Origin of the sequence: Idiomarina aquatica (assembly GCF_003987185.1) — a bacterium.
Taxonomy (GTDB): Bacteria; Pseudomonadota; Gammaproteobacteria; order Enterobacterales; family Alteromonadaceae; genus Idiomarina; species Idiomarina aquatica.
Genome location: NZ_PIPS01000002.1, coordinates 115343 through 229067, shown reverse-complemented (window position 1 = coordinate 229067; position 113725 = coordinate 115343). Strand labels below are relative to the sequence as shown.

Sequence of the window (113725 nt, the reverse complement as noted above, 5' to 3'; positions counted from 1 at the left end):
TACTCAAAGCCGTCTAAAACTGATAGAGTCGTTACTAACTGATTTTTCTCAGGAGTTGACCGAATGACGCTACGGCGTACAGTATATGCGGGCTTAATCAGTGTGTTAAGTTGGCTAGCCATTATGCCGGTACAGGCAAAGTTACCCGATCGCGCCTACTGGCGGTGGTTTGAAGTCGAAGTATTGCTGTTTAAACACACGGTTGAGCAGGATATCAACGAGACCTTTCCAGCGTCGGTAACGCCGATTCCCGTGGCCGGCAGTTATGATTTGCTAACGCCCTACATCAACCGCGACTTCCCGGCACTGGTTGCCGGACTTGAGCCTTGTCCGCAATGGCCGTTACCGGGGGCAGACGCTACCCGCGCGGAGCCGTTGACGCTGCAGATTGACTGTCAATTTGACCACGAACGCGAGTTGATTCCTATTCCCGGCAACCCATTGGCGCCACAACCGCGCATCGCCACAATCGAACAGACCGACGTCGTCATCGACGGTAACGGCGGCGACATTCATAGCGCCCGTGCGCCGTTTTTACTGCCCAAATCCACTCATGTGCTTAGCGAAACTCGTCGTGAACTGGAGCGCAAAGGATTAGCCAAACCCTTGCTGCATGTGGCCTGGCGACAGCCAGTGTTTGGTAAACGTCAGAATTACACCATCCGCCTGTTCGGTGGCCAGCAATTCAGCGATGCCTTTCGCTACGATGGCTTTGCGGTTGACGAGCCGTCAGCCGAGGCATCAGCGACTGAGTTAGCGTTGCTTGATCGTGTTGAGCAATTACTGGACGCGGTTAACAGCGGCAACGGTGAATTCTCCGCCGGCGAACAGCAACGGCCTCAGCCTTTAACCGACAACAACCAGCCTGAGCGTGTGTGGGAACTGGATGGCCTGCTGCATGTGTTCCTTATCGGTAACTACTTACACATTGATAATACATTTAATTTGCGCGACGTCGACATGCTGGATTTAACCCCTGCGGATCTGGAGCAGCAGGCGGAGTGGATATTGCAGGGTAAAGACACTCGGCAGCCCTTTTTACGCGCTTATTTGTTTGATCAACTGCGCCGGGTAATCAGCCACGAAACCCACTATTTTGACCACCCCAACGTCGGTATGGTCATACAAATTCGGCGCACGGACTTGTCCGCCCGCCGGTACTGATAACTACCGTTTTTCAGCAAAAGGATTGGACTATGGAAAAGTACGAAGAGCTGCTACTGGCCTTACGCAAGGTCATTCGTGCCATCGATCTGTATTCCAAACAATTAAACAAATACTCCGGTTTAACGGCACCACAGTTGCTGATCTTGCGCGAGATTGTTGCCCGTGATGGCATAACGGCCAGCGAAGTGGCTCAGAACATCACCCTGAGCCCGGCAACCGTTTCCAATGTCATCGAACGGATGGAGCACCGGCAACTCATTCATCGTCGCCGCAGTCACACCGATAAACGCCGGGTGCTGCTTTATCTGACTGAGGAAGGACGCTCACTGCTGAACAAAGCACCGCAGCCGTTACAGGAAGACTTCATCGAAAAGTTTCAAGCACTCGATGACTGGGAACAGTCATTGTTGTTGTCATCAATGCAGCGCATTGCGGCAATGATGGACGCTGAACGTTTGGACGCCGCCCCGGTACTTGAAGTGGGCAGTTATCATAAAATGGAATCAGGAAAATGAAAAAAACGCTTCTGTCGCTCTCGGCACTTTTCTTCGCCCTACCCGGCGCGGCACAAAACTGCGACTCCGATGCCGGACTGACACCTATTGCACAGATTCAAGGCTCGGCAACCCAATCACCCAAACTCGGTGAGCAAATAACGACCATTGGCGTGGTTACTCAAAACTGGAGCGCCAAGGAGCAACTTGGCGGACTGTTTTTACAATCCACGCAACAGCAACAGGACAATGACAGCAACACTTCCGAAGGGTTGTTTATCAAGGCCTCAGGTAAGGTTTATCAAGACATTAAAGCAGGTACGCTGTTGAAAGTGACCGGTACTGTCAATGAAACCGACGGTCTTACCATGCTAACCAATACCACGGCGGTGTTTGAATGTGGCCAGGCGGAGGCCGTTAGCCCAGTCGAACTGACATTGCCGTTTACCAGCGAGCAACAGGCTGAAGCCCACGAAGGGATGTTAGTGACCATTAGCGCCGACCAACCCTTAACGATATCCGGCCATTACCCATTGGCCCGTCACGGTTATTTTGATGTCTCAGCCGGCCGTTTATGGACACCAACCCAGATCGCGGAACCCGGGGCTGCGGCGCAGGCCTTGGCCAAAAGCAATCAGCTGAATCGTCTACAGATTGACGACAATAGCCAGACACAGCCACAGCAGCTGCCACACCAACAGCTGTTTCATGGCCCTCAGAACAGTCTTCGCAGTGGCGCTACAATAAAGCCGGTCACCGGTATATTGTCGCAATTTCGTGACGATTATCGCCTCCAACCTACCACCGCCCCACAACTTGACCAACGCTCACAAATCACCGCGATTGTGCCCAAACTCAGCGATAATATCCGCATCGCCAGTTTTAATGTGCTCAACTACTTTAATGGCGATGGTCAGGGCAACGGCTTTCCGACCGAGCGGGGTGCGCGCTCTCCGGCGCAATTGCAACGCCAGCAGGATAAGCTGGTTGCCGCCATTACAGCGCTTAAGGCCGATGTGGTTGGTCTGATGGAAGTTGAAAACGATGGTTTTGAACAGCACAGTGCCATCCGCGAACTGGTTGATGCGATTAACGACGCCAGCCGTATCGATTATGCCATTGCCCAGCCCCGCTCCACCCGCGTTGGCACTGACCAGATCAGTGTAGGCATCATTTACAATCCACAACGGCTAACCCCGGTATCACACGCCGCAACGCTTGAACAAGGGCCATTTCGCCGCGGTAGCCGGGTGCCATTAGCGCAGACCTTTAAGGTAGAGGGTGTTGAGCAGCCATTAACCGTGGTAGTGAATCATTTTAAATCCAAAGGCAGCTGTCCCGATGACGGTATTAATGCGAATCAGAACGATGGCCAAGCTTGCTGGAATGCGTTGCGCGTAGAGTCCGCTCAGGAATTGCTAAGCTGGATCGAACAACAACAACTACCGAACCCAGTGCTACTGGGCGATTTTAACGCCTATTATCAGGAAGATCCGATTCAGTACTTTATTGAAAACGGCTACCCCAATGTGTCGGACGCAAAAGAATACTCCTACGTCTACGACAGTCAGGCAGGTTCGTTGGATCATATTTTTGTGCACCAATCACTGGTGCCCAAAGTCAGCCATACTCAGCATGTTAATTTTAATGCTGATGAACCGGTCAGTTACGATTACCGGGACGCGGATTATTATCAGCCGGGTCCCTACCGCTCGTCGGATCATGACCCCTTGTTATTGGACTTATCCTGGTCGGAAGACGATTGAGACCGCTGTGGCAAATAGGCGTTGGTCGTGCCAAAGTGAATTTCCAGCTCCAGCCCCAGCATCCAATGGCCCTCGCGTTGCTCATACAATTGCTCGCGGGGCCAGTGGTAACCCAGCCAGGTTTCCACAAATAACCATTCGCGCAGGTAGCGTTGCCGGTTAAGTAACCGCAGACCATAGTCGTTTACCGGTACGGCAAAATCCGTTTGCCCCTCCACCCAGGTCTCCACGGCAATGGCTTTATCTTCACCGTAGAGCTTATAGGCGCGTAGGGTGCTACTCCAGCGCAGTCCCTCAGTTTCTTGTGCGTAAGTGCCCAGTGACGACCAGCGCGCCAACACCGTTTCGGTTAAGCTGGCTTCCAGATCGACGCGTTGGGCAACGCCGAAGCCATCGCTGTCACGCCAAAACGCAGAGCTTTGGAAGCGCGCCAAAACCGATTCACTCAACACCATATCGGTCATATAACGACCGCGTACATAAGTATCGAAATCAAGCCCGCCGCGAACGCCAATGCTGTAGGAAACCCGGTGTTGCTCATTCATGCTGGGCTCAAATCCCAGCCCCACCAGCCATTCTTCATCCGAGCTGGGAGAGCGAATGATTGACGGCCGGCCGGCGGAACCTTCATCCAGAAATTCATCACTGTCGACACGACCGATAAACGCCGAGAACTGCTCTTTCGCGTGTGGGAGATTAACTCGCGCCCGAAAACGTGATTTAACCTCGAAGCCGTCATAACCGCTCCACTGCGGCGCTATTGATAAGCGCCCATAGGAACCATAAGATTCTTCAAACCGATCTTCCGCAAAAAAACTGTCTACCCAGCGGGCTGTGGCATCAACGGAGGTGGTCAGCCCCTCACGAAAGCTGTCGTACCAGGCTTTTTCCACCGCCTTAGAAGTCTGCGCGTCAGCCTCCTGCGCCACCACCGGCGCAGCGGTTAATAAATAAATAGCCAATGCAGAGAACTTTTTCACCCAATCCCACCTATAAGCTATTAGCAGCCATGTCATCTGGAGGTTATATGCGCTTCACCATAATGTTAGGCTTTTGCTTGCTGCTGACCAGCACTCTCAGCATCGCACAAAATTCGTCAACAGAAAAGCAACAAAACGAGGCCGTGGCGACACTGGCAGGCGGTTGCTTTTGGTGTGTCGAAGAGGCCTTTGAGCAACTTGACGGTGTCCGCGAGGTGGTTTCAGGGTATACCGGAGGCACAGAACCCAATCCGAGTTATGAACAGGTTTCCGCCGGCAACACAGGTCACACCGAAGCAGTGCAAATTTACTACGATCCCAAGGTCATCAGTTACGCCGGTTTACTGCAAAAATTCTGGCGAATCATGGATCCGACCGACGCCGACGGCCAGTTTGTCGACCGAGGCAAGCAGTACCGTCCGGAAATTTTTGTACATAATGACGAACAACGCCGGGTCGCTGAACAGTCTAAGCAGTGGTTGAGTGAAAACGGGCCCTTTTCACAACCGATTGTGGTTCCAATCACCGACTTTACGCAGTTTTATCGTGCCGAAACCTATCACCAGGATTATTACGATAAAAACCCGATCCGCTATAAAGTCTACACCTATAACTCAGGCCGCTATGATTTTGTCGAGAAACACTGGGGTGACACGCCTCAGGTCGATTACTATGGCTTTAGCAATGACAACCCGGGCGGTGAGCCGTCAACCGATACCCAATACCCCTGGCAGTCGTTCAACAAGCCTTCCAAACAGCAGTTACGGCAACAACTCAGTGCCATTGAGTTTGCGGTAACACAGCAGGATGAAACGGAGGAACCCTTTAATAACCGCTACTGGGATAACAAAAAGCCAGGCATTTACGTCGATGTCGTCAGTGGTGAGCCCTTATTTTCATCACGACATAAATACAAGTCCGGCACCGGCTGGCCGAGCTTTACGCAACCGATACAAGCCGACGCCGTGGTTGAAAAAGAAGACAACAGCTGGTTTTTCACCCGTACCGAGGTGCGTAGCCGCTACGCCGACTCCCATCTAGGGCATGTTTTCGAGGATGGTCCGCAGCCGACCGGCTTACGCTACTGCATGAACTCGGCCGCGTTGGAATTCATTCCACTGGCGGAAATGAAACAACGCGGCTATGCGGACTTTATTCAGTACGTAGAACCGAAAAACGGTCAGCGTTAGGCAACCCAGCCCAGCTCTTTTGCCCTTTGTGCCGCTTGTTGCGGCACATCGGTTGCGACGAAATGGTGGTGCAGCACCTGTACACCCAGCATGTGATTAATCACCGCATCCAATTGTACTTGTTCTTCGGCCGGTACATTCGGATCCTGATGGCGTTCAAAGGTTCGTACCACTTCCTCGTAATCCAATAAACCGGCGGCTTCTACCGCGCGCTGATTTAAGAACTGTTCCGCCAGTTTTTCAACCGCTTTCCATTTTTCCGGATCGGTATGCGCCGGCGGAGCCATAAAGGCAAACTTCTCACGTTTGTAGAGCGTTTCCGGTAATAAGCCTTTCATGGCCTCCCGCAATACGTATTTTTCTTTATTACCTTTAATACGCAGATGCGGCGGTACAGTAAATGCGTACTCTGCCAAGTGATGGTCCAAAAACGCCGGCCGCGCCTCCATCGAGTTAGCCATATCAACGCGGTCACCACCCCAGGTGAGGATTTGTCCTTCAAGCATGGTTTTTATCCACACGTATTGTGCGCGATCCAATGGATGCCGCCCCTCCAGCATGGTCTCATCCAGGGTATCCGCAATCGCCTTACTCGGGTCATAATCCGTCACCCGCTCCCGCAGTTCAGCTGACATCAATGGCAAGGCGACACTGCTGCATGACAACCATGGCTGCACACAGCTTGGGGTAAAGCCCATTTTTTGGTTAAAGGCTTCGCTGACGAACTCTTCCCTTGCCAGCATCGCTCCTTTAAACAACTTATTGTTCTTCTCCAGCAATTGCTGCCATTCCAGTCGTTCAATTTCCGGCAGATGATCCAACCCGTGCAAGAACATATCCTTGCGGAACGCCGGATAGCCGGCAAACAGCTCATCGGAGCCCTCGCCTGTCATTACGACCTTATAACCGGCTTCGTGCACCTGCTGGCTCATCAGGTACTTGGCCACCCCGAGGGTGTTATAGATGGTTCGCTCCGTGTGCCACAAGGTTTTTACAAAGTGGTCATACAGGTCGTTGGCTTTCAACGCCATAATATGATGGTCTGCCTGGGTGGCCTCTGCCATTTCCCGTGCTATCGGTGTTTCATCATAGTCGTCAGAATCAAAACCAATGGTAAAGGCTTTCACGGAGGTCTGCGTTGACGCCGAGGCCAAACCGAGAATTGAGCAGGAGTCGATGCCGCCGGACAAGTAACAACCCACCGGTACATCCGCGGTCATACGGTGTTGTACCGCCTCCAGTAACTGCGCACGAACGCCCTCGATGTATTGTTCTTCGTCGACATCGTCGCCCGGATAATCGTGTTCATTGGGAAAGTTAACGTCCCAATATTTGTGTTCGCTGACCGTAAGACGACCATGCTCACGTTTTACCTTGACCACATAGCCCGGCTGCACTTGATTAATACCGGCAAAGGCGGTCGAACCCGGAACCATCACCTGAATCAACTGATGGTACAAACCCTCAGCGGAGAACTCTCGCTTAACGTCCGGGTGAGCGAACAGCACCTTAAGTTCCGAACCAAACACGACGCCGTGTTCGGTTTCTGTCCAGTACAGGGGTTTGATGCCAAAGCGGTCGCGAACCAGGTACAGGCTCTGATCTTTTTCGTCATACAGACCAAACGCAAATTCGCCACGCAACTCTTTCAGCGTCGCATCAAGGCCGTAGCGTTCAAACAGATGCAACACGATTTCCGAGTCACTTTTACTGCGGAAACGTGCGCCACGTGCGGTTAAATCAGCACGAATCCGTTTAAAATCATAAAACTCCCCATTATGCGTCAGCATTAACCGTTGGTCTGCCGACATAAACGGCTGGCGACCACGCTGTTCGTTCAGGTCGATAATGGAAAGACGTGCATGGCTAAAGCCTACGCCCTGCTCTGGTTTAATCTGATAACCATAACCATCAGGCCCACGGTGATGCATTATCGCTGCCATGTTAACTAAGGTTTGGGCGTCTATTGAACGATCCGTTTGATGATGAAAAACTCCAGCAATTCCGCACATTCTTTGCTTTTCCTTTTGTTAGACGACATCGATAACGCGCTCGGCGCGTTGTACCATACACGTAAGTAACGCCATTCTTAAAAACACAGCCCCGCGCGCCTGGCTGAAATACCAGTTGTGCGGCGTGTGGTCGAGATCCGTACTCAGTTCGGCTCCACGGGCGAGTGGATGCAGAATGATCGCCCCCTCTTTTAACGGCGACTGTGCATTCAGTGCAAACGACGTACCGTAGGTATTAAAGGTTTCACCCTCCCAGGAGATGGCATTGATGTAAATAACATCCAGCTCCGGTAATACCGCATTAAGATCGTTCGAGGTGCGGATACGAATCCCCGCCTGTTCGATTTGCTCACGTTGTTGCTGTCCAAACAGTTCCGCGCTGGCACTTTCATCATGAATAATAACCAACTCGGCCACCGCATCGGGAAACTTGCACAGCGACTTGATCAGACTGCGCACGGTGCGCATTTTATTGGGCACACCAATGACCCCAATCTTCACCGCATGCTGGCTCGCTTGCTCGGTTGCTAACTGCGGACGCCATTTAAACATCGCGTAGAGATCTGCGAGCGCCTGCGTGGGGTGTTCATCGCTGCCGTTACCGGCGTTAATGATGGGAATTCGCAGTGAATCGATCATCTCCTCGAGCGAGCTCTCATTATTGTCCCGCAGCACCACACAATCACCGTAGTTATTGAACATTTCCGCCACGTCGGCCAGACATTCCCCTTTGGCAATACCGGTTGTCGACCGATCAGTGATCGACATGATGTCGCCACCCAGCCGGTGCCAGGCACTTTCGAACGACAGCCGCGTGCGGGTACTCGGCTCATAGAATGCCGAAATCAGGATTTTGCCCTGTAATGACGTGCTAAAACGACGTGGGTTGGCTTCATACTTGGCCGCCAACCGGAACAGTTGCAACATTCCGTTTTGGGTAAACTGATCGGACGAAACAATGTGTTGATTCGCAAGTTTTAAAAGGTAGTCACCGTCTTCCTGAATCGCTCTTAACAGTGCTTTCGGGTGCGCGTCGCCACAGACATCCGGACGTTCCCGGTCAAACGACACATCTTTTATGTTCATAGGGTTACCATAATGTTTTAGAAAAATAATCTTTTACGAACAGCACCAGCAAAATGATCGGCGTTAAGCAGGTCAATGCCAATGCAACAATAATCAACACGGTAAAAGCCAGTTCCGGGAGTTGCATGATTAACGCTCCTCTTGTAATCGCTGCCAGTCAAACTGTTCCTGACTGCGCCACACACCGACACCACAAAGCAGGCCGGAAACCGCGCAGGACGTCAACGCAGCGACATAAAAGCCAACCAAAAAATAGGCCGCGAGACCGGCTGCCGTACCCAGCGCCATTGCCAGTGCGGCATAGCCACCGGTTAAACGGCGAAAATATAAGCCCAGCACGATCGGCCAAATGGTGCTGGCGACAAAGGCACCGGCGAAATTCAATAACGCCCCGAGGGTGGCAATACGCGGTAAACAAAACAGCCAGGTCACGATGCCCAGCGCCAGAATGCAATACCGATTAAAGCGCATCAGCGTTCTATCCGAGGCATTGGGTTTTAATTTTTTATGGAATAAGTCTTGGGTGACCAGATCTGAGGTTGCTGCCAGCAAAGAATCCAGACTCGATGCCAGCGCCGAGAAAATCACGATAAATACGATCACGGCACCGGTGGTACCCAATACCGCCGCCGCAACGGTTGGTCCGATCATGTCCGCACTGGGTGGGAATATTCCCAACTGCGGTGCCGCTAACGCGATGAATCCGGTAACGATAGGAATGGGTAACCACATCAGCCCGCCGGTCAGGTAGGCTTTGTAGGCCACTCCCTGCTTAAACGACAACGCCCTTGACCACCAGACGTTCGAATGAAATATCTCCCCCAGACCGAAAAAGATATTGTTAAACAAAAACATCACAGCAGCAGGAAACAATACATCCAGTAACTGCGGATGCGCCTGCGAGAGATTGCTATGAATGCTTTGCAGGCCCACATTATCGGCCAACCACCAGGCAATCAGACTGACACCGACGATGATGATCAGCGCCTGAATAAAGTCGGTCGCGATGACCGCTCGCAGGCCGCCAAATAACGTGTAACCGACGCAAATGATCAATATCGCTGTCATGCCGATGTGGTAATCAAGACCGCTGAGCGATTCCAGCAAAATACCACCGGCCATGCCCAGACTGATGAGCCAGCCAAATGCATAAACCACGGAAATGATGATGAACACCCACCAGGCCGCCTGACCATAACGCAGGCGCACAAAATCACCGGAGGTATAGCCATTCGGCAATAAGGTTTTGATGCGTTTGGCCATCGGCGCAAACAGCAACAGTCCGAGTGCTGCGAAGGAATAACCAATCATCCCCCACAGACCAAATTGATAGGTAAGCTGAGGGGCAACCAACGTCGTGTTGCTGGTGACCCAGGTGGCCATCGCCGTTGCCGCCGCGAACGCAAAGCCGACATTACGGCCGGCCAGCGCAAAATCTTCGTGGGTTTTGTTCTTGCGGCCGAGCCAGTAGCCAAAGGCAACCCAGAGGACACCAAAAAGAATGACAATGGTGAGGCCAAGCGACGTATCCAGGGCAAATTCAGTCATTACCGGCCTCCTTTTCTACCCGTCGATGCGACCTCAGCAGTATCACCACCAGCAAGGCGAAGATGATTAATCCGGTAAAAAACAGACCCAACGCCTGCCACAGCGGGTAGTGTTGTACGGTAACTTTTATCACATTGCTTGGTTCGGCAAGGTTGTCGGCGCGCGCGCGCAGATAATAAACGCCATCGCTAAAGCCGGTTAACGACAATTTGCGAAAATCGCCCAATGCCGGAAAGGTTTGCTCAACGTGGGAAAAATCGGCTTGCGTCGACACGTCGATAACCAGATTGGTAAGCGGTTCCTCGCGCTGCTCCTGCGCCACGACGGACACCGTGAAGTAGCCCTCACGCACAGTAGACGAAGGTCCCTCTAATTGCAGTGACTGCGCCAGAGTTGTCGGTGCTGACAAAAACACCCAACAAAACGTTAACACAGGAAATAAACTTTTAGCGATACCGGGTAATTTCACCATTCGCTTTGTTACTCGCTTGCAACACGTGAAATTTCAGGCTATCAGCACCATCGACGGATTTCAACTTAAGTCATCGGGCACTACAACGAGCCGATACTCGTTAACAATAAAAAAACACCGACAAATCGATGTTGCAACAACAAACCGTTTGTCGCACTCTCTCGTATAGATAGGACGTTTGACTGTGTGCGACACACTCGGTGCAATTAACCAGGGACCCTAATCCTTATGAAGTATCTTTGCAGCCTCGGCTCAAATATCGAACCTGAGCTTCATTTTTCCCGCGCCAAACACTATTTGGCCAAGCTGTCAGAAAATCTCGAATTTTCGCGAGACATCAATACCCAACCGGTTGGCATGAAAACTAACCGTCCGTTTTTGAACGCATTGTTCACACTCGACACCGCGCTCTCAGCAGAAGCATTAAAGCAAGAATTCAACCGTATCGAAGAGCTACTGGGTCGTGACCGTTCAGACCCATTGTGCAGCATTAAAGATCGTCCGATTGATATCGATATTTTAGGACCGCTCCACGAAAACCCCGAGGTGCCGGAATATCTGCAGCCGTTACAGACAGATTTACAGGGAGAAACGCAATGAAGCCAGTGGCATTAATTACCGGAGCCGGTCGGCGCTTTGGCTATGAGCTCGCTAACGATTTACTCGACAATGGCTATACCGTATTCGCTCATTACAATTCTTCAAAAGGCGGCGTTGAGAAACTGGAACAACAGGGAGCTATTGGTTTACAGGCCGATTTTAGCGATACCAGGGCGATCGATAATATGATCGATCAAGTGATTGCGCAGACCGGCCAGTTAGATTTATTGGTTAACAACGCTTCGTGCTTTTTTGATAACCACACCGTCGATGCTTCTGATGACGCGCTGGCCGCCGTATACCAAGTTCATGCCATTGCGCCCTACAAGTTGATTACGGGGTTACAGGCCTTGCTGGCGAACGCCAACGACGGTCTGGTGATCAACATCACCGACATCTACAGCGAACGCCCGTCCACCAATTACATCGCCTACTGTGGCGCCAAAGCCGCGCTGGCCAACATGACACTGGCTTTTGCCAAAGCACTGGCACCGGACATCCGCGTCAACGCCATACAGCCCGGCCCAATCCTGTTTTTGCCGGAGCATGACAATCAACACCGTCAACAGGTGTTGGCTGAAACCCCATTAAAGGTCGAAGGCGGTCTGCAACCAATGATCGATACCGTCAAATTCTTCCGTGATAACCCATTCCTGACCGGTGAGTCGATCAAAGTCGACGGTGGCCGGGCGCTCAATATTTAATCCGGGGCTAGCATACGGATGACTCATAAAAAAACCGGCATAACTGCCGGTTTTTTTGTGCTTCTTTGTTGCAGAGCGAAGTTAGTTTTTCAGCATCTGGCGCAGTACGTAATGCAAAATACCACCGTTTTTGTAGTACTGCATTTCGTTACCGGTGTCGATGCGACACTTCACTTTAAACTTAACTTCTTCACCGTTCTTGCGCTTCGCAACAACATCCAGCATTTGACCGGGTTTTAAGTCGCCGTCAAGACCCAGAATGGAGATGGCCTCTTCACCCGTTAAACCATGAGCCTCAACGCCCTGACCGTCTTCGAACTGCAACGGCAATACGCCCATGCCAACCAGGTTAGAACGGTGAATACGCTCATAGCTCTCAGCAATGACCGCTTTCACACCCAACAGACGGGTACCTTTGGCGGCCCAGTCACGACTGGAACCGGTACCGTACTCTTTACCGGCCAACACCACTAATGGCGTGTCGTTTTCCATGTACTTCATGGCCGCGTCATATATCGCCATTTGCTCGCCGGTCGGGATGTACTTGGTAAAGCCACCTTCGACGTTATCCAGCATTTGGTTTTTGATGCGGATGTTCGCAAAGGTACCACGCATCATCACTTCGTGGTTACCACGACGTGAGCCGTAAGAGTTAAAGTCTTTCACCGCCACGCCGTGCTCTTGCAGGTATTTTCCTGCCGGTGAATCCGGCTTGATCGATCCAGCCGGCGAAATATGGTCGGTGGTGATCGAATCAGCGAATACCGCCAATACGTTAGCGTCTTTAATATCCGTCGGATCTTGCAGCGGCTGGTCAATACCTTCGAAGAACGGCGGATTCTTCACATAGGTTGAATCTTCCTGCCAGTCGTACACTTTACCTTCGGCAACATTGATGGCGCGCCACTCATCATCACCTTTGAAGACTTCGGCGTATTCTTTACGGAACATTTCGTTATCGACGGTTTTCACCGCTTCGGCAATCTCACTGGTGGTTGGCCAGATGTCTTTCAGGTAAACGTCGTTACCGTCTTTGTCCTTGCCTAATGGATCTTTACTCAGATCGGTACGGGTGGTACCTGCCAGTGCATAAGCCACCACTAACGGTGGTGAAGCCAGCCAGTTGGCTTTCACATCAGGATGTACACGACCTTCGAAGTTACGGTTACCTGAAAGCACCGAAGATACGGTTAAGTTACCTTCATTAATGGCGTCGCTGATTTCGTCATCCAGCGGGCCTGAATTACCAATACAGGTCGTGCAACCGTAACCTACCAGGTGGAAGCCAAGATCTTCCATATACGGGGTAAAACCGGCTTTCTTCAGGTAGTCAGTAACCACTTTCGAACCGGGTGCAAAAGACGACTTAACCCAAGGTTTACGATCCAACCCCTTTTCAATCGCTTTTTTCGCCAGTAAGCCCGCTGCCATCAACACACTCGGGTTGGAGGTGTTGGTACAGGATGTGATCGCGGCAATCACCACGTCACCGTGCTTCAGACTGTAATCTTTTCCTTTTACCGGAACCTCTTTGTCCGCTTCATTGGCCTGACCGTTGGTTTCCAGGATCAGGTCGAAGTTGCTACCCAGCTGTTCCATATTCACACGGTCTTGTGGACGTTTGGGTCCTGCAAGCGACGCGGTAACGGTACTGAGATCCAGTTCCAGTGTATCGGTGAATTCTGGTTCATTATCATTACTGCGCCACAGTCCCTGCTCTTTGCAGTATGCTTCGACCAATGCCAGCGTTTCATCGTCACGGCCGGACAGGCGCATATAATTGATGGTTTCTTCATCCACCGGGAAGAAACCACAGGTTGCACCGTACTCCGGCGCCATGTTCGAAATGGTGGCTCGGTCTGCGAGCGGTAAATTATCCAGTCCCGGGCCATAGAATTCGACAAACTTACCGACCACGCCTTTTTCACGTAACATTTGCGTCACCGTCAGCACTAAGTCGGTTGCGGTTACGCCCTCCGGTAATTTGCCGGTCATACGGAAGCCGACCACTTCCGGAATCAACATCGACACCGGTTGCCCCAACATGGCAGCTTCGGCCTCAATACCGCCAACGCCCCAGCCTAATACGCCAAGTGCGTTGATCATGGTGGTGTGTGAGTCGGTACCAACCAAGGTGTCCGGGTAAGCAACCGTGCGACCGTTTTCTTCTTTGGTCCACACGCTCTTTCCTAAGTACTCGAGGTTAACCTGGTGGCATATACCTGTACCTGGCGGGACAACGCGGAAGTTTTCGAAGGCACCCTGCCCCCATTTCAGAAACTCATAACGTTCTTTGTTGCGGTCCATTTCCATCCGCACGTTTTGCTTGAACGCTTCCGGCGTTGCGTATTTATCCACCATGACCGAGTGGTCAATGACCAGATCAACGGGGGATAACGGGTTAATCACTTCGGGGTTATGGCCGGCTTTGTTAACCGCATCTCGCATGGCGGCTAAGTCAACAATACCCGGTACACCGGTGAAATCCTGCATCAGCACGCGTGCCGGACGGTACTGAATCTCACGGTCAATTTTTTTCTCTTTAAGCCAGTCCACCATGGCTTTAAGATCATCACCGGTAACCGTTTCGCCATCTTCATTGCGTAATAAGTTTTCAAGCAACACTTTCATCGATGCCGGCAGCTTATCGATGTTTCCTAACGATTTGGCTGCTTTAGGCAAGCTGTAATAGTCGTAACTTTTGCCCTTAACATCCAATGTACTTAACGTATCCAGACTATTTTTGCCTGACATAGTACTCTCCCATTCGCATTGAGCGTTGATTGTGCTGAAAAGCTATTCCATTAAACTATAACGTTAATATAGTCAAAGCAATGCGGTTCAGCCACAGCTTTTAGTGTTTACAGTCAAACATAAACGATACAGACACGCCAGCGTATCTGCCCAACGCCTGACTGATAAGCGATTATTTTTACGATTAATTGTCTTTATAAAAGTAGTCGCTAAAGACGAAATCAGATCAATTCGGTACACTACTGCCACGTTGTACAGCGACACAGGGAAACGGCTAATGAGCCAGGTATTGGATAACTTATTAAACTTACTGCAGCTCGAAACCATCGAGCAGGGCATCTACCGTGGTAACAGTCAGGATCTGGGATTTGGCGCGGTATTTGGGGGTCAGGTCATCGGCCAGGCGCTGTCTGCGGCGAAGGAAACCTTACCCGCCGAACGGGGTGCGCACTCATTCCACAGTTATTTCTTACGCCCCGGTGACGCTAAAAAGCCCATCGTTTATGACGTTGAAGTGATTCGTGATGGCAACAGCATTTCGACCCGCCGGGTAAAAGCCATTCAGCATGGCAAGCCAATCTTCCATATGACCGCATCGTTCCAGGAAGATGAGGTTGGCTTTGAACATCAGGACAGCATGCCTGATGTTCCCGGACCAGAGGGCTTGGTTTCCGATATCGATATTTATAAGGAGCATCAGGATCTTATTCCGGCTCCTATTCGCAATAAGTTCATTTGCGAAAAGCCGATTGAGATGCGTTTTGTGACCGCCTACAACCCCTTTAAGCCGGCCAAAGACGAACCCAAACGCTATGTCTGGTTAAAAGCTAATGGCCAGATGCCGGAAGATTTGCGGGTGCACAAATACCTGCTGGCCTATGCGTCGGACTTTAACTTTTTACCGACCGCGTTGCAGCCCCATGGGGTTAGCTTTGCACAACCGGACATGCAAGTTGCCACCATTGACCATGCGATGTGGTTTCATCGTGAATTCCGCATGGATGACTGGTTGCTTTATGCCATCGATAGTCCGTCGGCCAGTGGTAATCGCGGTCTGGTACGTGGTCAGATCTTCACTCGCGACGGGACGTTGGTTGCTTCGACCATTCAGGAAGGGGTGATGAGGCGCCGACGCTGAGGCGCCGACGCTGACGCGTCGGCTGCTTGGCGCTGCGTTGCAGCTTGCTTGGCAGCGCTTTGCGCTTTGCTTGGCATGGCCTTCGGCCATTTGCTTGGCGGCACCTTTGGTGCCTTGCGCGCCGTGACCTTGGGTCACGTGCGCTTTGCTGATTTTTGCGCCGTGACCTTGGGTCGGATGCTATTAGGTGAGTGAGACGAAAAAGCCGGCGATGGCGGCGCTCATCATGTTGGCCATGGTTGCGGCTAGCAGTGCTCGCATGCCTAATCGGGCGATGTCGTGGCGGCGGCTTGGTGCCATACCACCTAAGCCTCCGAGCAGGATGGCGATTGATGAGAAATTGGCAAAGCCGCACAGCACAAAGGTAATGATGACTTGTGAGTGCTCACTGAGCTGATCCTTGTAATTAACAAAGTCGAGATAGGCGACGAATTCGTTAATCACCAGCTTTTGACCAATGAAACTACCGGCCAGTTGCGCTTCATCCCAGTTAACCCCCAGCACATAAGCGACCGGACGGAAGACGTAGCCAAAAATTTCCTGCATGGTCAGTTCCGGGTAGCCAAACCAACCGCCGACCCAGCCGAACAGCCCATTGACCAATGCGATGAGCGCGACGAACGCCAACAGCATAGCACCGACGTTCATGGCCAGTTGCAGGCCGCTTGATGCGCCGGACGCGGCGGCATCAATCACATTAGCGGAGGTGTCTTCAACCTCAACTTCTTCCAGATCGTTGCGCGGTTTTTCGCACTCCGGAATCATCATTTTTGCCATCAGGAAACCTGCAGGAGCCGCCATAAAGCTTGCTGCAATCAGGTATTTCAACTCGACACCCACACCGGCATAGCCGGCCAGCACTGAGCCGGACACTGAGCTCATGCCACCGACCATCACCGCAAACAACTCACTGCGGGTCATGGTACCGATAAAGGGTCTGACCATCATCGGCGCCTCGGTCTGACCGACAAAAATATTCGCCGCCGCTGACATCGATTCGGGGCGACTGGTACCCAGCAATTTTTGCAGTCCGCCACCAAGAATACGAATGACCCACTTCATGATGCCGAGATAATACAGCACTGAAATCAGCGACGAGAAAAAGACGATGACACTGAGAACCTGGATCGCAAACACAAAGCCGAAGTCTTCTGACGCCAACGAACCAAACAAAAAGTTGATGCCGGCCTGCGTGTAGCCAATAACCGTCGATACGCCTTGGGCGAAACCGAACAGCATTTCACGGCCCAGGGGTACATAAAGAACAAAACCAGCGAGGGTTATTTGGATCGAAAGCGCACCGATAACGGTGCGCCAGCGGATGTTTTTACGGTTCGTTGAGAGCAGATAAGCAACGAATAAAATAACGGCAATGCCGAGAAAACTGTTCATAAAAGACCAACTTATTCCGCTAACAACTGGCGGATTTTTGTTTTTATAATATCAATAGCGATTTCATTTTGACCACCCCGGGTGACCACCAGGTCTGCGTACTGCTTGGACGGAAAAATATGGTCGAAAAACGCCGGCCGCACATATTGCTCGTACTGCTCAGTTACCGATTGCAAGGTTCTACCACGTTCTTCAATATCGCGCTTGATCCGGCGCAGCAGACAAACATCCAATGGCGTATCCATAAACACGGCAATGTCAAACTCCTGCCGTAAGGCGGGGTCGGTAAGCAGCAAAATACCTTCTACCATAATCACTTTTGCCGGAGCTACGCGAATACTTTCTTGTAACCGAGTATGAGTGGTATGACTGTATTGTGGCATGTCTACAGCTTTGCCCTGACGAAGTTGCTGAATGTGCTCAAGCAACAAATCATGTTCAAACGCAGACGGCTGATCATAATTGGTCAGCACGCGTTGTTCCATGGTCATGTGGCTTTGATCCCGGTAGTAGGCATCTTCTGCCAGGATAGCAATACCATCGCTGCCTAGCTCCGCAACCAATTCCTGATAAACCGTCGAGGCAAACAGACTCTTTCCTGATGCGGAGGCTCCCGCAATTGCAATAACTGTCGTATTACTCACAAGCTCGTGATATCCCTTTAGCATATTCAGACCGCGCGCAATTATCCTTGATTACTCCGACAATTAAAAGTCCAGTCGCCATTTTGGTTTTGTCTAATTTGGTTACAATTTTGTAACTCATCACTCTACAGTTAGACAAGTCATAGCGTTATAGTGTCTGGGCTTATTAAAAGTATTAAGGAATTTTACCGCAATGAAAATGATAAAAACTCTTACCGCTGTAGCGGTTACAACCGCATTACTCGGCGGTTGTCAGATGACACAAACGGCCAATGCCGGCAGTCAGTCTGAGCAGCTTACAACTCAGCAACAATTTCCCGAAGTTAAGGTTGATTACGAGACATTTACTCTGGATAACGGCTTAACTGTCGTTGTTCATGAAGACCGTAAAGCGCCGATTGTGGCCGTTAACGTTTGGTATGCCGTAGGCTCGAAAGACGAAAAGCCCGGTAAGACAGGTTTTGCTCATTTATTTGAGCACTTGATGTTTAATGGTACCGAAAACTACGATGACGAATACTTCGGACCGTTTGAGCGTGCCGGCGCCACCGAAATGAACGGCACCACCAACAATGACCGTACCAACTACTTCCAGAATGTGCCGACGCCGGCACTGGATATGGCATTGTGGATGGAATCTGACCGCATGGGTCATTTGTTGGGTGCGGTAACACAGGAAAAACTCGACGAACAGCGTGGCGTGGTACAAAACGAAAAACGCCAGGGTGAAGCGCAGCCTTATGGCCGTGTCTGGGGATACCTCGCTGAGCAGACCTTCCCTGAAGGCCACCCTTACTCATGGTCGGTCATCGGTTCGATGGAAGATCTGAATAACGCCTCTCTTGACGATGTACACCAGTGGTTTAAAGACTACTATGGCGCGTCCAACGCCGTCTTAGTGCTGGCCGGTGACATCGATGTGGCAACCGCAAAAGAGAAAGTTGAAAAGTACTTTGGCGATATCGCACCGGGTAAACCCTTGCAAAAACTCGAAGCCTGGGTTGCCAAACGCGAAGGTACTAAACGCGCTACCATGCAGGATGATGTGCCTGCTGCCCGTATCTATCGGATTTGGAACACCGCACAACTGGGTACACAGGACCATGAATTCCTGGGTCTGTTATCGGACATTCTGGCGAACGGTAAAAATTCACGGCTGTATCAACGCCTGGTGTACGAAGAGCAATTGGCTAGCTCCGTCGGTGGCTTCCAGTTTGGTCGCGACCTTGCCGGTCAGTTCTTCATTACCGCTGACGCCAAAGCCGGTGTTGACCTTGACCAAATCGAACAAATCATTGATGAAGAGTTGACGCGTCTGCTTACCGAAGGACCAACTCAGGAAGAGTTGCAACGTACTAAGTTCAGCACCACCGCAGCTTTTGTCCGTCAGGCTGAAAAAGTCGGTGGATTCGGCGGTAAATCTGACATTCTGGCGTCGGGCGCGGTCTATCACGACAACCCAGGTTTTTATCAGCAGGAAATGGAGTGGATCAAATCGGCAACCGCAGCTGATCTTCAGGCCGCCGGCAAACGCTGGTTAACTGACGGCGACTTTATCCTGCACATTGAGCCGCAGCCGGACTATCAGGCAGGTGAAGCACAGGCCAGCCGTGATGAGCTACCGGATGTCGGTGAGTTACCAAAACTGGACTTACCGGAACTGAACACCTTTGAACTTTCTAACGGTTTGGAAGTGTACCTTGCCGAGCGTCACGATACCCCGACTGTAGAAATGAGTCTGGTATTTGACGCCGGTTATGCCGCCGATGCGGGAGGCAAAGCCGGTACCGCCAGCTTCGCCATGTCAATGTTGAAGGAAGGCACCGAAAACTATGGTCCGATGGAACTGTCGGCCAAGCTGGAAAACCTTGGTACCAGCCTCAGCGCATACGCGTCTTTGGACACGTCTACCATTCGCATGGACAGCCTGACGGTTAACCTGGGCGAAAGTCTTGGGTTGATGAGCGAAATTCTTTTACGCCCGACCTTCCCTCAAGAAGAAATCGATCGTAAACGTTCTAACTGGATCGAAAACATCCGCAAAGAACAAGCTCGCCCACAAACGCAGGCATTGCGTGTTATGCCAGGTTTAATGTTTGGTGACGACCATGCCTACAGCCAGCCATTAACTGGTTCCGGCACCATCGATTCCATCAACGCGCTAACCCGCGACGACCTGGTCGAACATGCCAATACCTGGATGCGCCCGGATAATGCGCGATTAGTGATTGTCGGTGATACCACCGAAGCACAAATCAAGCCGTTACTGGAACAGCAACTGGCCAATTGGTCTGCGCCGGCGGAACCGAAGCCAAGCAAAGTGCTCGAGCGCCCGGCCGAACAGCAACAAGCTCGAGTGTTCCTGATCGACAAACCGGGAACGCCGCAGTCATTGATCATTGCCGGCCAACTGGCTCCATCAGGTACCGTCGACAATGCCGATACCATTGATGTGATGAACACCATCCTTGGTGGTAGCTTTACCAGTCGTCTGAACATGAACCTGCGGGAAGACAAAGGTTGGTCGTACGGAGCCCGTTCCATGTGGCTGGACAATCTTGGTCCAGGTCTGTTGATTGCTCTGGCGCCGGTACAAACCGATAAGACTCAGGAATCGATTCAAGAAATCGTCAAAGAGTTCACGCAGTACGAAGGTGAAAAGCCGGCAACTGCTGACGAACTGGCGAAGGTACAGGCAAACAAAACCGCCAAGTTACCAGGTGCTTACGAAACCAAAGGCCAGCTGATCGGGGCATTAACCGATACGCTGAACAAAGGTAAGGACATGGAATACCTGGAAGCCTACGCACAGCGCGTTTCAAATATTGATTTGAACAGCGTTAAAGCAACGGCTGATGAGGTTCTGCGTCCTGATGCGATGACTTGGGTTATCGTGGGTGACCTTGAACAAATCGAAGAGAAAGTGCGCGCGCTTAACTTAGGCGAAGTGACCATTCTTGACGATGTAGAATAACCCTTATCATCCCCTGAAGCCAAACCGCGCGGGTTGTTCCTGCGCGGTTTTTTTATGGCAACGTTACTGATCACTTAAAATAAGTGATTTCCCAACACCAGCAACTGACAGACAATAACACCGGTGGTTAGAATCAGTCGCATCGGGTAATAACTGGATTGACTTGTCATCAGCGTTCCTCTTGCCAGCCCCCGTTCAAATGCCAGCAACAGTGCGAAACCCAGCATTTGCAGCAACAACGACCAAAACACGCTGTTCAACAGCAATGTTAGCCATGCCAATAACGCAAACGCATTACTGAGGATCAATAACAGGTTCGTTGGTTCACTGTCAGCCCGGTGCATGGCTCGTCCCCACAAGGTCCCGGCAAGGAAGCTCAAAATGATGGCGCCATAAGTCAGTAACAGCGTCATTGGTTCAACCGGTACCGGCAATTCCAGTGCCATCAATTCGGCCAGTGCGGCCAGCAAAAATGGGATCAACCCGCCATAACCGAGAATTTGCATCAATTTTGTTTTTGTCGAATTCATTAGCAAACGTCCATTTTTAAATTTATTACGTAATTTATAACGAAATATCCATTACTTAAGTTTAGTCCATGACAAAAAGATACGCCCGCAGTCTCTACTGGTTTACCCATGACTTGAGGCTCAACGATAATCCGGCCTTAACAGCGGCGCAAGACAGTTCTGCTGCCATCACCTTTTGCTACGTACTCGATAAAGCAAGCCTGACGCGAGGACGCTATGGTATGCCGGCGCTTGGCCAGCACCGGCTAAGCTTCATCCTGCAATCTCTGCACGATTTGCAGCGACAGTTACAGGCACAAGGCCACACACTCACTGTTCGTGTCGGTGAGCCGTTGGATGAGATGGCACAACTGATCAGTACGCTGCAGGTAGACGCTGTTTTTGGCGCACTGCAGGCGGGCGTCTACGAACGACGTCGCTGGCAACAATTGCAACAACGATTTCGTTTCCTTGATTTTCATCAACTGCCGAACAGCACGTTACTTAGTGAGGACGACCTACCCGGCGGGCTACAACAGTTAGCGGCCACCTTCAGTCAGTTTCGTAAGCCGTTAGAGCCGTTGGCTGAGCGCTTCACAAAACAGGCCTTAGCGGCACCTAACTGGCAACACCGGGCGCTGTCGGTCAACGCGTCAGCCGACCTGCCTGAGGCTGGAGAAAGCTGGCTTGCCGGTGGTGAAACAGCCGCGTTACAACACCTGCAACGCTACTTTTCGTCAGCAGCGCCCGGACGTTATAAGGAAACTCGTAATGCCCTGGACGGCTTTGATCAGTCAACCAAGTTATCGGCGTATCTTGCCCACGGTAATCTCTCGCCGCAGCAGGTGATCAACGCACTCAGAGACTACGAGCAACAGCACGGCGAAAACGAGTCAACCTACTGGATCGCTTTTGAACTATTGTGGCGGGACTATTTTTTTTGGTATTTACTGCGCTATCAAGAGCAAGTGTTTGCCTTTACCGGCGTTGCCGGGCGTAAGCCGCAAACCACCTTTTATCCAACCCGTTTTAAGCAATGGTGCGCCGGACAAACGCCCTACCCGTTAGTCAACGCTTGCATGCATCAACTTAACCAGACCGGTTATCTGTCCAATCGAGGTCGTCAAATCGTCGCCAGTTGTCTGGTCAACGAGATGGCCGTCGACTGGCGCTACGGTGCCGCCTATTTTGAGCAACAGTTATTGGATTATGATATCGGTTCAAACTGGGGCAATTGGCAGTACATTGCCGGTGTTGGCGCTGATCCTCGCGGTGGTCGCCATTTTAATATTGATAAGCAAACCGCCCAATTTGATCCAGACGGCCACTATATCGAGCGCTGGAAAGGCCAGCAGACAAGGCAACTTGATGTGAATGATGCCGCCGACTGGCCGATAACGGCCAATTAATCCATATAGCGGGCAAGCACCACTGCGTTCTTGCCCTCTTTTTTAGCCTGATACATGGCTTTATCGGCCATTTCCACGATGTGCTCGACGGACTCGCATAACGATGGGTCGTCGCACTGCATCAAACCAATCGACAGAGTAACGGGAATATGCTCGGATTCAATACCGGACACCAGCTTAGCGCGCAAACGCTCCATCATCTGCAAGGCGTTTTCAGCAGAAATCATCGGATGAATGGTGGCAAACTCATCTCCACCAATACGCGCCACATGGTCGGAATGGCGACTGCAGCCGCTGATCATGCGGGCGATGCTTTGTAACACTTGATCACCGTACTGATGGCCAAAACGATCATTCACCTCTTTAAAGTCATCAAGGTCAATAAAGCCGACAGCGAACGGCGTGCCATGTTCGGCGAGCTGTTCCAGCTCTTCATTCAGTTGTCCGACAAAGGCACGACGATTCATCACGCCGGTTAAATGATCGGTCAAAGCCTGACGCTTTTCATACTCAAGTTCGCGACGTATTTTTTCTTCGGTCTGTTGTTGTAACGTATAGTCTCTCACAATCGCGACACCGAACAGGTCGCCGTCAACGTCCATTTGATTGAGCATAATATCAACGTAAAACTGCAACCCCGATTGTTTAACCGCAGGAAAACGCAGGCCATTACCCATTGAGCGTTTACCAGGATGCGCAAAAAATTTGGCCAGGTGCTCGGCATGATTCTGCCGAAATTCCGGCGGCAACAAATTATCTAGCGGCAGTCCAATCAGTACCTCGCGCGAGTACTCGAACATCGAGGCAGCTGCGGCATTAGCGGCAACAATGATGCCGCCGCTATTGATGACCAAAGCTCCGTCGGGGATGATTTCTAAAAACTCGCGAAACGTTTTTGCTACTTCCATTACGGCCCTACAGCTTGGTCACAAAATTAGTTAAGCCACTTGGATAAATACGGTGATGGTTTACCAATATAATACCCTTGCAAATACTCGATTTGCTGTTGTGTTAAATAGCCATTAATGGCTTCGTTCTCAACGAACTCGGCAACCATTGGGATCTCTAATTCACGGCAAATACTGATCATACCGTTTAAGATACTGGCGTTGCTTTTATCATTAAGAATGTTACGAATAATACTGCCGTCGATTTTTAAATAATCGGGGTGTAATTGAATTAAACGAGAGAAATTTGAATAACCAACGCCAAAGTCATCGATGGCGATTTTACCGCCCCGTTGTCGCACCTCAAACGCAAACTCCTCAACGGCGGTAAAGTCTTCCGTTGATTCCGTTTCCGTAATTTCAAAAATAAGCTGCGCCAGCGGGTGCTGTTCCAGCGTGTTAAGAATGAATTCAACGGTGTTCGAGTGAAGAATATCTTCAATCGAGATATTGACCGAAATAGCAACCCCATGTTGCTCTGATTGTACCACGGCCTGCTCAACGACCGAACGGGTGATTTGACTGTAATAACGGGTCGTCTTCGCTTTATCCAAAAATAAGCCCGGGGGTAAGTCCGTACTGCCATCGCGGAGTCGAACCAAAGCTTCATAATAGTCTACATGTTTGCCATTACTGCTTTTTATCGGCTGGTAGTAGTTCACAAAATTTTTGTTATCCAGCGCAGACTGTATTTTTGGCATCCAATTAACTTGATGACTGTGAGTAAAGTCGCGCTCTTTGACACACTCAATGCGATCACCGGAGAATACCTTTTTAGCTCGTGCCAGTGCGCTCTCTGCAAGTTGAATCAATTTTTTACGCCCAACGCCCATTCCCATCGCAATATCAACGGCCACTTCACCACCGTTAATGGTAAATTGCGTGGCCGACAGCGCCTGGTAAAAATGTTTTAAGTGCGCTTCAAACACACTGGGGATCATTCTAAAATCGGCGGCTATGGCAAATTTGTCGCCATACAGGCGGTATAGATACAAATGGTGTTGAGACAAATAGTGAGCGGACCAATCACTGAACGCCCGCAGTAACTGATCGCCAAACTCAATCCCGTAAAAATCAGCAAATGAGCGAAACTTCCTGATGTCCAGAATCGCCAGACACTGCGCTCTTGTGTTCTTTAAGTCATTCAGTAAATCAACGCGTGTGGCTAATCCAGTCACAGCATCAAAACGCGTTTCATTGAGCAGCTCATCGAGGTAAACCTCGCGGGATATGTCCTGCAACAACAGCACAATTTCAGCAAGTTTCTGGTCGTTATATAAAGGAATCGTCAGACAACGAAACCACGCCCCCTGCTCTTGTTGCGTCGCCAGGCGAATGATCCCATTCCAGCTTTGCTGGTGCTCTACGGTGTAGCTGATTCGGTCTGCAAGTGCCTCGCGGTGTTGCGGATCGATATACTGCTTAAAGCCCTTGCCGACCACAGGTTGGTCGGTATTCAGCCGGTTTTTTAGCGAATCGCTGATAAAAATCACTTGTCCCTGTGCATTGAGCCGCACGCACAAAGCGGACGACTCCAACGCAGTAACATATTGTGACAGCAAGTGATGATTACGCACTCATCGATCCCTCAAGTTGATTTGTTATTTTTGTTATTATCCATACTGTAACCTGACCATCGTTAAATTGCGACAGCACAATAACAACCTTTTGCAACCGTATTTATCCAACCGCCCTTTGGTGCTGCGGTCCCGGCCGACAGCTGCGGCAATAACGCCTCGACGAAACTGCTCTCCGTATTACAAAAGGCACCGTCTGCATAAGGGCCCAAATAGATCAGCTGCTCGTTGTCATCAAAAATTATGACCGCCGGTGTCGATGGGATATAGGCCTTTAACGCCTCATGCTGATCAATATCAAGTTCAACATTGCGACCTGCCCGCTCAGTTACTCTGCGTTGAATCAATTGTTGATGCGAGCGCGTTCGCCAGTTGCACGGGCAATCTTCAGAGAACACATGCACGACGACGGCAGACAGGTCACCAACCGTGCGTTCTAACAGCGGCTTTAGTCGCTCTTCAACCTCACCGTGGGATACTTGTTGCTGCAGCCGGCCTTGATTATCGAACCAACTCAGGCGGGCATCCAGCAACCAAAATAACGCCACCAGTACGCTCGCAAACCAAAGGATCACGATGCCCCAGAGCAGCCGTTGACGCCCGCTTTTAGACCGCAAACTTTTCAATTTGATGCCGTAACCGTTCAGCGTCCTCAGCCAGTTGCCGAGTTTTTTCGTCATTGTTTTTGACGAACTCATACTCTTGTTCAGACACCGCTTTTAAATCCTTCGCGGACGAAGACATATCAGCAGTAGCATTCGACTGTTGCTCGGTAGCAAAGGCAACTTGCTCGATGGTTTCCGCCATGGTACGAACTTTGGTTGCCACTGACTCGATCATTTGCTTCAGCTCAACCGACATTTTAGAGCCATCGTCAATAACCTGCGTCGCTTGTTCTACAATCGTCACCGACTGGGTAACCTCATCGATAATCTGCTGGGAAATATCGCTTATCTCAGCCGCATTTCGTTCTGTCGTTGATGCCAGACTCCTTACTTCGTCTGCCACAACCGCAAAACCACGCCCCTGCTCCCCCGCCCGCGCTGCTTCGATGGCCGCATTCAAGGCAAGTAGGTTGGTCTGCTTGGTAATATCGTTAATCGCTGCCACCACGGTACTGATACGGCTGCTTTTCTGCTCCAGTGATTTAATATGTTCCAACGCTTCGGCGACGGTTTCTTTTACCGACAGAATGGCACCATTGACCTGTACCGTGTAGTCGGCAGCGTTACTGGTGTCGCTCAGTGCAGTATTTGCCGCCTCACGAGCACGTTGAGACTCATCGCTGATAGCGTTCACCGTGCCGACCATCTGCTCTATCCCATGGACGATACGCGACAACTCCGTTGCCGACTGCTGTCGTCTGCTGGTCAACGCCTGAGTATTACCAGCCAGCTCCTCAGATTGCTGTTCAACACTGTCCACCAGCAACTCCGTTTCAGCAACACTGGTTCGCATCGCTTCAATCAGCTGATTAAACCGTTGTATTTGTTCATTATCCGCATCCAATGAAACCGCCAGATTGATGCCTTTATCGTTACCGACAATATCTTCGATCGCCGAGTTAATTCGCAACGCCGTCTGTGCTTCGATAAACGTACGGTGCGCGATAAAAGCCAAAATGGCACCTTCAGCAACGGCGAAACTGGCGTGAATGGTTAAAATGCCGAAATTCACATAATCCGCCGCAAAGATGTACACACCAGCGTCGTTCAATTGCAGGAAGAAGAACAACACGTGATGAACGGCAACAACCAAGACGCTGGTAACAATCACTTTCCAGTCACGGTAATAAACGAGAACAGCCAACACCGCGAAGATCTCAAAGTGCAGTTCAACCAGCCCCATGGTTTGATCAATGTGCAAAGCCGTCAACAATTGCGTCGCCGCCGCTACGGTATGACGTGTTAACGGGTTAGCCGGCGCCAGCAAAATTAGCGCCAGCGGTAAGCCGGCAATAAACAGCGATAACGCAACAGGTATCAGCCACTCGCCGGTATAAAAACTGATCAGCAGCGTAATAACCACTTGCACAAATAAGACACCGGTAAAGACGCGGTGAGCGGAAAGAATCCATGGGAAGGTCGGCATGCTTTACCTCTATGACAAAAAAGCAAACCTTGTACGTAAATACAGCCACGACTGGATTAATCGCCAAGGATAAATATAATGTCGCTTTTTTACTCACACGGCCAGCTTTTTATGTTGAATCATTCAAACTATCCAGGCTTGTTCCTTAGCCTTTCTACCCTTCTCTTTACCGCGTCGTCGTCGGCAGAGCAATATTGGTCAGACACAAGTTTGACTTATCTCAATGGTAATCAATACGAGGTGGGAGACACTGACCGACAAGTCGTGACCCTCGAATATGTTTCCGGTTACAGCTGGGGCAAATTATTCAGTTTTGCCGATCGGTTAGAGTCGAGTAACGGCGATACCGAAACCTATATCGAAGTATCTCCGGAATTTTATTTAGCGGAATTCAGCGACTCCTGGATTGCCAATTACAGTGTTACCACAACCGCAGAAGTTGGTGATGGCTTTACCCATTATCTCTACGGTTTGGGGGTCGCATTTAACGCACCGGGCTTTGACTACCTCGAATTGGATGCTTACCGCCGCAACAACGATAATCTGCCAAACAATTATCAACTGACTGCAACTTGGGCAACATCGTTTCAGCTTGCCGGAACACAATGGCTGTACGATGGCTTTATCGATTACGCGTCCGGAATAGCAGGTGTCGGCCCTGCCAACCTTAATTTCACCTCGCAACTGAAGTTGGACCTTGCCCCCTATTTAGAACTAAAAAGCCCACTGTACGTGGGCGTTGAGTATGTTTATTGGCGCAATAAGTTCTACATTGACGGAGTGCATGAACACAACCCGAACCTATTGCTCAAATGGCATTTTTAATCCCCCTTAAAAACGATAGGTGAACCCCAGGTTAATGGATGACAGTGCCACCCCCTCTTCATCCATTAGCCTTAGCCAATCCAGATAAACATCCAGCTGTGGTGCCGGCTGCAATGCAAACCCGGCACCATAACTGAGACCGCTGTCGGCGCCAGAACCACCCGCCGTACTCAGTTCACTGCGAGACCAGCCCGCCAGTGCATAAACGGAAACCGAGTCGCTCACACGCGCCTGTGGTTTTGCCAGAATACTCACCGCGTAATCCAGCTCGATATCGGTTTCGGCTGTGGTCGTGTCGTTGGGCTGATAGCGAATGGTATCGTCGGCGACGCCAAAACCCAGTCGAGCTTCAACCGCAAAATTTGGATGCACCTGTTCTCCTACCGTGAGCGTCAACCCAACCGGCTTCGCGGTCGAAAAGTCAGGACCAGAGTCAATATTGAACTGACTAACCTGCATACCGAGGTAATAATCATCCCAGGACATGCTTTGTTGTGCGCTTGCGGTAGTTGAGAGCAGAAGTAGTGAACACAATGACAGAGCTTTTTTCATAATACCTCATTCCTTAAGGTTGAAAATGTGTGGATAGATTAGCAACTCATGAACGAGAAGCCAGAGATTATCGCTGACAAAACTGTCAGCGATAAGCGACAATAATACTAAAGATGATAAACGCCCTGGTAATCAGCAATATCCACATCAAACTGAGTTTGCTGGTGCAAGTGATCGCGAAAGCTTTCCATCGCATCCGGTTCGCCATGAATCAATTGAATGGGGGTTTTGGGACGTAGCTTGGAAGCCTGCAGCCAGGAGGTTAACTCCACATAATCGGCATGCCCGGAAAGACCGTCTAACGAGCGCACCCGCGCTTTCACCGGTAGCCACTCTCCGTGCAACTTGATCGACTCGACGCCCTGCAGCATTTTCGCGCCCCGTGTTCCGCCGGCCTGATGGCCACTGAACAGTACCGTCGCTCGGTGATCCCCCAACCAGCGTTTAAAGTGGTGCAGAATACGGCCGCCGGTTGCCATACCGCTGCCGGCAATAATAATATGCGGCCCGCTTTGCGATGCAATGGCTTTCGACTCATCCACACTGCGGGTATATATCACGGTGTCAAACGCTCGTTGACAGTCATGGTCAGTTAGCCGGTGTAATTTATGGTGACGACGATAGATTTCCGAGACGTTGATGGCCATGGGCGAATCGAGAAATATGGGTTGCCTGGGTATGCGTCCCTCGTCCATCAGTTTAACCAGCAGATGTTGCATTAGCTGTGCACGCCCAACTGAGAATGCCGGGATCATCACCACCCCGCCGCCGGCGGAGCATTCATTAACCACCTCGGCGAGCTGTTCCTCAGCCCGCTCGGTTTTTTCATGCCGACGGTCACCGTAAGTTGACTCCAACAGCAATAAATCTACCTCCGGCAAAGGTTCCGGCGGGTACATCATGATGTCCTCCGGACGACCGATATCACCGGAAAAAGCCACTTTTTTGCCCTCCGCCTCGATGATCACAGAGGCTGCACCGAGAATATGCCCGGCAGGCTGCAACATCACCTGAATATCGCCGACCTGGAACGGTTGCCGAAACGCCACGCTCTCAAACAGTCTCATACTGGCTTTGCCGGTGTTTTCATCGTAAAGCGGCTGTGGGTTTTCGTGTTTACTGAGGCCATGGCGGCCGAGGTATTTTGCGTCTTCTTCCTGAATTCGGCCACTGTCAGCAAACATGATATGGCATAACTCAGTGGTCGCTTGATGCGCATAGACAGGGCCCCGGTAGCCTTCTTTGAACAACACGGGAATAAAGCCGGAATGATCGAGGTGAGCGTGCGTTAACACCACCGCATCGACCTTATTAATGCCCATAGGTATGGGTTGCCAGTTGCGCTTACGCAGCCACTTATAGCCCTGAAACAAACCACAATCGACAAGCAACCGGGTTCGCTCCGTTTCAACCAGAAATTTCGAGCCGGTCACGGTTTCGGTTCCGCCTAAAAAGATAATCTTCATTGCGACTCCTTTTGACCTAAATACTCGTCGCAACCGCAACGGTACTGATTTTGGACATAACTCGTATGTGTTAAATTAGCACCGTTGTTTTTGTTTACCTAGACTTACTGTAAAAATTTTATACAACCAATCACGGCAGCAACCTGCGCCCGATTACATTCTTCCGGTGTAGCCCGTGGACTGTCCGGATAGACTTCCGTAGTGGTCGCGTACATGGCATTGGTGAGGCTGATGCACAGCCCCAACTGTTTGACCGGAAAGCTGATCAGTCCTTCGCGATCGACCGGCGCTCCAATCAGTTGATTGTGCTCGTCAGCCGCAGCAATGTGTGTGACCTTTTCCACTTCGGCCAAGATCGCTGCATGAAAATCGATTTGCAGGTTTTCCGAGTTACCCACCAGATAAAAGCCATCCGGAATATTCCAGTTGGTATTTACCTCGCCGTCACGCGCTGCTTTTGCCGGGCGGAACTCTGAGTTATCCGAGTCAGTCGTTTCATGCAAGTCGACATGTGCGAGGAAATCAACCCCCAAATCACTCAGATAATCCATCACCAGCGCACATTCCTGCGCCGGACTGTCAGCAACAAACGAACGGTTTGGATCGACAGCGTCAGGGTTCCAGCGGTTGATGGTTTCATAGCCCCAGGGACTCAAGCACGGGAACACCACGAAATTAAAATCGTCCGTATAATGTTCCAGCTCTGCATCGATAAACAATAAAGCGCCCTGGACACCACTGGTTTCATAACCATGAACGCCGCCGGTCACCAGAATGGTCGGATTTTCCGGGTTCCAGTTTTTATTCCGCACGACGTACAAGGGGTAGTCGCCGGCCGTATAATTCAATTCGCCGTACTGCTCAATGTTGAAGCGGTCATTCATCGCTTCAAGTTTAGCCACTACCTGTTGCTGATAAGAACGTTTTTTGGTCTGCGCAGCCAGCCACTGCGATTTTTCTGCCTCACCCCAAGGTTTACCAGGGGTTCCAATTGGGTAAATTGTTGTTTGTTCAGTCATAAACATCCTATGTGATCGGTCACTAAACCTGATCAACAGCCTAACATAATTACGTTTTAAGATAGCGATAATTGGTGGTCTGGGTTACCATCTGAGGCCATTGCCTTCTGTTTTAAGCTAAAACGTTTATCACCATGTCTTACTCCAAACTGCAAGTGGCTGTCGCGATCTTCGCCATGGCTATTGGTACCTTCGCAATCGGTATCGGCGAATTTGTCATGATGGGGCTGTTACCCAATGTTGGCTCTGAATTTGGTACCAGTTCTCAACAAACCGGCCACTTAATCAGCCTGTATGCGCTCGGCGTCGTCATTGGTGCGCCGCTCATTACCATCGTATTTGCCCGCGCCAACAAAAAGTCTCTGCTACTCGCCCTGATGGGTCTGTACGCCGTAACCAATATCGCCAGTGCCGAGGCCGATAGCTTTCAGCAGTTGCAATGGCTACGTTTTATTAGCGGTCTTCCCCACGGCGCCTATGGCGGCATTGTCTGTCTACTGGCGGCGGCGATGGTACGTAAGAACCAGCGAGGCAAAGCGGTAACCTTAGTGATGATGGGGCTGACGCTCGCCATCTTAATCGGTAATCCGCTTGCCACTTGGTTTGGCCAGATGCTGGACTGGCGCTGGGTTTATCGTGGCGTCGGCATCACCGCGTTAAGCGCGGTGCTGTTAATCGCTATTGCCGTACCAGCTATCCGGCAACAACAGCACAGCCGCACACGCACCGAGCTGTCAGCCCTTAAGAACAAACAAGTTCTGCTGACGCTGGCAATCGGCAGTATTGGTTTTGGCGGTATGTTCGCGGTACTGAGTTATCTGGCGCCAACCTTGTTAGAGGCAACACAAGTGAGCCAGGGCTGGATACCTATCGCCTTGCTGATTTATGGCGTGGGTTCTTTTATCGGAAGCTTAGTCGGTGGCTGGGCGACCGACGTCAACATGAAATGGGCGATCGGTGGTGCACTGGCCTGGGCCACACTGGTTCTGTTTGTGTTTCCGTTTAGTATTGATAACTTAGTCAGCATCTTGCCGATGGTATTTTTATTGGGGTCAACCGCCGCATTAGTACCGACCTTACAAGTGCGACTGATGGATGTCGCGGGCGAAGCACAAACCTTAGCGGCATCACTTAATCATGCGGCATTTAATATTGCTAACGGCATCGGTGCTTATCTTGGCGGCCTCGCTATTGTCTCACCCTGGCAGTGGCAGGGCACCGGATGGGTCGGCTGTTTGCTGGCCGGTAGCGGGCTTATTATTTTCTTTATCACCAAAAACCACAGCCGCAAGGTCAATTATGCTGAAAGCTTGTAGGCTGGTCGCAGGGCGATGTTTTTATCAGCAGTTTTGTTCTATCATGGGATGATAACTACAATAATCAATTCGAAATTGACGCGTGCCACACTTTCTGTCGACCATAACCCTGATTCTTTTGGCTTTTCTCGCGCCAGCGACATTAGCGTCATCACCGAGCCTGTATGTCGATGGGCAGACTGATGACATCAAACTGATTTTCTACACAGAACGTTACCTCGATCCTACCGGTGAGACAGATTTTCGCTCGATTGAGCAACGGCAGTTGTTTGAGCCTGTGCTGGATCCCGGGCAGTTGCATTTAGGTTACTACGACGGCACCCTCTGGTTAAAAAACGTCATCACGAATACGACCGATAACAGCCTGTTAAAGGTATTCTCCTTTGACTACGCGAACCTTGATCGCGTTGATGTTTATGTTGTTGATGAGCGGGGTGAATTACGTCAGCAATTTCGTTCCGGAAGTCACATCACGAAAGAACAACGGCCATTGAACAACCGCCATGCCTCATTTCCGATCGCCTTTCCGGCAAACACCGCAATGACTCTTTACACACGTATCCAAAGTAACGGCAGCTTAACCGCTTTTCAGCGCTTGTACTCCCCCACGCATTACGACAACAGCTACAGTAACGAACTGTTCTGGCTATCGCTGTACTGCGGTATGCTACTGGCGTTAAGCCTTTATAATCTGTTGCTGTTTACGGCGTTAAAACAGTCGGTTTTTTTGCGCTATTCGCTGTTTGTCGGTAGTTTTCTGGCGGGCACGCTGGCAATGAACGGGTTAGGCCCGCAGTTGTTTTGGGATCATGACACGCTCGATGTTAACCGCGTAATGGCGTTTAGTTTTTCTGCGGCAGGCTTTACCGCAACCTTGTTTGCGCGCAAGTTTCTGGCGCTAAAAACGCACAGTCGCTGGTGGTACCGGGTGACACTGATTCCGCTAACGGTGTCGTTTTTGGGGATGCTGAGTGCCTTTATTGCCTCTCCGCAAACGGCATTACAGCTCAGTGATATCAACGGTTTAACCGCGGGGCTGGTGTTATTGAGTTGTGGCGTCGCCTGTGCGATACGCAAGGTTCCCGGCGCAAATCTGTTTGTCATCGCCTGGACGTTGTTATTAACCGGTGCCTTCGTTCACGCCCTTCGCAATTTAGGTGTCGTGCCGACCAATTTTTTCAGTTTGTACGGCATGCAAATTGGCTCAGCGATAGAAATGTTACTGCTGTCGTTTGCTATCGCCGCGAAATTCAATCAATTGAAAAACGAAAAACAGCGGGCTCAGGAAGAAGCACTGACCACCTTAAAAACGCACGAAGCAAAACTTGAGCAAAAAGTCGCCCAACGAACTTACGAACTGGAGCAAATGGCTCATCATGACGGCTTAACCGGTTTGTTGAATCGTAATGGCCTGAATCAGGCATTGCGGGATACGATGCAACGATGTCGGCAATCTGGCACGCCGTTAACACTGGTCATGCTCGATCTCGATGCATTTAAACCCATTAATGACGAATATGGCCATACCGCCGGTGACAGGGTGTTGAAAATTGTGGCCGAACGCCTACTCGGTTGCACCGTTGATGGTGATGCAGTTGCCCGCTTTGGTGGTGATGAGTTTCTTGTCGTCAGCGACCGTTTTGTCAATAACCTCGAAGTTTCAGCCTTCATCGACCAGATTCGCCGCGAAATTCAACAACCGATGGTGGCCGGTGTTTCGCAGCCGTTAACCATTTCAGCCAGCGTCGGCTTCCATCAAACCGCTTTACCGCGTTCGGTTAATGAGCTACTTAAAGAAGCCGACAAAGCCATGTATCAGGTAAAATACCGGCAACGCGGCAAACCTTTAAGCCACTAGTTGTTATGTTGCTCAGCGTTAACCATCTTCTTGTAGAAAAAGATAGCGTAAAAAACACACAGCCCGATGACGATGCCCAAACCAATAAATGAGATAAAAATAACCGGATCATTAAAAAACGCTTTCCATAAACTCATGGCACTTTCTCCCTACTCAGTATATGGTTTTAGTGTATTAAAGAGCCCGGTAAAGCAATTTGATATGGATCAATCTTATGAATCAACAATCAAAACCCAGTGAAAATAATCCGATGGGCGTTGCCATCGGTGTTGGCGTTGCGGTCGGAACCGCCATCGGTGTGGTTATGGATCAGTTAGCCTTGGGCGTTGCTTTGGGTCTGGCCTTCGGCGTTGCGTACGGAGCCAGTCTCAAACGCAAGCAGGAGCGCAGCAAGCCCGACGACTAAGCGTCCGGCTTGCGACTGAAGTCATTGGCACTGAACACGTCACTCAGAATGGTTTGCTCGAGCCAGTTGCGGCCCTCGGTACGGGTAGGAATTCGCACCACCAGGGTAATGTCTTCGGGATCTTCCACTTGCAAAGTCACCCGCGGTTCTACCGAAGGTGACTCCAGTCCGGTACGGTAGCTCATTCGATCAAAATGCCGCTTTACTTCCGCCATGTAATCGCGGCAATACTCCTGTGCTACCCGCAATAGCTCTTGCTGTGCCAAACGCCAGTTATCGGTGCGTTTAAACGGCACGGTAAAGGTATGCAAGACATAGTCTTTACTGTAACTCTCATTAATTACCGGCTCGGTCGCGAATAATGAGTTTGGTAACACAACCATACGGCCACTGCGTTGTTGCATATTCTTGCCGGGCCCTACTTCCAAAATGGTTGTCGTTAACAGGTTTTGATCAATAACATCACCGCGGTAATCTTTGATTTGAATCCGGTCGCCGAGGTGAAACGCATGCGCCCCACTTTTTATCAGTGTACCGCTGATACAGATGATCAGTTCTTTAGTGGCAATCACCAAGGCCACAGCAATCGCGACCAAAGACAGCGCAAAGGTACGTAGTTCGTTACCCCAAATCATGAACAGACCAAACAGCAGCACCAGCAACAGGCCATTGCGCAGTTGAACCAGCCAACGTCGGCGTAAATCGCTGGAATTAATGTTGCGGCGGATATAGCGCCGCAGTACCCATCGTGCAAAAAACACAATAGTAACCAGAACAATGGTGCTGATGGTCAGTCGCAACAACGAGTCTGATGCCTGAAGTTGCTCGACAAAGCCGTTTAGTAATTGCTGTAAGTTCATGACTCTCTAAGTAAATCGTCGTAAAGACACTGGCGAAAAGGATTATTTGCACTATAGTTTTTTACAGGTTTCAAGGAAAGGGGAATTTACAATGAAAAAGATGACATTAGCGACAGCAACCTTATTAGGTTTGTTTACTCTTGCCGGCTGTAGCCAGGAATCAGCCGACAGTAAAACCGAAGATGCAATGGAGTCAGCTGAACAAACGGCTGATGAAATGGGTGAAGCGGCCGAAGCTCAAATGAATGAAGCGGGCGAATACATCAGTGATGCGACCATCACCGCCAAGGTGAAAACCGCATTATTTGATAACGGCGGTCTCAACAGTGCCAACATTTCGGTGGAAACCCGCGATGGCGTGGTTTATCTCTCCGGTACCGTCAGCAGTGATGTTGACGCCGAAACCGCCGGGCAACTTGCCGCTGGCGTTGAGGGTGTTGAAGATGTCGAAAACGACCTTGTCGTTTCCGAAAATAACTAACGCCAGCATCACCCGTTGCTTATCAGCGAGCCAGTTCCAATCTGGCTCGCATTCCCATTGATGACGTTAATCCCGTCGTTACTGACACCACCTTGCCCTGGCGTATGACCAGCAGAGTGGGTGTTACTGTCACGCCCCAGCGTTTAGCCAACACACCCGTTTGATCGTTAACGGTATCGAATTGATAGCCGTGTTCAGTGATAAATTGCGTCACTTCTGCATCTGTACCTGACGAAAAGGCAACTGACAGCACCTTATTATCCGCGGCAACGCTGTCCACCATTGGCGATACCACCTTACAGTAGGGACACCAGGTCGCCCAAAAATACAGCAATACCGGTTGTTGCTGAGAAGCACCGATAATATCCACTCTATCTCCCTGGAGCGTTAGCACATTGGCACTTTGCTCAGGTACCTGTTGTTCGATATCACTCGCACGATACCAATCAACCGCTGTTATTACCGCCACCGCTGCCACAACATAGCCAGCAACGCTCAACAAACGTTTTATCCACGGATTAGAAAACACTGCCACAAACGACTCCCTTATTACGGCTTAGCGACAGTGTACCATCAAAGCGTCACGCAGATTTTACCAAAGTGTTTTCCGGCTTCTTCATAACGAAACGCATCGGCTAACTGATCCAGCGTAAAGGTTTTATCCACAACCGGCGTTATGCCATTGACATTCAGCGCCCGAACCAAGGCTTTTTGATCGTCCCGGCTACCGACGATCAAACCCTGCAGACGTGCTTGTTTCGCCATCAGCCGAGTGGTTGGAATCATGCCTTCGTTACCGGTCAGCACGCCAATCAACGCAATATGTCCGCCGATTGCAACCGCATTAATGGATTGCGGTAACGTGCCTGGACCTCCCACTTCGATAACGTGATCTACGCCACGACCGTCGGTCAGCTTATTCACCGTGGTGCCCCACTCCGGATCGCTTTTGTAGTTAATGCAATGATCCGCACCTAAGGCTTTATACTGCGCCAATTTTGCATCCGAAGACGACGTCGCTATCACCGTCGCGCCAAGACTTTTGGCCAGCTGACAAGCGAAAACCGACACACCACCACTTCCCAGTACCAGCACCGAATGACCAGGCTGAATATTGCCATCGACAACCAGCGCACGCCATGCGGTTAAACCAGCAGTGGTTAGCGTTGCTGACTGCTCATGCGTGTAACCTTGTGGCTGCCGGGTGAAAAAATGCGCCGGACAAACCACGACCTCACGCGCATAGCCGTCGACCCCATCACCGGGCGTAGTACGAAAATCGGCGATAGGGGCCGGCCCGCTGAGCCAATGCGGAAAAAACGTCGAGACCACCGCATCTCCTACCTTGAATTCATCAACGCCTTCGCCGACGGCTTCAACCACACCGGCGCCATCGGCAAGTGGAATGCGTCCGTCCTCGGTAGGAATGTAACCGGCAGCAACGGCATAATCGTGGAAGTTTAGGGAACTTGCTTTAATACGAACTCGAACTTCACCCGCTGCCGGCATGCCGGGATCCGCTATCTCGGTAACACGAATATTGTCGAGTCCAAACGGCTGTTGCAGACGCAGCGCTTTTATGGTTTTCGTCATGCTTAATCACTCCCGCAGTAATAAATATCCTGATTAACTATAACCTAATGGCCTTCAATTAGATCACCACACAATCGCTCAATGTTGACATTTTTAGACATTCTGGATAAATTATTAATGAGAATTATTATTATTTTCATTATAGGAATCTTTCACGGATGAACCAACGGCTTCTCAGATCAATCATGGTGTTCAATCAAACCGTACGCACCGGCAGTATGAGTCAGGCCGCTCGCGAGTTGAATATGACCGTTTCGGCAGTAAGTCAGCAGTTGCACAAGCTTGAAGAAGAAATTGGTTTATCCTTGTTCATCCGAAACACACGTTCAATGACTCTAACCGAGGCTGGTGAACTGTATTATCAAACCACCCAGCGCATTGCCGAAGAAGCTGAATTAATGCAGTCCAAGTTGGCGCTGTTAAAACAACAACCACAGGGCGTCATTAAACTGATCGCCCCAGCTGGCTTTGGCGGGGGCTTGCTGAGCGCACCACTAAAACAATTAATGGAAGAATTCCCGGAAATGGGCGTACATCTGACACTCACCGATGAGCCCTGTAATTTAGTTCGTCACGGCGCCGATCTTGGTCTCTGTATTGGTCCTCTGAACGACTCTCAAATGATCGCCAGACAGCTTGCTGAATGGTCGATGTGCCTGTGTGTCGCCGCTAGCCATCCGTTGGCAACTGCTAACCCACAACACCCATCGGCACTGGCAACGCACTGCTACGTCAGCCACATACGCGAACAAAATTTCGTCGGCACACTGACTCATCCTGAGCAGCCTGCCTTTGCGTTGCAACAACGGCGGCTGATGGTGAACAATATGCAATCACTGATTCAACTGGTAAAGGACGGTGTCGGTTTTGGCTTATTACCCACTATCGAAGTGGAAGATGAACTTGCCCGGGGAGAGCTGGTTGCACTGCTGCCGGAATGGCAAATCCCAAGCTATACGGTACACGCGGTAACCCCACAGCGCGACTTTATACCGGCCAAAACACAAACGGCTATCGAGCTGCTCAAACAACACTTTGATCAACTCGGCAGCTAACGCGCTGGCGGCCTTACAACCCACTCGGGTTCTTCAAACTCTCCCAGTGGCGTAATATCAACGAATGGTGCAGCACGCTTTATGATCGCTGCCACTTCCTCATTGTGTTGATGTTCCATCGCATCACGCTCGGCTTTGCTGCGCCAGTGGGCAATCGCAATTAAGCTGCGATCGTCACCGATTTTTCGGTGCAGCTCAGTACCTAACGCACCGGGCGCCTGTTGAATAATGCGACTCGCCTGTACCCAGGCCTTGGCATAATCTTCAGCGGTATAACCATCTTTGATGTTAACTAGAAAAAGATATTTCACGGGCACCTCCCGATTGATCTGCTCTTTCCGCTTTTGCGTTATAGAGTCAGTATCACACATTGCCCGGTTACCATGCCAATATCTGTTGTTTGGTTAAAGCGCGATTTGCGCCTACATGATCATAAACCCTTGCAGCAAGCCATCGCTGCCGGTCACCCGTTGTTATTGCTGTACGTTTTTGAACCGGCAATGGAAGCAGACCAACACCTCGGTTTACGGCATTTCCGTTTTATCGTCGAAAGCCTGGCTGACCTTAAACGCCAGCATCCTGCCCTGAGCTTGCTGGTGCGGCGGGCGCCTGTCATCGACGTACTTGAGCACTTGCATGCCGAAGCCACTATCGACGCGTTATACAGTCATCAAGAAATCGGTCTGCGCTATACCCATCAACGCGACATTGCCGTCCAACGTTGGTGCAACGACCATCAGATTGACTGGCACGAATCCCCCAGCGGAGCCGTTATCCGTGGCCTTAGCCAACGTCAACACTGGGACAAGCATTGGCACAAGGTGATGCGAGCCAAAGCCGATAACCCGCCGCTTGAGCAGGCACAATGGTTTGTTTCCGAGTGTCCGTCCGACCCATTACCGGCAGCCTGGCAACAACCGGATGATCGATTTCAACACGGTGGCGCCACCCAGGCCTGGGCAACACTGAACGACTTTTATGCGGGGCGGGGGCAGTTTTATTATCGGCAACTATCCAGCCCGCTCAGTGCACAACATGCCTGCTCCCGATTGTCCCCTTACCTGGCTTGGGGCAATATCAGTCTACGGCAGGTTTATCATACCGTATTACGTTCCTGGCAGCGGCCGGGATGGCGGCGGACGCTAACCGCATTTGCGTCGCGACTGCACTGGCACTGCCACTTTATCCAGAAGTTTGAAAGCGAATCACGAATGGAATTTGAGCATTTAAACCCCGGTTACAATGACATGCCGATGACTACCGGTGGTCAGGCCGACGAGTACCTGCGCGCATGGCAAGCAGGTCAAACCGGTATCCCCATGGTCGATGCCTATATGCGTTGTCTGCACCAGACCGGATACATTAACTTTAGAATGCGTGCCATGCTGGTCAGTTTTCTCACCCATCACTTGGCCGTCGACTGGCGCCGCGGCGTGACGCATCTGGCCAGCCTGTTTCTCGACTTTGAACCTGGCATTCACTACGCTCAGTTTCAAATGCAGGCGGGGGTCACCGGCATCAATACCATACGTTTGTATAACCCTGTAAAACAGGGGCAGGAGAAAGACCCCGACGGCGACTTTATCAAACAATGGTGTCCGGAGTTGAATGCGTTACCGGTTGCCTTTATCCACCAGCCCTGGGAGCTAACGCCTATGGAACAACAACTCTATGGCATGGAACTGGGTAACGATTACCCTGCTCCCATTATTGATCTTAAAGCGGCTGCAAAAACTGCGCGTGACCGACTGTGGTCATGGCGTCAAAAAGCCGAAGTGAAAGCCCACAAACAACGGATACTCGCCCGCCATGTCGCACCGAAAACCTCATTTACCAAGTAAAATTTGCAGCGTATGTCAGCGCCCGTTCAACTGGCGCAAGAAGTGGAAAGATTGTTGGCAGGACGTAAAGTACTGTTCCGAACGCTGCCGTCGGCAGCGTTCCGGAAAAAACCAACGCTAAAGAGCGCGCTGCATGATCAAACGGTGTTCACCCGGGCCAAGATAATCCGGAACGTCGTCACAGATAACGAAGCCTGACTTTTGGTACAGATTTATCGCTTTGTCATTCTGTGGCGATACACTCAGTTCCATCTCGCCAAACCCATGCTCAGCAGCCACCTGTAAGCTGTGTAACAACAGCAGCCGACCAATCCCCAGTTGCCGGTAATCACTGGCAACCAATAACGACATCAGGCTTGCCCGTTGCTGTGGCAGCGGTGCCATCATGCTGTAGCCGGACACCGTATCGTCGCTTTGCGCGACCAATAGCAACTGCGGCCACTGCCGCAGAGCCTGATAAAACAGTAACTCGGGATACCCTTCGGCACCGTAAAGCTGCCGCTCATACAGTGCCAATTTATGCAGGTCTCCGGCTGTGGCCGCTCTTACGATGGTTGTCATTGCTGAGTATTGGGGATGATTTTTAACTCAACGCGACGATTCTGCTCACGTCCGCTGGCGGTATTATTGTCGGCAATCGGCTGACTCTCACCATAGCCATAGGTGGTTAAACGCCGTTGATCCACACCGTTGCCTACCAGATAATTGCGAACCGCCATGGCGCGGTTTAACGACAGCTGTTGATTGTATTCAGCCGATCCAGTGCTGTCGGTATGCCCTTCTACCATCATCGTGGTTTTTTCATACTTGGTTAATACGCGCGCGACATCATTAAGTACCGGGTAAAAGTTTTGCGAAATACTGGCACTGTCTGTCGCAAACGTGATGTTGCCAGGCATTTGCAAGCGAATATTGTCACCCTCACGAATCACCTGCACACCACTGCCTGAAAGTTCATCACGAAACTCTTGTTCCTGTTTGTCCATGTAGTTGCCAATCGCACTACCGGCAAGCGCACCAACTGCCGCTCCCCATAAATAACGGCTTTTATCATGGTCACCGGTGCCTTTACCAATCAATGCCCCGGCAACCGCGCCAATGGCCGCACCTTTCTGGGTGTTGTTCATATTGGCACAGCCAGCAACCACAAAAGACGACAACGCAGTGACTAAAATCAGCTTTTTCATACCTTTGCTTCCTTATTTCCGATCACTGCCTAAACTCTAGCACAGCCGGCGATAAGCGCCTGCTATGTTTACCTTTCCTTTACAACAACTTAAAAATTTGGCTTGTAGTCAAATCCTTCCTGAGCCTCACTATCACTGAACGTTTTGATTTTAACTTTCTTGTTCAGCAACCCATTAACCCATGAATTCGGGAACGTCTCGATGCCATTATTAAAATCCTCGACATTTTGGTTAAAAATGCGAATCGCGGCACCGATATTATCCTGCTGGTCGGTGATTTCTTTCATTAATTTTTGATAACTTTCTGATGCTTTCAGCTCCGGGTAATTTTCCACGGTAATATTCAGGCTTTTCAACAACTGACCGGTACGCGCTTCGGTTTTTTCCAACTGCGCGGTATCAATTTTATTGGCATCCAGTCCCTGCAAAGCCGAACGCAATTCCGTCACCTGAGTCAGGGTGCTTTGCTCGAACGCTTTGTAATCCTTCACCACGTCTTCGAGGTGTGGGATGATTTTATTCTTTTGTCGCTCCTGGGTTATGACGTTGGCCCAGGCACGTTCGGCAGCGTTCGCGCGACTAATAATACCGTTATAGATTGCAATAACCGTCACCAGCAGCACGATGGCTATCGCAATGACTACCCATAATTCTGTCACGCCCTATCTCCTTAAAAATTGTTATCCAGCTTGGTCATTAGATAATGGATTGACTGCAGAGTTCGTTGCAGTTTCGCAAAGCTTTGTTGGCCTTCGATGGCTTCGATAAAAGCCGTAAAATCTGACAGTGTTACCTTACTCGGCGTTTTAATCATGTCATTGTCGGCAAAGGAAAGGCACAAATCCGCGCTACCATTAAACTCAAGGTTAGGCTTACTCAAAAGCTCACCAACCTCCTCCAATGCCACGACCACGGTCGGTTTCATGGTTTTAGCGGCAGTCAATTCATCGCCGGCGATGACCCGAAAGCGTTCATTGAACCGATTCGATGCGGGCTTGTAGGTACTGCCGCTGAGCAGACTGTTGGCAAAGCTAACCACCGCGACATCGCGGACGAACTGAAACGGCATAATCAATGCGTAACGATCATAATGATCATAAACCTTACGCCGCCGGGTTCTCACTTGCCCTTTGCTGTTGGTGTAGGTTTCAATCACGATCCGTTCATCGACATAGTGAAAATGCAGGTAACGATAATCAAACGCGTATTCGTCGCCGTCGAAGCGTCCCTGATAAAGCGCTTTCACTTCGCGCCGGTAGTTACCTCGGTGAAATTCATTAAAACGACTCAATAGTTCGCGCGTTAAGGCTGGCGAATGAAAACTGACTGGTTTAATGCCGTTATCCAGCAACGCATCCTGTTGCAGCAGGCGAGCAGAAACGGAACGTAACAACTGCCAGGGATAAATCATCAATCCCAGCACCAACAGCAGTGCGGCAACGCTCACGGCAACCAACAGCCAGCTCGATCCCTGCATGTGTTGAAGCCGCTGCCAGTCATAAAATGTCAGCGCCGCGCCGACCATCGCAATCATCGCTAAGCTTACCCAGTAGCTGCGATAATGAAACTGGTACGAACCGGGAAACTGCTTTACGCTATCCATCAGCCGTTCAAAGCCACTGATATCACTAACCGACGCTGACTCGTGCTGTAACCGTTTCAATTGCGTTATCAGCGCTTGGTTGTTACCTCGATAAAACACGCGGTTGCCTTATTGATTACATTGATTCCTCATTGTCAGCAACTTACCGAGAATAATCAATGGCTATCGTATAACGCCCAATCGCGTTGTCGGATTTGCGTAAACAGTGTCCGCAATTCTCTTTCCAGAGGACGGTCTGACGTCAACAATGGATGCTCTGCAACGATGGCCTTAGCAAAGTCACCACATTCCTTAACCAACGGCAAAGGATGGCTTTCCGCCCGCAACATCACGCCCTGTGCCGAGGCTAACAGCGCCGCAGCAGTGACCTGCTGTGTCAGCGTCAGTACCCGCCGGCAGTCCCTTGCGGCAATCGTGCCCATGCTGACCTTATCCTGATTATGACATTCGGTCGAACGTGAAAACACACTCGCCGGCATGGTTAGCTTTAGCGCCTCTGCGGTCCATGCCGAGCAGCCGATCTGGACCGCTTTAAAACCATGACTTATTGCTCTCTGCTCGCCTTTGGCGGCGCTCAGATTGGCCGGCAAACCATGATTACTTTTGCTGTCGAGCAACAACGCCACCTGCCGGTCGTGTAAATCAGCAAGGTTAGCAACCTGTGTCTTCAGCAAATCCATGGCCATCGCAATATGGCCGCCGTAAAAATGACCGCCGTGATGAATACGCTGTGTTTCCGCATCCACAACCGGGTTGTCATTGGTGCTGTTAAGTTCATTGTCGATGGTTTGCTGCAAAAACGGCAGACAGTCTCGCAACACACCAATAATATGCGGCGTGCAGCGAATTGAGTAACGATCCTGGAGCCGCGTCTGCTGCGGCAGTGGTTCATTTAGCCGGGTATCCGACGCAATCCAGGCTGCAACCTGTTGCTGTCCACTGTGGGGTTTAACGCGATGCAAATCCGCATCAAAATGGTAGGGGTTACCGGCAACTGCCGCCAGCATGAGACTACTGACGCGACTGCTAAGCCGGGTCAGATACTCCGCCTGTCCGTAATTGAGACAGGCAAGCGCCGTCATCACCGCCGTACCATTCATTAGCGCCAGCCCCTCTTTGGGGCGCAGCCGATAGGGTTGCAATTGCAGTTGCTCAAACACGTCAGCGCTGTTTTTAACCTCACCCTGATAACGCACGTCGCGCTCACCGATTATCGCCCCGGCAATATAGGACAAGGGGGTTAAGTCACCACTGGCGCCCACAGTTCCCTCTTCCGGAATAAGCGGCAGAATATCGTAATCGATCATCAACGCCAGGCGTTCCAACAGCGCATAACTGACGCCGGAATAGCCCTGGCATAACGACTGTAACCGCACCACCATAATGGCGCGCGTTTCTTCAGCGCTGAAATGTTCGCCCAGCCCACAACCGTGGAAGCGGGTCAGGTTAATCGGCAGCGCATTAACCTGTGCCAGCGGCACTGCTGTCCCGACGCTGTCGCCATAGCCGGTGGTTACCCCATACACCTTGCCCTGCTGATCCAGTAGTTTTTCAATCAGTTCGGCGCCCCGGTCAATGCGCGAGCGAAAGTCGGTCGTCGTGCTCAATTGCACACGTGCCTGTCGCTGGCTTAACCGTATTACCTGATCGATGCTAATGGCTGCGCCATCAAACGTAACCGTTTCCATCACGATGTTATTGACTCATCCTTTATCGGCTGCTGTTCCCAATCAACTTCCTTACCCATCTCGTTGACCGGCACCGACGCTGCAACATGAAAACGTCGTGGCATTTCGGCATCAGTAACTTGTTGTGCCAACCAATGCCGCAATGGCTCAATCACGTCTTCCGCCGACAACGATGTCGCCGCCGCCGAAGGAATCAGTAACGCGGTTAAACCACCCCCCTGCTCGGCCGCCAGCGGACGTACGCGGGCATCGGCAATCGTCGGATGAGTCGCAATCAGTTGAGCAATACGTGTCGGATAAACATTATAGCCATTCACCTGCACGGCCTTATCGCGTCGTGCCAAGGGTTTAAAATGTCGTTCGTCCTGCCATTCCAGCCGATCCGGCAACGCCATCACCTGCGCCGTTTCGATGTCTGCCACATGCGCTAAGTCCTGTCGTTGCCAGCGCGGTAACAATTCATACCAACCGCCTGGCAAGGTGCGAAAACCCAACCCAGAAGTTTCGCTGCTACCATAGACTTCCAGCACGCTATGCAATCCCTGAGACAGCAGTTGCTGCAATACCTCAGCCGCAACCGGTCCGGTCGAACACACGGCCATAGCCTGTCGTGGGAAGTTAAGCGGACGCTTCGCCAACTGTTGATACCAATGCGGAAAACCAATCAACAAATCACCGTCTTGCAAACGTTGTCCCTGTACAGCAGAAAATGCCGCCAACCCGCGTAATACAGGCAGATCCAGTGCTTCCGCAAGCACTACAGAAAAAATAAAGCCATAAATATGATGAGGCGGTACCGCGCTCACCACTCGTTCAAACGGAATGGAGGTACCGTTCAGGTAATCACTGAAAAACGCAACTTCGCGCTCAAGCTCACGCCAATGGTGCTGGTATTTCTGCGGTTTAGCGGTCGACCCGGAGCTACAGAAGGTGATGTCTTTACTGCCGTGCTCACGGCTGGCCATTACCACATCAGCCCATTCTCCGAGCCGCGAGACTCGTAATAGATAATCCTCCAGACCTGAGCTGTGGATGTGAAAAAAATCGACCACGCGACTGGCGATCGACATCCACTCAAAAGAATCCACTAACAACTCATTGTCTGTGCCTTTTGCGTGCCGCGATGTCGTTATTACTGAATCAGCCTGCCATTGCCGGCCTTTCCAAAGCTGCGCATCGGTTCGTCTTAAGGCTGCCAATTCATCGGCGGCCAGCGCGCCGATGATGGCAATAATTGATGACCGCGAAAGATTCATGCTCACAAGCGTTTTACGAATACCCAGTAACTGTCACCTGACAGCGCTTTTTTCATATGAACCTTAACTTTGGTGGGCTTCATTTCGTAGTCAAAGGTGTACTCAAACATGGTGTTGAGGTCGCCGTTTTTTACCCCTTCATCAAATTTACCTTTAAACTCAGGGCTATTGGTACAAGGCGCCACATCATTAAAAAAGTTCTTGCCGACCACCGCGGACGGATCACGCCCGGTAATATCACCTTCAGCCGCGTTGTACTGAATAATATTGCCGTTGGCATCAAGCTGAATGGCACCAAAAGCGACCTTATCAAGTTGTTCTTTATTCATCGATGACAGCTTATTTTCGATGTCATTCGAACCAAATTGTACGATTTCCATAACATGCTCCTAAAATTATTGTCGATTCCAATTGTTTTAAGAGAATGCTCCTGATTTGGATCATTAGAGATCTATCGCGCTCATGAAAAAGCCCGCCGAAGCGGGCTGAGCATATACCGTACAAATTAAGGCTGGTAATACGACTCTAACGTCACGCCAGAGAACGACTGATAGGCTCTGACACCAATGTGATAGGTGCCAGCCTGCGGATTACTGACCGAACACGACTCGGTATTACCGGTACGGTAAGGACGACAATCGTAGCTCGACGTGGTTGGCTGGCTGCCAAAGCGCAAATACAAATCAGCATCGCCGGTACCGCCGGAAATGTCGACATCCAGACTGCTCATTCCGGCAGGTACGTCGATGGTGTAGCGAACCCATTCACCGGTAGCTGCTGACAGATCCGTTACGGTACCGCCACCACCAGAACCTGAGCCGCCGCTACCTTCGCTGTACTGACCGGTCAGCGACACACCACTGTAAGCTGAATAGCCCTGAATCATCACGTGGTAAGTCCCTGCCTGCACATTACTGATATCACAGGTTTCTTCGTTACCCCCGACAAAAGGTCGGCAATCGTAAGTACTGGTCGTTGGCTGTGAGCCGAAGCGAACGTACAAGTCGGCATCACCACTACCACCGGTCATGGTAAACGACAGATCCGTCGCGCCAGCTGGCACCTCAAGGGTAAAGTACTGTTCACTGTCTTGCGCACCGGACAAGTTGGTTTCGGCAACACCGTTTTGCAGTTCATTGCCGGTACCACCACCGCCAGAACCACCGCCCAGTGCCTGTTGCACTGCGGCATTGGCATCAACAATACCGGTACCACAGCCATTGCAGGTAGCCGGGAACGTACGGGTGGTCTGTTTTAGAATCGACTCAATGTCATCCGGGCTGGCCGTCGGCAACGCTTCTTTAACCAGAGCCGCTACCCCAGCTACGTGCGGTGCCGCCATCGACGTGCCCTGACTGAAACCATAGCTGTCAGAACCGGGCGTTGTAGCGCCAGAGTTGTATGTTGATAACACACCATTCGGATCATTGGCATAAGACATTGCGCCGCCGGGAGCCGCCACATCGACATTACTGCCATAATTTGAATAGTAAGCACGGCCACCATCGCGGTCAGTAGACGCGACGTTCACCACGCCGCTGCAATTGCCGGGGTTAAAATTGGTTGAATCAGAATTGCTGTTACCCGATGCAATCACCAAGGTTGAACCGTTGCCACGAGCAATGTTGATCGCTTGCTGTGTGGTTGATGAACAGCTGCCCTGTCCACCGAGGCTCATATTGATGACATCCGCCGGATTGCTGTTGCTTGGTGCACCGGAAACACTGCCACCGGAAGCCCAAATGATACCATCTGCAATATCCGCGGTCGTACCACCACAGCGACCCAGTACCCGCACCGGTACCACCTGCGCGTTATACGCCACACCCGCAACGCCGGTTCCGTTGTTGCTCACCGCAGCAATGGTGCCGGCAACATGGGTACCGTGCCAGCTAGAGTCACGATCCTGCTCTGGATAACCATTGCCACACTGCCCTGCAGTCGTCCAGTCACCGGGATCACGGGCATCGTTATCGCGACCGTCGCCGTCGTTACCAATAAAGCTGTCGGAAATCATGTCATAACCGGGCAGAATATTTGCGGCTAAGTCAGTATGAGGGCGATAGCCAGTATCCAGCACCGCTACAACGGTGCCATTACCGGTCGCATTGTCCCATGCTAACGGAGCATTCAAACCACCGGTAGACTCATAATAATGCCACTGCTCGGTATAACGGTTGTCATTCGGGGTTGCCAAAGGCTGTAACAGTTGGTTCGGTTCAATGAAAGCCACATCGGGGTGAGACTTCAATAACTTCAGCAGTTTTTTCGCCTGCCCGGGAGGCATCCGCTTGTCGGCATCAAAGACATAATAACCCGGCATTGCCAGCGGTCGGTTAAATTTGAAATCCATGTTCGCGCTGGCCGAGAATTCCTGCGCAACCCGGCTAGCTGCATTAGCCACTTCAGCAGCACGTGCCTGCCCCTTATTGGCGGCCTGCATAACGCTGGATTCTTTTTTAAATTTAACGATAAAGCCCGTGGAAAGTTCACTTAAGGCAACGTGACCTTTTGCTTTACCATTACCCTGTCCTGGTGCAGCTACAGCATCCGGCATCGCCACAGACGTGCCTAAAACGGCTGTCAGCGCCAGTGCCAGTGCATGTTTTTTATTATTTGCTTTGTTAAACATAAAAATCCTAATTGTTGTTATTTAATCAGTCTGTCGAATAATCGACCTAGTTATGCTTAACAAATGTGAACAAATTGTAAACGTCAATTGACGTCAATTTTATGTAAAGATTGAAATGGCATTTAATTTCAATCAATTACTCGTGAGGAAATAAGCGGTGTCTGGAGGGATCCATAGTCATTTAGTTATTATTAATTGTTATAATATATAATAATTTAAACTAAGGATCGACGTTATGATCGCGGTTTTTTCCCAGTCCTGCACTAATGGTCATCTGCAGAGCATCGGCAGGTTTCATATCAATCGACTGCACACAATCTTTCGGTACCATAATCATATAACCGCCGACGTTGTAGCTCATCGGTAAAAACACCGCGACTTGATCAGCGCCAAGCATTTTCGATAACCGATCACCATTATCACCACTTTTCTTGGTAATGATGCCGATAAGACGAATATCGCTGTTTGGCAATGTCACCAACACCACCGATTCATCGGCGAAGTCTTTGCCGGACATCATTTCAAATACATCATTCACGGTGCCGTAGAGGCTTCGCAGTAACGGCAGTTTATTCATCATCACGCCGGGAAGCTGCCATAACCAATTCATGAATCGCCAGCGGGTGCTAAAACCAATCACAACCGCTAATACAACAAAGCTAATAAACGCTAAGCCAGGAAAGTAGTAGGTCTCACCCAACAGCGCTTTCCAGATAGGAGACAGCCAATCCTCTATCGTTACCAATAACCATTGCACTAAAAATACCGTGACAATGATCGGCAATAAAATGGCAAGACCCTTTAAGAACGATTGAATAATAGGTTTCATAACAGCAACGCCCGCTCGAAAATGAGATACTGTGCAAAGTTAGCACCCTCGTTAGGCATTTGCATGGAATTTACGGAATTTATCAATTCACTGGGTTACCTTGGCCTGTTCATATCGGCGTTACTGGCGGCAACGGTCTTGCCGTTTAGCTCTGAGGCCGTCATGCTGGGTCTGTTGCAACAGCAGTGGAACCCGTTGTTACTGGTGCTGATCGCCGGTAGCGGCAACACCCTCGGCTCGGTCATCAATTATGCACTGGGTTACTGGGCAAATGATGGTTTTTTGCAGCGGCAATCGGCACAACATCAACGACGCCTGGCACGTGCTGAGCGATTTTTTGATCGCTACGGCAGTTGGTCAATGCTGTTTGCCTGGGTACCGGTGATCGGCGATCCATTGACGTTACTGGCGGGTCTGCTGAGACTCCGGTTTGTGGTATTTTTGGTGCTGGTCGCGCTCGGTAAATTTGGCCGTTATGCGGTACTCGCCTACACATTTTCATAAAGGAGAAAATCATGAAGGCAGTTATCCTGGATGCAGACACACTCGGCAATGACATCGATCTGTCTCTAATCGATACACAGGTAACAGACCTGACAAGCTACCCTGCTACCGATGCCGGGCATGTTCAGCAGCGCATTCAAGACGCTGACATTGTGATCACCAACAAAGTGGTCATTGATGCGAATACCCTGCAACGGGCCGCGTCACTGAAACTCATTTGTGTATTAGCAACCGGAATGAATAACATCGATGTGGCCGCGGCCGAACAGCTTGGCATTAAGGTAAAGAATGTCGAAGCCTATGGCACCGCCAGTGTGGTTCAACATACCCTGATGATGATGCTTTCGCTGGCAGCCCAACAGCCCATCATGCAAAAACGAGTCGCTGCCGGTGCTTGGCAAAAGTCGTCTATGTTTTGTTTACTGGAACCCTCGATCCTGCAATTGCAGGGCAAGCAACTGGTCATTGTGGGCTCCGGCGAACTCGGCCAGGCGGTCGCAAAACAGGCAACCGCATTGGGCATGCAGGTTACCTTCAGTGCCCGTCCGGGAAAAACAGATGATGAGCGCCCCAGCTTACATGACCTGCTCCCGGAAGCTGACGTCATTTCCTTTCATTGCCCACTGACGGATGCCACTCGGGGATTGCTCAATCGCGACAATCTCCGCCGCTGTCAGCAACATGCTCTCATCATCAATAACGCCCGTGGCGGTGTTGTAAACGAAGAAGACGTATTGACAGCACTGCGCGAGGGCATCATTGGCGGCTTCGCCACTGATGTTTTACCGCAAGAACCGCCAGCAGCAGGTCATCCTCTGCTCGAGGCCCTTAACGAATCGCTGAACTTAATCATCACGCCGCACAATGCCTGGACATCACGGGAAGCACGGCAGCGTATTATCGAGTTAACGGCAGAAAATATCCGTCAGTTTCAACACGCTCAGTCTAACGACGTTGATAAAACTGTTTGATCCCGCCGAGGATGTGAATGCCGAGTAACACCGGCAACACGTAAATGCCCAGTAATTTATGAATTTCCTCCGCGGGTTCATGCAGGCTGTGCAGGCTACTGAGATCGATCGCGACCGTAAACCAGCCAAACACATTCAGCGGCTCGCCTTCCGTGAACAAATACAGGGGGCCGCTGAACACCAGCACCAGCATCACCACCAGCAGCAGATAATGTATCGTCCGTGACAGCCACCGCCAAGGCTCTGGCCTTGCCGGGTTTGGAAAGCCCTGTTGCAGGCGATATATCACCCGCCAGAGGACAATCCAGAAAACGAAAAAGCCAACGCCGATGTGAGCAGCTTCGGTAAATTGCTTTACCGCCCGCTCTTCGGCAAATAGCATCATATAGCCAAGGGTCAGTATTACGACAATAGCCAGTGCACTGAGCCAATGGGTGGTGCGCGCTAACGGGCTGTAATGATTATCCATACGGCTTACTCTCTTTAACAGGGTTAGCAGCAATCTACCGAGCGCAGATTAAGATAATCTTAAGGTTCTATGAACAGCCGCCGGCATCAAAGCGTTTGTTGATCAGTATCAAAGTGCAGGCGCGCTATGAAACGTTGTTGGTGCCGTTCAAAACGGATCGTTAACTGTAACTGTTGCGCTAACTGTTTAACGATGCTCAAACCCAACCCGGAACCATCAACATCCAGTTGTTGGCCTCGATAGAAGCGTTCGGTGAGTCGTTCCGTATCGATCTGATGAACCCCATCAACTTCATTACTGATCAGTAGCTCACCTTGTTGCACAGACACCTCAATAATACTTCCCGGCGGGGCATATTTTACGGCATTATCGATTAGGTTAGTGAGTAACATCGACAGATAAGCCTCATCACTCAGCCATTCCAACCGTTGTGGTAACTGTACCTGGTACTGCAGTCCTTTTGCTTCTAACTTGTGGTAATAATCAGCCATCACCTGACGGGCAATGCTTGCGACATTAAGCGCTTGCATTGGCTCCGGTGGCATTTCAGTTCGCGCCAGCAATAGCAAGCTTTCAACCAGTTTCACCAAGCGTTCGGTACTGGTCAACAAACCGTTCAATTGCTGCTTTTGTTCATCGTTGTCCGCCCGTCGTATCAGGTTCTGCAACTGCGCTTTCAAACTCGCCAACGGCGTACGCAGTTCATGCGCAGCATCCGCCGAGAACCTTCGTTCACGCAGAAAGCTTTGTTCGATTCGGTGCAGATAGTGGTTCAGCGCGCGTTTCACCAACGCCACTTCCTCCGGATCATTAGCTTCGGTAAACGGCTGATAGTCGGTCGAACGTTTCCGCCGCAGCGCATTCGCCAGACGGGTGAAACTGGCAAAATTTCGGTTGATGGTCCACCAGCCCAACCACAACATCAACGGTAGCAGAGTTAGCACCGGAATCACCGTATCTGTTGTCAGATCGGTGCGGATCTCCGCGCGAAATTCATCCTCCTGTAACAACAAGATTCGATAGCGCTGATCGGCCGATGATACGCCAAACGTGTGCCACACCTCTTGCCCGATTTGTTGAATCGAAAAACCCTCGCGGAAGTCGATGCGGCTCAAGTCCATACTGCCGCGTGTCTGCATCACGACGTTGCCATCATGTTGCTCGATTCGGTAAGATAATTTGCCTTCATAGGAATGCGCGTTTAACGGATCTATGGTGAGCTGTTGCGCTGGCAGTTGTTCGACAATGCTCACCAGCGCCAATAAGGTTTTGGCCTGTTGCACCATCTCGGCATCAAAGAGCTCATCCACTTCGTGGCTGATTTCCTGATGGATCCAAACCGCGGAAACCGCCGAACTCAATAGGTAAACCAATGACACGGCAATAAGAATGCGCCGCCGAATGGAATGTAGCTTGCGCTGGAATCGCCGTATCAGTTGCATGCTAAGCGATATCCCACACCGCGAATGGTTTGAATCCATTCTTTATTGCCCAGCTTTTTGCGTAAATTGTGCACGTGCACTTCAAGCGCGTTACTCTCGACTTGCTGTTCATTACAAAACACCAGGTTTTCAAGTTTATCGCGACTGTGGACACGATCCGGCGCCGCCATTAATGCTTTTAGCAGTTCAAACTCTCGTCTGGACAGGGTAATGTCCTGATTGTGCACCCGCACCTGATGATTGATATCATCTAAAGTCAACGGGCCAACCTGTAACTGCTGGGACGCATAACCCCGCTGACGCCTGACCAAGGCGCGCAGACGCGCGGCCAGCTCGTTCATATCGAACGGCTTAACCATGTAGTCATCGGCCCCCAGGTCAAGCAATTTAACCACCTCACGGCTGTCATCACGTGCTGTTAATATCAATACCGGTAACGGTTGGCCTTTTTTGCGCAGCGATGCCAGCACCCGACTGCCATCAAGGTCCGGCAGTCCGAGATCCAATACCGCCACATCGTAAGGTTGACGATTGAGTTCACTGATTGCCGCAGCCCCGGTTCGCACCCACTGCACCACAAATTGCCGCTCAGACAAGCCCAGTTCAACCGCTTGTCCGAGCATAGCGTCATCTTCTATTAACAGCAGTTCCATCGCTTGCCGCGCTCCTATTTTTTGCGCTCGATTTTTTGCAACAAAGCGGCTATTTCTTTGCGCCGTTCTGCATCCGCCAGGGGTCGTTGTGGCCGTGGCGCCGCCTGCAGCGCCTTATTGGCATACTTGGCCGCTTGCTGATAATCCCCTTGCTCATACCAATAGTCGGCGTAAAAGTAGTTAGGGTCAATGCCATCGGGATTAATTGCCAGCGCTTTTTCCAACAGCTGTCGGGCTTTGTCATCATCGCCAAAACCAAAGGGCCAGCCCGGCACCTTGTAATACAGTGTCCCCAGTGACGCATACGCCGAACCATCCAGCGCCGTTGCATCCAGTTGTAACGCCGTTTCCAGCGCTTTTCTGGCTTCTTTAGCCAGACCTAATGCACTCAATCCCCCGGCAGCTCCCGCGTGTGTACTTTTGATAATACCCAGCCAGATGTGTGCAGCGGCCGACTCCGGTGCCGCTTGAATCCACGCTTTTGCTTGTTGCTCAAGCTCAACGAAGCCCGCTTCCTGCTGTTTCTCCCGGAGCTGATAATTAACCTCGGCCCAGCGCGTTTGCAACGACAATAAGGTGCTATCGTCACTTGCCTGTGCCGATGTCATCATCAAATTCAGACTGAGTGCCAATGTGGTCACGAATGCCAATGTTTTGTTCATGATGGGTTATCCTCAAGTAGTTTATATAAGGTTTGCCGGGCACGACGCAGGCTTCTTGCAACCTGCTCCGGCCACAGTCCGTTGATTCGGGCAAAGGCTTTTTCCGGCCAGCCCAGAGTTTGGCTATGTTGCTGTTGTTCGATCTGCTGAATCACTTGCGCGGCTACCCACTGTGGCGAGTCCTGTGCGGTTTTTAAGCGCTGGTTTAAGCGGCTGATCAACCCGTTATTTAGGTTGGTATGAATAGCGCGTGGCGCACAGTAAAGCAGCGTTACATCGTCCGCCATTAATTCCCGTTGCAGAGCTTCAGAAAACCCACGCAGGCCGAATTTACTGGCGCAGTACAACGACTGACCAGGAAACCCGAGCGCACCAAACACCGAGCCGATGTTCATTACCCAACCATGGTTTGTCCGTAACTGTGGCAGCAGTTGATGAGTTAACAACAGCGGCATTTTTAGATTGGTCTCAATAACGGCTTCAATGTCCTCTGCTGTAGCATCCGCAAACAGACCCTCGTGAGTAACAGCGGCATTATTGATAAGGCCGGTTAGTGGCGTCGACAAAGCCTGTACGCATTCTTGCAACCGCTGTCGGCCGGCTTCGGTGGCTAAATCAGCCGCCACGGCCGTCTGCTTTAATCGAGTTGCTAACGCGCTGAGCTGTTCCGTTGAGCGCGCCACTAATAGCAGGCGCGCGCCGCGCCGACTCAATTGTTCCGCCAGCGCTTGTCCCAAACCGCCGGAAGCGCCGGTTAGTACCAGCGTTTGCGCTGGCCAGTTAACGTCGCTCATCACTGCTCTCCGGCAAGTTCGGGTAGCGCCCGGAACATATCGCCGTAAAGACGATAGACATGGCGAGCCGTCTGCACAATGGCGCGTTGCGCACTGACATCAGTAACCTGATTCATCAGCTTCTCAAAGAACTGAACGTGGTCCTGATCGAGATCACCGTGGGACAGGAGATAACTAAATGCCGATTTGGGCAGCTTCAGTTTGCTTTGAATCGCGCCGGCCGCTTTGGTCGCCAATTGCACACTGGTACCTTCCAGCACATGAGCCATACCAAAGAAAGCGGCTGGATGTTCGCTTTCAATGGCATCATAAACCAACGAAACCATCGCCTGCGTTGAACTATGCGGTACGCCCGCCGCCATCATCTCTGCATTACCGCCACTGGCTTTGATATCATTCAAAATCCAGCGTTCGTGGCCGTACTCCTCGTTGATGTACTCAACAATGGCTTTTCGTAACCACTCCTCACTGAAGGCTAAATGGCTACCACAGCGCATGAGCAGTGGGATGGTATGTTTTACATGATGATAAGCCTGTGTCAGAAACGCCTGATAACGTGGCAGTGTTATTTCCCCCTGTAATGCCTGCTGAATAGCCGGCGCACTCAGCAAGTAAGCTTGTTCGGTTGCCGTTTGTTCACATAATTGGTTAAAAAACATCATTCTTTTCCTCACTGACGTCATGTTAAAAGTGATTGATAAGCTTCAGCGATGGCCGCTCGACGCAAGCGTCCGGTACCGGTCAGTTGCTGATTGCTGACAGAAAAAGGCGCATCCAGCACAAAAAATCGCTGAATACGGGCATAATCGGGTAACTGCTGATTGAGGGCGAGCAATGCCTGGCTGATCAGTTCCTCGTTGCTCTGCGTCGACGCAACGATAAGCGCCGTCAGTGGCAGTGACTCGGAACCAAACACCGCAGCCTGACGCACCGCGGTCGACGTACAAAGCTCAGTTTCAAGCCATTCGGGATCCACATTGCGACCAAACGGTGTGACAATGATGTGTTTGCGGCGACCCCGTATAAAGAGGTTTCCAGCCTCATCAAAATGCCCCAGGTCACCGGTTCTTATGCGTTGCGGGAACCAACTTTCGGGGCTATCCAAGTAACCCAGCATGGTATTCCCGGCAACCACAATCTCGCCGTCATCAATATGAATTTGTGCATGGTTTAACGGCGGCCCGACGCTGCCCGGAACGCATTTCCCCGGCACATTAAGCGTGACAACGGAGCTGAACTCCGACAAGCCATAGCCCTGCAACAGCGGTAACCCCAGCGCCAGCGCACGTCGCTCCAATGTATCGCAGAGACGCGCACCACCCACCGCGAGTAATGAGAACTGCGCTGCGCTCAGGTAGTTTTGCTCAACCCCCGTGACCACCGCCTGCAGTAATGCCGGAGTTAGGATCAAGCTATCCGGCTGATACCGTTTCAGGGCACTAAAAAACGTCGCCGCGGTTAACGATGACGAGCCCTGTAATCCAGTTTGCTCCGGCGTCAGCAACACCACTTCGGCCCCCAACCACAGTGCCAGATAGACACCGGCTATGTTTTCCAGTAACACCGCCAGCGGCATCAGTGACAAGTGCCGCTGAACCGATACACCACTCAGCCGTTGCAATAACGCCTGCAAGGTCCGCAGAATATTGTCTGCCGATAAACACACACCCTTCGGTTCACCGGTGGTTCCGGAGGTGAACGTCACTTTCGCCGTTAACGGCGGTAACCTGACCTCGCCTTCAAGTTGCTGCAACACAAATTGACGTTGTCGGGGACTGAAAAAAGGTGGCATTGGGACGCAGGCGCCGCCAGCAAACAACAGCGCCAGATCCTTGACGATCCACGCCACCGGGTCAGTATCTTCGAGCACATAGACGTTCTGTTGCTGCGTCTGAAGTTGCGCTTGTTGGGCGCGTATTTCAGCCAATAATTCGCCGTAGGTAATGGCAGCGTCTGCGGTTCTGATCGCCACCCGCGGCGGACTTGTCTGCGCGTGTGCCTGCAAGCGTGCCTGAAACTCGGTTATTGACATACGGCACGTCCTTGCTCAACAACGTTAGTCATAGGGCGTTTATGCGCGGTAAACACACCGCCCTGCTTCAGCCAACCCGCCAGCACCAACGGTTGATGCTGGTAGTAATTCCCCCAAAGGTCACGCACCGATTCCGGTAGTGCAGTTGGCCGGGCTTCAGCCAGTTGGGTCAGGACAATACCCTGGCGGGCAAAGTATTTTTGCAAGGCTCGCGTGGCTGTAAAAATCACCGCCGTGCGTCCCAGCGGTTGCAGCGCCTCAATCACGGCGCCAAACAGGCTTGGCAAATAATCCACCGCCACTGCCGCCATAGAACCGACCTCGGCGAGCTGTCCATAGCCGGGCAATGGCCGTCCATCGATACAATAATGTTGAGGGCTTCGATCCAGATAAGCCTGCGAAAACAACACCTGCTGGTCAGCAAATTGAATGCCGCAAGCCGCTACCAGCTTTCCATCGAGGTTATCCGTTTGTTCATCAAATACAGCCAGCAGATGGCTTGGTAATTGCCGTAAACAGGCTTTAAAATTTAACCAGTAGCGCTCGCAAATGAAGGCCTCTACCTGCGAACGTAACGGATGGTCAGGCATAATCCAGTGGTGACGCATGATGAACACTCCTTAACTTAGCGGAGATTGCCGCTAACATCATTCATGTCGCCACTTTATTAAGACAGACTTAAGGAAACCTTAAACTGATTGGGGTGTTACTGGTTGGTATGATCGTTAGAAAGTTCCCGGGTTTCGGTTTTTTTATTAAAAAAACAACACTGCAACCCAAACCACCGCCATAAACAGCAAGGCAAAGAACACGGCTGCTGAGGCAATGTCTTTGGCTCGTCCGCTCAACTCATGAAACTCTGCGCCAACCCGGTCGACAACCGCTTCTATGGCCGAGTTGAGCAACTCAGTGATGAGCAAAATAAACAGACTGGCAAACAACAATAAGCGCTCCGCAAGGGTTGCCTCAACCAGCAACGCGACGGGCACTAACACCAGACACATCAGGCTTTCCTGACGAAATGCAGCCTCGTAACACCAGGCATTTTTAATGCCCCGTAGTGAATTAAAGGTTGCTTTCCAAACTCGTTTAATGCCCGTGTAGCCTGGCTTCATCGAATGCTCCATTGTGCAAATCGTAATTTAGGAACTGACACAAACCCGGTTGCGGCCCTGATGTTTGGCGTGATAAAGCTGCCGGTCGGCGCGACGAATGTTCTCTTCATTACTCTGCTGCGGATTGATGGGCGCTGCGCCCATACTCAGGGTTAATACCGCCAGTTCCGCCTGCTTGTAATGATGCGGTATCGCCAATTCGACCACGCCTTCACGTAATTTCTCCAGCTCGTTATGTACCTGTTCGCCGGAGTCTGCCGGCATGATCAGCGCGAGCTCCTCGCCGCCATAGCGATAGACGTTGGCTGATGTCTCGCCCACCAGTCGGGCAGCTATCTTTTTAAGTGCCTGATCACCGGCCTCATGACCATAATTGTCATTATAGGGTTTGAACTCATCAATATCCGCCATGATTAAATAATGACCTTGCGTGCTATTTTTGACAGCCGCCAAGTCACGGTCAAAGGCACGTCGGTTCAGCAGTCCCGTTAAACCATCCAGGTATGCCATGGCATCCAATTGTTTATTCGCTTCAGCCAGTTCAGCGGTGCGCGCCTCAACCTGCTGCTCCAAGTCATTCTGCGCCGCTAAAAATCGTGTGGCCATGGTTTTAAAGGCATCCAGAGCCTGCTTCACTTCTCCACGCGCATTAATATCATCGGCCTGTCGCGCCAATGCATCATGGTAATTGCGTTGCCCCATCAGTGAAGCTACCGTCGCCACCTCCTGCAACGGCTTACTCACTTCCCGACGAACCAGTAAATAGGTCATCAGCAAGGTTAGCAACACCAGTCCGATACCTGCGGCGACCAGTCGTAATGGCAACACCATTGCTTGCTTACGAATTTCTGCCAGCGGGTACACGGTTACGTGCCACCAGTCAGGACCCGCGATTTTATCGATGATCATCAGTTGTTCACTGCGGTCACTTTCGATCACTGCCGGGTTCTCGGTAAAGGCGTTGTCGGCAATCACATCATTGACCGCCTGAAATAGTGGCTCCTGGTAATTGTCAGCAGTTAACGTTGCTCGATCCTGCATCTGTTCTGTCGACAAATTGGAGGCCGCAATGAGATCGCCGCGTGCATTCAGCACCATGTGCTCAGAGTTTAGGCGTTTTCGCTGGGTTAAATCCGTTAACAGACTACCAAGCTCAATATCAAAGCTGGCGTTTGCCAGATGCTGCCCCTTCAGATCAATAGGCCGTTGGTAGGTGATGGTCCAGACATCCGCTGAAATATCATGATACAAGCCAGTCCAATTTGGCGCACGTTGGGGGTTCTCGCTCTGCAGCGTCGACTTGACCACGGAAAAATCGGTAATGACCAAATCTTTATCCGCCAGCAACCCCCAGGGAGACTCTGGTGAATACAGAATGAGGACATTTTCAGGCATAGAAAAATGTGTGTTGCCGACCACATTTTGCCAAGCCGGACCCAGCGCGTTCAGCGTATATTGAGCGGCGATAACGCGAGTTTTCAGTTCGTCGGTCAGAGGTTGTTCTCGGGGACCAAGAAACGCACTCAAGTGTTGAAAATGGCTTTGCTCAACCGCAATGCCGCGATTGAACTCCGGCTTTAAACGCACCACCCCGGGCGAGGTTTCTTCATACCATTGATTAAAGTGTTGTAACGGTTGGTGTGCGCCGTTTAGCAACTGATACCGTTGTAAAAACTGTTCAGTCAGAATTTCGCCGTGCTGCTCAATGCGCCGGAACAACGCCTGATTAAGTTCAAGGGTTGGCTTTAAATCCTGTTGTAACAGTTCGATGACGCGTTTGCGGGCATCGTTGTAGGTGGTAATAAAAGTAATCGCTGACGCCACCACCACAATTGAAATAGCCCAAATACTGATTTTCAGCAATAACGCGGTGGTAAGGCGCTCGCGTCGTTGCAACCGTCGTTGTTGTTGTCTTCGTTCCATGACCAGAAAATGTTTTATTTAACCCAACAACTAGTCTACACAAATGCTAATATTAGGCATACTAATAACAACAATAAACTGCCGAGAAACGTTATGAAAGAAATAAAATGGGGGTTAGTGTTTGCCGTCGCCATCATTATCTGGATGCTGATTGAGCGGGCTAGCGGGCTACATTCCGATAATATCGAGTACCATGCAATTGTCACCAACCTATTCGCGGTTGTTGCCATTGTTATTTATATCTTGGCGTTACGCGACAAACGTTCCTCCTTGCCTGACGGAAAAATGTCATGGCGGCAGGGGTTTGTCAGTGGTTTGAAAATCTCGGTCGTCGTCGCGGTTTTATCGCCCTTAGTGCAACTGCTGGTACACTCGGTGATATCACCGGAATTTTTTCCTAATATGCGGGAATACGCAGTGACATCGGGGATGATGAGTGAAACCCGGGCTAATCAATATTTCAGCCTGCTGACTTACTCATTTCAGTCTGCGGTGTGGGCGTTAGGGATGGGCGTCATTACCAGTGCCGTAGTGGCAGTCTTTCTAAAACGCCAGTAACCCGCGCCGATGGCGCAGGTTACCGGTAATAATCAGCGGCTCAGAAGTTTACCGTTACCCCAACCCACAGGTTACGGGCTTTGTCTTTAACGTTGTAATCATCCGTAAAAACAACCTCACTGACAGCGCCCCGACCGGTGACATACTCGTAGTCACCGTCACCGTCAAGGTCGGTGTATGTGGTTGAATAGGTGGTAAAATCGCGATCCAGCAGGTTATTGATGCGTACGTTTATCTGCGTGTACGGATTGAGTTGATAACTGGCGCCTAAATTCAACAAACTGTAGTTTTCAAAGTACTGTTGCTGTTCAGTCACGTTATCGTAGCCACGGTATCGATCCGACCGCAGCTCGCCTTGCAAGTACACACGCAACGGCTCACTGGCACGCCACTCTAGCCACATATTGGCCATGTGTTCGGCGGTATTGGTCAGCGGCTGCCCGGCCTGAGCGCCGGTCACCTGCTCGCTGTCTGTCCAGGTGTAATTACCGCGCAAACTCCAGCTGTTACTCAACGCATAGCGGCCGGCAACTTCAACCCCCTGCACGTCGACGCGATCAATGTTAATCACCTGACTGAAACTGTCGTAGCCCAATTGCTGATACTGACCCAAGTTGACACAAGGTCGCTCTCCCGCCGTCACCTCGCAACTTTGAACCGTATCGCCACGGGCAATTTTGTCGTCAAAACGGGTGTTAAAATAAGTTATATTAACGCTATGGTCAGCGCCCGCCGCGTTCCAGTAAAGCGCTAACTCTGAGTTGACGCTGGTTTCTGGCTCAAGTTCTGGATTACCGGCAAAGGGAATCGTGCCCTGTCCGCCAAAACCGGTGATACCGTCATACAAGTCAGTGGTCTTTGGCGTTTTGTAGCCGGTGCTGACACCGCCTTTTAACGTCCACTCAGAGGACAGGTTGTAGACACCATAGAGCCGGGGCGAAACCTGGCTGCCAAACACATCATGATGATCGTAACGAACCCCTGCGGTCAGCGTAAAATCCGCCACCGGCATCCAGTTGTCTTCCGCAAACAGCGAGTACATCTGTTGCTCCTGAACCGCGCCGGCCATGCCTTGCTCGAGTCCAAATACGCCATCTTTCAATTCGCCGTCAATTAGCTGCCCGCCCAACACCAGGTTATGGTGACCGGCAAGGTTTTCCAGCGGAATATCAACCCGCACATCAACGGTGTATTGGCTGCTTTGCAACGGCCGCGCAGGACGTGGCAAGAACGTTTGCTCGGCAAGTTGGCGGCGTTGCGGTTCGCTCAAACCACGGTAGTCACCGGTACCATCGTACATCTGTTGTAACAGCAAACGTTCGGCAACACTGAGCGGCAACGTGCGTCCATTATTCTCAGTATCGACATAAGACAACGCCATCCTGGTCGAAGCCATCGACCAATCCGCATCATAAATCAGCGACCACCAACGGCGGTCATAACTTTGATCTTCGGCATAGCCTGCCCGCGGCGCTACCGTTCCGCCCCGTGCCTGCCAGATTGACTCAATGCTGTCCTTGGTACCCAGCGGATAGGTGATGGTATCGGTTTCAAGGTCATAGCTTGGGCTGTTATCGTACGACTGATGGGAATCATCGTAGTTAAACTTAATGTGCTGATTGGCGACGGGTGTATAAGAAAGAGAGAAACCGTAGTGTTCGTCACTGTTATCGACCGTACGACCACCACTACCAAAGCCCAACTGCCGCACATGCACGACACCATTAGGGTCAACCGCCGGTTCAAATTCAGGGCTGGACGCCTGTTGATCGTACAAGCTGCCACGCAACCCCAACGTGAGCTTATCCTTAATCAACGGCCCACTTAGGCTGAAATCGGAGGTAAAATCATCGCCGAAATCATCATTGCTTTGTACACTGCGGCCAAAACTGACGGACCCTGTCCACTCATTGGTGTGTTTTTTGGTGATCACGTTGATGACACCACCGAGCGCATCCGCGCCATATAAGGTTGAAGCCGGACCACGGATCACCTCAATACGATCGATAGCTGCCAGAGGCGGGATATGATTAAACGCGTTACCGCCAAAGTTGTTGGGATAGATATCACCGTGATTATTTTGCCGTACGCCGTCCACCAGAATCAGCGTATATTCGCCGGTTAAACCGCGCATACTGATACTGCCCTGACCGGTTTTATCCCGTGATGTACCAATATCGATGCCTTCCTGAAATTTGACCGCATCCAACAGTGAAGTAAACGCGCGTAATCGGATTTCCTCATTGGTAATGACCGAAATACTGGCCGGTGCTTCCGTTAACTTTTGCTCAAACCCGGACGCGGTGACCACCATTCGTTCCATCTCCTGGCTGTCGATAGTGCCGTCATCTGCCACAACCGTCGTCGCTACAAAATTGGCCGCTAACGCCAGTGTCAGAGCACTGGGCATAAAGTGTTTCATTGGTTCAATCCCTTTGTCGTTATGATAGTGAGCGACATTCTACTGGGAGAACAAAATAACGTAAATGCGAATTATTCCTATTTGTATTGATATTTTTTAACAGCTGTTTTTATGAATACTTAACACTAAGCTCTAGAGGGTATGGCTGTATAACACCCACACACCAATAACGATCAATGTCAAACCACCACCAATCTCGGCACGGTGGCCCAACCACCGACTGACGACCCGGCCGACCAATACACCGATGGTGACCATAATGGTGGTAGCCGCACCAATCAGTCCGGCGGCAAGCCAAATATTGACGTCCATAAAGGCGAGCGTGATACCGACCGTCAACGCATCAATGCTGGTGCCAATGGCGGTGAGTATCAATTTAAACAGCGGCGTGGCGGGCGCGTTATCAGGGTCATTATCAAGCCCTGGTTTACACCCTTCGTAGATCATATGCAGACCAAGGAGTGTCAGCAACGCAAACGCCAGCCAATGATCCCAGGCTTGCACATAACCTTTAGCGGAGTAGCCAATCAGCCAGCCGATCAATGGCGTTGTTCCTTCAATCACACCGAACAACACACCAATTTTCAGCGCCTGACTGAACTTCGGCTTGCGTAGCGCAGCGCCCTTTCCAATTGCCGCGGCAAAGGCGTCAGTGGACATGGCAAAAGCAAGTAAGATAAGCGCAACAGAGCTCATGAGGATTTATTCCACCCAATAAAAAACGCGCCGCATTCTAGCACAAACGGCTTTACTCCACGGACATCACCTTTCAGGTAATACCAAGTCCCCTCGTGGTTGACGAAGTCGGAGTGTTCTTCCATAAAACCAACCGAGCCCTGTTCACGGTAAAATGCTCTGAAATGGACTTTGCCGGTTGTCAATGATTGTGATGCGGACACAACCTGAAGCTTTATCCATTGAGGGTTGTCCGATAAATCCAGTGTCGCAGGACGGGTACGGGGATGCCAGGTGGCGAGCAAATAATCAGTGAGGGTTAGCACAAACGCACTGTAACGTGAACGCATCAGCTGTTCAGGGCGATCCGCTTGCACACGACCATTATGCAGCGGCTGACAACATTGCCGATAAGGGAACTCAGAACCGCAATAGCATTGCCGTTGGGATGTTAAGTCAGACATAAAAAAACAAACTGTGGAAAAAATATCGCCACAGTTTGCCAGTTAGTTGCTTTTTTTTCTACTTATCTTCCAGGTAAGCCTCAGCCCGCAACCACAATTCCGATGGCACACACCTAAGTGTAGCAGCTATCTTCATCACCGAGGAAACAGAAGGGTTCGCTGTCCCGCGCTCGACTCGTGAGATAAACGAACGAGCCATGTCAGCTCCATTTGCGAGTTGCTCCTGTGACAACCTACACTCCACTCGCTTCACTTTTACTGCCATACCAAACGCTGTTTTAATATCAATACACATAAAGGTTTTTCAGCCGACAATAAACAGAGTTTATGATCCCATCTTCATAAAATTGAGGGAACGCTCAATACAATACCGCCTGACTCATATAGGTACAAAACACCAAAGCTTGAGTTTTATCAATGCAAAAAATCGAATTAAACGATCTTTATAGCTGACAATGAAACAAAATATAACATTTTATTTACACCAACCTAGTAATAGCCGTTGTAGTTGTTTTCGTTTGCGTTTACCCTTCGCCTTTGTCAAAGCCTATAGCCAGTAATTACTATGCCGATTAATCGAGCACTGCTTTTATCCATATTGACCAATATCGCACTCCTTGCGATGTTGTTGGGCGCAGCAGGTTTCGTTAATCAGGTTGTCTTAAAAGAATCCACGCTACCCGTGCTTACCGCCTTGGGCTCAGCGCCCGGTTTGTTTATTGGCGCCAGTTTGATCTTCATCACATTAAATAAAACCTTGTTGGCCCGACTTTGCGGTTTATGTTGCGCCGCCTACGCGCTGTTGCTCTGGTTTGGGGGGTTACAGGCCGTATCGGCGCAGTTTCACCAACCTCCCGACGTAATGATTGTAAACCTATTGCTGGTCGGCATTTATTTCGCGACCTTTCGAATGCACCGATTAAGTTGGCCACAGGCAATCGTTACCGCCAGCTTCGGCATAGTTCTCGGTTGTACGGCGCTGGCAGAAATCTGGTTTACCGATCACAAATTAATCGCCGCCAACAATATTTTCGAGCTCAGTATCTTCGCGTTGATGATCGTGCTGATTGCCATCGCAATAGTCATCGCTCATCTGTTGTCTGGACGAACCCAACTATCGCGCTCGGCAGTGGCCTGGTTTCCGGCGTTGTTGGTACAAAGCGTTGCTATTTCGTTTTGGGTGTATCTTACTGCGGCGGAGCTCAGTGATATTCAGCAACGCGGTATACTCTCCATACAACAAACCGGAGAGGCGCTGGACAAGACCATTGCGCATAACGAGGCATTACTGGCCCGCTATGCCGAACGGGTTGTCAGTAACCGCGAGGCTCCGCATTACGTTCTGTATAATGATGCGTTAAGGTTGCAAAAGGATGCCAGTAATATTGATGCCATCAGCATCGTTCAAAATGACAACATCATCTGGCAAAGCCCGAGCGAATCCGACCAAAACTATGAGCACATTGCCACGCCATTTTATCAGCGCTGGTTAAGCACGATTGATGCCGGTTTTAAACTCACGCTCGATCGCCAGGCATCCCTGCCGACAGCGCTGATGGCTGCAAAGCTTGCACTACCGGAAACTCGCTCCTTTATTATCTTTCACCTGGACGTCGCCAGGTCGATGGCGTCGATCAGCGATTCCTATTTTGATGTGTTCACAAAAATCGTTCGAATTGGCAACAACACCTACATCAGTGACGAACCTGATGCACTGAATAGCGAGCAGTCGCTCTGGTTGATCGAAAACAGCAGTGTCGTGGTGCAGCGTCAGTATCAGCTCGAGGTCGGCTACCCACTAACCATCTATGCGGTTCTGGCACGCCCGGGACTCATCTCCAGTTCGGTCAAGATGCATCAGTTGATATTGTTGTCCGGTTTTATTTTCGCCATCGTTCTGACCTTCGCGCTGATGTCGAATCGGCGTCTGCAGATACTGGCGACGCAGGATACTGTCACGCGCCTATTTCGTCGTCCGCATTTAGAAAAACTCCTGCAACAGGCCATCGACTCCCGTAACGCAAGCGGTTGGGTATTGTTCATCGATCTGGATGGCTTTAAGCCCATTAATGACAGCCTCGGCATCAGTACCGGAAATCAGGTATTGGTTGCCATTGCCGAACGGCTAAAACAACGGGCACCGAAAAAAAGCAGCATTGCTCGTTTTAGCAGTGATGAGTTCATTGTTTTCGTTCACCGTGCCGATGCGTTTAACATCGACGCCTTATGTCAGTCGATGCTGGCAACCATTCGCGAAAAACTGACCATTCAGGGTTTCACCCTCCACCTGACCGCCAGTATCGGCGTTTACGCGGTTGATCGTCACACTCATTCAGCAAGCGAGGCCATTCAATCCGCCGATGTCGCCATGACGGCAGCTAAAGAGCTTGGCGGCAACAATTATCGACTTTTCAACGTCGACATGGCAAAACACTATCAGCGCTCTTTGACCTTACGGAATGAATTGCAGGACGCCTTAGATGCGAGCGAACTTCGCGTCTTTTATCAGCCGATTGTCGCCGCAACTGACGGCCGCATTGTCGCGGTCGAAGCTCTGGCTCGCTGGTATAAAGCGGATGGTTCGGTGGTGCCGCCAGCGCTGTTTATTCCGCTCGCCGAACAAACGGGCCAAATCAAACAGCTTTCCGAGTGGGTACTTTTGCAAGCCATGACTGATCTTGCTGAGTTATCAAAGCAACACTCATTGACCCTGTCCGTCAATATTTCTGCGCACCATTTTCATGTTTCGGACATGCCTCTGGAGTTGCAAAAATTGGCAACCAAAACCGGTTTTGCACTCAAGCAACTCTGTATCGAAATCACTGAAAGCGTGTTTATTCGCGATCTGCACTTTATCAATCAACAGCTCAACCGGCTTCGTGATCAGGGAATAAAGATTGCGATTGACGACTTTGGTACCGGATACTCAAGCTTGTCTTACTTAAATACTCTGCCGGTAGATACCCTTAAGATCGATCGCGCTTTCACTATGCAGGTAGAGCAGTCAGAGGGGCACTACCCGTTGGTCAGTTCGATCATCACACTTGCCCACTCTGTGGGCAAACGCATCGTCATTGAAGGGATAGAAACCCAAGTCCAGGCCCATTACTTCGGCGCCGCGGGCTGCCAGTATCTGCAGGGCTTTGGCTACGCTAAGCCCATGCCACTGGATGATCTAAGCGCATTACTGCAGCGCGGTCCCTTGCTGAATATTAACGATCCAGCGGATGGCGTAAATCAGTGATAGCTCATCACTAAATTTCTGCCGGCAGCTTTGCTTTTATATAGCGCAACGTCTGCGTTTTTTACGGCACAATTAAAGGTTTCACCGGACTTAAGCTGTGCCACACCGATGCTGGCGGTTACCGTCAGTGAATCGCCAATCACCTGCTCCCAACCATAACTCTCGATGGTTTTGCGAATTCGTTCGGCAACCTCGCGCGCCTGAACGATGGAGGTGCCCGGTAGCAACAGCAGAAACTCTTCCCCCCCCCCAGCGCGCCACCAAATCACCGGGGCGTATGGAGTTTTCCAGCAGTTTGGCGGTATCTTCCAAAATTTTATCGCCCGTACTGTGGCCCTGAAGGTCATTGATCATTTTAAATCGATCCAGGTCGATCAATGCCACGCTCAGCGCGTGGTTGTGTTTTTCGACACGTTTCATCAGGCTATTAACAATATCGCCCATATGACGACGGTTGAACAGACCGGTCAAGGGATCCCGCGAGGCGGCGAATTTAAGCTGTTGCTGCGCGAGACCAATGGTTTTGACGTAGAAAAAAGCGAGGTAACTGAACATGGCAAATACCACGCTGAAGTTAAACACGTTAACCATTGACAACGCCGCTGATGGCACAGGCTGTAACGGACTTAGCACCTGCATCATTAAATAAAGACCAATGTAATAGCCCCAGAGCATGAGCAGCATAATAATGGCGCGTTTACGGGTGGAGGTAACCGGTAAAATCGGTACGAACATCAGCAGGAAATAATGAAAGCCGCTGTCCCAGCCGATCAACAGCGTCCCCAACGCGGAATGTCCGATAACTTCGCCCCAGATCAGCAGGCTGCCAAGTTCATTCCGCCGATACTTGTAAGCAAAATAGCCACCGGCATACATCAGCACGCTAAGAACATTTATCCAGGCAAGGATTGGCGAATTAAGCCAGAGAAAAAGCACAAAGAACGCAATATCAACGGATCCGGCGATAATGCAGCAGCGTTGTGCGACCCGCCAGAATTGGGGGCGTTCGGTATGATGTACTGCGTCCATGCAAAGGTCTCTAATGTTCCTAACAAATGCTGTTAAAACAAACTAAAACAGTCGCTTAGCATCTATCATTAACAAAAAATAATCAATTCTTTTTTTCAAAATGATAAGGCTCAGACCGAACAAATTGACCACTTAAAGGTTCGGTCTGAGTTGTAAAGGCAGCGCCTCATCGAGCCGTATAACCACCATCAATCACCAGCTCAGCGCCGGTCACAAATTTGGACTCGTCCGACGCCAGATACACGATACCGTGGGCAATATCGTCCGGTTCACCGACATGCCCCAGTGGATGCAACGTATCCAGATGTGCTCGAAAGGCCTGTTCACCCTCCGCCGAGGCTTGTGCCAGTTTTTGCACCAACGGCGTCCAGATAAACCCAGGATGCACGGAATTGACCCGAATTTTATCCTTGGCATAAAGTAACGCGTCGTTCTTACTCATCAACGTAACGGCCCCTTTTGAGGCATGATACGGTGGCAGGTCAGCAGCACCGACAATGCCGTATATCGACGACAGATTGATGATGCTACCACCGCCCGCTTTCTTCATGGTTGGAATCACATGCTTGGTGCAGTAAAAAACACCACGAACATTAATGTCCATAACCTGATCCCATTCGTCTTTGGTGATTTCATGGGTCGGTTTGTTAACCCCGGCAATACCCGCGTTATTTACCAATACATCGATGCGTCCAAAGGCTGCGGCAATATCCGCAAACACACGATTGACCCTTTTCTCGTCCGCCGTGTCCAAATGCCAGTAACCGGCCTTGCCACCTTCGGCTTCAATTTCATTAACCAGCTTTTTACCGTCATCATCAGCTATGTCCGTAACGGCAACTTGTGCGCCTTCTCGGGCAAGTGCCAGACAGGTAGCACGGCCAATACCTAAGCTACCACCGGTAACGATAGCGACTTTATTCTCAACCCTTTTCATCCTCCGTCTCCTCTCGGTCAACAACCGAATTGAGTATGGCTGAGAATCTCAAAATTAGGCAAGCATGTACCCGGTATCGGATCAATCTTTATTCGTTAAATACCAAAGTCATCGAAGCGAATACGGTTGCGCGGCACACCAAGTTCGGCCAGCCCGGTGAGCGTTGCTTTTAACATCGCTGGCGGTCCACAGACATAAACATCAACACGATTTAGGTCTTCCTCAGCAAGCCACTGCAGCGCAACATCATGCACATAGCCAACCGCCCCATCCCATTCATCGCCTTCCTCGGCCTCAGACAGCACCGGTGTATAAGACAACCCTGCGGTCATTTCAAACGATTCCCGATAGCACAGTTCACGTACGTTGCGCGCACCATAAAAAAACACGCAACGGCGCGGTTGCTCGCTGGCAAGCTCCGTTTGCATCAGCGAGCGTAATGGCGCCACCCCCGCGCCGCCGCCGATAAACAATTGCGTACGGTCATTTGCCTCGGTCAGCAGGAAGTCGCCGAAAGGTCCCAGCGCCTCGATTTCTGCTCCCACACCCAAACCACACAGGTAGTTAGAACCGACACCCGGCGGTATACCGTCACCCGGAGCATCAATCCTGCGTACCGTAAACACCAGTTGTTTGCCGTCAGGGCGATTCGCCATGGAGTAATAGCGCGTTATGACGTCATTACTGTGAGGAATTTGAAACTGCATAAACTGACCGGCCGCATACTCCAACGCCACCGAACTGACGAACGTCAACTCCGTCATCGTCGGTGTCAGTTGACGGCGTCGTTCTAACCTCAGCGTCACTGACCTAACCGACTGCTGCAATGGTGCCACGTCGTAAGCGGTTGAAACCTTGTGCTGACAAGACAGACGTACACCATCAGCCAGTTCATCGGGCCGCAATAACGCTCGCTCAGCGGCTGTCGCGACCGGTAAATCATCACCCCGCAGGTTCACTTTGCACAATCCACAGGTACCGCCCCCTCCGCAATCACTGGCAACGGGCTGTTGTTGCTGCTGAAAATATTCCAACCAGGTGCGGTTCCGGCGCGGATTAAAATCGCCCTTTGCAACATTTCTGCCGAGTAACAGTAAGCCCGACAACGAGAACCAAAGCGCCAGCAGACCCGCCGTCCAAATCAACAAATGGTTAAAGCTGCGGCCGCCACTGTAATCCATAAAATGCAGACGAAAGGCCCAGTCGGCGATGGCCCACGGCGTATTGCGATGCTCGACGACGCGCGCGGACGCGGCATCAACATAGATTCGAGTATTTAAATCGTCCGCCATGTCGACGCGAAAACCAGCACCCTGCCAGCCCTTCACTTCGTCACTGCCGCTAACCGCCGACACACGCTTCAACTGACCGGGGCCGTCATAACTGCTCAATGCCAGCTCGGTTGCCAATGTCGTGTCGGTCTCCCAAGGTTGACCCGTGTTGGCATCGATAAACAGCCTCTGTTCGGCCAACGTCACCTGATACTGCCCTTTACCTGAGACATTCACCAGTTTGATTGAATGAGCAGAAGGAAACCGGTCGTGCATCTCAGTAAAGTCAATCGCCACTTCGGCTTGATTCAGCCGCTCAGAGACAGCGCCGGTCTTGTATTGATGACCCGACATCGCGTGGTGCCCCATGAAACTGAAGAACAACCCGCTCACCAGCCACAGCAACACCTGCACTACCAGGATTAAGCTCACCCAACGGTGCAACCACTGCATAAAACGCATCATTGGGGTCCTCCGGCGGGCTTTGTTTTAAAACGAACCGTATAAACCAACAACACAGTACCCGTTATCAGCAAAATAAAAGTGCCGATAATAAAGGCTTTTAGCCACCAGGTTTCAATATCCACCCGCTCGTCGTAATCCATAATGTGCAACATCCAGAAGATGTCGAATCCCCGCCAGAACGTATGTCGCTTGACCAGTAACTCACCGGTGGTGTCCGACAAATACAGACTGGTGTTACCAAAATCATCATAATTGACCTGCCAAACCGGCAATAAACGAGGGCTAATTTCTGCCGGTGGGTTATCCGTCAGATAGGTCACGGACTCAATGGATGACTGGCTCTGCGCATAATAACGATTCGCAAGTGCGCGGATATCCCGCTCGGAAATGTCGATAACCGCTAAGGACTCAGCATCGATCAATAATTGGCCGCTTGTTGTGTCAATGCTGTAAACCTTGCGCAGGCGATCATTAAGCCAACGGGTTTCCAACGCCATTGATTGTGCATCCGGATAACGCGCTAACACCTTATCCAAACTCGCAACCTTGCCCTCGCGCGGCAAGGATTCACGGATATCTCTGACCAAATGATCGCCGTGAATATAGTCTAAATCAAAAAAGACCATGTAGGCCCCGCTGATAGCCCAGATGACCATCTGCAAACCAAAAATTAACGATAGCCAGCGGTGCCAGACCCGCCAACGGCTTACTCGTGTGTTTTGCACGCTGTTATTCCTCAAACGACAAATAAAAAGGCTGTCGCCTCACGACAGAAGCGACAGCCAATCGGTTTATCAGAAGCTGTAACGTACTTTAAGATACTATTGAAATTATAACAAATCGCGTAACGCCACCGTGTTCTTTGCAAAAGCGTCGATTACCGACTAACGTCAGTTAAGTGTATCGCAAATTGGGAGACAGACTTATGATGGGTCATGAAATGTTTGCAGGCATCGGTTTCTTATGGATGCTGGTTGTTGGCATTATTTTCGTCATTCCCGCCTGGAAACTGTGTCAGCGTATTGGCTATCCCGGCCCGCTTGGCTTACTGATTCTGGTGCCCTTCGCTAATATCGTGTTACTGTACTTTATTGCCTTTGGTCCCTGGAAGGCGGGAGCAGCGTCGGTAGACGATTAAGAGGATTCGGCTTAACGGACGATAAGCACAGCGTATTTTTTTCTGGTTGCTCTTTTGTCTACGCAAACCTTTTGTATACTGAACCTCGTTTGTAACAAACAGGACTGCAAAATGACAACAACCCTAAAAATCGCTCTTGCCAGTTGCGTTGTGCTTTTTTCTACTACCAGCAACGCCGATGTGCTTTCATCCTCCGAACACGGCTTTCAGATAAAAATCGAAGAATCGTTTAACGGTTCGGCAGCCGATGGTTACACCCGCTTTGTTGATGAAATTGATGAATGGTGGCTTAACGATCACACGTGGTTTGGTGATGCCGGTAAGCTGTCGATAGATGCCACTGCAGGCGGCTGTTTTTGCGAGCTCAAGGGTGACCAGCAAGCATTGCACATGCAAGTAAGTTACGTTGACCCGGGCAAAGCACTGCGCCTTACCGGCGGCTTAGGTCCGCTGCAGTCACTGGGTATGAGCGGAACCATGACGATAACCTTCGCCGACAATAAAGCAACGCTGGATTATATTGTCGGTGGCTACCCAACCACCGATTTCACCAAACTGGCCCCCATCGTTGATGGCGTACTGAAACAACAGCTGGCGTCCTTCGCGCGAGTTTCCGAATAAGCTAACGGCACCTGGCTGGGTAACATGAAATGGCTACTAACGTTCATCCCGCTGGTATTACTCGGTTGCTCCAAGTCGCCGGGCATTTATCTCAATGAGCGTTATTTAACCGATGAAAACACCGCCTCACTTCGTCATGCTATGGCCGAGCGAGGCTTTGACGTGACATCGGTAAACATTCCCTTCCCGGCAAACGTAGAGCGTTCTACTGTTATGTACAGCCCGTTGCTACTGGATGAACACGCGTTAGATAACGTCGTAAAAACGCTCGAACAAGAAGGTTACTCCTCGTTACAGCTGATTCCGTTGAAGCAAGGTAACCACTGGTATAAACAAAACAGTCTCGGTTTATACCTGCTACCACCCGGCGCGGCATCGCTTGCGTCATCCGCGCTAAGGTACGCTCAGCATTACCAAACTGAGCGCTGCGATAGCCATGCGTCATTGACATTGAGTGACGACAAGCACTTTACCTATCAACAGAATGGTCGCCAGCTTAGCGGACGCTGGGAAATTCCTGATACACCGTATCTGCGGTTACACAACCAACAACCATACGTCAATTTCTATTATCGTATTGCGCGTGAAACTCGCTCTGATAATTTAGGTAAAATCGACGTGATAACGTTAACCCCGATGAGCGATGATAACGCCATTGCTGACTGCAGGATGGTGGTTGGTATCCGCCGTTAACCCATCCGATTGCCGCTAGCCCACTGACGAGAAGCCTTGCTAATGACCACTGTAACCATCGTGTTTCTGATCACCTATCTGGTAATGGCACTAGGTAGACTGCCAGGCACCCGCATCAACCGCACCGGGATAGCACTCATCGGGGCTATGGTATTGCTGGGTGGCGGTATCGTGCCGTTGCAGAATGTCGAAAAGCTGGTCGAGCTGCCAGTTCTGCTGACGCTGTTCTCATTGATGATCATCGGTGCGCATTTGCAACATGCCCAAGCCTTCAGTGTATTCACCGCACGCATGACCCACCCACAAGTATCGCCGAAACGGATGTTGCTGGTCAGCTTAGCGTTAAGCAGTGGGTTTTCACTGGTGTTAGTGAACGATATTGTGGTATTTGCCCTGGCGCCGTTACTGTGTGAAATCTGTGCCGCAAAGAAAATAAACCCAAAACCGCATCTGTTGGGTTTGGCATTTGCCGCTAACGCCGGCTCATCGGCCAGTTTAATTGGCAACCCGCAGAACATCCTGCTTGCCGACGTTGGCCAACTCTCGCTTATCAATTATGCGCTGTTTGCAGGTCTGCCCGCTCTGACCACAGTGGTCATCATCTACGCCGTGTTGCAATGGGTTTATCGCGATGCGCTGGTACCGACGCCCGACAAACAGAACACCTTCAGCAACAGCCATGCTGTTGATCGATTCACCACCATTTTATCACTGGGTGCACTCGTGGTTGTGGTTGGCGGCTTCATCGTTGCGCCCGGGCACGGCTATCAAGTCGCGTTAACAGCGGCCGCCGGCTTGAGCATTTTGGGTCGTATGCACACAGCCACTTTGCTGAAAGACGTTGATATCAACTTGCTGATCATGATGACGGGACTGTTTATTGTCACGGGAGCTTTTGCCAACGCGCCTGCCGTAACGGAGCTGGTTGCCAGCTTCAGCGAGGCCGGCTGGTTGCCGACCACACAATGGAGTGCTGCGTTGTTTTCTCTTCTCAGTAGCAATACCATTGGCAACGTTCCCGCCGTTATGCTGTTACTAAAACTGGTCGATACTCTGCCGCAAATCGTTTTTCAGTGGCTGGCACTGTTCACCACCCTCGCCGGTAACCTGCTGATTACCGGCAGTCTGGCCAACATCATTACTGCGGAACGAGCCGCTCAGCAGCGCGTGTTTCTGACCTTCAACGACTTTGCCCGCGTAGGGATTCCTATCACCCTGTTGAGCATGGCGGCCGCTTATTTATGGTTGTGGCTTTTTTCATCCAGTATCACGACCTTAGTCTGAACCTCAGTCTGTTCCAGCATCGCCAGAAAGCGCAACAAAGGCGCGTGAGACGACTTGTCTCCCATACCCCAACTGGCGTTGCCGTATCCCCATGGAATGATCACTTTGCAACGCAAATCCTTGGCAGCCGTCACAGCATCTTCCGGCGTCATGTGGACGTAGCGATACCATTTAGGATGATCGTCACTGTGATAAGACGCGATCGGCATCAGACACACGTCAATTGCGCCATACTGTTGAAAAATATCGCTAAAATGCTTCGAGTAGCCGGTATCTCCTGCAAAAAACAACGTCTTGCCCGTGCTTTTCAATAACCACCCGTTCCAGGATGTCCGGTTGCTGTCGTCGTAAATAAAGGGAATAAACGTTCTACTGCTGAAGTGATGCGCCGGCAGCGCAACGACTTCCGTGTTTTTATACGCTTTGCTCGAAAACCAGCCCATCTCGTTAATCGATGCACCCATCGCCGGTATATGAGGAGCAACATTAAGCGGCACAAAATACTCCTTATTACTACCCAGCGATTTAATGTCACTTTTATTGAAGTGATCATAGTGCACATGCGAATACAGCACAGCGTCAGTGGCTTGTCGATTATCTTGATTAAATTGCGGATAATGCGATCGATAGTCTCCATTAAACCAGGCATGCAGCCAGTTTATCGGCCAGTCAAACTCTTCAAACACTGGGTCAATCAGAAACCGTTCACCAGAGGGCGTCGCAACAACAAACTGCGCATGGCCAAACCATTGCACAATAAAAGCGCCTTCGTACTGCGCTGCTGAGTAATTTCCCTGATACTGACACACGCCTTCACGACAAGTGAGTTCCTCTCGCGGAGCGTAGCAATCATCACCACAGGTTAGCGGATAGTCCTTTTCGCCAACATACAAATTGCTAAATTGGCGAGTCTGCTGATCGTACGGCTGCTTACCGTTGTCATGAATCGTCACCGAGTTACTTGAGCAGCCCGACACCAGGAAAACCAGCAGGAAAGTCAGCCCGTAAACAAGCGACAAATCGATTCGTTGCATGGGGTATGTCCTTTGTAAAGATGATGTAATTAGGTGATGTTCACTAAGTACCAGACAACCCCCAAATGAAAGAGCATGAAGCCAGCTAATCCAGCCTGTGCAATGGTTACTGCCAGTCTGGCCTCGCTAATCGACAACAAGCCAAAACGAGTGACAACATTGCCGGTCATCAGGCTAATAATAAGCAGCGTAGCAAAAAAACAGGCGCCCAGAATAGTCGACTCGATTGTGGCATCGGCCAGCGCCTTGCGAAACGCGGTCGGCTGTTGGCTCACCTTATAAAAATAATACAGGATGGCGAACAACGCGCCGAAACCGTGCACAATCAGCAAATGTTTGACGGTCGTGGGTGAATCCTGCATTCCGTAGGATGGTTCTGACATTTTCTGGCTTGATTCTGATGTTTTTTTCATGAGGCACGATGTTGATGTTAAAAGTCTTTCTTGCGCAGCGCTTTTTTCTGTCCCTGCTGTTTTTTACTTTGCAGGCGCTTTTCCTTAGCTGCCCTACTGGGCCGAGTGGCAATGCGCTTTTTCTGCACCCGCGCAACGCTGCCGATAAGCTCGATCAGCTGCTCCAGAGCCAGCTCACGATTACGCGCCTGACTGCGAGTTTCCTGGCATTTGATAATGATCTTACCGCTTTGCGTAATGCGGTGGTCAGCGAGCCTAAGTAGCCGTTGCTTATAAAAGTCCGGTAGTGACGAAGACTGAATATCGAAAATCAATTGCGCGGCCGTCGCAACTTTATTGACGTTCTGGCCGCCGGCGCCGCTGGAACGGATGAACTGCCACTCAATTTCATGTTCAGCGATTTCGACCCGCTGAGAAATGTTAATCATGTCCGCGTCTAGCCTCTTTTAAGGTAGTGGCTGATAGCCCTTCCAGTCGGGAACGAGCGCTTGCTGCTGGCCATCGTAATGTAAGTGAATGTGATGGTTGTCAATAAGATCCACACACAGACAGTCATCAACGGCGATTAAATCGTCTTTATGAACCTGTTCGGCGCCCGCCAGCCCGCGCTTAAGCACTTGCGCTTTAGCCAACGCTTTTGCGGCCTGAGCCGAATCGGCAACGACTAACGTAAAATCATGAAACTCCGCCAACTTACCGTCGAAATAGCCGCCAAAATTAACAAAAAACAGCTTTTTGGCTGAATCCTGCGGTGCCTCCTGCGACAATTCAATGCGATAGCCATCAACGTGATGCAACTGCACGTAACTGTCGAGGTGAAGGCCTTTTTGGGTGCCAAACCAGCCGGCGCGAATCGCCGGATACGTTTGTTCCATGCTCTCGCCAACAACAAAACGGACATCGTGCAATTCAATATTAGCGCCGGGAGCGGTGCCACCAATGTAGGTTAAAAAAAGTTTTTGCATGCCGCTCAATTACTCCCCGATAAAACGAAACCGCGCAACCGTGCGTCCATCAATAGTGACTGACTCAGTAAACATCGCATAGGGTCTAACCCATAATTTCTGCTCACCATAAAGGGGTTGATAGAGTACCAGAAGTTCTTCTGTTTCGCTGTGCGTCACCGTATCAATCACCCGATAACGGTTGCCTTTATAATGTTCGTAAATACCCGCTGTTATTGTCATATCTTTCGCGCATCCGGTTCCTTTGTTTTTCATGATCATATAGGCTTTCGTTCTGACGATAAATCGCTATTTAAACCAATGATATCGAACAAACAACAACTGCTGGATTTCTTACATCAAAATCAACCGGTAACCGTATTAACCGGGGCCGGGATAAGCACGGCTTCGGGCATCCCTGATTACCGTGACCACAATGGCAACTGGAAAAGCTCGCCGCCCATACAGCACCGCGACTTTATGACCAACGAATTGCTCCGCAAGCGTTACTGGGCGCGTGCATTGCATGGCTGGCCAGTGCTTTTTCATGCTCAGCCCAATGCGTCTCACCGGGCATTGGCTAAGATGCAACAGGCAGGATTGATCGGTACCATCATTACGCAAAATGTCGACGGTTTACACCAAAAAGCCGGCGCTACCGACGTTATCAATCTGCACGGTTATGCCAATGATATGGTGTGTATGAGTTGCGGAGCACAATCACCGCGGCTTGATATGCATGAGCGCTGCCTGGCACTTAACCCCGAATTTGCCGACATGGACGCCACGGCTCTACCGGACGGTGACGCGGACATTGAAACCGATTTTTCAAAATTCCAAATTGCTGATTGCCTGAATTGCGGAGGCATTTTAAAACCAGACGTTGTTTATTTTGGCGATACCGTTCCCAAAACCCGCGTAGCGGCGGCGAAACAAGCGTTAACGGACAGCGGTGGCTTATTGGTTATTGGCTCGTCATTAATGGTTTTCTCCGGTTACCGCTTCGCCCGCCAGGCCAATGAATGCCATCAGCCTCTCGCCATTTTAACCCGCGGTAAAACCCGCGCCGACGACATCGCCACCGTTAAAATCGATGACGATATTGAACGTGTGTTGGTGTAGCAAGGTAATGCGATAAGCACCTGGCGGAGATGAATTTTTTACAAATCATTCATCTCCCGCCGATTTGGTTCAACCTCGGCCAACCCTCGCCGTTGTTAACGGATCAGTCCCAGTGTTGTTTAAACCACGAGATCATTTCTGCGACTATTTGCTTTCGTTTGGGGGCTGACTGATGACCAAGACCTTCATAAACCGAAAGCTTATGTTTAAAGCCCTCCGCTTCCAGAACCTTATTCAACGCGATACTTGAATCAACCAAAACCCGCTGATCCTGTTCGCCATGAATGAGCAAAACCGGAATATCCTTATCAATTTCACCAACCCAGTGGATTGCTGACCGCTTTTTCAACGCCTCTGCTTTGTTCTCTTCATAATTCGGAATTCTGGCTCTATACACCTTTTCCATTTCCGGTCGATGTTTCAGTGCTTCCACAAAGTCATATTGTCCGGCAAACAATACCGCAGCATCGGCTTGCAGGCCCTGCTTTAATGCCAATAGTGATTGCATACCACCACGACTTTCTCCATATACGGCAACCTTCTCTGGATTTACGGCGGGAAATTCGCTAAACAACTGAGGCAACGCCAGCACATCTTTAACGTCTTCACCACCAAACTCATCGTTACCAGGTAATGTTGGAAAAACACCACGGTAATTCGTCGCAAAAATCGCAACATTATGCTCTTTTGCTATATCAAACAGCCGCAGATAAACATTCCCAAATATCCAAGCGCCATAAGTTGCGTTGCCACCCCGATTATAAATTACGACCGGTAAGTCTGATTGATCTGATGGCGCAATATAAAAACCGTCGACGATGGCATCGTCGACTTTGTAGATCATGGTGCGGCAATCTATCGTTTCTCGATAATTTTCAAACTGCTCCTTTTTGTAAAAGGCGGTATTTCTCGTTAATCGTTCTTCAAAGTCCTCGGCTTTTTCACGGCTTCCGCCGGAAATTACATTCATCCAGCGTTCATAACTGGAAAAGGGCCCCGTAAAGCAGGTATCCGATTTTAGTAAAGAAACCTCATCCTGAGCGTTCGAAGACAGGGGAAACGTCAATATTCCGATGGCTGCAGCCACAACAAGAAGATACGTTTTTCTTAACATTTTCATGTCCTTATGATTGCTATTAAAAGTAGACCGTTAATGAAATACATTATCAGCAATTGACGGGTCTTTCGATAGCTCGTTCTGGTTTAAACTCGATAACCGTTCCATTAGGATTTATTCTTAGTCAGTGCAAGCCAGCAAACACGCTGGCTTATACTTAGTTACATTCCGAACCCATGACACGTTTTAGATGAGTCAAGACAGTATCCATTGTTTCTTTGTTATAACTGTAATGGTCTCCATCCAAATCGATATGCAGCACGGGGTTCTCATAGCTATTATCTGACAACCTTTGTTCAATTTTATTAGCCATTTCGAATGAAGGCCAAATTTGGTCTTGCCTTGCTGAGACCAGCGTAACCGAGCCTTTAATCTTCTCGACAGGAATTGCAGCATCGTTTAACTCTTTTGGGGAAGCTTCCGATAAAGCGTCAGTAAAGGCATTTCGGTACTCACCGGTAAAAATTCCGGATAGCATGTCAAAAGATAATAAAGGGGCCTCAATGTAAGGTAGTGGCTGTCCGTCGATGCTCCAGCTTGAATAGCTCATTGGTGTTTTCACTGCATTCCAGACAACATGACTCGGGTATGCAGCAACAATGTGATTAACCGTATTAAAATGGCTGCCAAGCAACAAAGATAATTCCGCACCTTTTGAGAAACCGAGAAGTGCAACACACTGACCTTTAATGCTCGAGTCTTCAGTTATTGCCCTAATACGCGCGTCAATTTCGTTTAAAGACAGCTCAATAGGGCTATCGGGCGTTCCCAACGTATCAAAGTAACCCATTGATGCAACAGAGAATCCATAATCGTGATATCTATCCATCAACGGCTTCATATTTGGATTGGCAAAGTAATTACCACCGTCACTTCCTCCTACCAAAATGACTAACGGGTGTGCTTCTCCGTCGCTAATGTAATTGGTGTATAAATCAGGTGCTGGTGCGTTTTCGCAGGACGCAAGAGCCCCCACCAGTAAAAATGGTGTTATTAATTTTTTCATTATTTTTCCTTATTTTTTAGGGTTAAGCACTACACCTTTAAGTGCCTTTTTAGTTGGCGTGCGCCATTTCGGCTGGTTAATACTTCCAGCTCGGAGTGAATAAATCTTAAGAGCAAGCGCCCATTAAGCCAGCGCTCGGCTTCGCTCAATCGAAGCCGATTAATGATTGCGCCACGATGGACACGGAGAAAGTGTGCTGGCAGTTGTTGCTCCAGCTCAGTTAATGTCTTGTCTAAAGGGTAAGTCTGCGAACCGCAATGGGCCACTTGCGTCCCGTTGTCGATAATAATGGCATCGATATCCTCAATTCCTACGTTTTTCATACGTTGCCCCACCTGACTAATCAATGTTTGTGGCAGCGTTTGGGCTCGTTTTAGTCGCAGCCGCTCAGCGACTCGTTCAAGTGCGAGCTGAAGTCGTTGTAGGCTAATCGGTTTGAGAACGTAATCAGCGGCGGCACCGTTGAAGGCTTCAACGGCATAACGGCTGTGTGCCGTTGTGAAGATAACTTCGCTATTGCAGTGTTGCCGGTTTAATTGCGACAGCACATCGATTCCATTCAGTCCTGGCATATTAATATCGAGTAAAATGACATCGGGTTGTGACTCTGAAAGACGCTGAAAAAGCTCCTCTCCGGACCTTAGCTTGGCTTCAATACGCCACTCGGGTAATGCACTTATAAGCTGATTCAGCTTCAGTCTACTTGCGTATTCATCGTCAACGATAAAAAGGGTATTAATCATGATTGGACTCCAAGCTGATGTTGACAACCGCTCCCTTAGACTCTGGGTTATTCGACAGCTGGATATTGGCATGGCGCATAAGACCAATCCGTCGGATTGTCGTGCTCAAACCGAGTCCCGAATGCTTTAAGTTTTCAAGTTGAGTAGCCAGAACTGTGTCAGGAAAACCGGGACCATTGTCGCGGATAATAACCTGCAAAGCACTGCCACGAGCTCTACACGCTAACGTTAATTCAATTGGAAGCCGCGTGGCATGTTTAATTGAGTTTTCCAGTATTGGTTGCAACAAAAACGGGGGAATCTGCACATCTAGAGTTGCTTCATCAATGTCTATATCGATTTTCAAATCATCACCGAGCCTAGCACGCTCTATATTCAGCCACTTTTGTAGGATCATTAATTCATGTTTGAGGCTGATGGTATCGACATTATTCGTATCTAGGATATGTCGCAACACGGACGCTAAATCGTGAGTCAGCAGCTCTGCCTTTTTCGGATTCGACGTAATGAAAGCCGTTAACGTATTAAGGCTGTTAAACAAGAAATGAGGATGCAAGGAGTGCTTGAGTTGATTCAACTCAGCATGCTGGCGCAGCAAACGTTCGGTTTGTAATGCTTTGTAGGCTCTGTAGGCACGATAAAGAATATACGTTCCAATAGCCCAGGGAATTGACATGAAAAAGACGTCAAGCCAACCAAATTCAACACCTGGATAAATGCCTGCTAGAGCAAAGCCCCAGATTCGATAGCCGATATAAAAGCAGCCAAACCATAGAAGCAGCTCATAGAAAATATTGTTGATGCCGAGCCTTTTGATAGCGAATACAGCCGAAGAAATAGGTACCCAAAATAGGAAGACAATCGCAACAGCCCCAGCTAACAGAGCGTCATTGGTTCCTGCCTGCCCTCGTTGCCACCAGTCGAGAAAGGTAATCGTGGCACTGATAAAACTTAACCCGAGTAATGCAATAAACAGTTCTTTTTTAGTGATTTCTGGCATCGGTATGTCCGCTGCTTTTGGTTATGCAGACATTATTAAAGCCCTGAAGCTGAGTGTCACTGTGTTTCTGACTGAATGGTTGAATTAACGTGTTGAACTGTCGCTAGGGTTCGTCCGCTTTGAGCGAACAGCGGACTCAATAGAAATCCGATTTTTCGACTTGTAGTACGCTTATACGTAAATATGGTTACTCTATAAGTTCGAAATCAACCATTGAAAAGGATTTCAATATGCTTATTCTCAGCCGCCGTTTATCCGAGAAGGTAACAATAGGTCATGACATAACCGTCACTGTTTGTAGGGTCAAAGATGGCCAGGTAAAGCTTGGTATCGATGTACCAGCAGACATCGTCGTTATGCGAGACGATGCGGTCGCACAGGCTCCCAAAACAAAAAATAAGCTCAGAGTGACTTCACCCTGAGCCTATCCCTTACAACCCAAGCTCTATCATTAGCTGGCGCTTATAGTTGCCGCCAAGCGGAAGCACTGTTTCGTCAGCTAATTCAACTTCTTGATATCGACCTAGCTCTGATAGCAGCTTTCGCAAATGATCACGTTTTACAATATGGCTTCGGTGGATTCGAATGAATCTCTCATCCAGTATTTCTTCCATATCCGATAGCGTTGCTCGATGGAGCACTCGTTCGTTACCGAAGTAAATCTTCACGTAATTACCAAACGCTTCCACACGCTCGATAGAAGCAACCGCGACAAAACGAACCTCACCAGGATGCGTTTTAACGGCAATAATGTTTCGTCTCATGCTCCCCATACCTAGTCCCTCTCCATAACCAGGTCGGCATCGATGCTATTACCACCAGCCAGTCGAATCGACGTTCGCCCTTTTATTGAATAGTCATTGTAAATAGCAAACAGCAACGTTGTGCTAAGCCCTATCGCCACTATGGCGGTGATCAGTGAGCCAGTAGATAAGGTCCCGATAATACCTGAGCCCCATCCCAGCGGATTCCAGAAGTTGGTGGCAAAGACTCCAGCTGAGCCAACAGCTAGCGCAAAAGCACCAGACGATGCTGACTTCAATGTTTTCACGTCATCAGCCAACGACGCGCTTTTTACGGCTATCGTTTTGTCTTGCCTTTCGATAGCTCGCTCTAGCTCTGACTTGGTGTATACGACCGTTACGTTCGGCATAAATGTTCTCCTAATTGACAGTTAATTAACTGCAGCCGTAACTGCCATTAGGTGATATAGGTTTTAATTTCGCTTGGTTGTTACTCTAGGTATACGAAACAAAAAATAGGGGCACTCAGCCCCTATAGCTCTAATTCAGCAAAGTCCCGGTCAACATCTTCCTGAGTAATGCCAATATAACGCAGCGTCACAGCCTCAGAGCTATGACGTAGCATCTTCATTACCCTGGCGATGTCGTTTGTGTTCTTATAAAGGTGATAGCCTCGGGTCTTTCTCATTGAATGAGTTCCAAGTTTAATGCCAACCTCCTCCCCTATCGCCGCGAACGCCCGCGAAACGTAACGGCGGCTAATCGGGGCCTCGTCCAAACCTTTGGACCATTGGTTCCGGTAAGACTGAAACAGGTAGATATGCTCGGGATGCTCTTCTTTAATGCGACCAATAATAGACCGTGCTTTGTCGTTCAATTTAATAGTCGCTTGTTTTGACGTCTTTCCCTCAACCAAGGTCAGACGCTCATCGTGTATATTTTCAAACTTGATGGATAGCAGATCCGAGATCCGTAATGCCAGGTTCAAGCCTACATCCCAAACGTCCGCAATTTGCTGACCATAAGTTCGTTTGAGAAGGTAGCTAATCAGCTTCACGGTATCCAGATCTTTAACCGCTTGTACTTCGGCCATGATCGAGTTCCTTTTTTGCTGTAAAACGTGATTTTGAGTACTTAAGAGGGTATAAAGGGGTAAATAGCCCGTTTTTAGTGGGTTTGCTTGTTCCCAATTCCTTATTTTAGGAACTTAGTAGTAATCAAAACAGAACCACTCTTTTTGATGATATATCTTTTAAATTATGGGAAGTTCAAGCTTTGATTGAGAACGACTTTTAATTAATGTACCGTAGTGACGTCTTTTTAAACCGTAGGTAATGATGCTTAGACTGGGATTTTTATTACTAGTGATTGCTGCCGTTCTGACTCAAATCAGTCAGTCGGTTGCTGACGTGCATCAATCTCACCAGTCATCTTCTGAGCAACACCTCAATTTTGAGCATGACGAATCGCACATCGATAAGCGAAACCTACCTAAAAGTGGCGAAATCAGCTTTGACTGCCATCATTGCTGTCACTGCCATGGTTCATTTCATTTATATGCCATGAAGGCTGAAAAAACTCTCGCGTTACCACGAATGGGCACAATACGTCCTGGGTATACTGAGTTTTACACTAACCCTCTATCATCTCCGCTGTTCCGGCCTCCCATCTCCTCATAACTGCCTAATAAGCTGCGTTAGCAGCGCAAGAAATCATTATTTTACGCAGTAATATGACTGAGGAGTCTATCTATGGGTCCGTTTTCGACACATAGCAAACGCTTGTTTGTTGCCGTAAGTCTGGCAATAAGTTCAAGCTACGCCAATGCACAACAGTTGCCCGAGCAATGGCAAAAAACTGTGCAGCAACACCCCAGTGTTGAAGCCGCTCAACAGCAGGCTGAAGCGCTGATCCAACAGGGCAAACAATTAAATCAGCCTTTGTACAACCCTAGCTTATCGTCACGCTTAGAGCGCGAGGGTGACATCAATAATTACGCTGTTGGTCTAAGCCAGACGCTGGACTGGAGCACTCGCAATGAAGCAAGGGCCAGTCAGAGTGACGCCATGACGGCTATGGCAGTGAGTATTTATCGCCAGTCGGCGACATCGCATGCTAAAACTTTGTTGAATGCCTATGTGCAATGGCTGGACGCAAAACAGCGTTACGCACTGGCTGAGCAGCAAGAGAAAATCGTTAAACAGGCGATAAGCCTGGTTGCCGAACGACGTAAAGCCGGTGACTTAGGTGCCGTCGACGAACAACTGACGGTACTCGCGCTAAGTCGGCAACTGCAACAAACGGCAGCGGCTTATCAACAACTGCAATCCGCTGAAGCAGAGTTAAACGCTCTGCTAACAACGTCTGATGTCGGTCAACTCTCCATTAATGAGGAGCTATTTAACGTTGAACCTGCGTTAACGGCTCGTTGGCAACAACATCCAGCGTTAAAAGCCGCTTACCTGCAATGGCAATTAAAGCGCGCCGATGTCGACTGGAAACGCTCGTTAACCACCGCCAACCCAACCGTAGGCGTCGAAGCGGGCGAGAGCGATAACGAAACAGTAATTGGCTTATCATTCAGCATTCCACTACAGGTTCGCAATAACTACAGCGATGCGGTGCGCGCAGCCAATAGCGAAGCTGTTGCTGAAGAAAAACGTTTGATTGCACTAAGGCAACAATGGCAAGCAGCACTGAAATCGTCTCTTAACAATTATCGTTTTGTGAAAAAACAGTGGCAAAGCTGGCAAAGAGACTTTCAATCTCGGCAGGATGAGTCGATGCAGGTGATTGAACAGTCCTGGCTCGCCGGTGACCTATCCACCACCGACTACCTCACCGCTGTGCAACAGCAGCTCGATAGCCAATTTGCAGGGATAGCGCTGCAAACACAATATCGGTTGGCCGCCATTGAATGGTTGTACCGTTCGGGCGAACTCAGTAAAGCGCTGACGTTATCGCCGTTAAGCCAGCAAACAAACGCAGAGATTGGAGAGTAAACGATGTCAGTAAAACCTTTATACGCAGCAATAGCACTTGCGCTGAGCTTTTCGGTTATGGCGCAGGATGAACACGGACACGACGAAAAAGAAGATACCCACAAGGAAGAAGGCAAACACGAGCAAGGTGAACATAAGGAAAGCTCAGGCGTGGAGCTATCCAGCAAGCAGCTATCCATGGCAGATATCACCACGCGAACCTTGCAAACTCAAGTCATTGAATATCCGGTTTATGCCCCGGGCGAGGTGGTTGCTAACGACTTTAATAGCTATATCGTGAGTCCGCGCATCGATTCGACCGTTCTCAAACGTTTTGTCAGTATTGGCGATCACGTCGAAAAAGGTGAGCCACTGGCAACCCTCTTCAGCGCCACCATGGCGGAGGCGCAAAGTCAGTATTTGGTCACACTTAACGAATGGCAACGCGTGCAGTCACTCGGTGAGTCAACGGTAGGTGAAAAACGCTTTGTCGAAGCGAAAAACGCCTTTACCTCAGCGCAAGCGCAACTCAAAGCATTTGGTATGTCGGGCAGTGATATTAAACGTTTAAGTGATGCTGATTACCCTGTCGGCGAATACCAACTGACCTCAGAAATTGGCGGGATTGTGGTTAGCGATAACTTCAAGCAAGGCCAGCAAGTTAATGCCGGTAATCACTTGGTTGAAGTGCTGCAAGAAGAAACCTTGTGGGTTAATGCTCGTCTACCAGGCTCAGCTGACCTTAGTGTGCAGTTTGGTGATCCTGTTACAGTGAGTGTCGACAATCAGCGCTTTGCGGCAAAAGTCATTCAGGAAGGCCACACAATAGACCATAAAACCCGCACCCGAACGGTACGACTTGCGGTAAATAACGAAAAGGACCAATTACACCCTGGTTTATTTGCGGATGTTTATTTCTCAGTCAAGTCGGATGGACCGGTGCTTGCAGTTAAGGACTCAGCCTTAATGCGGGCCCCTGATGGTGACTGGCAGATATTCATTGAGCACGAACCCGGAAAGTTTGAACCGAAGAAAGTCGAATTGGTTGATGAAAAGGGTCCGTGGAAAGTTATTCGAGGCGTTAAGGAAGGCACAAAATACGTAGACAACGGCGCGTTTTTCGTTCGCTCACAAATCGCTAAAGGCGGTTTTGACCCACATAACCACTAACAGGAGGTTGTATGTTTCAGCGCATTATTCAGTTTGCTGTCGCTAATCGCCTGTTATTGGTATTGGCTTTATTCAGCATCAGCATTGCGTCATTTTTTGTTATTCCCAAACTTAATCTGGATGCCTTCCCCGATGTTACCAACGTTCAGGTAACGGTAAATACGGAGGCCCCCGGGTTAGCAGCGACCGAAGTCGAGCAGCTGATTACCTATCCGATAGAGTCGGTGATGTATGCTCTGCCCGACGTCAAAGAGGTTCGGTCAATCTCAAAAACAGGTTTATCGGGCATTACAGTGGTGTTTGACGAGAGTGTCGATATCTACTTTGCCCGGCAACTGGTGTTTGAACGACTGCAGGCGGCAAAGGAGTTGATACCCGAAGGCGTAGGTACACCCGAAATGGGTCCTAACTCCTCCGGCCTAGGCCAGGTTTATCAGTATCTGCTACTTGCCGAACCGGGCTCCGGTGTCAGCAGTATGGAGTTACGCAGTCTAAACGACTATGTGGTTAAACTGCTACTAATGCCCGTTGAGGGAATTACCGAAGTCTTGTCCTTTGGCGGCGAAGTTAAGCAATATCAGGTTAACCTCAATCCCGCTAAGCTGTTGTCTTACGACCTTACCCAGCAAGACGTAATGGGCGCGGTCAACAATAATAACGGTAACGTTGGTGGTTGGTATATGCCCCGCGGTCAGGAGCAGTTGGTTATTCGCGGCACCGGTTGGTTGGATAGCGGTAAAAAAGGCCTGCAACAAATACGACAAATACCGCTCAAAACCGTTGACGGCGTTTCCGTAACACTGGGCCAGGTTGCCGACGTCGAAATCGGTAGTGAAATTCGCCAGGGGGCGGTCTCAATGTCGCGTAAAGTCGACGGCGAGGTCAACCAGCTGGGCGAAGTGGTATCGGGTATTGTGCTCAAACGCATGGGCTCGAATACCAAAGCCACTATCGACGGTATTAAAAAGCGCATTCCGCTTATTCAGCAAGCATTACCCGAGGGTGTCACCTTTGAGCCGTATTATGATCAGGCCGATTTAATACAAAAAGCCGTATCTACGGTCGCGTATTCACTGCTCATTGCCTTTGTCTTTATTATCGCAGTATTAGCACTGTTTTTGCTCAACATACGCGCTACTTTTTTAGTGTTACTGTCCATTCCCGTTTCTATCGCCATTGCCCTGATGGTAATGTCCGCGATGGGCATGTCAGCTAACCTGATGTCGCTGGGCGGGATTGCTGTTGCCATTGGTATGCTGGTCGACGGCTCCGTGGTGATGGTTGAAAACATCTTTAAGCACTTAAGTCGTCCGGATAGTGAACACCAAGACGACGCCGAGCAACGCACAGAGCACCGCGACCCAGATCCTCAGGCAGCCAAACTCGATAGCCATGGTATCAAGCTGCGAGTTAAGGAAGCGGCGAACGAAGTGGCACGACCGGTATTCTTTGCCGCCATGATTATCTTGGTGGTCTTTATGCCACTGTTTAGTTTTCAGGGTGTTGAAGCTAAATTATTTGAGCCCATGGCTATCAGTATTATGTTGGCCATTATCTCCGCGGTTTTTGTGGCCATCATGGTTGTACCGGCATTAGCCAGTTACTTTTTCAGTCGGGGTATTAAGCCTCGTGAAAATAAACTGCTTAAACCACTAGATAATGGTTATAAAAGACTATTATCGGTGGCGTTACGCAGTAAAAAGGCTGTTATTACCCTGGCCGGTGTGCTGTTTGTCGGCGCTTTGGTGTTAGTGCCTCGTCTCGGCACAGAATTTGCGCCCGAATTGGAAGAAGGCACGATTAATATTCGCGTGACATTAGCCCCCTCCTCTAACCTTGAAACGGCCTTAGAGGTGGCTCCGAAGCTTGAAAAAATCCTGATGTCGTTCCCGGAAACCACCTACGCACTCAGCCGCATTGGACGAGCTGAAGTGGGCGGTGATCCAGAGCCTATCAGCAACATCGAGATATATGTGGGCCTTAAGCCGCAATCCGAATGGACAACGGCATCCGATCGCTACGCCTTACAAGAAAAAATGGAGGCAAAACTAGATGCTCACCCAGGCTTGTTGTTTAATTTTTCACAACCTATTGCAACACGGGTTGATGAACTGCTCTCAGGTGTAAAATCGCAGCTAGCCATCAAACTATTTGGACCCGAGCTTGACGTGTTGGCCCGTAAAGGCCAGGAAATAGAAGGTGCCGTCAAGCAAGTTGACGGGGCGGTTGCTGTAGCGATGGAGCAAATAAAAGGTGAAGCACAACTCGTGGTTTCGCCGAAACGCCAGCAACTCTCACGCTACGGCTTAAATGTCACCGATGTACTGAGCGTTGTCGACAATGGCTTGGGTGGCGCTTCGGCAGGCCAGATCATTCGCGGTAATGAGCGCTATGATATTTACGTGCGGCTGGCCAAGCAATTCCGCGATACGCCGGAGTCTATTCGTTCGTTACGCCTGTTAACTCCCTCAGGGGCCTGGGTAACCTTAGGCGAAGTCGCCCACGTCGCAATTGAATCAGGACCACCGCAAATCCGTCGTGATGACGTACAGCGTCGCGTTGTGATTCAATCGAACGTTCAGGGTCGTGACATGGGTAGCGTGGTTGCCGATATTAGGAAGGCGATTGACGAGAAGGTGGATTTACCAACCGGTTACTCAGTCGACATTGGTGGCCAGTTCGAAAGTCAACAACGAGCACAGGAGCGCTTGTCCATTGTCGTTCCCATATCGCTGGCACTCATCGCCCTGCTGCTTTATTTTGCTTTCGGCACCATGGGTCAAGCCATGTTGATTTTGGTGAATGTACCATTGGCAGTCATCGGCGGTATTGTGGCACTCTATGTGTCAGGACAGTACTTATCGGTGCCCAGCGCCGTGGGTTTCATCACACTGTTTGGTGTGGCGGTACTAAACGGTGTGGTTCTGGTCGAGAGTATTAACCAGAGAATAACCGATGGGCATGCGGTTAATGATGCCGTGTTTGATGGCGCGTGGTCGCGACTACGCCCGGTATTAATGACAGCAATAACCTCAGCGTTAGGACTCATTCCCATGCTGTTTGCAACCGGTGCAGGGGCTGAAATTCAACGCCCACTGGCTACCGTCATTGTTGGTGGTTTGGTATCAGCTACTCTGCTGACATTGGTTATCTTACCCGTGCTCTATCCTTGGTTTTCGAAACAAAAAATTAAGGATCTGAGCCGTTAGGGTTCAATAGCATTTAAGGGGGCGGTTATTGTCGCCCCCTTTTATTAAAAGAGGAACGTATTATGGGACATCACCATAACCATGATCACTCAAAGGACATGCCGTCCAACCGATTAGGTTGGGCATTCCTGCTTAACTTTGTTTTTACCATTATTGAGTTCATTGGTGGTTTTCTTACCAACAGTACCGCCATTTTAGCTGATGCCGTTCATGATCTTGGCGATAGCCTGTCGTTAGGTCTCGCGTGGATACTAAATAAACTTGGCAAAAAACAGGCTAACCAACACTTTACCTACGGTTATAAAAGACTGAATCTTGCCGGTGCATTTATTAATGCCGTTGTGTTAATCGCAGGCTCTGCCTGGGTACTTGTGGAAGCAATTCCCAGACTCTGGAACCCTCAGATGCCCGTCGCTGATGGCATGATTGCTTTAGCCGTCGTTGGCATTACAGTTAATGGATTTGCTGCTTACAAATTGTCAGAGGGCAAAACGTTAAACGAACGCGTTATTAACTGGCACTTGCTGGAGGATGTTCTCGGCTGGGTCGCTGTACTTATCGTTGGTATTGTTTTGCTGTTTGTGGATTGGCCAATTCTCGATCCGCTACTGTCGATTGGTTTTACTCTATTTATTTTAGTGAATGTGCTGCGCAACCTGTGGGCAACGCTGAAACTCTTCATACAAGCAACTCCGGACAAAGAAACCTACAGACAAGTCGCTGACACTTTGCTGGAGCTACCTCATGTTGCTGACCTACACCATCTGCATTTTTGGTCACTAGATGGCGAGGAGCATGTATTAACCGTTCATTTGGTGTTATCTAAAAACCTTGATATCGAGGCCCGTAGCGATTTAAAACAGCGCATCGATGACGTCCTTGCGCCCTATGCTTTAAGCCATACAACGGTAGAACTAGAAGATCCTGATGAAGCGTGTAGGGACAACTGATAATGAGTGCATTATTTTTAATGAAAACACTGGGCTTATTTATCGCAACCGCAATTGCAGAAATTGTTGGTTGCTATTTACCCTACCTATGGCTCAAAGAGGGGCATTCCGTTTGGTTGCTCATTCCAGCAGCAATAAGCTTAGCCCTATTTGCTTACTTATTAACACTTCATCCGGCGGAAAGCGGGCGGGTCTACGCAGCTTATGGTGGTATTTACGTGTTAACTGCCATAGTCTGGCTGCGAATTGTCGATAAATCGCCACTATCCAATTTCGACCTGATTGGCACGGCGTTTGTGCTAACCGGTATGGGGATTCTTGTGTATGGCTGGCGTTAGCTATAAAGCAATTCAGTTAAAGAACTCCGCTCAAAAGTTTTACTACACAGACTAACGCACCTTATGTTTGTCCGTGGTAGCGTCCTCAACCCCGTCATTAAGCGAGGCCATCAGTGGACAATAGACATCTCCGTGTCCGGCGCTGCATTTTTGCACCAGCTCATTCAACGCTCGTTCAATTTGCTGTAAGTGCGATATCTTTCGACGAACACTGGTGAGCTTTTGCTCCCCAAGCTCCCGTGCCTCATCGCAATGAGCGCCATCTTGCAGAGTTAATAGCTCACCAATTTCATCCAGACTAAATCCAAGCCATTGAGACGCGCGAATAAAATGAAGCCGAGCAAGCGCTTGTTCGTCGTAATGTCGGATCCCCCCATACGGCTTTTCCGGCTCGCTCATTAGCCCTCGGCGCTGATAATAGCGCACCGTTTCCACGCCCACGCCGGCTGTTTTGGCCAGCGTGCCAATTGTCATTACGTTGCGTTTTTTTAACATAGCTATTGCTTCCGTAGTGAGGTACGGGTTTAAGATTAACACATTAAAGCAAAATGCCCGAAGGAGTTACTCTTATGTCAAATTCAAAATCTGGTCGGGGCTCTCTTCTCGCGGGAGGGATCGCAGCGACTCTGGCATCTGCGTGTTGTCTGGGTCCCCTCATATTACTTGCACTCGGTGTATCCGGGGCCTGGATTGGGAGCCTCACAGCACTTGAGCCTTATCGACCCATTTTTATTACCATTGCATTGATTGCCATATTCTTTGCCTGGCGTCGAATATACCGGCGTGCTGATGACTGCAACCCTGATAACACCTGCGCAACGCCAAATGCTCGTAAGAGCTACAAAGTGATGTTTTGGCTCGTTGCGGTGCTTACTTTAACAGCATTGGCTTACCCCTATGTTGTTCCTTTGTTTTACTAGGAGGCAATACACGATGAAAAAAACAATGATAACAACCATTTTATTTTTACTGTTTAGCATGCCCGCATTGGCGGTTGAGAAAACGGTTACGCTATCAGTACCCGGTATGACATGCGTCACCTGCCCAATTACTGTCAAAGCTGCACTTGGCCAAGTTGCAGGTGTGAGCGCCGTCGATGTCCGTTTTGAAGAGCGGGATGCAACCGTGACATTCGACGACGAAAAAACGTCAGTTAAGCAGCTCACTGAAGCAACGACAAATGCAGGATACCCATCAACACTGAAAGCAACGGCACCAAAAAATCAGTCATGAAACATCACAATGCCTTATAGCTGCTGTAAAACTGAAAGACCAAGGAGTAACCGTTATGAGTAATAACAATTTACACATTGCTGTCATTGGTAGCGGCGGCAGTGCGATGGCTGCGGCACTCAAAGCGACCGAGGGAGGTGCCCGAGTGACGCTCATTGAGAGAGGTACTATTGGCGGAACTTGTGTCAATATTGGCTGTGTCCCGTCTAAAATCATGATCCGAGCGGCTCATATCGCCCAACTGCGGCGAGAAAGCCCTTTTGATAAAGGCTTAAGTACCCATACTCTTAAGGTAAATCGATCAGCTCTCCTCGAGCAACAACAGGCTCGGGTAGAAGAACTCCGTGAATCCAAATACCAGAGTATTCTTAGAGAGAATTCCGCCATTACCGTTATTAACGGCGAAGCCCGCTTTATAAACGATGAAACTCTTTCCGTATCACTTTGCGATGGCGGTGAGCAAACGGTTCACTTTGACCGTGCTTTTATCGGCACCGGGGCCCGACCCGCACAACCACCCATCCCCGGCTTAGCTGAAACCCCTTACCTTACTTCGACAAGCGCATTAGGGCTAAGTAACATTCCTAAGCGCCTCGCTATTATTGGAGCCTCGGTCGTTGCTCTTGAATTAGCACAGGCCTTCGCGCGTCTCGGTAGTGAAGTTACTGTTTTGGCTCGCAGTCGGGTGTTATCCCAAGACGAGCCTGCCATTGGTGAGGCAATAGCCACTGTTTTTTATCACGAAGGCATCAATGTGCTTGAGCATACAGAAGCCAGCGAAGTGCGTTACGACGGACAACACTTCATTCTCAAAACCAATGCCGGAACATTAAAAGCAGAACAACTGCTCGTGGCCACAGGCCGCACGCCCAATACGGAAAACCTCGATTTAGAAACCATCGCCGTACAAACCGAGCGCGGTGCCATAACGATTAACGATCGCATGCAAACCTCTAACTCAAGAGTATATGCGGCAGGCGACTGTACGAATCAGCCGAAGTTTGTCTATGTCGCCGCCGCAGGCGGCAGCCGAGCCGCTATTAACATGACGGGCGGTGATGCGCATCTTGATCTCAGTGCCATGCCCGAGGTTATCTTTACTGATCCACAAGTCGCCACGGTGGGTTTATCAGAAGCTGATGCTAAAACTGGTGGTTACGTCACCGAAAGCCGCACGTTGGGCCTTGAAAATGTCCCACGGGCATTGGTTAACTTCGATACCCAAGGGTTTATAAAAATTGTCGCAGAAAGTGGCAGCGGCCGGCTGCTCGGTGTTCAAGTCGTCGCAGGAGAAGCTGGTGAGTTGATTCAAGCTGCTGTAATGGCGATAAGAGCAGGAATGACAGTCAATGAGTTGGCTGATGAGCTCTTCCCATACCTTACGATGGTAGAAGGCTTAAAATTATGCGCTCAAACGTTTACTAAAGATGTTAGCCAATTATCTTGCTGCGCTGGGTGAGATAACCTAGCTTAACTTCACTGGACAGTTACCAATATTTCGGGTTTAGCTGCTGGTTGGTGATAGGTTAAGCTAGTTCAGGAGTGATAATAGTTGTTATAAGCACTTTTTTTTCATTCATATTAGCTCTTATTTGTCTCACTTATTTGACAATAAGTTTTCCTAGATACCTTTGCATCTGACAATGAAAATCGTATTCTCCGGTCTTTAATACTGGCAATTCGATCAACTTTAACTTATTGGTCGGTAAAGTATCGCTGATCCCCAGATCAGGAATAAGCAAAGTTTCAGAGCAACAGATTTAAAGGCTTCCAGTTTGACAACAATCTCATTTAGCCGTTTTCATTTGTTTATTATATAACGTTACAATTAGCCAGCCAGTAATCATAGCTCCCAAGGACCACCCGAATAATCCCGTAACAAATCCACTAAAACTCAAATGCCACTCGAAACCAGAGAGTTTTCCGTGAACCATGCCTTCTGTTAAAGCCATCATGCTAGAGGGCATAATAAGCACTAGCAAGCTACAAACTCCCCATAAAACTGCGAAAGCACCGCCAGCTGCTAAGCCAAATTTCTTTGCATTAAGTTTCATAACTTCCTCCTTAAAAATACCGTTGTAAATTAGATATATTGAAAAAGTACCGCTACTTGCACACTGCAAGTAGCGGCATTTCCAACGGAGAGCTTAATCTCTACTACATTTCCTTTTTTTCTTCACTCTGATGTTCCATAATCTGCTCCATCATCATTTGCATCATATCCATTCTATGCTCCATCATTTTCATTTTATTCATCATATTCTCTTTGCCCATTTGCTCTGCTTTGTCTCCCTTTTTATGTTCTCCTTTGTTCATGCCTTTATCCATCCCATGGTTCATCATTTGCATTCCCTTCTGCATTGACTTCATGTGTTCTTCCATTAGTTTTTTACGTTTCTTGGGATCGGATTCGCTTTTTATTTTTTCCATAGCTTCGCGCATTTCTTGCATGTGCTCATTCATTGATGTCATTTTTTCATGGTGCATCATTCCACTCATTGAACCTTTTTTATCATCGGCATGTTTATGCTGAGCATCAGCAAAGACAGGAGAGGCCATTAAAGCTGTGATAGTTAAAGCTGAAAGTACTTTTTTCATTCTATTACCCTCTTGATTATGACCAAATTGTATTGGTTTCATTAATTTGACGTTATTTCACTATAGTTAAATCTTGGAACCCACGCTGACGTAGATCCCATATAACGGCAGTATTCATCGCCGAATTCTTCAATGCCTTCGATGAAATTGAATTTCATTGAATCTAGCGGAAAACTTTTAAAATTCTCATTGTGACCTGCCCGTTTTGAGCAATTTAACCAGCAACAATTTTTCCCCGATACATTTGCATCTGGCAGTGAAAGTCGTACTCTCCGGGTTCTAGTGCTGGTATTTGAATTAGCTTTAATTTGTTAGAAGGTAGCGTTTCACTGATTTCCAGCTTCGGAATGAGCAAAGTTTCAGAACAAGGCGATTGATCCTTCCGCAGGAACTTAAGTTCAACCGGTTTACCTTCAGGTATTTTTATTCTCGAAGGTGAGTAGGTACCGTTTTCGACGACAATCACCAAATCTCCTTCTCCCAGCTTCATCTGCTGGGGCGTGTAAAGCCAAAACCACCAGACGATCAGTGCTATCAAAGCAATACCAGCAATATTAATAAATAACATGTTTATTCTCCTGAAAGCGCCAGTGTTAGAAGGTGCATTAATGTTTCTTGGCTTTGAAAAAGCGCAACCGATTCGCGTTGCTCACTACCGTAAGCGAAGAAAAAGCCATGGCGGCGCCCGCAATAACCGGGCTCAACAGCATTCCAAAAAACGGATACAGAACGCCTGCGGCAAAAGGAATACCTGCTACGTTGTAAATAAAAGCACCAAATAAGTTTTGCTTAATGTTGCGCAGTGTCGCCTTGCTCACCGCAACCGCATCGGCAAGCCCGTGCAACGACCCACGCATCAATGTAATATCGGCACTTTCAATAGCAACGTCCGTCCCAGTGCCAATAGCGAAACCTACATTGGCAATAGCTAGTGCTGGCGCATCATTAATACCATCTCCCGTCATGCCAACGATTTCGCCTTCCATCTGCAGCTCCTGAACCTTTTTTGATTTTTCGTCCGGCAGAACTTCAGCGAAAAATTCTTTAATTCCTACTTTTTCAGCAACTGCTTCTGCTGTCGCGCGATTATCACCAGTAAGCATCACTACTCGCACACCGTTATCTTGCAAACGTTTAATGGCGGCTACGGAGTCGTCTTTTATCGGGTCGGCAACTGCAATAATTGCAGCTAACTCATTATCAACGGCAAAGTACATAGGCGTCTTAGCTTCAGCAGCTAAGCCTTGGGCTTTTTCAACAAAGTTACCGAGCTCAACTTGACGTTCACGCAACAGCTTTTCATTACCGAAAAGGAGGGACTTCCCGTCAACTTCTGCCTCCACGCCATGACCAGCGATGGCGTTGAAGTTCGAGACCTTACTTGTCTTAATCCCTCTTTCCCTGGCTGACTCAACTATCGCCTGTGCTAGCGGATGTTCAGAGCCAGACTCAAGTGTCGCTGCAAGTTGCAGTACGGTTTGCTCATCGTACTCACTCGCTACTAATACGTCGGTGACTTTAGGAGAACCAAGTGTAATGGTGCCCGTTTTATCCAGGATCATAGCCGATACTTTCGACGCTGTTTGCAATGCTTCGCCATTGCGAATCAGCACACCTGCCTCTGCGGCTTTTCCTACACCCACCATTACCGACATAGGCGTCGCCAGGCCTAATGCGCAAGGGCAAGCAATAATCAAGACAGTGGTCGCTGATACCACAGCAAAGGCCAGTGCCGGCTCAGGCCCAAAGTTAAGCCAAGCTAGAGCACTGATAACAGCGATAATCATAACGACTGGCACAAAGTAAGCTGAAATAATATCGGCAAGACGACCGATTGGGGGCTTAGAGTTTTGCGCCCGTTTCACCATGTTAATAATTTGAGCAAGTGCTGTATCTTTTCCGACTCTTGTCGCTTGAAACAAAAAGGAACCACTTTTATTTATCGTGCCCGCCACAACGTCATCACCAACTGATTTTTCCACGGGCATGGGTTCACCCGTTAGCATAGATTCATCAACGGTGGTACTTCCCTCTATAACTTTTCCATCAACAGGGATTTTTTCTCCGGGACGAACACGTACTACGTCCTCCTCGAGTACGTCTTCGATAGCGATATCCAATTGTTTATCGTCACGAATCACCCTTGCGGTTTTCGCCTGCAAACCAATGAGACGTTTTATGGCTTCGGACGTGCGCCCACGAGCTTTCAGTTCAAGTGCCAGCCCCAAATTGATCAAACCGATAATCATTGCGGTCGCTTCAAAGTATACGTGACGCGCCATTTCCGGAACCAGGTGCGGAACCAATACAACCACCATGGAATACAACCAGGCGGTACCAGTACCAAGTGCGATCAGCGTATCCATATTAGCGGAATGATTTTTCAAAGATTGCCAGGCACCGACGAAGAAGTGTTTGCCCGAAAAGTAAAGTACACCTAACGTTAGAATACCTACGACTAACCATGTCACACGCTCTGTGGCAGTGGTCACCGTCATTTCACCAACAAAAAGGCTATAAATCATGAGAGGTACACCTAACGACAGCGCAACGGTCATCTCCCGCATCAGCCGCTTGTAATAAGCCCAGTCGGCTTGCTCTTTTTCTGCCAACGCATCACCGTCACTTTCGGACGTGGCTACTTTAGCGCTATACCCCGCCCTCTCTACTGCTTTCACTAAAGCGCTCGGATTTGCTGTTCCAGTCACACTGACCGTTCGCTGGGCAAAGTTCATCTCTGCATTTTCCACGCCGGATACAGACTTTAATGCATTTTCGATTTTGCCAACACAACTCGCGCAACCGGCTCCCTCGATAATGAGTTCCTCAATGGAACGACTACGAACGTCCTCAGTTTTTACACCCATACTAGTGCTCCTTATTGACGGGAAACGAGCCAAGCAACAGCTATTTCCCGCAAAGTACCAACGATAAAACCGTCACTCACTACATATCCGAAAATCGATTCGCAGTTTGCACCATTCGTTTAATTTCATTTTCTTCAACGTTCTTTACCGTTTCTAGCAGCTCTTTTGCGCTATCTATATCAACACGGGAATATAGGTGTTCATACAGTTCTATGACTTGCTCATGATGGTTTACAACCTTCTCCATAATGTGATCGGTATCTAACTCTTTAAAAGGCGAATCGCAGTGCCCATGCTCAACGATGGGATGTTTCCCAATATAGTCATAACACCAAGTGTCTAATGCATTTCGGTTTGCTGTACTCAAAAAACCTTCGACCATTCGCTCTAAGCTAGCCTCATGACCCGACACGTAGTTTAGAATCATCCGAGCTCGTTCATCTTGGTTTTGTTTAGAGCAGTGAGTAACACACTCCTTCAGGTTTTTGTGGAAATCAACGGTCCAACTCAGCACATCTTTGATTGTTTCTATTTGCATTTTTTACTCCTTACCTATAATTAATCGTTACTTTCGTTTGCTTTTGTTAACTGGCGGACTTCTGTGACAACTCCACGGTGTATGTTCCGAATTATCTTTAATATTTTGGTCAATAAACTTGTAGTACTCTTCTTTCAGATGAGTCCACCACCCACTATTTATTTCAACACCAAACTTCCTGAGCTTTTCCTCTATAACATTGAGATCCACTTTAGAGGCATCATAAGCTACCAATAACAAGTTACGCTCAGAGTCATAGGCAACGCTATCAAGACCAACCAAGCGATCGATTTCGTTAATCGCTTCGCGAACTTTTTTCACACTCTCAGTGTTTAGCTTTAATGTGCGATTGACTAAGTTAATTTCCCGCACTCCGGCTCTATGATCGTTAGTTGACATCAGTACTGTCCTGTTAATTAAAACTACCAATACGTTTCAGGCAACATTTGCTCGGTGTTAACTTTGTAACGAAAGCTCTTTATTAGTGGCTGCTCGTTTATCGTGAACCCAGAACAATTCATCGATTGGCGAGATAGAAACTAATCCCTCGTTAGATACCCCAGTATGGGCCGCTTCAACTACCAAGAGGGCAACATCACGCGCATCATCACTGTTCACATAAACTTCAAGCTGTACGTGATCAACTAAGTGATCATCGTTATAGCTATCGAAGTAGTAACCCCGTCCTCGCACAGGAAACAGCGTAAAGCCGCTAACGCCACGGCCGATGAGAGCCTCTTCCACTGAGTCTTGTCGAAGTTGATCAAAAATAGCGGTAATTTTAGATAGGTTCATATACCCCCCTAAAAGCCCTAAAACATATAGCTTATGGACTGTGTTTAGTCTAGTTACTTAAATTTCGAGAAAATCTAGAGTTGTAATTTAGTAGTGCTATTTCGGAGGGTAGTAAATATCGAAGAGTATTTGCTTCACATCACCTTTATAAGACAAGGGATGTGGCAAGTTGCTAGGAGAGTTTATCGAGGTGTCGAATTGAATAAATACTAGAGGTGAGTTCGCAGAGTTACACTCTTCATCCATAGAGCATTTATCAGCTACGCAGCAATAACAGTCGTCAATGATAGATTGCTCACTTTCATCGCAATGAAAGTTATCTTTGCTTTCGTTGCTAACATCCATATGGCTAACACTTTTTTCGTGCTGTACATTGGAAGCATTGTTATAAGGAGGAGCGGCTGGGAAGGATAGCTGTATCACTATTCCTAACATAAGCACAACTAAAAATTTTGCTTGAAACATATGTGCGCTCCTATTGCCATGCTATAAATTAGCATACTACCCCCTGCACATCATTGATCGAGATCAAAGATGCGCAGGTGATATTTACAGAGTAAGGTATCATCTAACCTTAACGTCTTTCTTTCGCCACAAATAGTAAACAGCAGGTAATACGAGCAAGGTTAAGATAACAGCGCTGATCATTCCTCCAACCATTGGCGCCGCTATTCTACTAACCACCTCAGCCCCAGTCCCTGTACTAAACATTATAGGCAATAAACCAGCAATTGTAGAAACGGCCGTCATCATGACGGGGCGAACACGAAGTCCTGCCCCTTCCATTACGGCAAGAGAGAGACCCTCTTTCGTTAATGCTTTACCATGCTCTAACTGACTTTTTTCATATTCATTATAGGACTGGTTTAGGTAAGTCAGCATTAGTATTCCTATTTCTACAGTGACACCTGCTAGAGCTATAAAACCAACCGCTACAGCAACTGAGAAATTATAATCTAAAAGATACATTAGCCAGATTGCCCCCACCAATGCGAGAGGCAAAGTTCCCAATATAATGGCTATTTCCGTAGCGTTTCGAAAGTTCATATATAAAAGAACGATAATAATCGCGAGCGTTAACGGAATCACGTAAGTCAGTTTTTCCTTTGCCCTTTCCATATATTCGTACTGCCCGGACCAGGTAACTGAATACCCTGCTGGCAACTCGAGTTCTTGTTCTACAACCTTCATTGCTTTTTCAACATAAGTGCCGACATCAACTCCCTCAATGTCGACAAAAGTCCAGCCATTAAGTCTTGCGTTTTCGCTTTTAATTGCCGGCGGTCCAAGTTCAACGTAGACATCAGCCACATCCGCCAAACTAATACGCTGCCCGTTTGGCGTAACTAAAGGTAGCTTCTTTAATTCTTCCGGCGAATCACGGTAATCTTGAGGGTAGCGCAAGTTTATTGGGTAACGTTCAAGCCCTTCAATGGTCTCTGAAACATTCATTCCGCCAATAGCCGTGGCAACAACCTGCTGAACATCCTCAATGTTCAAGCCATAACGTGCAGCCTGCTCTCTTTTTATGTCGACTTTTACATAGCGTCCACCAGCCACTCGCTCTGAATAAACAGAAGCCGTACCATCGACATCATCAAGTATCGTTTCAAGCTGCTGACCGATCTTCTGAATTTCATTAAGATCAGCTCCGGCAATTTTTATACCTACCGGCGTTTTGATACCTGTCGATAACATATCAATGCGAGTTTTAATGGGGTAAACCCACGCATTGGTCAGCCCCGGAAACTTTACAAGCGCATCCAGTTCTTTTTTCAACTTCTCAGTGGTCATACCGTCTCTCCACTGATCTTTCGGTTTCAGTTGAATAAAGGTTTCAATCATCGTTAGGGGTGCCGGATCAGTGGCGGTATCCGCTCGACCAATTTTGCCAAAAACCGTCTTCACTTCCGGTACCGTTTTTATGAGCTTGTCGGTTTGCTGCAACAGCTCCCTTGCTTTACCAATTGATAATCCGGGATAGGTAGTGGGCATATACATCAAATCGCCCTCATCCAAATCTGGAATAAATTCACTACCAATTTTGTCAATCGGCCAGACACCAACGGCCAGGATAACAAGCGCTCCGACAACTGCTGTCTTGGGGTATTTCAAAATGCCTTTTAAAAGCGGTTTATACCCGGCGATCAATAACCGATTAAGCGGGTTTTTCCCCTCAGGTGTTACCTTTCCTCTGATAAAATATCCCATCAACACGGGGATAACGGTAACCGCTAAGGCCGCACTGGCTGCCATTGCGTAAGTTTTCGTGAAAGCAAGCGGAGAAAACATCCGCCCTTCCTGGGCTTCTAAGGTAAATACCGGCATAAAGCTGACGGTAATAATGAGCAAGCTAAAGAAAAGAGCAGGGCCCACCTCTGAAGCAGAGGCGGCAACCACCCGCCAGCGGTTCTCTGCTGTCAGTGGCGTTTTTTCCATATGCTTATGCATATTTTCAATCATGACGATGGCACCATCGAGCATAGCGCCAATAGCGATTGCGATCCCTCCAAGTGACATAATATTCGCGTTAATTCCTTGCCAATACATGACAATAAACGCGGTTAAAATACCCAAAGGCAAGCTGATAACGGCAACCAGCGAGGAGCGGACATGGAAGAGAAATATCACACAGATAAACGCGACAATAGCGAGTTCTTCTATTAAACTTTTCCAGAGACTTTCCACGGCATCCGAGATAAGCCCCGAACGATCATAGACAGTGACTATATCGACACCTTCTGGTAGCCCAGACTTTAACTCATCCAACTTTTGTTTAACGCCATCAATCGTTTTTTGGGCATTTTCTCCGAAGCGCATTACCACAATGCCGCCCACGGCTTCTCCCTCACCGTTGAGTTCGGCGATACCGCGTCTCATTTGGGGGCCCACACCCACATCAGCAACGTCTTTAAGCAATAATGGCGTGCCATTTTCATCAACGCCAAGCGGGATACTCTCTAAGTCTGACACACTATCAATATAGCCTGAGGCCCGGACCATATACTCAGCTTCCGCCATTTCAACCACCGACGCCCCCACTTCCTGATTACCTCGCTGGATAGCATTTTGTATGTGAGCAAGAGGAATATCGAATGCGCGCAGCTTCTCCGGATCCACTTTCACCTGGTACTGCTTTACCATCCCGCCCAGGGCGGCAACTTCTGAAACCCCCTCGACCGTTTGCAGTTCATACTTTAAAAACCAATCCTGCATACTGCGTAACTCACTCAAATTGTGGTTACCCGTGCGATCAACCAAGGCATACAAATACACCCAACCAACCCCTGTTGCATCAGGGCCTAATTGCGGTCTTGCATTAGAAGGCAGTGTCGGAGCAACCTGAGACAAATATTCCAGTACTCGCGAACGCGCCCAGTAAGCGTCTGTATCTTCGTCAAAAATGACATACACATAGGAGTCGCCGAAAAACGAATATCCACGAACGGTTTTAGCGCCGGGGACAGACAGCATAGCGGTTGTTAATGGATAGGTTACTTGATCTTCTACCACCTGCGGCGCTTGACCCGGATAGCTGGTTTTAATGATCACCTGGACATCCGACAAGTCCGGCAGTGCGTCTACGGGCGTATTCTTGACCGCAAAAGCACCAACACCCACGAGGATTAATGTCGCCAGAAGAACGAAAAAACGGTTACTCACTGACCATCGAATGACTGACTTAATCATGGTTATGCTCCTGCTCTGTCACTTGTTTTTGCTCAGGAATATGAATCGATGTGAGCTGGTACTGTTGCTTCCCGACTTGCGTTATTTCCGCATGCAAGGATAACCCCGTGCTAAGCTGAGAAAGTTCAACATCCGAAGCAACATCGAAATCCATCGTCATTGCAGGCCAGTCCCATTCAGAAATCTCACCGTGCTCCAGCGTAACCATCGAGTGCTGAGGCATAACATTTTTAACGGTTGCTTCAACCCAGACAGCTTGAGCTGCTGCGTCACTTGACATACTGTCGTGGCTCTCGCTATCAGTGTTAGAGTCGTGGTTCATACGTTTAAAGTCGGAAGACTTACTGGACTCAGAGTCAATTAAGAACTGAGCCGATGTAACAATTTCATCACCTGCCATAAGACCCGATAAAATCTCAACTCGCGAGCTACCTAACCGCCCAACGTCAACATTAACTGATTTAAATTTCCCATCACCCAGTGCCAGGACAACTCGGTTCGAATCACCCATTCGGATAAGCGCTTCTTTAGGGATGATTAAGTTTTTGTCGCCTAAACCAGCCTTAATGTTAAGATTCGCAAACATGCCCGGTTTTAAAAAACCATCCGGGTTGTCGAAGTGAATTCGAACTTGTCCCGTCCGAGTTTTAGGGTTAAGTGACGGATAGACATAATCAACCTTTCCTTGCCACTCTTTACCTGGAGCATACTCAAGGTTCATTTGAACGTCATTGCCTACCTCAACCTGGTTCAATTGCCGCTCAAAGACTTCTGCAATAACCCAAATTTTATCCAGTTGAGCAATGGTCATTAAATTCATACTCGGCGTTACAAACGCACCTTCACGCACAGTCAGTCTATCCAATACCCCGGACTGCTTTGCTTTTACCGTGATTGTTTTCTGAATTTTACGAGTTTCTTTTAACTTCTTAATCTCAGATTCAGAGACTTGCAGAGCTCTTAAGCGTTCTTCAGCGGCATCAATTAGCACCTGATTACCTCTTTGCGAGGCCAATACAAGCTCCTCTTGCGCATTAACCATTTCAGGAGAGTAAATACTGTATAAAGGCTCGCCGGCTTTAACCGAGTTACCAACCGCTTTTACGAAAAGCTTCTCAATCCAGCCTTCAACACGGGGACTTACTGTCAGCACTCGGCTCTCATCAAACTGAACATAACCGACCGTTTCGATATCCAGGTTGAGTCTCGAAACGGTGACCGTTGCAGTTGTAACCCCAAGGTTATTAATAACGTCGGGATCAATTCTCACCGTACCAGGTGAACTCTCTTCTGCATCATCACCATAGTAAGGAATAAGGTCCATCCCCATTGGAGACTTTCCTGGTTTGTCTCGACGATAATTGGGATCCATCGGAGCCACCCAATATAACGGCTCTTTTTCTGCATTGCCCGATGAACGATCAGACACTTCAGTCGATTGCATTACATAGCCAATAGCGCCAGCGCCAACTGCAAAGCCTACAGCTAAACTTATAAGAGATTTGGTGACTGTTTTCATTTTACACTCCTGAAAGTAATAAGTAGTTTGCTTCGGCAATCAATTTTTGGCGGTTGATGGCGATTGCTAATGCATCAATTTTTGCGTTGACTTCCGCAATCTGTGACCGTACCGCCTCGGCAAAGTCGCCATCATCATTGTTGTAGGCAGTCAATGCGGCTTCAGACTGGGCGGACATTTGTGGAAGTAGCTCTTCGTGATATAGGGCAGCACGTTCATTCAAACGGTTCAGTTGTAAAAACGTACTGCGTAAATTGGCTATTAACTGCCTGGCAACCAATAACTTCTCAGTTTTTTTTGCTTCCGTTTTAAACTTTGCTGAGCGTACCTGCTTATCCTGTTTGTTATCAGTAAATAAAGGGACATCGAACGTAACCCCGGCTGACAGCAAGTTGGCACGGTCATTGCCGCTTGGATCGTCGTTTCTATGGCCATATTTCAGATTGGCTGACCATTGCGGTTTATAACCTTGCTGAGCGAGCTCGACAGACGTCTCCGACGCCAAAATGTCTTGATCGGTCGCTTGCAAAACCGGGTGTTCTTTTATCAATTCGTACAAGGCTTGTTTCGGTATTGTCGAAGGTGATAGCAATGTCTTCTTCAGCGTAAGACTCGGAAGGTCATCCGGTAACCTTGATTTCGCTATAACACCTATCCATTCCGACAGTTCGCTTTGAAGTCGCTCCTCTTTTTGTCGCAGTAATGTCAACCGATCATCCAGGCGTGTAAGTTCAAGTTGGGCTCTAATAACATCTTGCTGCCGTGCTTTTCCCTCGGTACTGGTATAACTCGCCTTAGCGGTTGACACTAACTGTTCAAAAAGCGCTCTATCCGATTCAATCAAGCGAATACTTTGCTGAGAGAAAAAAACATCTAACCACAACTTCGTGACCGTTGTTTTGACCTTTGCAATACGATCCGCTCTCAAAAACGGTTGTTTTTGAGCTAATTGGTTTTTCTGCTTACGAGACAACGATAATGTGTCTCCTCTGGGAAATGTTTGTGAAACACCGACGACTAACTGGGTCATTCCTTCCTGTCTTGAACTAAAACTGTCAACCGGGAAACTGGCAGCCGTGAGCGATATTTTAGGGTCAGGCAAACTGGAAGAGGCTATTGCTTCACTCGCGAATGCTTCTTGGGTTTGCTTACTTGCCGTTAACCAAGGATCTTCTTGTACAGCGATACTCACTGCTTCTTGCAAATTCAAAAGCGGCTCTTGTGCATTAACGACATTTGGCACCACTGCAGTCAGAACACTTAAATAAGCCATTCTTCTTAAAAGTTTCATATTGTTACTCTCAAAAACTGTGAATTTTTAAATTAAACACAGACTCAAGTTATGAGTCGGACCGTAACGAGGACGACGAACGACGTCGTAACGACAATGACCGAACCAAAGCTTATAGCTGTGCTTTTACCTGGACGATAAACGCGCCAGGAGCGAGAAATTTCGTATTTTTAAGAGTGGATTGGGGGGCGAAAAAGCGAGAGTGAGTGTTTTTCTTTAATATTCGTATCTAAGAATGAGGTTGCGTTAAAAAGCAGCTTATCAACAGGCGGAACCGTCGATTGCTCAGAATAAACGACAGTAATTGACAGGCTGTAACAATGACGCATCATTGAATCAGAGCAACAGTTATCGGTAAGAGAATGTGACACTTCGCAATCTGCAAGATCGCAAACTTGCTCAGTAGGATCGTGCATACATGCCTTTTCCGTACTGATAGTTTGTGAAAATGACATTGTTGTTACTGCTAATAGCAGTAGGGCAATGATTAAACGATACATGCGAAGCTTTACTGTAAAAACATGTTAAAATAATATCTCTTTGTCTGATAAAGATCAACCGATTAAAAGAAGTAGCCATAACTAGGTAATGAATCTAAGTGATAATACAGCTCCCATATCACCACCCAGATTCATCTTTAATTCAGGCATTTTTACGCGCTAAATCCCAAAGTCATCGAACCTTACTTGTTCTCGCGGAACGCCAAAGTCAGCAAGAGACTTTAACGTTGCTTCTAGCATCGGCGGAGGACCACACACGTAAATATCTAATGTTTCTTTGTTTTTGCCGGCCAACCACTTCATTGCGGTTTCGTGCACAAAACCAGTTGGTCCAGTCCAGTCATCCGACTTGGCGCTCTCAGAAAGAACAGGTATATAAGTTAACCGCTCTTCTCTTTCAAACTCGTTTCTATAACAGAGCTCTTTTTCATATCGTGCGCCGTAAAAGAATATGCAACGACGAGGAGAATCTGCTGCTAACTCACTTTGTATTAACGCTCTTAACGGTGCAACACCGGCGCCGCCTCCGATAAAGACTTGCGTGTGATTATTTTGTTTCGTCAGCTGAAAGTCACCAAATGGTCCAATAGCATCGACATGAGCGCCAGGCTCTAAATTACACAAGTAGTTTGAACCGATGCCTGGGGGCACCCCTTCACTTGGCGAGGGCAGTTGTCGTACGTTAAACACAAATCGAGTCGGGTGAGGCCGCGTAGCAACCGAGTAATGTCGTGACAATATTTCGTTTAAGTGTGGAATACGAAACTGCATAAATTGCCCGGCTTCATAATTAACGGGCTCTGAACTTACAAAAGTAAGCTCCATAATGGATGGAGTCAGTTGACGCTTTGAATCGAGTGTTAAAGCAATATCATCGACTCCGACATTATGCAGCTTAACGTCATAATTGGATGACGTTCTGTGTTGACAAGATAGGCGCGTTCCTGCTTCTAATTCGTTGGCGCTCAATAACGCTTTATCAGCTGCTTTCGGGCTGGGTATATTGCTGCCTTGCAGTGTCACTTTACATAACCCACAGGTACCGCCTCCGCCACAATTACTCGCAATTGGTTGCCCTTTCTGCTGAAAATATTCTAGCCACGTTTTCTTACGTTTTGGATTAAAGTCACCGTTAGTAATATTTCGGCCTAAGAGAATTAAACCGGATAATGAAAACCAAAGAGCGAATAATCCAGCACTCCATATCAATAGATGATTAAAACTTCGACCGCCCGTGTAATCCATAAAGTGCAGACGAAACGCCCAGTCAGCGATTGTCCATGGCGTATTACGATGTTCCACAACCCGGGATGACGCTTCATCGATATATATTCGGGTATTAAGATCATCCTCGATATCAATGCGGAACCCTGAGGCATTCCAGCCATTCACTTCATCGCTTCCCTTGACTCTTTCAACCCTTTCAACCTGGCCCGGTCCATTGTAGCTATTCAGCGCTAGCTGAGTCGCCAAAGCTTGGTCCGTAGACCACCGTTCACCGGTATCTGCGTTGAAGTAAAGCAAACGTCCATCTGGCAGAGACACCTGATACTGACCTACCCCGGCAACACTGACCAGTTCAATGGAGTGAGCTAAGGGGAATCGTTGATGCATTTCAGTAACATCGATTTGAGGCGCTATTTTTTTAAGTGGGGGTTCAGAGTTTTTTGAGACCATATATTGGTGGCCTGACATTCCGTGATGTCCGGTTAAGCTAAAAAATAACCCACTCACTAGCCACAAAGCGACTTGAATCACTAAAACCAAACTCACCCAACGATGAAGCCATTGCATAAACCTTATCATTGAGCACCCCCAGTCGATTTTCTCTTAAACGTAATCGTATAAAAAAGCAGGACAGTGCCCGTTATCATTAAAATAAACGTACCGATAATAAAGCCCTTTAACCACCAGGTCTCGATATCCACACGCTCGTCGTAGTCCATTATGTGTAACATCCAGGCGATATCAAACCCCCGCCAAAACGTATGTCGCTTTACCAAAAGCTCCCCGGTCGTTTCAGATAAATACAGACTGGTATTACCGAAATCGTCATAATTTACCTGCCAAATCGGTAACAAAGCACCACTCACTTCTGTTGGTGGGTTATCAGTCATGTAAACGACCGATTCAATAGCGTCGGGATCCTTCGTGTAATATTGATTCGCTAACTCTTTAATGTGTTGTTCGGTTATATCAATACGCTGCAGCGACTCCGCATTAACTAAAAACGCTCCCTCGTTACTCTCTATTTTATACACCGGCTGTAACTTCTGATTCAGCCATACGCTTTTTAACGACGTTTTTCGTGTTTCTGGATAGCGGCTCAACAGGTCATTTAAGCTTGATATTTCAACACCTTTCGGTATTGGCTGGCTTATATCCTGAACTAAGTGATCACCATGAATATAATCCAAATCGAAGAACACCATGTAAGCGCCACTGATTGTCCAAATAACCATTTGCAGGCCAAAAATCAAAGATAGCCAACGATGCCAAACTCGCCAGCTACTGGAGCGTTTCTTTTGAGTCATACCCTACCTCAAATTTAATAAAAAAAAGCTGCCGCTCCCAGGGAAAAGCGACAGCCAGTCTAGTCTTTAAAAGCTGTAACGTACCTTCAGATATAACTGACGGCCTAACAAGTCATATGTCATAGTGTCAGTATTGGCGTCCGTCCAACTTTGAATATAAGGCGGTTCTTTGTCAAAAAGGTTATTAACACCGCCAGTCACGCTCAGTTTTGAATTTACGAAATAAGTTCCCTGCACGTTATGATAGAAAACACTGGGTGCTCGGGCTCCAATATCTCCCGGAGCAGCATTAATGTCATCGGCAGGTCCAATGTACTGGACGGAGTAATGTACACGCCAGTCCTGTTTCATAAAGGTTCCCGAAGCGTTTGAACGCCAATGCGTATAACTCCCTCTACCGCCAGTAATATATCCGGCATACTCAATTTCATCCGCACCAACGAAAGGCGCAAATGTATACTCATTTAGGTAACTGACATTCCAACTGAAGTCACTTTTCCAACCCAGCAGCTCGGTGTTATAAAACAAAGCCGTATCAATACCCGACACATTTTCAGTTGCGGCATTGGTGTTTGTTTTTTTACCCAAAAAGCTACCGGAAACGAAAAGTAAGGCACCGAGGACAATTGCAATATCAGCCAGGTTGAAGGCCGGCCAATGCCAGTCTCGCCAATAGAAATCAAAGGAATCCACAACATAGCCACGAAAGACCCGGTCAATCAGGTTGCCCATGGCGCCACCGAGGATAAGACTGTAAGCGATGGCTTCTCCTTTATGACGATTTTCAAGGATCAGCTTGATCAGAAAAATCGAGACCGCCACCGCGATCCCGATAAAAAAGTAGCGCTGCCAGCCTCCACCATTCGCAAAAAGACTGAATGCGGCACCGGTGTTCCTTAGGTGCACCCAGTTAAAGAACGGGGTCACCGAAACAGACTCGCCATAGGCCATTGATTGCTGCACCAGCCACTTTACAGCTTGATCAGACGTTGCCAGCAGGCCCGATATGGACAACAGGGCGTACGGCGAGAGCTTTTTGCCAATAATGAGCATTATTTAACCCTTGAGCGCCAGAATGCGCCTGGCACCGTTAAGCACGACGAGCCCCGCGATGGTGCCGATAATTAGATCCGGATAATTGGAACCGGTCCACACGACCAGGGCGCCGGCGGTGATGACCCCCAGGTTGATCACCACGTCGTTGGCCGAGAATATCCAGCTTGCCTTCATGTGCGCCCCGCCCTCCCGATGTTTGGATATGAGCAGCAGACAACTGGTATTGGCAATCAATGCGACGAATGCGATAGCCATCATCACCAGCGATTCAGGCTCACTACCGAATACAAAGCGTCTCACCACCTCTATGAGTACGCCCACAGCCAAGATCAGTTGCAGTACACCAGCAACATGCGCGGCACGTAGCTGCATTCTCACGCTATGTCCAACCGCATAAAGTGCGAGCCCGTACACGGCCGCATCGGCGAAATTGTCCAGGGACTCTCCAATCAGGCCGGTGGACTGGGCGATCAGGCCGGCTGTCATTTCCACTACGAAAAGGAGCGCATTGATGCCGAGCAACCAGCGCAGAGTCCCGGATTCTTGCGTGGCAGAGGCTGCCGAGAACTCGGCCGCCTTGATGGTCTCCGGATCGGCAGCGACGCTTTCCTGAAGCGAGGCGCCTAGCTCCAAGGTCTTCAGCTTCGCGGTGACGGGCTCGACGTCACCGTCATGCACGACCTTCAACCGGCGGTTCGACAAGTCGAAGGACAGTGCCCGAATCCCCTCAACGCCGTTCAGGGCCAGGCGAATCATGCGCTCTTCTGATGGACAGTCCATCTTCGGCACGGCATAAACACTGACCCATTCCCCCGACGCATCGGAGGAGGCCTGCATATCGGTATCCGCCGCAGGCCTTGCATGGTCGCCACAGGGGCCTCCGCAGTTTTTACTCATGGTATGACTCCACTTGAATGTGATCGGGTTTTCATTTAAAACTATATAGTCGCTATAAGGTCAATAGCGTAGAGAATCCGTTGCGGAGGAACCCGATGCGTATTGGTCAGTTGGCACAGTCAGTAGGGGTAGATACACAGACGATCCGCTTCTACGAACGGCAGGGCTTGTTGCCGCCGCCTGGTCGGCAGGAGAACGGTTACCGTGTCTATACCGAGAAACACGTTGAGCGGCTGGCCTTTATTCGTCGCTGCCGCATCCTGGATCTGTCACTGGCAGAAATTCACGAACTAAAGCGCTATCAGGACGCCCCTCATCAGTCCTGTACCGCTGTCAATGCCTTGCTCGATGATCACATCTCTCATGTGCGCTCGCAGATAACCGCTCTACAGGCGCTTGAGAAACAACTCGTTTCACTAAGAGCGCGTTGCAACGATGACCGGGAAGTTAAGGCGTGTGGGGTTCTTGCTGGAATTAGCGAGGGAAGCATGCATCAGCAGTAGGTTGGAGTGCCAACCAGATAATCCGATGAGATGCCGGTTTGCCTCACTCTCATGCAAAGGTAAGATCAACCATTTAATCCGTATACCCTTTATTATTGGTACATGCTCGAAGACTTGTTTAGTCGCAAAATCGTTGGTGATGAAGTTCACGAGCAGGAGTCCGGCGAGCTCGCGGCTGAACTCTTACAACGCACATTGTTGCGTGAAAACTGCTTACACACAGGCTTAGTGTTGCACTCTGATAATGGTGCGCCGATGAAGTCACAGACGAAGCGGGCTAAAGCATATGAGCTAGGTGTGACCACCTCATACAGCCGCCCGCGAGTAAGTAATGACAACCCGTTTGCAGAGTCGCTATTTAGAACCTGCAAATACCGGCCAGAATGGCCATCAAGTGGCTTTAAGAGCCTCGATGAAGCACGACAGTGAGTGTTAAAGTTCACACGCTGGTACAACTACGAGCACAAACACAGTCAATTAAACTTTGTGACGCCTCATCAACGTCACACCAGCCAAGACAAAGCCATCTTGGCTCAACGGAAACGGGGCATGGAGGCTGCAAAAGCAGCAAATCCAAGTCGATGGGGTAAGCGCGATGTACGCAATTGTGAGCCAGTCGGGCCAACAACATTAAACCCTGAGAAAAAGCCAGTTAAGCAGGAAGAAAAACAGGCTGCTTAAACGAGAAAAAAGTGTCAACTACCTTGAAAAACGCCGCTTAAGTAACTTTTGCATTTTGTCACCTCGATTAGATTATAATTATTTTACTTTCCGATTAGACTTCGTACTGCCACCTAAGTTGTTTATACAACTCTCAGAATAGAAACCTCAGAATTTTAGTCAAGCTAAAAACGATTAAAGTAGTATAAAAAACCCTTTAATAGCAAAGTCTATAGCGGTTGTATATTCAACTTAGAGTTATCCTCATGTATCAATAATCTTTTAAAATAAGCTCTTCAAGATGACTAGAAAAGCTATAAAAAAAGTTGTCCACTTTTTTCAAAATAAAAATAATTTTTCATTTTTAATGAATTTTTACCCTCTTCTGATTATTGATGCTTTTAATCTTTTACCGACTATAATGCGTACACGAATACATAACTTTTACGTAAGGAACTTGGCTATGAGTCAATCAACTAAAAAAGCCACGCTTTACAGAATGTCGACACCTGACCACCAATGCCCTTTCGGTTTAAAAACCCGGCACTTACTTAAAGCCAACGGTTACGATGTGGACGACAACCTACTGGAAAGCCGCGAGGAAACCGACATATTCAAGGAAAAACACAACGTCGATACCACTCCACAAGTGTTTATTGGTGATGAACGCATCGGTGGGTACGAAGAGGTTCGAGCCTTTCTTGGAAAACCTCTTCCTGACCCTGACGCAACCAGTTACCGACCCGTTATTGCATTATTTATTATGACAGCGCTCCTCTCCGTAGCCACGTCGTGGTTGTCTTTTGGTCGCGCATTTACCGGACAAACCATCGAGTGGTTCATCAGTTTCTCGATGGTGGTTCTGGCCTTGCTCAAACTCCAGGACGTAGAGAAATTCTCTACCATGTTTCTCAACTACGATCTTCTCGCCAAAAAATGGGTGCCTTATGGCCGTGTTTACCCCTACGCCGAAGGCTTGGCGGGTCT

The 113725-nt window shown here is 49.4% G+C and carries 115 protein-coding genes and 3 pseudogenes (2 of these 118 cut by a window edge); 39 read left to right on the top strand and 79 right to left on the bottom strand.

The genetic code is table 11. From position 1 onward, the window contains the following. The 4 genes in view from mfd to CWE23_RS07970 are tightly spaced (at most 32 nt apart) and all read left to right on the top strand, a layout consistent with a single transcriptional unit that may run on beyond the window. Positions 1-67: the 3' portion of a transcription-repair coupling factor gene (gene mfd / locus CWE23_RS07985; protein WP_105306655.1), read on the top strand. 3419 nt of this gene lie to the left of the window's left edge; only the last 67 of its 3486 coding nucleotides appear in the window; its start codon lies off the left edge, out of view; the stop codon is at positions 65-67. Further along, positions 64-1164, top strand: a complete 1101-nt coding sequence (locus tag CWE23_RS07980) for a CsiV family protein (RefSeq protein WP_126819962.1) — start codon at positions 64-66, stop codon at positions 1162-1164. Before mfd ends, CWE23_RS07980 begins: the two co-directional genes overlap by 4 nt. Before the next feature lie 32 nt (positions 1165-1196). Beyond that, entirely contained in the window at positions 1197-1682 is a 486-nt protein-coding gene (locus CWE23_RS07975; RefSeq protein ID WP_105306657.1) for a MarR family winged helix-turn-helix transcriptional regulator, read from the top strand. Beyond that, positions 1679-3427 (top strand): ExeM/NucH family extracellular endonuclease, encoded by a 1749-nt coding sequence (locus CWE23_RS07970; protein WP_126819961.1) that lies wholly within the window; start codon positions 1679-1681, stop codon positions 3425-3427. The genes CWE23_RS07975 and CWE23_RS07970 overlap by 4 nt, the downstream gene beginning before the upstream one ends. Here the strand turns inward: CWE23_RS07970 and CWE23_RS07965 are convergent. After that, positions 3382-4407, bottom strand: coding sequence for a hypothetical protein (locus tag CWE23_RS07965; protein ID WP_187346259.1), 1026 nt, complete (start codon positions 4405-4407; stop codon positions 3382-3384). The genes CWE23_RS07970 and CWE23_RS07965 overlap by 46 nt on opposite strands. Positions 4408-4454: 47 nt before the next feature. Between CWE23_RS07965 and msrB the strand changes: the two genes are divergently transcribed. Beyond that, positions 4455-5597, top strand: coding sequence for a peptide-methionine (R)-S-oxide reductase MsrB (gene msrB, locus CWE23_RS07960; RefSeq protein ID WP_105306659.1), 1143 nt, complete (start codon positions 4455-4457; stop codon positions 5595-5597). On the opposite strand, the gene asnB is transcribed toward msrB, so the two are convergent. Genes asnB through CWE23_RS07940 form a run of 5 tightly spaced genes read right to left on the bottom strand, consistent with a single transcriptional unit; the run spans position 5594 to position 10715 of the window. Continuing rightward, the gene (asnB, locus tag CWE23_RS07955; protein ID WP_105306660.1) at positions 5594-7609 is read right to left on the bottom strand and encodes an asparagine synthase (glutamine-hydrolyzing); all 2016 of its coding nucleotides are present in this window, start codon (positions 7607-7609) and stop codon (positions 5594-5596) included. The genes msrB and asnB overlap by 4 nt on opposite strands. A gap of 18 nt (positions 7610-7627) precedes the next feature. Beyond that, entirely contained in the window at positions 7628-8695 is a 1068-nt protein-coding gene (locus CWE23_RS07950; RefSeq protein WP_105306661.1) for an aspartate/ornithine carbamoyltransferase family protein, read from the bottom strand. Positions 8696-8699: 4 nt separating this feature from the next. After that, positions 8700-8822 (bottom strand): hypothetical protein, encoded by a 123-nt coding sequence (locus tag CWE23_RS13950; RefSeq protein WP_262339803.1) that lies wholly within the window; start codon positions 8820-8822, stop codon positions 8700-8702. Between the two features lie 2 nt (positions 8823-8824). Further along, complete coding sequence (locus CWE23_RS07945) at positions 8825-10243, bottom strand: sodium:solute symporter family protein (protein WP_126819960.1); 1419 nt, start codon at positions 10241-10243, stop codon at positions 8825-8827. Then, a complete protein-coding gene (locus CWE23_RS07940) occupies positions 10236-10715 on the bottom strand; it encodes a hypothetical protein (RefSeq protein ID WP_126819959.1) in 480 nt (159 codons plus the stop codon). Before CWE23_RS07940 ends, CWE23_RS07945 begins: the two co-directional genes overlap by 8 nt. Before the next feature lie 228 nt (positions 10716-10943). Between CWE23_RS07940 and CWE23_RS07935 the strand changes: the two genes are divergently transcribed. After that, entirely contained in the window at positions 10944-11315 is a 372-nt protein-coding gene (locus CWE23_RS07935; RefSeq protein WP_105306664.1) for a 2-amino-4-hydroxy-6-hydroxymethyldihydropteridine diphosphokinase, read from the top strand. Then, positions 11312-12019 (top strand): SDR family NAD(P)-dependent oxidoreductase, encoded by a 708-nt coding sequence (locus CWE23_RS07930; protein WP_126819958.1) that lies wholly within the window; start codon positions 11312-11314, stop codon positions 12017-12019. Before CWE23_RS07935 ends, CWE23_RS07930 begins: the two co-directional genes overlap by 4 nt. Positions 12020-12100: 81 nt before the next feature. Here CWE23_RS07930 and acnA read toward each other — a convergent pair whose 3' ends face one another. Beyond that, complete coding sequence (gene acnA / locus CWE23_RS07925) at positions 12101-14773, bottom strand: aconitate hydratase AcnA (protein WP_126819957.1); 2673 nt, start codon at positions 14771-14773, stop codon at positions 12101-12103. 277 nt (positions 14774-15050) lie between these two features. Between acnA and tesB the strand changes: the two genes are divergently transcribed. Next, positions 15051-15911 carry an acyl-CoA thioesterase II gene (tesB, locus tag CWE23_RS07920; protein WP_126819956.1) on the top strand — a complete coding sequence of 287 codons (861 nt, stop codon included), beginning with the start codon at positions 15051-15053 and terminating at the stop codon, positions 15909-15911. A 183-nt stretch (positions 15912-16094) separates the two neighbouring features. Here the strand turns inward: tesB and CWE23_RS07915 are convergent, their stop codons facing one another. Both CWE23_RS07915 and udk read right to left on the bottom strand, forming a co-directional pair. Then, complete coding sequence (locus tag CWE23_RS07915) at positions 16095-17303, bottom strand: NupC/NupG family nucleoside CNT transporter (protein WP_105306668.1); 1209 nt, start codon at positions 17301-17303, stop codon at positions 16095-16097. 11 nt (positions 17304-17314) lie between these two features. Further along, on the bottom strand, positions 17315-17971 hold the full coding sequence (gene udk / locus CWE23_RS07910; RefSeq protein WP_420809958.1) for a uridine kinase: 657 nt from the start codon (positions 17969-17971) through the stop codon (positions 17315-17317). Positions 17972-18140: 169 nt separating this feature from the next. Here udk and CWE23_RS07905 point away from each other — a divergent pair, with 169 nt between their 5' ends. Beyond that, entirely contained in the window at positions 18141-20921 is a 2781-nt protein-coding gene (locus tag CWE23_RS07905) for a M16 family metallopeptidase (protein ID WP_126819955.1), read from the top strand. 74 nt (positions 20922-20995) lie between these two features. Here the strand turns inward: CWE23_RS07905 and CWE23_RS07900 are convergent, their stop codons facing one another. Beyond that, positions 20996-21451 carry a DUF3429 domain-containing protein gene (locus CWE23_RS07900; RefSeq protein WP_105306671.1) on the bottom strand — a complete coding sequence of 152 codons (456 nt, stop codon included), beginning with the start codon at positions 21449-21451 and terminating at the stop codon, positions 20996-20998. A gap of 68 nt (positions 21452-21519) precedes the next feature. On the opposite strand from CWE23_RS07900, the gene CWE23_RS07895 reads away from it, so the two are divergent. Continuing rightward, positions 21520-22839 carry a DASH family cryptochrome gene (locus CWE23_RS07895; RefSeq protein ID WP_126819954.1) on the top strand — a complete coding sequence of 440 codons (1320 nt, stop codon included), beginning with the start codon at positions 21520-21522 and terminating at the stop codon, positions 22837-22839. Here the strand turns inward: CWE23_RS07895 and CWE23_RS07890 are convergent. The 4 genes from CWE23_RS07890 to CWE23_RS07875 form a co-directional block, all read right to left on the bottom strand. Next, positions 22836-23747, bottom strand: a complete 912-nt coding sequence (locus CWE23_RS07890; protein WP_126819953.1) for a sensor domain-containing diguanylate cyclase — start codon at positions 23745-23747, stop codon at positions 22836-22838. The genes CWE23_RS07895 and CWE23_RS07890 overlap by 4 nt on opposite strands. A gap of 26 nt (positions 23748-23773) precedes the next feature. Continuing rightward, positions 23774-25363 (bottom strand): EAL domain-containing protein, encoded by a 1590-nt coding sequence (locus CWE23_RS07885; protein WP_105306674.1) that lies wholly within the window; start codon positions 25361-25363, stop codon positions 23774-23776. Between the two features lie 62 nt (positions 25364-25425). After that, complete coding sequence (locus tag CWE23_RS07880; protein WP_105306675.1) at positions 25426-26043, bottom strand: DUF6436 domain-containing protein; 618 nt, start codon at positions 26041-26043, stop codon at positions 25426-25428. Beyond that, positions 25970-27454, bottom strand: a complete 1485-nt coding sequence (locus tag CWE23_RS07875) for a methyl-accepting chemotaxis protein (RefSeq protein WP_105306676.1) — start codon at positions 27452-27454, stop codon at positions 25970-25972. Before CWE23_RS07875 ends, CWE23_RS07880 begins: the two co-directional genes overlap by 74 nt. A 78-nt stretch (positions 27455-27532) precedes the next feature. Here CWE23_RS07875 and CWE23_RS07870 point away from each other — a divergent pair, with 78 nt between their 5' ends. Further along, complete coding sequence (locus tag CWE23_RS07870; protein ID WP_241970586.1) at positions 27533-28279, top strand: DUF5020 family protein; 747 nt, start codon at positions 27533-27535, stop codon at positions 28277-28279. A gap of 6 nt (positions 28280-28285) precedes the next feature. Here CWE23_RS07870 and CWE23_RS07865 read toward each other — a convergent pair whose 3' ends face one another. From CWE23_RS07865 to CWE23_RS07855, 3 genes are all read right to left on the bottom strand, one after another. Then, positions 28286-28831, bottom strand: coding sequence for a porin family protein (locus CWE23_RS07865; protein ID WP_105306677.1), 546 nt, complete (start codon positions 28829-28831; stop codon positions 28286-28288). Between the two features lie 107 nt (positions 28832-28938). After that, positions 28939-30297 carry an MBL fold metallo-hydrolase RNA specificity domain-containing protein gene (locus CWE23_RS07860; RefSeq protein ID WP_105306678.1) on the bottom strand — a complete coding sequence of 453 codons (1359 nt, stop codon included), beginning with the start codon at positions 30295-30297 and terminating at the stop codon, positions 28939-28941. Between the two features lie 104 nt (positions 30298-30401). After that, positions 30402-31316 carry a M14 family metallopeptidase gene (locus CWE23_RS07855; protein ID WP_126819952.1) on the bottom strand — a complete coding sequence of 305 codons (915 nt, stop codon included), beginning with the start codon at positions 31314-31316 and terminating at the stop codon, positions 30402-30404. A 134-nt stretch (positions 31317-31450) separates the two neighbouring features. Between CWE23_RS07855 and CWE23_RS07850 the strand changes: the two genes are divergently transcribed. Both CWE23_RS07850 and CWE23_RS07845 read left to right on the top strand, forming a co-directional pair. Continuing rightward, complete coding sequence (locus tag CWE23_RS07850) at positions 31451-32632, top strand: MFS transporter (RefSeq protein ID WP_105306680.1); 1182 nt, start codon at positions 31451-31453, stop codon at positions 32630-32632. A gap of 82 nt (positions 32633-32714) precedes the next feature. Continuing rightward, positions 32715-34490, top strand: a complete 1776-nt coding sequence (locus CWE23_RS07845) for a diguanylate cyclase (protein WP_126819951.1) — start codon at positions 32715-32717, stop codon at positions 34488-34490. Here CWE23_RS07845 and CWE23_RS07840 read toward each other — a convergent pair. Beyond that, the gene (locus tag CWE23_RS07840; protein WP_105306682.1) at positions 34487-34627 is read right to left on the bottom strand and encodes a DUF3149 domain-containing protein; all 141 of its coding nucleotides are present in this window, start codon (positions 34625-34627) and stop codon (positions 34487-34489) included. The genes CWE23_RS07845 and CWE23_RS07840 overlap by 4 nt on opposite strands. Positions 34628-34704: 77 nt before the next feature. Here CWE23_RS07840 and CWE23_RS07835 point away from each other — a divergent pair, with 77 nt between their 5' ends. Then, positions 34705-34896, top strand: coding sequence for a glycine zipper domain-containing protein (locus tag CWE23_RS07835; protein WP_105306683.1), 192 nt, complete (start codon positions 34705-34707; stop codon positions 34894-34896). Here the strand turns inward: CWE23_RS07835 and CWE23_RS07830 are convergent. Next, positions 34893-35756 (bottom strand): mechanosensitive ion channel domain-containing protein, encoded by an 864-nt coding sequence (locus CWE23_RS07830; protein ID WP_105306684.1) that lies wholly within the window; start codon positions 35754-35756, stop codon positions 34893-34895. The genes CWE23_RS07835 and CWE23_RS07830 overlap by 4 nt on opposite strands. Before the next feature lie 91 nt (positions 35757-35847). On the opposite strand from CWE23_RS07830, the gene CWE23_RS07825 reads away from it, so the two are divergent. Beyond that, a complete protein-coding gene (locus CWE23_RS07825; RefSeq protein WP_105306685.1) occupies positions 35848-36237 on the top strand; it encodes a BON domain-containing protein in 390 nt (129 codons plus the stop codon). A 22-nt stretch (positions 36238-36259) separates the two neighbouring features. On the opposite strand, the gene CWE23_RS07820 is transcribed toward CWE23_RS07825, so the two are convergent. Together CWE23_RS07820 and CWE23_RS07815 are read right to left on the bottom strand one after the other, a co-directional pair. Continuing rightward, positions 36260-36772, bottom strand: a complete 513-nt coding sequence (locus CWE23_RS07820) for a protein disulfide oxidoreductase (protein WP_157982917.1) — start codon at positions 36770-36772, stop codon at positions 36260-36262. Positions 36773-36810: 38 nt separating this feature from the next. Then, positions 36811-37830: a zinc-dependent alcohol dehydrogenase family protein gene (locus CWE23_RS07815; RefSeq protein WP_105306687.1), complete on the bottom strand. Its 1020-nt coding sequence runs from the start codon at positions 37828-37830 to the stop codon at positions 36811-36813. Positions 37831-38015: 185 nt separating this feature from the next. Here CWE23_RS07815 and CWE23_RS07810 point away from each other — a divergent pair, with 185 nt between their 5' ends. After that, positions 38016-38885 (top strand): LysR family transcriptional regulator, encoded by an 870-nt coding sequence (locus CWE23_RS07810; protein ID WP_241970585.1) that lies wholly within the window; start codon positions 38016-38018, stop codon positions 38883-38885. Here CWE23_RS07810 and CWE23_RS07805 read toward each other — a convergent pair. Further along, complete coding sequence (locus CWE23_RS07805; protein WP_105307750.1) at positions 38882-39196, bottom strand: antibiotic biosynthesis monooxygenase family protein; 315 nt, start codon at positions 39194-39196, stop codon at positions 38882-38884. The genes CWE23_RS07810 and CWE23_RS07805 overlap by 4 nt on opposite strands. 72 nt (positions 39197-39268) lie before the next feature. On the opposite strand from CWE23_RS07805, the gene CWE23_RS07800 reads away from it, so the two are divergent. Both CWE23_RS07800 and CWE23_RS07795 read left to right on the top strand, forming a co-directional pair. Next, entirely contained in the window at positions 39269-40726 is a 1458-nt protein-coding gene (locus tag CWE23_RS07800) for an FAD-binding domain-containing protein (protein ID WP_126819949.1), read from the top strand. Further along, complete coding sequence (locus CWE23_RS07795) at positions 40695-40847, top strand: DUF2256 domain-containing protein (protein WP_105306690.1); 153 nt, start codon at positions 40695-40697, stop codon at positions 40845-40847. Before CWE23_RS07800 ends, CWE23_RS07795 begins: the two co-directional genes overlap by 32 nt. On the opposite strand, the gene CWE23_RS07790 is transcribed toward CWE23_RS07795, so the two are convergent. From CWE23_RS07790 to CWE23_RS07750, 9 genes are all read right to left on the bottom strand, one after another. Further along, positions 40844-41287 carry a GNAT family N-acetyltransferase gene (locus tag CWE23_RS07790; RefSeq protein WP_126819948.1) on the bottom strand — a complete coding sequence of 148 codons (444 nt, stop codon included), beginning with the start codon at positions 41285-41287 and terminating at the stop codon, positions 40844-40846. The two genes, CWE23_RS07795 and CWE23_RS07790, sit on opposite strands and share 4 nt — an antisense overlap. Then, the gene (locus CWE23_RS07785; protein ID WP_126819947.1) at positions 41284-41913 is read right to left on the bottom strand and encodes a YiaD family glycine zipper/OmpA-like lipoprotein; all 630 of its coding nucleotides are present in this window, start codon (positions 41911-41913) and stop codon (positions 41284-41286) included. The genes CWE23_RS07790 and CWE23_RS07785 overlap by 4 nt, the downstream gene beginning before the upstream one ends. Before the next feature lie 89 nt (positions 41914-42002). Beyond that, positions 42003-42572, bottom strand: a complete 570-nt coding sequence (locus CWE23_RS07780; protein ID WP_105306693.1) for a LemA family protein — start codon at positions 42570-42572, stop codon at positions 42003-42005. A gap of 11 nt (positions 42573-42583) precedes the next feature. Then, the gene (locus CWE23_RS07775) at positions 42584-43615 is read right to left on the bottom strand and encodes a hypothetical protein (RefSeq protein ID WP_126819946.1); all 1032 of its coding nucleotides are present in this window, start codon (positions 43613-43615) and stop codon (positions 42584-42586) included. Positions 43616-43671: 56 nt separating this feature from the next. Next, a complete protein-coding gene (locus CWE23_RS07770; RefSeq protein WP_126820096.1) occupies positions 43672-45204 on the bottom strand; it encodes an HAL/PAL/TAL family ammonia-lyase in 1533 nt (510 codons plus the stop codon). Further along, positions 45204-46460: a hypothetical protein gene (locus CWE23_RS07765; RefSeq protein WP_198678814.1), complete on the bottom strand. Its 1257-nt coding sequence runs from the start codon at positions 46458-46460 to the stop codon at positions 45204-45206. Before CWE23_RS07765 ends, CWE23_RS07770 begins: the two co-directional genes overlap by 1 nt. 2 nt (positions 46461-46462) lie before the next feature. Then, on the bottom strand, positions 46463-46840 hold the full coding sequence (pyp, locus tag CWE23_RS07760) for a photoactive yellow protein (protein WP_126819944.1): 378 nt from the start codon (positions 46838-46840) through the stop codon (positions 46463-46465). A gap of 125 nt (positions 46841-46965) precedes the next feature. After that, positions 46966-49092: a S8 family peptidase gene (locus CWE23_RS07755; protein WP_126819943.1), complete on the bottom strand. Its 2127-nt coding sequence runs from the start codon at positions 49090-49092 to the stop codon at positions 46966-46968. Positions 49093-49312: 220 nt separating this feature from the next. Further along, on the bottom strand, positions 49313-49921 hold the full coding sequence (locus tag CWE23_RS07750; RefSeq protein WP_126819942.1) for a DUF502 domain-containing protein: 609 nt from the start codon (positions 49919-49921) through the stop codon (positions 49313-49315). Between the two features lie 63 nt (positions 49922-49984). Here CWE23_RS07750 and CWE23_RS07745 point away from each other — a divergent pair, with 63 nt between their 5' ends. Next, positions 49985-50425: a YqaA family protein gene (locus CWE23_RS07745; RefSeq protein ID WP_126819941.1), complete on the top strand. Its 441-nt coding sequence runs from the start codon at positions 49985-49987 to the stop codon at positions 50423-50425. An 11-nt stretch (positions 50426-50436) separates the two neighbouring features. Continuing rightward, positions 50437-51396: a D-2-hydroxyacid dehydrogenase gene (locus CWE23_RS07740; RefSeq protein ID WP_126819940.1), complete on the top strand. Its 960-nt coding sequence runs from the start codon at positions 50437-50439 to the stop codon at positions 51394-51396. Here the strand turns inward: CWE23_RS07740 and CWE23_RS07735 are convergent. The 10 genes from CWE23_RS07735 to CWE23_RS07690 form a co-directional block, all read right to left on the bottom strand. Then, on the bottom strand, positions 51371-51865 hold the full coding sequence (locus CWE23_RS07735) for a cytochrome b (protein WP_126819939.1): 495 nt from the start codon (positions 51863-51865) through the stop codon (positions 51371-51373). The two genes, CWE23_RS07740 and CWE23_RS07735, sit on opposite strands and share 26 nt — an antisense overlap. 86 nt (positions 51866-51951) lie before the next feature. Then, the gene (locus CWE23_RS07730) at positions 51952-53307 is read right to left on the bottom strand and encodes a histidine kinase dimerization/phospho-acceptor domain-containing protein (RefSeq protein WP_241970584.1); all 1356 of its coding nucleotides are present in this window, start codon (positions 53305-53307) and stop codon (positions 51952-51954) included. Beyond that, positions 53298-53960, bottom strand: a complete 663-nt coding sequence (locus tag CWE23_RS07725) for a response regulator (protein WP_105306702.1) — start codon at positions 53958-53960, stop codon at positions 53298-53300. The genes CWE23_RS07730 and CWE23_RS07725 overlap by 10 nt, the downstream gene beginning before the upstream one ends. Positions 53961-53974: 14 nt before the next feature. Then, positions 53975-54622 (bottom strand): tetratricopeptide repeat protein, encoded by a 648-nt coding sequence (locus CWE23_RS07720; protein WP_126819938.1) that lies wholly within the window; start codon positions 54620-54622, stop codon positions 53975-53977. Beyond that, positions 54619-55416, bottom strand: a complete 798-nt coding sequence (locus CWE23_RS07715; protein WP_126819937.1) for an SDR family oxidoreductase — start codon at positions 55414-55416, stop codon at positions 54619-54621. Before CWE23_RS07715 ends, CWE23_RS07720 begins: the two co-directional genes overlap by 4 nt. Next, positions 55416-56078 (bottom strand): iron-containing redox enzyme family protein, encoded by a 663-nt coding sequence (locus CWE23_RS07710; RefSeq protein ID WP_126819936.1) that lies wholly within the window; start codon positions 56076-56078, stop codon positions 55416-55418. Before CWE23_RS07710 ends, CWE23_RS07715 begins: the two co-directional genes overlap by 1 nt. 17 nt (positions 56079-56095) lie before the next feature. Beyond that, a complete protein-coding gene (locus CWE23_RS07705) occupies positions 56096-57448 on the bottom strand; it encodes an AMP-binding protein (RefSeq protein ID WP_126819935.1) in 1353 nt (450 codons plus the stop codon). After that, positions 57439-58056, bottom strand: a complete 618-nt coding sequence (locus CWE23_RS07700) for a thermostable hemolysin (protein ID WP_126819934.1) — start codon at positions 58054-58056, stop codon at positions 57439-57441. The genes CWE23_RS07705 and CWE23_RS07700 overlap by 10 nt, the downstream gene beginning before the upstream one ends. A gap of 147 nt (positions 58057-58203) precedes the next feature. Then, a complete protein-coding gene (locus CWE23_RS07695; protein ID WP_105306704.1) occupies positions 58204-58563 on the bottom strand; it encodes a diacylglycerol kinase in 360 nt (119 codons plus the stop codon). Between the two features lie 27 nt (positions 58564-58590). Then, entirely contained in the window at positions 58591-60486 is a 1896-nt protein-coding gene (locus CWE23_RS07690; RefSeq protein WP_126819933.1) for a GGDEF domain-containing protein, read from the bottom strand. 93 nt (positions 60487-60579) lie between these two features. On the opposite strand from CWE23_RS07690, the gene CWE23_RS07685 reads away from it, so the two are divergent. Further along, entirely contained in the window at positions 60580-61044 is a 465-nt protein-coding gene (locus CWE23_RS07685) for a DUF4199 domain-containing protein (protein WP_126819932.1), read from the top strand. A 40-nt stretch (positions 61045-61084) separates the two neighbouring features. On the opposite strand, the gene CWE23_RS07680 is transcribed toward CWE23_RS07685, so the two are convergent. The 4 genes from CWE23_RS07680 to CWE23_RS07665 form a co-directional block, all read right to left on the bottom strand. Further along, entirely contained in the window at positions 61085-63466 is a 2382-nt protein-coding gene (locus CWE23_RS07680) for a TonB-dependent receptor domain-containing protein (protein WP_241970583.1), read from the bottom strand. A 132-nt stretch (positions 63467-63598) separates the two neighbouring features. After that, positions 63599-64162 carry a manganese efflux pump MntP gene (locus CWE23_RS07675; protein WP_126819931.1) on the bottom strand — a complete coding sequence of 188 codons (564 nt, stop codon included), beginning with the start codon at positions 64160-64162 and terminating at the stop codon, positions 63599-63601. Beyond that, positions 64159-64605: a YchJ family protein gene (locus CWE23_RS07670; RefSeq protein ID WP_126819930.1), complete on the bottom strand. Its 447-nt coding sequence runs from the start codon at positions 64603-64605 to the stop codon at positions 64159-64161. The genes CWE23_RS07675 and CWE23_RS07670 overlap by 4 nt, the downstream gene beginning before the upstream one ends. Before the next feature lie 58 nt (positions 64606-64663). Next, entirely contained in the window at positions 64664-64870 is a 207-nt protein-coding gene (locus CWE23_RS07665) for a helix-turn-helix domain-containing protein (protein ID WP_241970608.1), read from the bottom strand. 300 nt (positions 64871-65170) lie between these two features. On the opposite strand from CWE23_RS07665, the gene CWE23_RS07660 reads away from it, so the two are divergent. Beyond that, complete coding sequence (locus CWE23_RS07660) at positions 65171-67849, top strand: putative bifunctional diguanylate cyclase/phosphodiesterase (protein WP_126819929.1); 2679 nt, start codon at positions 65171-65173, stop codon at positions 67847-67849. Here the strand turns inward: CWE23_RS07660 and CWE23_RS13995 are convergent. The 5 genes and pseudogenes from CWE23_RS13995 to CWE23_RS07640 all read right to left on the bottom strand — a co-directional run bounded on the left by CWE23_RS13995 (position 67843) and on the right by CWE23_RS07640 (position 72276). Next, the gene (locus tag CWE23_RS13995; protein ID WP_420809957.1) at positions 67843-68196 is read right to left on the bottom strand and encodes a GGDEF domain-containing protein; all 354 of its coding nucleotides are present in this window, start codon (positions 68194-68196) and stop codon (positions 67843-67845) included. The two genes, CWE23_RS07660 and CWE23_RS13995, sit on opposite strands and share 7 nt — an antisense overlap. Continuing rightward, a pseudogene (locus tag CWE23_RS13990) lies at positions 68111-68404 on the bottom strand (GGDEF domain-containing protein); the annotation flags it as partial. The gene CWE23_RS13995 and the pseudogene CWE23_RS13990, both read right to left, overlap by 86 nt. Positions 68405-69044: 640 nt before the next feature. After that, the gene (locus tag CWE23_RS07650) at positions 69045-69815 is read right to left on the bottom strand and encodes an SDR family NAD(P)-dependent oxidoreductase (protein ID WP_126819928.1); all 771 of its coding nucleotides are present in this window, start codon (positions 69813-69815) and stop codon (positions 69045-69047) included. Positions 69816-69910: 95 nt separating this feature from the next. After that, entirely contained in the window at positions 69911-71551 is a 1641-nt protein-coding gene (locus CWE23_RS07645; RefSeq protein WP_126819927.1) for a PepSY domain-containing protein, read from the bottom strand. Beyond that, positions 71548-72276 (bottom strand): PepSY domain-containing protein, encoded by a 729-nt coding sequence (locus CWE23_RS07640; protein WP_126819926.1) that lies wholly within the window; start codon positions 72274-72276, stop codon positions 71548-71550. Before CWE23_RS07640 ends, CWE23_RS07645 begins: the two co-directional genes overlap by 4 nt. 200 nt (positions 72277-72476) lie before the next feature. Here CWE23_RS07640 and CWE23_RS07635 point away from each other — a divergent pair, with 200 nt between their 5' ends. From CWE23_RS07635 to CWE23_RS07620, 4 genes are all read left to right on the top strand, one after another. Continuing rightward, the gene (locus tag CWE23_RS07635; protein WP_126819925.1) at positions 72477-72689 is read left to right on the top strand and encodes a hypothetical protein; all 213 of its coding nucleotides are present in this window, start codon (positions 72477-72479) and stop codon (positions 72687-72689) included. A 111-nt stretch (positions 72690-72800) separates the two neighbouring features. Beyond that, positions 72801-73310: an SRPBCC family protein gene (locus CWE23_RS07630; protein ID WP_126819924.1), complete on the top strand. Its 510-nt coding sequence runs from the start codon at positions 72801-72803 to the stop codon at positions 73308-73310. A gap of 24 nt (positions 73311-73334) precedes the next feature. Next, positions 73335-74003 carry a hypothetical protein gene (locus tag CWE23_RS07625; protein WP_126819923.1) on the top strand — a complete coding sequence of 223 codons (669 nt, stop codon included), beginning with the start codon at positions 73335-73337 and terminating at the stop codon, positions 74001-74003. A 42-nt stretch (positions 74004-74045) separates the two neighbouring features. After that, positions 74046-75287, top strand: coding sequence for an ArsB/NhaD family transporter (locus CWE23_RS07620; RefSeq protein ID WP_105306715.1), 1242 nt, complete (start codon positions 74046-74048; stop codon positions 75285-75287). On the opposite strand, the gene CWE23_RS07615 is transcribed toward CWE23_RS07620, so the two are convergent. From CWE23_RS07615 to CWE23_RS07595, 5 genes are read right to left on the bottom strand one after another with little or no spacing between them, the layout of a single operon-like run. Then, positions 75239-76321: an MBL fold metallo-hydrolase gene (locus CWE23_RS07615; RefSeq protein WP_126819922.1), complete on the bottom strand. Its 1083-nt coding sequence runs from the start codon at positions 76319-76321 to the stop codon at positions 75239-75241. The two genes, CWE23_RS07620 and CWE23_RS07615, sit on opposite strands and share 49 nt — an antisense overlap. A 29-nt stretch (positions 76322-76350) precedes the next feature. Next, positions 76351-76734, bottom strand: a complete 384-nt coding sequence (locus tag CWE23_RS07610; RefSeq protein ID WP_157982916.1) for a hypothetical protein — start codon at positions 76732-76734, stop codon at positions 76351-76353. A 17-nt stretch (positions 76735-76751) separates the two neighbouring features. Beyond that, positions 76752-77162 (bottom strand): alternative ribosome rescue aminoacyl-tRNA hydrolase ArfB, encoded by a 411-nt coding sequence (arfB, locus tag CWE23_RS07605; protein WP_126819920.1) that lies wholly within the window; start codon positions 77160-77162, stop codon positions 76752-76754. An 18-nt stretch (positions 77163-77180) separates the two neighbouring features. After that, a complete protein-coding gene (locus tag CWE23_RS07600; RefSeq protein ID WP_187346261.1) occupies positions 77181-77699 on the bottom strand; it encodes a DUF1543 domain-containing protein in 519 nt (172 codons plus the stop codon). Positions 77700-77708: 9 nt separating this feature from the next. After that, positions 77709-77921 carry a DUF1653 domain-containing protein gene (locus tag CWE23_RS07595; RefSeq protein WP_126819919.1) on the bottom strand — a complete coding sequence of 71 codons (213 nt, stop codon included), beginning with the start codon at positions 77919-77921 and terminating at the stop codon, positions 77709-77711. Between the two features lie 78 nt (positions 77922-77999). Here CWE23_RS07595 and CWE23_RS07590 point away from each other — a divergent pair, with 78 nt between their 5' ends. Next, positions 78000-78800: an NAD-dependent protein deacetylase gene (locus CWE23_RS07590; protein WP_105306720.1), complete on the top strand. Its 801-nt coding sequence runs from the start codon at positions 78000-78002 to the stop codon at positions 78798-78800. 103 nt (positions 78801-78903) lie between these two features. On the opposite strand, the gene CWE23_RS07585 is transcribed toward CWE23_RS07590, so the two are convergent. The 4 genes from CWE23_RS07585 to CWE23_RS07570 all read right to left on the bottom strand — a co-directional run bounded on the left by CWE23_RS07585 (position 78904) and on the right by CWE23_RS07570 (position 82666). Next, entirely contained in the window at positions 78904-79914 is a 1011-nt protein-coding gene (locus CWE23_RS07585) for an alpha/beta hydrolase family protein (RefSeq protein WP_157982915.1), read from the bottom strand. A gap of 160 nt (positions 79915-80074) precedes the next feature. After that, complete coding sequence (locus CWE23_RS07580) at positions 80075-80923, bottom strand: acyl-CoA thioester hydrolase/BAAT C-terminal domain-containing protein (RefSeq protein ID WP_126819918.1); 849 nt, start codon at positions 80921-80923, stop codon at positions 80075-80077. 29 nt (positions 80924-80952) lie between these two features. After that, entirely contained in the window at positions 80953-81666 is a 714-nt protein-coding gene (locus CWE23_RS07575; RefSeq protein ID WP_198678813.1) for a LytR/AlgR family response regulator transcription factor, read from the bottom strand. Then, entirely contained in the window at positions 81659-82666 is a 1008-nt protein-coding gene (locus CWE23_RS07570) for a sensor histidine kinase (RefSeq protein ID WP_105306724.1), read from the bottom strand. The genes CWE23_RS07575 and CWE23_RS07570 overlap by 8 nt, the downstream gene beginning before the upstream one ends. A gap of 230 nt (positions 82667-82896) precedes the next feature. Between CWE23_RS07570 and CWE23_RS07565 the strand changes: the two genes are divergently transcribed. After that, positions 82897-83088 (top strand): carbon storage regulator, encoded by a 192-nt coding sequence (locus tag CWE23_RS07565; protein ID WP_126819916.1) that lies wholly within the window; start codon positions 82897-82899, stop codon positions 83086-83088. Between the two features lie 9 nt (positions 83089-83097). On the opposite strand, the gene CWE23_RS07560 is transcribed toward CWE23_RS07565, so the two are convergent. From CWE23_RS07560 to CWE23_RS07550, 3 genes are all read right to left on the bottom strand, one after another. Further along, a complete protein-coding gene (locus tag CWE23_RS07560; protein WP_241970581.1) occupies positions 83098-83430 on the bottom strand; it encodes a LytR/AlgR family response regulator transcription factor in 333 nt (110 codons plus the stop codon). Between the two features lie 11 nt (positions 83431-83441). After that, positions 83442-83819 (bottom strand): hypothetical protein, encoded by a 378-nt coding sequence (locus CWE23_RS07555; RefSeq protein WP_105306727.1) that lies wholly within the window; start codon positions 83817-83819, stop codon positions 83442-83444. 122 nt (positions 83820-83941) lie between these two features. Further along, positions 83942-84502, bottom strand: coding sequence for a tyrosine-type recombinase/integrase (locus tag CWE23_RS07550; protein ID WP_011234868.1), 561 nt, complete (start codon positions 84500-84502; stop codon positions 83942-83944). Positions 84503-85160: 658 nt separating this feature from the next. Here CWE23_RS07550 and CWE23_RS07545 point away from each other — a divergent pair. The 5 genes from CWE23_RS07545 (at position 85161) to CWE23_RS07525 (ending at position 92057) form a co-directional block, all read left to right on the top strand. Next, the gene (locus tag CWE23_RS07545) at positions 85161-86411 is read left to right on the top strand and encodes a TolC family protein (RefSeq protein ID WP_075610843.1); all 1251 of its coding nucleotides are present in this window, start codon (positions 85161-85163) and stop codon (positions 86409-86411) included. A gap of 3 nt (positions 86412-86414) precedes the next feature. Next, on the top strand, positions 86415-87560 hold the full coding sequence (locus tag CWE23_RS07540; protein WP_075610844.1) for an efflux RND transporter periplasmic adaptor subunit: 1146 nt from the start codon (positions 86415-86417) through the stop codon (positions 87558-87560). A gap of 11 nt (positions 87561-87571) precedes the next feature. Next, on the top strand, positions 87572-90769 hold the full coding sequence (locus CWE23_RS07535; RefSeq protein WP_126819914.1) for an efflux RND transporter permease subunit: 3198 nt from the start codon (positions 87572-87574) through the stop codon (positions 90767-90769). Positions 90770-90831: 62 nt separating this feature from the next. Further along, on the top strand, positions 90832-91719 hold the full coding sequence (locus CWE23_RS07530) for a cation diffusion facilitator family transporter (RefSeq protein ID WP_011234878.1): 888 nt from the start codon (positions 90832-90834) through the stop codon (positions 91717-91719). A 2-nt stretch (positions 91720-91721) separates the two neighbouring features. Next, a complete protein-coding gene (locus tag CWE23_RS07525) occupies positions 91722-92057 on the top strand; it encodes a YnfA family protein (protein WP_126819913.1) in 336 nt (111 codons plus the stop codon). Between the two features lie 51 nt (positions 92058-92108). Here the strand turns inward: CWE23_RS07525 and merR are convergent, their stop codons facing one another. Continuing rightward, positions 92109-92552, bottom strand: coding sequence for an Hg(II)-responsive transcriptional regulator (gene merR / locus CWE23_RS07520; protein ID WP_011234880.1), 444 nt, complete (start codon positions 92550-92552; stop codon positions 92109-92111). Positions 92553-92605: 53 nt separating this feature from the next. On the opposite strand from merR, the gene merT reads away from it, so the two are divergent. The 3 genes from merT to merA are packed head-to-tail and all read left to right on the top strand — an operon-like array spanning position 92606 to position 94749. Beyond that, on the top strand, positions 92606-92977 hold the full coding sequence (gene merT / locus CWE23_RS07515; RefSeq protein WP_470383464.1) for a mercuric ion transporter MerT: 372 nt from the start codon (positions 92606-92608) through the stop codon (positions 92975-92977). Between the two features lie 13 nt (positions 92978-92990). Further along, positions 92991-93290 (top strand): mercury resistance system periplasmic binding protein MerP, encoded by a 300-nt coding sequence (gene merP / locus CWE23_RS07510; protein WP_034818174.1) that lies wholly within the window; start codon positions 92991-92993, stop codon positions 93288-93290. Between the two features lie 55 nt (positions 93291-93345). Next, positions 93346-94749, top strand: a complete 1404-nt coding sequence (gene merA / locus CWE23_RS07505; RefSeq protein WP_034818177.1) for a mercury(II) reductase — start codon at positions 93346-93348, stop codon at positions 94747-94749. Between the two features lie 142 nt (positions 94750-94891). Here merA and CWE23_RS13945 read toward each other — a convergent pair whose 3' ends face one another. The 16 genes and pseudogenes from CWE23_RS13945 to CWE23_RS07420 all read right to left on the bottom strand — a co-directional run bounded on the left by CWE23_RS13945 (position 94892) and on the right by CWE23_RS07420 (position 111575). Continuing rightward, positions 94892-95032, bottom strand: coding sequence for a cupredoxin domain-containing protein (locus CWE23_RS13945; RefSeq protein ID WP_153849795.1), 141 nt, complete (start codon positions 95030-95032; stop codon positions 94892-94894). 45 nt (positions 95033-95077) lie between these two features. After that, complete coding sequence (locus tag CWE23_RS07495) at positions 95078-95344, bottom strand: DUF5676 family membrane protein (RefSeq protein ID WP_034818180.1); 267 nt, start codon at positions 95342-95344, stop codon at positions 95078-95080. Between the two features lie 103 nt (positions 95345-95447). Further along, positions 95448-95888, bottom strand: a complete 441-nt coding sequence (locus CWE23_RS07490) for an EMC3/TMCO1 family protein (RefSeq protein ID WP_241970580.1) — start codon at positions 95886-95888, stop codon at positions 95448-95450. A gap of 214 nt (positions 95889-96102) precedes the next feature. Then, complete coding sequence (locus CWE23_RS07485; protein WP_105306732.1) at positions 96103-96456, bottom strand: cupredoxin domain-containing protein; 354 nt, start codon at positions 96454-96456, stop codon at positions 96103-96105. 37 nt (positions 96457-96493) lie between these two features. Then, positions 96494-98755 carry a heavy metal translocating P-type ATPase gene (locus CWE23_RS07480; RefSeq protein ID WP_126819912.1) on the bottom strand — a complete coding sequence of 754 codons (2262 nt, stop codon included), beginning with the start codon at positions 98753-98755 and terminating at the stop codon, positions 96494-96496. Between the two features lie 79 nt (positions 98756-98834). Then, a complete protein-coding gene (locus CWE23_RS07475) occupies positions 98835-99293 on the bottom strand; it encodes an ATPase (RefSeq protein WP_092841979.1) in 459 nt (152 codons plus the stop codon). Between the two features lie 27 nt (positions 99294-99320). Then, positions 99321-99692: a cation transporter gene (locus CWE23_RS07470; RefSeq protein ID WP_105306734.1), complete on the bottom strand. Its 372-nt coding sequence runs from the start codon at positions 99690-99692 to the stop codon at positions 99321-99323. A 57-nt stretch (positions 99693-99749) separates the two neighbouring features. Further along, entirely contained in the window at positions 99750-100088 is a 339-nt protein-coding gene (locus CWE23_RS07465; protein WP_006956222.1) for a P-II family nitrogen regulator, read from the bottom strand. Positions 100089-100184: 96 nt separating this feature from the next. Beyond that, the gene (locus tag CWE23_RS07460; RefSeq protein ID WP_092841983.1) at positions 100185-100553 is read right to left on the bottom strand and encodes a hypothetical protein; all 369 of its coding nucleotides are present in this window, start codon (positions 100551-100553) and stop codon (positions 100185-100187) included. Between the two features lie 99 nt (positions 100554-100652). Then, complete coding sequence (locus CWE23_RS07455; RefSeq protein ID WP_105306735.1) at positions 100653-103778, bottom strand: efflux RND transporter permease subunit; 3126 nt, start codon at positions 103776-103778, stop codon at positions 100653-100655. Next, on the bottom strand, positions 103771-105297 hold the full coding sequence (locus CWE23_RS07450; RefSeq protein WP_105306736.1) for an efflux RND transporter periplasmic adaptor subunit: 1527 nt from the start codon (positions 105295-105297) through the stop codon (positions 103771-103773). The genes CWE23_RS07455 and CWE23_RS07450 overlap by 8 nt, the downstream gene beginning before the upstream one ends. 1 nt (position 105298) lies before the next feature. Continuing rightward, positions 105299-106588, bottom strand: coding sequence for a TolC family protein (locus tag CWE23_RS07445; protein ID WP_241970579.1), 1290 nt, complete (start codon positions 106586-106588; stop codon positions 105299-105301). 659 nt (positions 106589-107247) lie between these two features. Next, entirely contained in the window at positions 107248-108882 is a 1635-nt protein-coding gene (locus CWE23_RS07435) for a PepSY domain-containing protein (RefSeq protein WP_241970578.1), read from the bottom strand. An 8-nt stretch (positions 108883-108890) separates the two neighbouring features. After that, positions 108891-109622: a membrane protein gene (locus CWE23_RS07430; protein WP_006956236.1), complete on the bottom strand. Its 732-nt coding sequence runs from the start codon at positions 109620-109622 to the stop codon at positions 108891-108893. A gap of 561 nt (positions 109623-110183) precedes the next feature. After that, positions 110184-110675: pseudogene (lspA, locus tag CWE23_RS13850) on the bottom strand (signal peptidase II); the annotation flags it as partial. A gap of 3 nt (positions 110676-110678) precedes the next feature. Then, positions 110679-111575: a cation efflux transmembrane domain-containing protein gene (locus CWE23_RS07420; RefSeq protein WP_105306741.1), complete on the bottom strand. Its 897-nt coding sequence runs from the start codon at positions 111573-111575 to the stop codon at positions 110679-110681. A gap of 95 nt (positions 111576-111670) precedes the next feature. On the opposite strand from CWE23_RS07420, the gene cadR reads away from it, so the two are divergent. The 3 genes and pseudogenes from cadR to CWE23_RS07405 form a co-directional block, all read left to right on the top strand. Then, entirely contained in the window at positions 111671-112078 is a 408-nt protein-coding gene (gene cadR / locus CWE23_RS07415; RefSeq protein ID WP_105306742.1) for a Cd(II)/Pb(II)-responsive transcriptional regulator, read from the top strand. Positions 112079-112168: 90 nt separating this feature from the next. Then, positions 112169-112759 (top strand): annotated as a pseudogene (locus CWE23_RS13900) (transposase); the annotation flags it as partial. A gap of 442 nt (positions 112760-113201) precedes the next feature. Next, positions 113202-113725: the 5' portion of a MauE/DoxX family redox-associated membrane protein gene (locus CWE23_RS07405; protein ID WP_100690644.1), read on the top strand. Its footprint extends 223 nt past the window's final position; only the first 524 of its 747 coding nucleotides appear in the window; its start codon is at positions 113202-113204; its stop codon lies beyond the right edge, outside the window.

What these genes read in the sequence shown, in the direction of transcription:
- CWE23_RS07980 (WP_126819962.1), top strand. Translation starts at nt 64, where the DNA reads ATGACGCTACGGCGTACAGTATATGCGGGCTTAATCAGTGTGTTAAGT.
- CWE23_RS07975 (WP_105306657.1), top strand. Translation starts at nt 1,197, where the DNA reads ATGGAAAAGTACGAAGAGCTGCTACTGGCCTTACGCAAGGTCATTCGT.
- CWE23_RS07970 (WP_126819961.1), top strand. Translation starts at nt 1,679, where the DNA reads ATGAAAAAAACGCTTCTGTCGCTCTCGGCACTTTTCTTCGCCCTACCC.
- msrB (WP_105306659.1), top strand. Translation starts at nt 4,455, where the DNA reads ATGCGCTTCACCATAATGTTAGGCTTTTGCTTGCTGCTGACCAGCACT.
- asnB (WP_105306660.1), bottom strand. Translation starts at nt 7,609, where the DNA reads ATGTGCGGAATTGCTGGAGTTTTTCATCATCAAACGGATCGTTCAATA.
- CWE23_RS07950 (WP_105306661.1), bottom strand. Translation starts at nt 8,695, where the DNA reads ATGAACATAAAAGATGTGTCGTTTGACCGGGAACGTCCGGATGTCTGT.
- CWE23_RS13950 (WP_262339803.1), bottom strand. Translation starts at nt 8,822, where the DNA reads ATGCAACTCCCGGAACTGGCTTTTACCGTGTTGATTATTGTTGCATTG.
- CWE23_RS07945 (WP_126819960.1), bottom strand. Translation starts at nt 10,243, where the DNA reads ATGACTGAATTTGCCCTGGATACGTCGCTTGGCCTCACCATTGTCATT.
- CWE23_RS07940 (WP_126819959.1), bottom strand. Translation starts at nt 10,715, where the DNA reads ATGGTGAAATTACCCGGTATCGCTAAAAGTTTATTTCCTGTGTTAACG.
- CWE23_RS07935 (WP_105306664.1), top strand. Translation starts at nt 10,944, where the DNA reads ATGAAGTATCTTTGCAGCCTCGGCTCAAATATCGAACCTGAGCTTCAT.
- CWE23_RS07930 (WP_126819958.1), top strand. Translation starts at nt 11,312, where the DNA reads ATGAAGCCAGTGGCATTAATTACCGGAGCCGGTCGGCGCTTTGGCTAT.
- acnA (WP_126819957.1), bottom strand. Translation starts at nt 14,773, where the DNA reads ATGTCAGGCAAAAATAGTCTGGATACGTTAAGTACATTGGATGTTAAG.
- tesB (WP_126819956.1), top strand. Translation starts at nt 15,051, where the DNA reads ATGAGCCAGGTATTGGATAACTTATTAAACTTACTGCAGCTCGAAACC.
- CWE23_RS07915 (WP_105306668.1), bottom strand. Translation starts at nt 17,303, where the DNA reads ATGAACAGTTTTCTCGGCATTGCCGTTATTTTATTCGTTGCTTATCTG.
- udk (WP_420809958.1), bottom strand. Translation starts at nt 17,971, where the DNA reads ATGCTAAAGGGATATCACGAGCTTGTGAGTAATACGACAGTTATTGCA.
- CWE23_RS07905 (WP_126819955.1), top strand. Translation starts at nt 18,141, where the DNA reads ATGAAAATGATAAAAACTCTTACCGCTGTAGCGGTTACAACCGCATTA.
- CWE23_RS07900 (WP_105306671.1), bottom strand. Translation starts at nt 21,451, where the DNA reads ATGAATTCGACAAAAACAAAATTGATGCAAATTCTCGGTTATGGCGGG.
- CWE23_RS07895 (WP_126819954.1), top strand. Translation starts at nt 21,520, where the DNA reads ATGACAAAAAGATACGCCCGCAGTCTCTACTGGTTTACCCATGACTTG.
- CWE23_RS07890 (WP_126819953.1), bottom strand. Translation starts at nt 23,747, where the DNA reads ATGGAAGTAGCAAAAACGTTTCGCGAGTTTTTAGAAATCATCCCCGAC.
- CWE23_RS07880 (WP_105306675.1), bottom strand. Translation starts at nt 26,043, where the DNA reads ATGACGAAAAAACTCGGCAACTGGCTGAGGACGCTGAACGGTTACGGC.
- CWE23_RS07875 (WP_105306676.1), bottom strand. Translation starts at nt 27,454, where the DNA reads ATGCCGACCTTCCCATGGATTCTTTCCGCTCACCGCGTCTTTACCGGT.
- CWE23_RS07870 (WP_241970586.1), top strand. Translation starts at nt 27,533, where the DNA reads ATGTCGCTTTTTTACTCACACGGCCAGCTTTTTATGTTGAATCATTCA.
- CWE23_RS07865 (WP_105306677.1), bottom strand. Translation starts at nt 28,831, where the DNA reads ATGAAAAAAGCTCTGTCATTGTGTTCACTACTTCTGCTCTCAACTACC.
- CWE23_RS07860 (WP_105306678.1), bottom strand. Translation starts at nt 30,297, where the DNA reads ATGAAGATTATCTTTTTAGGCGGAACCGAAACCGTGACCGGCTCGAAA.
- CWE23_RS07855 (WP_126819952.1), bottom strand. Translation starts at nt 31,316, where the DNA reads ATGACTGAACAAACAACAATTTACCCAATTGGAACCCCTGGTAAACCT.
- CWE23_RS07850 (WP_105306680.1), top strand. Translation starts at nt 31,451, where the DNA reads ATGTCTTACTCCAAACTGCAAGTGGCTGTCGCGATCTTCGCCATGGCT.
- CWE23_RS07840 (WP_105306682.1), bottom strand. Translation starts at nt 34,627, where the DNA reads ATGAGTTTATGGAAAGCGTTTTTTAATGATCCGGTTATTTTTATCTCA.
- CWE23_RS07835 (WP_105306683.1), top strand. Translation starts at nt 34,705, where the DNA reads ATGAATCAACAATCAAAACCCAGTGAAAATAATCCGATGGGCGTTGCC.
- CWE23_RS07830 (WP_105306684.1), bottom strand. Translation starts at nt 35,756, where the DNA reads ATGAACTTACAGCAATTACTAAACGGCTTTGTCGAGCAACTTCAGGCA.
- CWE23_RS07825 (WP_105306685.1), top strand. Translation starts at nt 35,848, where the DNA reads ATGAAAAAGATGACATTAGCGACAGCAACCTTATTAGGTTTGTTTACT.
- CWE23_RS07815 (WP_105306687.1), bottom strand. Translation starts at nt 37,830, where the DNA reads ATGACGAAAACCATAAAAGCGCTGCGTCTGCAACAGCCGTTTGGACTC.
- CWE23_RS07810 (WP_241970585.1), top strand. Translation starts at nt 38,016, where the DNA reads ATGGTGTTCAATCAAACCGTACGCACCGGCAGTATGAGTCAGGCCGCT.
- CWE23_RS07800 (WP_126819949.1), top strand. Translation starts at nt 39,269, where the DNA reads ATGCCAATATCTGTTGTTTGGTTAAAGCGCGATTTGCGCCTACATGAT.
- CWE23_RS07795 (WP_105306690.1), top strand. Translation starts at nt 40,695, where the DNA reads ATGTCGCACCGAAAACCTCATTTACCAAGTAAAATTTGCAGCGTATGT.
- CWE23_RS07790 (WP_126819948.1), bottom strand. Translation starts at nt 41,287, where the DNA reads ATGACAACCATCGTAAGAGCGGCCACAGCCGGAGACCTGCATAAATTG.
- CWE23_RS07785 (WP_126819947.1), bottom strand. Translation starts at nt 41,913, where the DNA reads ATGAAAAAGCTGATTTTAGTCACTGCGTTGTCGTCTTTTGTGGTTGCT.
- CWE23_RS07770 (WP_126820096.1), bottom strand. Translation starts at nt 45,204, where the DNA reads ATGGAAACGGTTACGTTTGATGGCGCAGCCATTAGCATCGATCAGGTA.
- CWE23_RS07765 (WP_198678814.1), bottom strand. Translation starts at nt 46,460, where the DNA reads ATGAATCTTTCGCGGTCATCAATTATTGCCATCATCGGCGCGCTGGCC.
- pyp (WP_126819944.1), bottom strand. Translation starts at nt 46,840, where the DNA reads ATGGAAATCGTACAATTTGGTTCGAATGACATCGAAAATAAGCTGTCA.
- CWE23_RS07755 (WP_126819943.1), bottom strand. Translation starts at nt 49,092, where the DNA reads ATGTTTAACAAAGCAAATAATAAAAAACATGCACTGGCACTGGCGCTG.
- CWE23_RS07750 (WP_126819942.1), bottom strand. Translation starts at nt 49,921, where the DNA reads ATGAAACCTATTATTCAATCGTTCTTAAAGGGTCTTGCCATTTTATTG.
- CWE23_RS07745 (WP_126819941.1), top strand. Translation starts at nt 49,985, where the DNA reads ATGGAATTTACGGAATTTATCAATTCACTGGGTTACCTTGGCCTGTTC.
- CWE23_RS07740 (WP_126819940.1), top strand. Translation starts at nt 50,437, where the DNA reads ATGAAGGCAGTTATCCTGGATGCAGACACACTCGGCAATGACATCGAT.
- CWE23_RS07735 (WP_126819939.1), bottom strand. Translation starts at nt 51,865, where the DNA reads ATGGATAATCATTACAGCCCGTTAGCGCGCACCACCCATTGGCTCAGT.
- CWE23_RS07730 (WP_241970584.1), bottom strand. Translation starts at nt 53,307, where the DNA reads ATGCAACTGATACGGCGATTCCAGCGCAAGCTACATTCCATTCGGCGG.
- CWE23_RS07725 (WP_105306702.1), bottom strand. Translation starts at nt 53,960, where the DNA reads ATGGAACTGCTGTTAATAGAAGATGACGCTATGCTCGGACAAGCGGTT.
- CWE23_RS07720 (WP_126819938.1), bottom strand. Translation starts at nt 54,622, where the DNA reads ATGAACAAAACATTGGCATTCGTGACCACATTGGCACTCAGTCTGAAT.
- CWE23_RS07715 (WP_126819937.1), bottom strand. Translation starts at nt 55,416, where the DNA reads ATGAGCGACGTTAACTGGCCAGCGCAAACGCTGGTACTAACCGGCGCT.
- CWE23_RS07710 (WP_126819936.1), bottom strand. Translation starts at nt 56,078, where the DNA reads ATGATGTTTTTTAACCAATTATGTGAACAAACGGCAACCGAACAAGCT.
- CWE23_RS07705 (WP_126819935.1), bottom strand. Translation starts at nt 57,448, where the DNA reads ATGTCAATAACCGAGTTTCAGGCACGCTTGCAGGCACACGCGCAGACA.
- CWE23_RS07700 (WP_126819934.1), bottom strand. Translation starts at nt 58,056, where the DNA reads ATGCGTCACCACTGGATTATGCCTGACCATCCGTTACGTTCGCAGGTA.
- CWE23_RS07695 (WP_105306704.1), bottom strand. Translation starts at nt 58,563, where the DNA reads ATGAAGCCAGGCTACACGGGCATTAAACGAGTTTGGAAAGCAACCTTT.
- CWE23_RS07690 (WP_126819933.1), bottom strand. Translation starts at nt 60,486, where the DNA reads ATGGAACGAAGACAACAACAACGACGGTTGCAACGACGCGAGCGCCTT.
- CWE23_RS07685 (WP_126819932.1), top strand. Translation starts at nt 60,580, where the DNA reads ATGAAAGAAATAAAATGGGGGTTAGTGTTTGCCGTCGCCATCATTATC.
- CWE23_RS07680 (WP_241970583.1), bottom strand. Translation starts at nt 63,466, where the DNA reads ATGAAACACTTTATGCCCAGTGCTCTGACACTGGCGTTAGCGGCCAAT.
- CWE23_RS07675 (WP_126819931.1), bottom strand. Translation starts at nt 64,162, where the DNA reads ATGAGCTCTGTTGCGCTTATCTTACTTGCTTTTGCCATGTCCACTGAC.
- CWE23_RS07670 (WP_126819930.1), bottom strand. Translation starts at nt 64,605, where the DNA reads ATGTCTGACTTAACATCCCAACGGCAATGCTATTGCGGTTCTGAGTTC.
- CWE23_RS07665 (WP_241970608.1), bottom strand. Translation starts at nt 64,870, where the DNA reads ATGGCAGTAAAAGTGAAGCGAGTGGAGTGTAGGTTGTCACAGGAGCAA.
- CWE23_RS07660 (WP_126819929.1), top strand. Translation starts at nt 65,171, where the DNA reads ATGCCGATTAATCGAGCACTGCTTTTATCCATATTGACCAATATCGCA.
- CWE23_RS13995 (WP_420809957.1), bottom strand. Translation starts at nt 68,196, where the DNA reads ATGACCTTCAGGGCCACAGTACGGGCGATAAAATTTTGGAAGATACCG.
- CWE23_RS07650 (WP_126819928.1), bottom strand. Translation starts at nt 69,815, where the DNA reads ATGAAAAGGGTTGAGAATAAAGTCGCTATCGTTACCGGTGGTAGCTTA.
- CWE23_RS07645 (WP_126819927.1), bottom strand. Translation starts at nt 71,551, where the DNA reads ATGATGCGTTTTATGCAGTGGTTGCACCGTTGGGTGAGCTTAATCCTG.
- CWE23_RS07635 (WP_126819925.1), top strand. Translation starts at nt 72,477, where the DNA reads ATGATGGGTCATGAAATGTTTGCAGGCATCGGTTTCTTATGGATGCTG.
- CWE23_RS07630 (WP_126819924.1), top strand. Translation starts at nt 72,801, where the DNA reads ATGACAACAACCCTAAAAATCGCTCTTGCCAGTTGCGTTGTGCTTTTT.
- CWE23_RS07625 (WP_126819923.1), top strand. Translation starts at nt 73,335, where the DNA reads ATGAAATGGCTACTAACGTTCATCCCGCTGGTATTACTCGGTTGCTCC.
- CWE23_RS07620 (WP_105306715.1), top strand. Translation starts at nt 74,046, where the DNA reads ATGACCACTGTAACCATCGTGTTTCTGATCACCTATCTGGTAATGGCA.
- CWE23_RS07615 (WP_126819922.1), bottom strand. Translation starts at nt 76,321, where the DNA reads ATGCAACGAATCGATTTGTCGCTTGTTTACGGGCTGACTTTCCTGCTG.
- CWE23_RS07610 (WP_157982916.1), bottom strand. Translation starts at nt 76,734, where the DNA reads ATGAAAAAAACATCAGAATCAAGCCAGAAAATGTCAGAACCATCCTAC.
- arfB (WP_126819920.1), bottom strand. Translation starts at nt 77,162, where the DNA reads ATGATTAACATTTCTCAGCGGGTCGAAATCGCTGAACATGAAATTGAG.
- CWE23_RS07600 (WP_187346261.1), bottom strand. Translation starts at nt 77,699, where the DNA reads ATGCAAAAACTTTTTTTAACCTACATTGGTGGCACCGCTCCCGGCGCT.
- CWE23_RS07595 (WP_126819919.1), bottom strand. Translation starts at nt 77,921, where the DNA reads ATGACAATAACAGCGGGTATTTACGAACATTATAAAGGCAACCGTTAT.
- CWE23_RS07590 (WP_105306720.1), top strand. Translation starts at nt 78,000, where the DNA reads ATGATATCGAACAAACAACAACTGCTGGATTTCTTACATCAAAATCAA.
- CWE23_RS07585 (WP_157982915.1), bottom strand. Translation starts at nt 79,914, where the DNA reads ATGTTAAGAAAAACGTATCTTCTTGTTGTGGCTGCAGCCATCGGAATA.
- CWE23_RS07580 (WP_126819918.1), bottom strand. Translation starts at nt 80,923, where the DNA reads ATGAAAAAATTAATAACACCATTTTTACTGGTGGGGGCTCTTGCGTCC.
- CWE23_RS07575 (WP_198678813.1), bottom strand. Translation starts at nt 81,666, where the DNA reads ATGATTAATACCCTTTTTATCGTTGACGATGAATACGCAAGTAGACTG.
- CWE23_RS07570 (WP_105306724.1), bottom strand. Translation starts at nt 82,666, where the DNA reads ATGCCAGAAATCACTAAAAAAGAACTGTTTATTGCATTACTCGGGTTA.
- CWE23_RS07565 (WP_126819916.1), top strand. Translation starts at nt 82,897, where the DNA reads ATGCTTATTCTCAGCCGCCGTTTATCCGAGAAGGTAACAATAGGTCAT.
- CWE23_RS07560 (WP_241970581.1), bottom strand. Translation starts at nt 83,430, where the DNA reads ATGAGACGAAACATTATTGCCGTTAAAACGCATCCTGGTGAGGTTCGT.
- CWE23_RS07555 (WP_105306727.1), bottom strand. Translation starts at nt 83,819, where the DNA reads ATGCCGAACGTAACGGTCGTATACACCAAGTCAGAGCTAGAGCGAGCT.
- CWE23_RS07550 (WP_011234868.1), bottom strand. Translation starts at nt 84,502, where the DNA reads ATGGCCGAAGTACAAGCGGTTAAAGATCTGGATACCGTGAAGCTGATT.
- CWE23_RS07545 (WP_075610843.1), top strand. Translation starts at nt 85,161, where the DNA reads ATGGGTCCGTTTTCGACACATAGCAAACGCTTGTTTGTTGCCGTAAGT.
- CWE23_RS07540 (WP_075610844.1), top strand. Translation starts at nt 86,415, where the DNA reads ATGTCAGTAAAACCTTTATACGCAGCAATAGCACTTGCGCTGAGCTTT.
- CWE23_RS07535 (WP_126819914.1), top strand. Translation starts at nt 87,572, where the DNA reads ATGTTTCAGCGCATTATTCAGTTTGCTGTCGCTAATCGCCTGTTATTG.
- CWE23_RS07530 (WP_011234878.1), top strand. Translation starts at nt 90,832, where the DNA reads ATGGGACATCACCATAACCATGATCACTCAAAGGACATGCCGTCCAAC.
- CWE23_RS07525 (WP_126819913.1), top strand. Translation starts at nt 91,722, where the DNA reads ATGAGTGCATTATTTTTAATGAAAACACTGGGCTTATTTATCGCAACC.
- merR (WP_011234880.1), bottom strand. Translation starts at nt 92,552, where the DNA reads ATGTTAAAAAAACGCAACGTAATGACAATTGGCACGCTGGCCAAAACA.
- merT (WP_470383464.1), top strand. Translation starts at nt 92,606, where the DNA reads ATGCCCGAAGGAGTTACTCTTATGTCAAATTCAAAATCTGGTCGGGGC.
- merP (WP_034818174.1), top strand. Translation starts at nt 92,991, where the DNA reads ATGAAAAAAACAATGATAACAACCATTTTATTTTTACTGTTTAGCATG.
- merA (WP_034818177.1), top strand. Translation starts at nt 93,346, where the DNA reads ATGAGTAATAACAATTTACACATTGCTGTCATTGGTAGCGGCGGCAGT.
- CWE23_RS07495 (WP_034818180.1), bottom strand. Translation starts at nt 95,344, where the DNA reads ATGAAACTTAATGCAAAGAAATTTGGCTTAGCAGCTGGCGGTGCTTTC.
- CWE23_RS07490 (WP_241970580.1), bottom strand. Translation starts at nt 95,888, where the DNA reads ATGAAAAAAGTACTTTCAGCTTTAACTATCACAGCTTTAATGGCCTCT.
- CWE23_RS07485 (WP_105306732.1), bottom strand. Translation starts at nt 96,456, where the DNA reads ATGTTATTTATTAATATTGCTGGTATTGCTTTGATAGCACTGATCGTC.
- CWE23_RS07480 (WP_126819912.1), bottom strand. Translation starts at nt 98,755, where the DNA reads ATGGGTGTAAAAACTGAGGACGTTCGTAGTCGTTCCATTGAGGAACTC.
- CWE23_RS07475 (WP_092841979.1), bottom strand. Translation starts at nt 99,293, where the DNA reads ATGCAAATAGAAACAATCAAAGATGTGCTGAGTTGGACCGTTGATTTC.
- CWE23_RS07470 (WP_105306734.1), bottom strand. Translation starts at nt 99,692, where the DNA reads ATGTCAACTAACGATCATAGAGCCGGAGTGCGGGAAATTAACTTAGTC.
- CWE23_RS07465 (WP_006956222.1), bottom strand. Translation starts at nt 100,088, where the DNA reads ATGAACCTATCTAAAATTACCGCTATTTTTGATCAACTTCGACAAGAC.
- CWE23_RS07460 (WP_092841983.1), bottom strand. Translation starts at nt 100,553, where the DNA reads ATGTTTCAAGCAAAATTTTTAGTTGTGCTTATGTTAGGAATAGTGATA.
- CWE23_RS07455 (WP_105306735.1), bottom strand. Translation starts at nt 103,778, where the DNA reads ATGATTAAGTCAGTCATTCGATGGTCAGTGAGTAACCGTTTTTTCGTT.
- CWE23_RS07450 (WP_105306736.1), bottom strand. Translation starts at nt 105,297, where the DNA reads ATGAAAACAGTCACCAAATCTCTTATAAGTTTAGCTGTAGGCTTTGCA.
- CWE23_RS07445 (WP_241970579.1), bottom strand. Translation starts at nt 106,588, where the DNA reads ATGAAACTTTTAAGAAGAATGGCTTATTTAAGTGTTCTGACTGCAGTG.
- CWE23_RS07435 (WP_241970578.1), bottom strand. Translation starts at nt 108,882, where the DNA reads ATGCAATGGCTTCATCGTTGGGTGAGTTTGGTTTTAGTGATTCAAGTC.
- CWE23_RS07430 (WP_006956236.1), bottom strand. Translation starts at nt 109,622, where the DNA reads ATGACTCAAAAGAAACGCTCCAGTAGCTGGCGAGTTTGGCATCGTTGG.
- CWE23_RS07420 (WP_105306741.1), bottom strand. Translation starts at nt 111,575, where the DNA reads ATGAGTAAAAACTGCGGAGGCCCCTGTGGCGACCATGCAAGGCCTGCG.
- cadR (WP_105306742.1), top strand. Translation starts at nt 111,671, where the DNA reads ATGCGTATTGGTCAGTTGGCACAGTCAGTAGGGGTAGATACACAGACG.